This window comes from Domibacillus sp. A3M-37 (assembly GCF_024213455.1).
In the GTDB taxonomy this organism is placed as follows: domain Bacteria; phylum Bacillota; class Bacilli; order Bacillales; family Domibacillaceae; genus Domibacillus; species Domibacillus tundrae.
This window is the reverse complement of the sequence record NZ_JANAVL010000004.1, coordinates 173014-272756: the sequence shown is the minus strand read 5'-3', so window position 1 is coordinate 272756 and position 99743 is coordinate 173014. Positions and strand designations below refer to the sequence as shown.

The window sequence follows — 99743 nt, the reverse complement described above, 5'->3', positions numbered from 1 at the left end:
TGAGCCCGGTGCAATACCGGACTCATGCCAGCCAATTAGCTGCATAATTGAAACTCTAACTTTAAGGGGTCACTACCTTAGCGGCTGCTCTTTTTTGCTTTGAAAAAAATACGTTCGGATTGTGTAGATGGCGAATCATTTGTAAAATCAGCCGTAATGGCTTCCACATTAAACCCTGCTTCTTTAAGCCACTCTGCATATTTTTCAGGCGTAAACGTACGCTGAGAGTGCAGTTCATCAAACCGTTCATACTGTCTATTTTCCAACTGAACGAAAAACGTCAGTTCATGCTCTACACTATCCGCATGCTCTCCTGGGAATGCATTCCAAATAAACGAAATCTCTTCCGCCGCATCGGCAAATGTTTGTTCTAAAAAAACATGATTTATTTTATAAACGGAATGAACATCGAACAAAAACAAACCGTCGTCTTTCAAATAGTTGAACACCGATTGAAAGGTTTGCTTCACGTCTTCTTCTGTTTCCAAATAGTTCAGCGAATCGCAAAAAATGACTGCCGTTTCAAACGTACCGACGCTGTCGAGTTCCCGCATATCCTGCTTAAAAAGCGGGATGGTTACATGATTCGCTTCTGCTTTTTCACGGGCAATGGCAAGCATATCCTCAGAAAGGTCAATACCTGTTACGTGAAAGCCGGCACGTGCAAAGCGAACGGCAAGCTCGCCCGTCCCACAGCCAATATCAAGAAGCGAACCGGCTTTCGCTTCTTTTTGCAAATATGCTTCCCACTCATCATACGGCGCATCTTGCATCAACGCATCATATACGGTGGCAAACCGGCTGTAGCTCATGATGTCAGCACATCAACATGCGGTGCATCGCCCCATAAGCGCTCTAAATTATAATAGACGCGTTCATCACGGTGGAATACATGAACAACTACATCACCAATATCGATTAAGACCCAGCGAGCTTCGTCAAAACCTTCCATCCGTTTAATATCCATGCCAAGCTCTTCTGCTTTTTCTTTTACTTCCCGGGCAATTGCCTGTACTTGCTTATCTGAATTCCCATGACATATAACGAAATAATCCGCAATCGGCGAAATACCATCCATATTGAGTGCGGTAATGTTTTCCGCCCGTTTATCATCTGCTGCTTTCGTTACTGCATGTAGTAATTGCTGTTGTTCTGTCAATTAACCATCGTCTCCATTCTGAATAAAATCATTGTACGTATCCATCGTTACCGGAAAAACCGGCTGTTGTTTGTTCATCAAAAAGATAATCGAATTTTTCACTGCAGCCAGAACCGCATCGTCCAAATTCTGTTCTGCTATCGTTCGGACATCATCCACACCTGGGAAAAGCCTGCCGGGCTCGATATAATCTGCCAAGTAAACAATTTTTTCAAGCCGTGTCATACCGGGCCTTCCCGTCGTGTGCCAGCGTATTGCCGATAGCACTTCTTCATTTTTTACCCCGGCTTCCTTTCGCACAAGAGCAGCTCCCGCCGGCGCATGCCAAAGCTCATGATGGAATTGAAGAAGCCGAACATCTTCTTGTTCATCAATCAAAATTTGCTTCATTTCTTCTTTTGGACGAAATTTTGCATAGTCATGAAAAATAGCAGCCAATTCAGCTTTTTTCACATCCGCTCCATATCGTTTAGCAAGCATCACAGCCGTTTCCATTACGCCTAGTGTATGCGTGTATCGCTTATCTGTTAACTGCACTTTAACAAGTTCAAGCGCTCTATTCCGCTCCATATAAGCCATTCTCCTTTATATACCGAATGACCGATTCCGGCAGCAAATAATGAAGTGTTTCGTTCGATGCCGCTTTTTTCCGGAGAGCCGTTGATGACAAATGAATTTCCGGTGTTTCAATGAGAATCACCGGGTATCTCGTTTCTGTTGAATAACCCGGCCGCTTTACACCAACAAATGTGACAAGCCGGCTTAATTCATCAATTTCCCGCCACTTCGGCAAATATTCAATCATGTCTGCGCCAATGATAAAATAAAATGACGTATCCGGTTCTTGTTTTATCAATTCCCGCATTGTATCAATCGTATACGAAACGCCTGCACGTTCGATTTCGATTTTTTCGATTTTAAACAATTCATTGTCTTCAATGGCAAGTTCCGCCATACGAAGCCGATGCTCATCGGCTATATGGCCAGCCAGTCTCTTATGCGGTGGAATCGAATTTGGCATAAAACGGATTTCATCCAGGTGCAGCGCGTGCAGCACTTCATTGGCCGCAATTAAGTGGCCAACGTGCGGCGGATTGAATGTTCCGCCTAAAATGCCAACTTTTTTCATCGCGGCAGAACGATTTTTTTGTTTTCTTTTGATTCTTTGTATAAAACAACTGTATGACCGATTAATTGAACGAGTTCTGCTTTCGCTCCTTTAGCCAATGCTTCTGCCACATCGTGTTTATCATCTTCATTATTTTGCAAAATACTTACTTTAATGAGTTCGCGCACTTCAAGTGCTTCCGCAATTTGTTTCGTCATATTTTCAGTGACGCCGCCTTTTCCTACTTGAAAAATCGGGTCTAAATGATGGGCATCCGCCCGTAAAAATCGTTTTTGTTTTCCTGTCAGCATTTTATTCCTCCAAGTTTGTTGTAAATAATTGTTTCCATGCGGGACGGTTCCGGCAGAATGCCTGTCCATTTTTCAAAAGCAAGCGCTCCTTGAAATGATAACATTTTCGCTCCATTTTGCGACCTCGCTCCCCGTGCTTTTGCTTCTTTCATAAACGCTGTTTCAATCGGATTATATATAATGTCCGCCACAAACGCATCTGGGTGGAGGTTGTCAAGCGAAATAGGCATGGCTTCAACATTGGGCGACATGCCGATTGATGTTGTCTGAATAATAATATCATAATCTGCGAGCTTTTCCGCTGCTTCATCAAGCGTCAAGAGTGAAGTCTTAACTGGGTACGGGCAGCGTTTCTTTAGCTCCTCTGCTTTTTCAAGTGTCCGGTTGCCAATATCAATGTGCATAGCGCCTTTTTGGCTGAGTGTATAATAAATCGCCCGGGCTGATCCGCCTGCGCCAAGCAGTAAAATACGCTTGTCGAGCACGTTTTCGTCATATTCAACTTCTAATCCGGCAAGAAAACCTTCGCCATCTGTATTATAGCCGATGAACCGTCCGTTATCCAAAACCACAGTATTCACTGCTCCAATAGCTTGAGCGAGCGGGTCTACCTCATCTAAAAGCGGCATAATCGCCGTTTTATACGGAACCGTCACATTAAAGCCAGAAATGCCGATTGCTTTCATTCCTAGCACCGCGGCTTCTAAATCTTTTTTTTCAATTTGAAATGCGTGATAATGCGCATCCATACTTAGTGATTGAAACGCGTCATTGTGCATATCCGGTGACATGGAATGACCAATCGGATCGCCAATAACGCCATATAACTTTTTCATCTGACTGCCCCACCTTTAAATTAACGACTTACGTAACGTAACAGCGGCTCCTTTTGGCACATAAGCCGCCACTTTTGCACCTGGTTCATTTACTGTAATCCAGCCAAGTCCCGAGAAAACGATGTCTGTCTTCGCTTCTTTTATCGTCCATTCCTGACGGACAAGCTCAAGTGCTGCTCCGCCATGCCCTGCCGGCTTTAGCAATTCACCTGCATGGTTTTCATATAGGGCGTCGGCTTTTTCCAGTTTCGTCCGATGAATTTCGATTTCATTGGACAGATGGCATATAAACGAGCGGCGTCCACCAGATAAATAATCAAAACGAGCCAATCCGCCAAAAAACAATGTCTGCTCTTCATTTAGCTGAAAGACTTTTGGTTTGATTTCTTTTTTCGGCAGCAAAAGTTTCAAGTTTTCTTTATCCACGAAATGAGCCATTTGATGATGATTTATAATTCCCGGTGTATCGACAAGCACATGACCGTCAGAAAGAGGAATTTCGATCATATCAAGTGTTGTGCCTGGAAAGTGGGACGTGGTAATAATGTCACCTTCACCAGTAATTTCTTGAATAATCCGGTTAATAAACGTCGATTTGCCGACATTTGTACAGCCAACTACATACACGTCTTTCCCGTTCCGGTAATGATCAATTGCATCCGCCGCGTCACGGATGGCTTTTCCTTCTGATGCGCTCGTTAACATCACGTCAACTGGCTTTAAGCCAAGCTGGCTTGCCTCATAGCGCATCCAGTGAATTACCCGTTCTTTTTTCACTGACTTTGGAAGCAAATCGGATTTATTTCCGATCAACAATACCGGATTTTTTCCGGCAAAACGGTGCAGGCCTGGCAGCCAGCTTCCGTTAAAGTCAAAAATATCAACGATTTTCACAATTAACGAATCAGTATCACCAATCGTGTTTAAGATTTTTAGAAAGTCGTCGTCTGTTAGTTCAACGTCCTGCACTTCATTGTAGTGCTTCAAACGGAAGCACCGCTTACAGACAACCGTTTCTTTTTCCAGGGCGGCAGCAGGCGCATAGCCAAGCGCATTCGGGTCTGTCGTTTGAATGGCAACCCCACAGCCATCACATGTGATTATTTCACTCATTGCTTTCGTTCCTCCCATTGAATCATCCCTTTACGACGGAAAAAAGCCATTAATCTTCGCTCAACCTTCCGATTAATTCGCGTCCAAAACCCATCCGTCGCTGCAATAGGGATAACTAAAATTGTATAAATACCGCTTCGATTCCCTCCAAATACGTCAGTCAGAAGCTGGTCGCCGATGACGACTGTTTCGTGCTTTTTCACATTCAACAGCTTAATCGCTTTTCTAAATGCGCGGCCCATCGGTTTTCTTGCCTCAAAAATAAATGGCAAATCGAGCGGTGTCGAAAACGAGCTGACCCGCTTTTGATTATTATTCGATACGATCAATACTTTAATGCCCGCATCGCTCATTTTTTGAAACCAATTCAAAAGTTCGGGCGTGGCATCCGGTCTGTCCCATGCGACAAGCGTATTATCAAGATCAGTTATGATTGCTTTAATTCCTTTTTCTTTTAGACGTTCTGGGTCGATTTCCAGCACACTTTTTACCTGCTCATTTGGTAAAAATAATTTCAGCACAATGTACACCTCTACTATTCGTTTGCTTCTCCTATCATAGCCGATTTTTTCATATGTGACAAAGTAATATTAAGAACAAAAACTTTTCGACATTTTTTTCACTTTTTATTTCTGTGGATAAAGTTATACACAAATAAACATACTGATTTCAAGGGTTCATCTCAGTTATCCAAACACATAATCATACTTATCCACCGGCACCTGTGGAAAAAAGAACAATTGTTCCCAACCCATTTTTTTGTTAAACTGTAAAAAAACATATTAACTATATGGAGATGATAAGTTATGCATTCTTTATCCGATCACTTACTTCTTTCTTCTTATAAAAAAGCGACAAAACTAAAGCTAAATCATGATTTCCTTACACTAATGGAAAAAGAGATACAGCGGCGGGCCATCCAGTCGCAAAATGGCAACAAAAAGGAATAGCCATAACCCCTTCTGAATATGCTTTCTATTAAAGGAGGGTTCACTATGATTGAACTAGCAGCCGCTCTCTCTTTTTTATTAAAGGAAGCGGTTTTTTTCGTCTCTTATGTGAAACATAACGCGTTTCCCCAGCCTTTAAGCGCGGAAGAAGAAAAAAAATATTTGTCGCTTCATGAACAAGGAGACCGCTACGCCCGTGCGAAGCTTATTGAACATAATCTCCGTCTCGTTGCCCATATTGTGAAAAAATTTGAAAAAACACATCACGATACAGAAGATCTTATCTCGATCGGGACGATTGGGCTGATTAAAGGCATTGAAAGCTATTCCGGCAAAAAAGGAACAAAGCTCGCCACCTATGCAGCGCGGTGTATTGAAAATGAAATCCTCATGCATTTCCGCTCTTTAAAGAAAACAAAAAAAGATGTATCACTGTATGATCCGGTCGGCCGTGACAAAGAAGGAAACGAAATCAGCCTTCTTGATTTATTAAAGACCGAGGATGAAGATGTTACTGGACGCTTATCTCTTCAAATGGATATTGATCAAATGAAAAAGTGCCTGTCGGTTCTCGATGAACGGGAATTGTCCGTCATTGCGGCACGCTATGGCTTGGTGAATGATCAAGATAAGACGCAGCGCGAAATTGCGGCAAACATGAACATTTCAAGAAGCTACGTCTCACGTATTGAAAAAAGAGCCCTTGCCAAAATGATGCAAGAGTTTAAACGGCTTCAAACGAAACAAAAAAGGGCTCCAAAAGATCCGGAGCACCCTTCAAATCACTTTTCCTCAATCGATTGAAACAGAGATCATAACGCCCGTTACCGTTGCCAAAAGCAACCCCATAATCATCATAACCATTCGTGACAACTCTCCTTTTCATCCACTTTATTCATTACCCTTACTTTATCATAAAATGCATCTTTTTGTACTCGTTTATTGCGCTTTTTGGAGCTGTTCAACAATTTTCATCACCAGATTAGCCGAATGAAGACCCGCTTTTGGCAAAAATTGTTCAAATGAAATAGTCGATTCCTTGCCGGCAATATCAGAAAGCGCCCGGATAATAACAAATGGCACATCAAATTGATAAGCAACTTGAGCAATTGCAGCTGCTTCCATTTCAACTGCTTGAAGACCAGGGAATGTTTCTGCAATAGCCTGAACACGGGCTGGCTCATTCATAAAGGAATCACCCGTTGCAATAAGCCCTTTAACTGTTTTCAGCTCTGAATCCTTTTCTGATGCCTTATATGCGATGTCAATAAGCAACTCATCCGCTTGGAATGCTGCCGGGAGCTGTGGCACCTGACCATATTCATAACCGAATGCAGTCACATCAACATCATGATGACGGACTTCTGTTGAAATGACGATATCACCAACTTGTAATTCAGGTGACAGACCGCCGGCTGAGCCAGTATTGATAATCACATCCGGCTTGAATTCATGAATAAGCACCGCTGTCGTCATCGCCGCATTGACCTTGCCGATACCTGAACGAAGCAAAACCGTTTCAACGCCATGAAGCAGTCCCGTCGTAAATTCACTGCCGCCAATCACCTTTACTTCTTTGTTTTCCATTTCACTGCGTAAAATCGTTACTTCTTCTTCCATTGCACCAATAATCGCTGCTTTCATCTGTAGCACTCCTTTTATTTGGTCCCGCAAAAAAACCCGCCGTCGAAGCGGGTTTTAGCAGGTTTTAGCGGCCTTTATCGTTTTCTTCGAGTTTTTGCACTTTTATTGGCTTCCAGCCTTCGCCGTCTACCCATTCAATGTATACACGGTATGCTTCATTTTCGCTTGACTTCGGTGATACTGTTCCAATAGCACCTTGAGGGCCATTGCCGCTTATATACCAAACTGTCATATCGCTCAATGGAATACCGGTGGCATAAGCCAAAGCCTGCTCTTTTTCCTGCCAATCGGATGAATCCGTTTCAAATGAAGACGCATGCTCACCTGACTGGGTCGTGCCTACACCTTCCCAGTTCGGATTCACAATATCTTGCTCAACATTTGGTTCGGTTCCTTCTGAAACGACAACTTCTTCATCCGCTGGTTTTTCTTCGGTTTCTTCTTCGTCAGCCGGCTCTTCTGTTACAGCCGGTTCTTCCGTAGGTTCATCAGCTGTTTCTTCTTCTGTTTCTTCATCCGAAACAGCGGCTGTTTGATCCTGCTTTGTTTCTTCCGGTGCTGCCGGTTCCTCATCATTTCCACCAGCGAATATGGTAAATCCGACGATGATAATAAGCAGTACGACAACCGCGATGGCTGTATTTAAAATGCGGTTCGTTTTTCTCCGCTTTGTTTTGCGCTGGGCACGCGACGATTGTTCCATTTGCTTCTCCTCCTCAGTTACGCTTCCATTTTAACACGTCTCGTTTGCCTGATAAAAGTTTTTACGCAAAAAAAGCGCAAAAGGCTCGCGCCTTTTGCGCTTTTTTATTAACCGATTGAAACGATTTTCACATTCATTTCGCCAGCAGGCGTCTGAACGATGACTTCGTCGCCAACACGCTTGCCAATCATGCTTTTGGCGATAGGTGAGTCGTTTGAAATTTTCCCTTCGAATGGATCCGCTTCCGCACTTCCGACGATTGTGTAGCTTTCTTCTTCGCCATCTGGAAGTTCAATAAATGTCACCGTTTTCCCAAGAGACACTTCATCCTTTTTCATTTCACTTGCTTCAATGATTTTCGCATTGCGGATCATTGTCTCGATTGTTCCGATCCGGCCTTCCACAAACGCCTGCTCTTCTTTTGCTGAGTCATACTCAGAGTTTTCCGACAGGTCGCCGAAGCTGCGGGCGATTTTAATGCGTTCCACAACTTCTTTCCTCTTTACAGATTTTAATTGGTCAAGCTCTTGCTCCAGTTTTTCTTTCCCTTCCCGTGTCATCGGGTATACTTTTTCGTTCGACAACTTCTTCCACTCCTTTAATGTTCACAAAAAAAGCACTTAAATATGAGCGCGCCCCTTCCAATTTAGAAGGCGCGCGTTTTTCCCATTGTATGCCTGTTTCATAAAAACATACTATAAAATGTCTTTTTGTTCAAGAATTGTTTGTATTTTTGCAATTAATAAATCGATCGCGACTTTATTTTCCCCGCCGATTGGGATAATAACATCTGCATATCGCTTGGTCGGCTCAATAAACTGGTTATGCATCGGGCGGACGACTTCTGTATACTGTCCGACAACTGAATCGAGCGACCTGCCGCGCTCTTTTATATCACGCGTAAGCCGGCGGATGAACCTCAAATCCGCATCCGTATCGACAAAGAGCTTTATATCCATTAATTCACGAAGCCGTTCATCTTCAAGAACAAGAATGCCTTCAAGAATAATCACATCTTTAGGTTCAAGCGGAATGGTTTCGGAAGAACGGGTATGATTCGCATAATCGTACACCGGTTTTTCAACCGGACGATTGTTCATCAAATCATTCATCTGTTCAATCAGCAACTCGTTGTCAAACGCAAGCGGATGATCATAGTTTTGATTCAGACGCTCTTCAAATGTAAGATGGGATTGGTTTTTATAATAATAATCCTGCTCAATCATCATAATCGAGCCGCCTTCAAAATAGTCGTAAATCGCGCGGGCAACACTCGTTTTACCGGAGCCGGAGCCGCCCGCAACGCCGATCACAATCGGCTTTTTGCTCATGAACGTCACAACCCTTTCCGCATCATATCATCTTTTGAAACAGGACGGTCCAGTTTGAAACGGACAATTTGAAGCGGGTGACGGGCTGCATCGAGCTCATTTCCATCTTCATCAACCACCGTGCCAACGACCTGATTGAATGTGTTCATATTCGGTCCGAAAAATTCAACTGTGTCGCCTGGACGGAAAAAATTCCGCTGCTGCAATGTAACCATTTGTGTCGCTTCATCGTAATCGACAACAAGTCCTGTAAAGTCATGCGAGGCTTTTTTGCCGTGAACGCCAAAAAGCTGTTCATCAGCGGATGGTGTTCCAGCGAAAAACGCTGGTGCTGCCGGACGGTTTGCACATTTTTCCAGCTCTTCAAGCCACTCGTCTTTAATTGTGAAGTTTTCCGGATCTGCGCAATATGCGTCAATCACTTTCCGGTATACACCAACAACGGTTGCGACATAATGAATGGATTTCATCCGGCCTTCAATTTTTAAGCTGTCGATACCAAGCTCAATAAGCCCAGGGATCGACTGCAAAAGCCGTAAATCTTTCGGGCTCATTGCAAACGGTGAATCGCCTTCCTGCGTGATCGCCATTTCTTCGCCATCTTCCATTTCAACTAGGTTATAATCCCAACGGCATGACTGACAGCATCCGCCCCGGTTTGAATCCCTCGCTGTCATATGGTTACTCAGCACGCAGCGGCCTGAATAAGCAATACACATCGCCCCATGAATAAATGTTTCAATTTCGATATCTACTTTTTCTTTCATAAGACGCATTTCTTCACCTGTCGTCTCGCGGGCAAGAACAACACGGTCTAACCCTTCATCTTTCCAATACTTTACCGCACGCCAGTTTGAAAGCGACTGCTGTGTGCTTAAATGCACTTCAACGTTTGGCGCAACGCGGCGGCATGTTTCGATAATAAGCGGGTCAGCCACAATAATACCTGTTACACCTGCTTCGCCGATCCCGCGCAAATAGTCTTCCAGCCCATCAATATTTTCATTATGAGCAAAAATATTCGTGGTCACATATACTTTCGCACCGTAGCTTTTCGCAAATGCCACGCCTTCTTTCATTTCCTCAAATGTAAAATTACCGGCATTTGAACGAAGACCATATTCCTGGCCGCCGATATACACTGCATCTGCCCCATAACGAACAGCAATTTTCAACTTTTCAAGCGTTCCGGCCGGTGCTAAAAGTTCCGGTTTTTTTACAATGACCCGTTTGCCGTCAACGATTTCAGAAATGCCATCGTTTTTCAATCCGTTCATTCTCGCTTCCTCCTTTATTAATAAACCGTCTCTTTAAAGAAAAATCCTGAATCGAGTGGACGATGTTCTTGCTGCAGTGCTTCTGCCGCTTGGAGTAATTGCTCTTTTTCATCCTCGTATTGGTCCGGATTGTCGATGCACAAGTCAATTGCTTTCCGGTATAGTTTCGTCACTTCAATTCGATAGGCTTCCGTTTGAAGAACGCCATCGATTTTAAACGAGTCAATACCAGCGTCCACCATATCCTGCAGTTCATCGATAATACACATATCGTTGGGACTCATGATGTGTGTACCATTGATATCTTCATATATCGGGTATTTATTGCTTCGTTCCTCATCATGAAGCAGCATGTTTTGCGTGCCTTGACGTTTTTCAATTTCCATATTGTTGCCCATGTATTCAAAATAATGGCCTAAAAGCGGACGCTTAGACTGGAACATACATGTCATCCCATGAACTTGCACTTCAATTTGAACTTCTGCATGTTCTTTCATTTCAATAATTGCATCCATGCTTAGTTCGCGTGCCAATACCGCGCGGACAGCGCCGCGCCTGCCCCAATAATTCGCTGTATAATAGTTCGTTGCAATCGTTTCGGGACTCCAGTGCAGCGGGAATCCAGGCGTAGTTTCTCTAACCGCCATAATCACAGCCGGATCTCCGAATACAAGCGCATCCGCCCCTGTCTCTTTTACAAAGGCTACGTAGTCATCCAGCTCATTCGCAATCTGGTTATGAAAAATCGCATTAACAGCGACATATACTTTTTTCCCGTATTCCTGTGCAAGCGTGACAGCTTCGTTAATCTGCTCACGATTAAATTCTCCAGCGAGACGCAAGCCGTACCGCTGCTCGCCAATTAAAAATGCATCAGCTCCTGCTTCTATTTGTTTCTTTATTTCGTCGACGCTGCCCGGCGTCACGAGTAGTTCGGGTTTATTCATTTTTCTTCACTCCGTTTTATGCTGATGGCAATTCCGTCGCCGGATGGAATAATGGATGTATCATATCCAGGATGGGCCATAAGCCATTGATTGTAATCGGTAATTTTCTGCACCATTTTTTCAATCCGTTTTGTGGGCGCATCAACTCCCGCGGCATACCCTTTAAACAACACGTTATCTGAATAAATGACGCCGCCTTGTTTAAGCATAGGGGCGTACAATTCAAAAAAGCGGCGGTACTGCCCTTTTGCCGCATCAATAAAGATGGCATCAAACGGTCCGTCTTCCGCTGCTTTTTCCGCCAGTTCAAGCGCATCGCCAAATAAAATATGAATACGGTCTTGATCACCTGACCGGCTAATATATTGATTGGCTTTTTCAAATCGGTCTTCGTCGCGCTCTAGTGTTGTCACACGCAGCCCTGGAACAGCCGCGGTCATTCGAAGAGCGGAATAGCCAATTGCTGTGCCAATTTCAAGCAGCCGCGCGGGATTTTGCAGCTTCAGGACGGCCAGCAGCGTGTCTATTCCGACTGGTTCCATAATCGGCACACGATGCTCGGCTGCGTACTGCTCCATCTCGTCGAGCAAGCCTTCCCGCGGCGTTAAAAGTGATTCAATATAGTCATGTATGTCGTCTTTCATAGTAAACATACCCTCTTTTCTAAGAAAAAGAGAAAGCTATAAAAGCTTTCCCGTGTCTTCATGTGCCCGAATTATTTTATCATAGAAATTACAGAAAAGCCATGTGCGCTTTCTATTGATTGTTCGTAATATATTTTGCTTTTAACTTATTATGTTCATCGAGGGTTTTTGAATAGTACACGTCTCCTGCCGGTGAAGCAAGGAAGTAAAGGAACTCAGTCCGCTCCGGCGCAAGCACTGCTTCCATCGAATCAATACCGCTGTTACCGATCGGTCCCGGTGTCAGTCCTTTCACCTGGTAGGTGTTATAAGGAGAATCCACTTTTAAGTCTGCATACAAAACACGGTCTTTATGCTCGCCGTGTGCGTATAACACCGTCGGGTCTGTTTGCAGCGGCATATTCACCTTCATCCGGTTATAAAAAACGCTGGCAATTTTTTTACGGTCTGTTTTCCCCGTTGCTTCTTCTTCAACGAGTGAAGAAAACGTTAAAAATTCATGAACGGTCATGCCGGACGCTTTAATTTGTTCTGAATAGCGCTGTACAATCTCATCCGTTTTCGCGATCATTTCTTCAGCAATCTCTTCAACCGGCTTCTGAGTATCTACAACGTCATATGTTGCCGGATATAAATATCCTTCCAGCGGATAACGAATGTTTTCACCGAGGACGGCTTTTGTAACAAGCGCTGGATGATCTGCCATCATTTTTTCCACAAAAGCTTTGTCATTCAATACAGCAAGGACTTCTTCTGCTGTACGATCTGTTTCAGAAGCGATTATCTCGGCAATTTGCGTGAGCTGGTAGCCTTCCGGAATTGCTATTGCTCCATCTAGTGATCCTATGACTTTTCCTTCCTTTAACGAAGCCATGATAGCATCCGGTGTCATTGAAGGAGAAAGGACGTATTCACCTGCCTGAAAATCGCCTTCTCCTTTATACTTCACATAATATTTAAACAGTGTGGCATTTTTCACAATTCCATTATCTTCAAGCGTCTGAGAAATGAATGATAAGCTCGAGCCGAGCGGAATGGATATCCCCACTTCTTCCTTACTTCCAGCATCAGCTGGCTCAGACGCACTTTGCCATATGTAATAGGCTCCCGCTGCGCCGGCCGCTGCCAACAGCAAAAATAAAAAAAACACAATTAAAATAGCCCTTTTCAGCCGCCTTTTTCGTCCTGAAGCCGGCGGAAAAACATTATTCGACATAAAAATCCCCTTTCGACACCATCTTTCTTTTTTATAGTATACAAGAATGATGCAAAAAGAAAAGCGAAAGACGCCCGTTTATCGGTGACAAGCATAAGAATAGCACTGGCGGAGGCGCTTTTTGCTTCCAGAAGCGCTTGGCTTGACGCCGGATAAACAGAACAAAAGCTTAAGAACGCGGCATCGTGCCGCCGCGCTTCAAAGCCGCCACGTCCTATGCCATTCGTCCGACTAGCTCATCCAGATCGTCGCAACGCTTTTGTGACCCACATCGTGTGGACCTCGATGACGTCTGGAGCTGGACAAAATTCTGAAACATACACTTTCTTTCAAAAAAAAGAACAGGCGCTTATAATATCGCCTGTTCTCTCTATTTACTCTTGTTCTTCGTCGTCAAGGAACGTATTGAGCATTTCTTCAATCATTTCCCATTCTTCATCTGTTTCGATGGGCTCAAGCTCGCCATCTTCTCCTTCATCTTTTGGAGTGAAAGATGATGCATGAATTTCAATTTCTTCATTATCATCTTCTTCCGCACCTACCGGGAAGTAAAGAACGTATGATTTATCAAATTCATCGTTGTGAAAGGTAAACAATACTTCACAAAGCTGTTCATTGCCGTTTTCATCAATTACTGTAATTTGCTTTTCGCCATGTTCCATTATGATGGTCACCTCATTATTTTTGACTGTCGAGATATCCTTGCAAAATCATCATCGCAGCCATTTTATCAATTACTTTTTTACGCTTTTTCCGGCTGACATCTGCGTCTATTAGCACCCGTTCCGCCGCCATCGTTGTCAATCTTTCGTCCCAAAGAACAGCCGGCAGGCTGAACGTTTCCTCGAGAAGGCCTGCAAACATTTTTGCGGCTTCTCCTCTGGGCCCTACTGTATTATTCATGTTTTTCGGAAAACCGACAACAAATCTGCTCACTTCATGCTCCCGCACAAGTTCGCCGATTCGGCCAAGACCAAATTCACCTGCTGCCTCGTTAATTTTTATTGTCTCAATGCCCTGCGCTGTCCAGCCGAATGCATCGCTAATCGCAATGCCCACTGTTTTCGTGCCGGCGTCAAGGCCCATTGTTCTCATGATGTTGGTTCCTCCTGCTGTTCTTTCAGGTACGTTTTGACAAGCTCCTCAATAATTTCATCCCGTTCAAGCCGGCGGATTAAATTTCGCGCATCGTTATGGCGCGGGATATAGGCCGGGTCTCCAGAAAGCAAATAACCAACAATTTGATTGATTGGATTATACCCTTTTTCCTCCAGTGCGCTATGAACTTTCAGCAGCACTTCTTTTACATTTTCATCATACGGCTCTTGCGGAAAATTAAAACGCATTGTCTTGTCAAAAGAACTCACTGTCAGCACCTCACTTCAGGCGGATATTGAATGCCCGCTTCTGTACGATATGTTTCATTGTACAACAAATGACAACATATTCAAATGGATTTCACCCATTCAACGGCAATTTGTAACGCTTCGTCGATTTTCGATGGATCTTTTCCGCCTGCCTGTGCCATATCCGGACGGCCTCCGCCGCCTCCGCCAAGGCATCCGGCCACTTCTTTTATCAGTTTGCCGGCATGGAAGCCTTTTTCCGTTAAATCACCTGTGACGGCTGTGACCACATTCACTTTTCCATCTGCGGCCGCAATCAACACGATCACACCCGGTGTTACTTTTTGTTTTAATTCATCTGCCATTGTACGAAGTGCATTCATATCCGCAGCCTGGACATTCACCGCAAGAAGCTGCACACCATTGACGTTTTCAATTTTATCTGTAAGGCTTCCTGCTTCTATATTTGACAATTTTTTTGAAAGTGATTCATTTTCACGCTGCAGCTCACGCATTTCTGCCTGCAGGCTGTCCGCTTTCACCAAAATGTCTTTCGGATTTGATTTTAATTTCGCTGCTGCTTCTTTTAATACATTTGCCTGCTCATTCAAATACCGGAACGCTCCTTCGCCCGTTACCGCTTCGATACGGCGTGTACCAGCACCAATTCCGCTTTCAGACAGTACTTTAAACAGGCCAATCTCCGCTGTATTGACGACATGGCATCCGCCGCAAAGCTCAAGGCTGTAATCGCCGACGGATACGACACGGACGATATCGCCATACTTTTCGCCAAACAATGCCATCGCGCCCATTGCTTTCGCATCGGCAATTGGTTTAAACGCCGTTTCTACTGCAATTCCCTGCCAAATTTTTTCGTTAACAATCGTTTCGACCTGAGCCATTTCATCAGCGGTCACTTGCCCAAAATGTGAAAAGTCAAAGCGAAGACGATCCTGTTCTACAAGTGATCCTGCCTGATTTACGTGTGTACCGAGCACATCTTTCAATGCTTGATGCATTAAATGTGTTGCCGTGTGATTTTTAATAATTTTGCCGCGTGATAATACGTCTACTTTTGCCGTTACACTGCTTTTTGCTGTAAGCGTGCCACTTTCCACAATAGCATTGTGTACGTTTTGTCCATTTGGCGCTTTTTGTACATCTTTAACAACGACTCGTGCTGTCTCAGACTCTAATACGCCTTTATCGGCAATTTGACCGCCGCTTTCTGCATAAAATGGTGTTTCTTTCAAAATAAATTGAATTTCTTCACCTTCGTGTGCTTCGTCGGCAAACGCCCCATCTTTTATCAAAACTGCTACGGTCGTCTCAACCGTTAGCCGGTCATACGTAAACGTACTTTCCTCTGTCACAGACGACAAGACGCCGCCCTGCACCTGCATCGAATCTGTATCTTGGCGAGCGGCACGCGCGCGGTCACGCTGCTGCTTCATTTCACGCTCGAATCCGGCCTGGTCTGCTTTCATGCCTTCTTCTTCCGCATATTCCTCCGTCAGTTCAACCGGGAAGCCATACGTATCATATAAACGGAAAATATCGGCGCCATCAATCGTGTCTGAACCAGCTGCTTTCGCTTTTTCAATCACAGAAGAAAGAATGGACAGTCCTTCGTTTAATGTTTCATGGAAACGTTCTTCTTCGTTTTTAATGACTTTTTGAATAAAAGCTGTTTTTTCTGTCACTTCCGGATAATAATCGTTCATTACTTCGCCAACGACCGGCACAAGCTCGTACATAAATGGACGGTTAATGCCGATTTGTTTTGCGTAACGAACCGCTCGGCGAAGCAGACGGCGCAAAACGTAGCCGCGTCCTTCATTTGATGGAAGTGCCCCGTCACCAATCGCAAAAGCAACAGTCCGAATGTGGTCCGCAATGACTTTAAAGGCGGTATCTTTTTCGTCATTCACCCGGTACTGTTCACCGGAAAGACGTTCTGTTTCACGAATGATCGGCATAAATAAGTCCGTATCAAAGTTGGTTGGCACATTTTGAACAACAGAAGCCATCCGCTCAAGACCCATGCCCGTATCAATATTTTTCTTTGGAAGCGGTGTGTATGTGCCGTCCGGGTTATGGTTAAACTCAGAGAATACAAGATTCCAGACTTCTAAATACCGATCATTTTCACCGCCCGGGTACAATTCCGGATCATTTCCATCAGCGCCATATTCCACGCCGCGGTCATAGAAAATTTCTGTGTTAGGTCCAGATGGCCCTTCTCCGATATCCCAGAAGTTTCCTTCTAAACGGATGATACGCTCATCCGGTACACCCACTTCGTTTTTCCAAATGAGATACGCTTCTTCATCTTCAGGGTGAATTGTGACCGATAGTTTTTCTGGATCAAATCCGATCCATTTTTCACTCGTTAAAAATTCCCAGGCCCAGTGAATTGCTTCTGTTTTAAAGTATTCACCAATTGAAAAATTGCCGAGCATTTCAAAAAATGTATGGTGGCGTGCTGTTTTGCCGACGTTTTCAATATCGTTCGTCCGGATCGATTTTTGTGCATTTGTAATACGCGGGTTATCCGGGATAATCCGCCCGTCAAAATATTTTTTTAATGTGGCCACGCCGCTGTTGATCCAAAGCAGGCTCGCATCATCAATTGGTACAAGTGGAGCGCTCGGCTCAACCCGATGCCCTTTTTCCTGGAAAAATTCTAAATAGAGGCGGCGAATATCCGCACCCGTTAATGCTTTCATCATAAAATCCTCCTTAAAATATGTATCGTACCGAAAAAAGACAGCAAAAAAAGCCCCATCCCCTAACAGGGACGAAGCTTGTTCGCGGTACCACCCTGATTGCCAATTCTTACATAAGAATTCGCCTCTCAAACGCCTTAACGCGGCAGACGGCAGTAATTGCTGCACTCAGGACCCAGCTTTCCATCATCCTTCATCCAAAATGTCTTCCAGCCAAGGACATTTCTCTCTTTGAATGGGCTATGATGTACTCTTGTCCTTCTTCGATTTGTCGAAATTCATATACCCGAATTATAAAAAGGAATCAGGCGTTTGTCAATGTTGCTCACGACCATTCATCAAGCTGTATAAGCGACCCGTCTTCTTCTACTTGGTGAATAACAAGACCGCCTTCTAGTTCCGACATTTCCACGCAGCAGTCATGACAGTAATAATGATCGGAGCCGATTCGACCTACTTCCCGGCTTCCGCAGTTCGGACATGATTGCATCATGATCCCTCCTGTTGTTTTTCCATCAGTATGTACGAATCGCCTGCTTTTTATACTGCCATGAAATCGTATGGAGTAACGCCTTCCATGCCGATCATCGGATCGACCGCCATCCATGTGTCTTCTGTTAATTTCTCATTCGGCTTACTCGTTGTTTCTTCCGCTGAAAGACGTTCAGCGAGCGCCGTTTTCCGAATTAAATCATCATTCCGGCTAATGCCAATATTAAACGCTTCTTCTTCCCCGCACAAAATCAAAAATTGCTTGCTTCTCGTAATCGCTGTGTAGAGCAAGTTCCGTCTCAACATCCGGTAGTAGCTTTTGACAACCGGCAAAATAACAATTGGAAATTCGCTTCCCTGCGATTTATGAATCGAACAGCAGAACGCATGCGTAATCTGATTTAAATCATTCCGGGTGTATGTCACTTCATTTCCTTCATACGAAACAATGACCATGTCTTCTTTTTCGGTATTTTCTTTCGCATAAAAAATTGAAATAATTTCACCAATATCTCCATTAAACACATTTTGTTCCGGCTGGTTCACGAGCTGCAGTACTTTGTCGCCAATCCGGTATTTAACGGATCCAAAAGGTAATTCTTTTCGGCGGCCATCTTCGTTTGGATTGAGGACTTGCTGCAGCACTTCGTTTAATTTGTCGATGCCGGCAGGTCCTTTATACATGGGCGCCAGCACTTGAATGTCCCGCGTCTCGTATCCTTTTCCGGCGGCGTTTTTCACCACTTTTTTGATAACATCCGGAATTTGGCTGGTTCCACACCTGATAAACGAGCGGTCTTTTTGGGGAGCAGTCAGCGTCTCGGGAACGAAGCCATCTTTAATACTGTGCGCGAGGCTGATGATGGAAGAGCCTTCTTCCTGCCGGTAAATATCTGTCAGCCGCACAGAAGGAATCGTTTTTGACGCAAGCATGTCTTTCAACACCTGGCCTGGACCGACTGACGGAAGCTGGTCTTCATCGCCGACTAATATTACCTGCATATCGTCCGGTACCGCTTTAAACAGCTGATGCGCCAGCCAAATATCGACCATCGAGGTTTCATCTACAATTAACAGCCGGCCGCTGACCGCATTGCCTTCCTCTTCTGGCTCTTCCTGTCCATTAAAACCAAGCAGCCGGTGGATCGTGACGGCGGGAAGGCCAGTCGATTCCATCATCCGCTTCGCTGCACGCCCGGTCGGCGCACAAAGCTTAATGGGAAATGGATCGTCCTTGTCATACTTTTTCGGATCAAGCGACAACCCGTGCAGCTCACCGTATAACTCAACAATGCCTTTAATAACAGTTGTCTTCCCAGTACCAGGTCCACCGGTTAAAATCATCAGAGGCGACGCAAGCGCGGTTTGAATCGCCTGCTTTTGCGACGGCGCATACGCAATGCCTGTCCGATCCTCGAGTTCCCCTAGCGCCAGCAAAAATTCCGATTCCGGGAACGAGTGTGGTTCCTGTTCGAGGACACGCTGTATGTTTGTGACAAGCCCTTTTTCCGAAAAATAAAGAGACGGCATATACACACGCTGCTCTTCCCCGGATACCTTTCCTTCTTCCTCGAGCTCAATCAGCCGGGTGGCAATCGTGTCAAACTCAGCCGTGCCGTTTGCACTTTTATCAAGCAGCTCTTTTACACTGCTTAATAACTCTTCCGCTTCCGCATAACAGTGTCCGTCTTGCAGGCACTGCTTTTCAAGCGAATACAATATCGCTGCTTTCAGCCGATCCGGATGGGCGCCGCTAATGCCGATCTGCGCGCCAATCTCATCCGCCCGGACAAAGCCGATCCCTTCAATATCTTCTACCAGCCGATACGGGTTTTCCTGAATGACATTCAGTGACTCTTCGTAATACATTTGGTAAATTTTCATCGACAGCTGCGGACCGAATCCAAATTCATTTAACGTGACCATAATTTGTTCAAGTCCCTGATGCTTCATGAGCGTTTCGTGTAAGACGTCCGCTTTTTCTGCCGGCAGGCGCGGCACTTTTTTTAAACAGCTTTTGTCGGCAATAATTTTTGAAATCGCCTGTTCACCGAGCGTTTCGACGATTGATTCAGCTGTTTTTTTGCCTATGCCTTTAAATAAATCACCGGATAAATACGCAATCAGGCCCTGTTTAGTCTGCGGCATTTCTTTTTGGGCCGTGCGGGCGATAAACTGCCGGCCAAACCGGGGATGGTCTTTAAAATGACCGTTGAATATGTACATTTCATGCTCATGAACCGCCGGAAAATACCCGGTGACCACCGCTTCTTTTTCTTCGTACTTTCCGTCAGTTTCGGCGACACGGACGCGAAGAACGGTATAGAAGTTTTCATTGTTCCGGAAAATCGTGACAATATGCCGGCCTTTTAAAAACTGCTCCCCTTCTGTGAATAAATCCCGTTTTTCCTGCATCACGCCGTTCACCTCCGCTTAGTTTGCAGCATCCAATAATTTTTTCCCGTAGCCTGCGAGCATGTGGTCCGGCTGAATGTCAAGCGCGCGGTCAAAATAGCTATGCGCTTTCTCCGGCTGCTCATAGTGCCCTGCATATAAAACGCCTAAATTATAAAATGCATCCGCATGAGCCGGATCCTGGCTGATCACGACTTGCAGATTTTTTTCCGCTTCTTCATATTGCTCGGTTTTTGCCAAAGCGAGCGCAAATTGAAAACGCGCTTCCACATCGTCCCCATTCAGCTCAACCGCACGCATCAAATAAGGGAGCGCCATGACGGTCTGATCCAAATATAAGAAAGACAGCCCCAGCATAAAATACGCATCCGCTTCTTCCATGCCGTTCCGAATCGCTTTTTCAAATGACTGCGCCGATTCTTCAAACCGTTCCTGACCAAAATAAAACGAGCCGAGTGCATAATGGGCTGCACTTGAAGAGTGATCGACCTCCACCGCTTTTTCATAAAACTTCAATGCCCGCTCTGTATCGTTCATTTCAGCAAGTACATGCCCAAAATTAATATACGCGGCCGGATCCTGCGGTTTTTCTTCTATTTGTTCGGTAAAAAGCTTTAACGCTTCTTCCCATTTTCCTTCTTGTAATAATTCAATGCCTTGCTGATTTTTATCCATATGCCGCCTCCGTTTATTTTTTTCTATTATAACAAAGAAATCCGCCCCACGTGTAGAGGGAGCGGACCGCATTCAGCCTACATATTCAAGCTGTTTGTTTTCTTTGTACACTTTATCGATTGTACCGCCGCCCAGGCATATGTCCCCATCATACAGAACGACTGCCTGACCCGGTGTAATGGCGCGGACCGGTTCGTCAAAGACGATATGTGCCGTGCCGTCTCCTGTTTGCGTAATCGTTACGCCCGTGTCCGCCTGACGGTAGCGGAATTTCGCTGTACAATGAAACGTTTCTGGCATTGATTCATTTGTCGTAAAGCCAACTTGCACCGCATCCAGCGAATCCGAATAAAGCGTTTCATGATGGAACCCTTGTACCACATACAGCTCATTCGTTTCCAAATTTTTGCCGCCGACAAACCAAGGCTCGCCGCTTCCGCCGATGCCAAGACCATGACGCTGACCGATTGTATAGTACATTAACCCATCATGGCGGCCCATTTTGCGGCCGTCAAACGTGACCATATCGCCGGGCTGTGCTGGTAAATACTGCCCTAAAAATCCTTTAAAGTTTCGCTCACCGATAAAACAAATACCAGTGGAATCTTTTTTCGCTGCTGTGGCCAAGCCCGCTTCTGCCGCAATTTCACGAACCCGTTTTTTCTCAAGCTCCCCGATTGGAAACATGACTTTATCCAGCTGGCTTTGCGACAGCTGATTTAAAAAGTACGTCTGGTCTTTATTATTGTCAACGCCGCGGAGCATTTTTACTTCGCTGCCCGCCCGGTCAATCCGCGCATAATGTCCTGTCGCCAAATAATCAGCTCCGAGCTTCATCGCATGATCAAGAAATGCTTTAAATTTAATTTCTTTATTACACATGACGTCCGGATTCGGTGTCCGGCCTGCTTTATATTCATCTAAAAAATACGTAAACACTTTATCCCAGTACTGCTTTTCAAAATTGACCGCATAATACGGAATGCCAATTTGATTGCAGACACGAATGACATCATCATAATCTTCCGTTGCCGTGCAGACGCCAAATTCGTCAGTATCATCCCAGTTTTTCATAAAGATGCCGACTACGTCATACCCTTGCTGCTTTAAAAGAAGCGCCGCAACTGAAGAATCAACGCCGCCTGACATACCGACTACAACACGGGTGTCTTTCGGTGCTTTCATTTCTTCATCCTCTTTCTATAAAAGCCGCTTTGCGATTTCCGCTGTTTTAAGCGCGGCTTGTTCGATTTGTTCTTTTGTATTATTCAGCCCAAAACTAAATCGGATCGATGAACGCAGTTTTTCTGAATCCGCTCCAAACATGGCCGTCAAGACGTGTGAGGGCTCAATAGACCCTGCTGTGCAGGCTGATCCGCTTGATGCCGCAATGCCTGCCATATCGAGATTCACTAAAAACGCTTCGACGTCCGTTCCGGGAAAAAACAAGTTTAGCACATGCGGCAGCGATTGTTCAACTTTGCCGTTCGAGGAAAAAGAAGCGCCATTTTGCGCAAGTGTATCCATGAAAAGCTGCTTCATTTCAGTGTAGCGGGCAGCCCGTTCTTCACGTGTGTTTTCTGCAATTTCCGCCGCTGCCGCCACTCCCGCAATCGCTGCTGTATTTTCAGTGCCTGCGCGCCGTTTACGCTCTTGTTCACCGCCGTATAAAATGGGCGCAAATGGTGTGCCAGGCTTCACAAAAAGTACCCCGATTCCTTTTGGTCCGTTAATTTTATGGCCGGATACAGCCAAAAAATCCACATTCAATTCTTTCACATCAATCGGCAAAATCCCATATGCCTGCACTGCATCGACATGAAACAGAGCTGGATGATCGGCAAGCAGCCGGCCAATATCATTAATTGGCTGGATAGCGCCTGTTTCATTATTTCCATACATAATGGAAACGAGAATGGTGTCATTACGAAGAGCTTTCTGCACGTCTGAAACCGAGACGAGGCCCTCTTCATTCACCGGCAAATACGTAACATCAAATCCGTCTTTTTGGAGCGCTTCGCACGCATGTAAAACAGCATGATGTTCAATAACTGATGTTATAATGTGACCAGACTTTTTGGAGCGCGCTGCCCCAAAAATCGCCATATTATCCGCTTCCGTGCCGCTTCCGGTGAAAATCACATCGTTAAATCCGGCGTTTATCGTTTTAGCGATGATCGTTCTCGCTTCATCGACAATCCGCCGCGAATCACGTCCGAATGAATGAATACTCGACGGATTTCCGTATGTCTCAGTTAATACTGCCAGCATCGCTTCTCCTGCTTTCGGATGAACCGGCGATGTTGCCGCGTGATCTAAATAAATTCTTTCCATGCTGACACCTCGTTAAATATAATACATGTACGCATCTGATTCGTCGGCATCTGTGTGATTTGCCAAGTCATCAAGCGTTGTATTTTCCAAAACTCCTTTGATTGCTTCGCTGATTCGGATCCATAATTCACGTTTCGCCGGCTCTTCTTCTTCAATGCCTTCGACAAGGGTGATCGGTCCTTCAAGCACACGGATAATATCGCCTGCTGTAATTTCTTCCGGCTCATGCCCGAGCACGTAGCCGCCGTATGCGCCGCGGATGCTGCGAACAAATCCGGCATTCCGAAGCGGCGCAATTAATTGTTCCAGGTAATGCTCAGACAAATCATGCGCACCGGCGATCACGCGAAGAGACGTCGGTCCGTCCCCATGGCGTTTCGCTAATTCGATCATGATCGTCAGTCCATATCTTCCTTTAGTCGAAATTCTCATCTCTTTGTGCCCCTCTTCTCGTTTAATCCAATTGTTCGTATAGTATATCATTTTATATAGACAAAAAACATGCCGGAATACTTGGATTATGATACAGTGAATCAAAATGACCGAGAAAGAAGGAGTCAAAATGAAGCCGCTCGCCTACCGAATGAGACCGCGTACAATTGATGAAGTCGCCGGTCAGGAGCATTTGACCGGTGAAGGAAAAATCATTAGACGGATGACAGAAGCGAAAAAATTGTCTTCCATGATTTTGTATGGTCCGCCCGGCACCGGCAAAACGTCTATTGCCAGTGCGATTGCCGGTACGACTCAGTATGCATTTCGAACGTTAAACGCGGTTACAAGCAATAAAAAAGATATGGAGATTGTCGCTGCTGAAGCGAAAATGTCCGGCACCGTCATTTTACTTTTGGATGAAGTGCACCGTCTTGATAAAGCGAAACAGGATTATTTGTTGCCGTTTTTGGAAAACGGAATGATTATTTTAATCGGCGCAACAACAAGTAATCCCTACCATGCCATTAATCCGGCCATACGCAGCCGCTGCCAAATTTTCGAAGTAAAGCCGCTTGCGCCGGAATCGGTGAAAAAGCTTCTTAGCGAGGCTCTTTATGATGAAGATCGCGGTCTTGGTATATATAAGACAGAAATAACAGCTGAAGCGCTTGCTCACTTTGCCGAAGCATCCGGCGGCGACGTTCGCAGTTCGTTAAATGCACTTGAACTTGCGGTGACCTCCACGAAGCCAGATGAAAATGGGATCATCCACATTACACTCGAAACAGCTGAAGAATGCCTGCAGCAAAAAAGCTTCTCGCATGACAAAGACGGGGATGCCCACTATGACGTGCTGAGCGCTTTTCAAAAATCAATACGCGGAAGCGACGTGAACGCGGCTCTCCACTATTTAGCGCGGCTGATTGAAGCTGGAGATCTTGTCAGCATTGCCCGCCGCCTCGTTGTCATCGCGTATGAAGATATCGGCCTTGCCAGTCCCCAAGCCGGCGAGAGAACACTGTCAGCTGTTGAAGCAGCTGAGCGGCTCGGATTCCCCGAAGCACGCATTCCGCTCGCAAACGCGGTTGTGGAACTATGTTTGTCACCGAAATCCAATTCCGCTTATAAAGCGATTGATGCGGCGCTTGCGGACGTACGGGCTGGACGCGCTGGCGTTGTGCCGGCTCATTTAAAAGATGCCCACTACAAAAGTGCAGCTAAACTCGGCCGGGGTGTCGACTATCAATATCCGCACGATTTTGAAAGCGGCTGGGTAGCTCAGCAATATTTACCGGATACATTAAAGCGCAAGCGTTACTTTGAGCCGAAAACGACCGGTAAATTTGAGCAGGCACTGTCGGGTATATATGAAAAAATTGAAAATGGAAAAAAAGAAACACGCCAGTAGAAAATGCCGGCGTGTTTCTTTTTTTAAATTAAGGCTTTGTTAAATAATATTGTTGATAATCCTTCTATTCTAATATTAAGTTGAACAAAGATTCTTACTTTAGAAAACAGTGATTGTTTAGGCTGGTGCGTTTCGTATCGGTGCAAGGATGATCACCGATTTATTTTGGAAGCCATCCTGCCCAACAATCCCTTATGTGCGCAGGCATGAGTCGGTCCTGCGGAGGTTTTTGAACAGGGGTCGATATGTGAAGCCTGCCGGACTTCGCGTTCCACGGGCAGTGCGGCAGCTTCCTCGGCTGCGTCCGCTCTTATCCAGCAACATCGCGCTTTGCAAAGACGGTAAAAGCAAACAGTTGAAAGACAAGAAAGTAAATTAATAGCATAATGAGTGAAAAACTCATCGTCATCCCTTCAACCATCGCCGTTCCTGTTTCATACTGCAGCAAGTTTGTGTTGGCAAACAGAAGATATTTCGCCCACTCGTAACGCATAGACAAGATGTACGTGACGTTCGGTCCCATAAATAATAAAAACAATGAAATTCCAATGGCAAGCGAGCTGCTGCGGAAAACAGCAGAGATCATAAACGCCATTGTCGCCAAAATAAGGACCTCTACTGACTTCATGGCATAAAGCTTTACGAGGTAAAAAAGCATATTTTGCTCGACGACCTGCCCATTTACATATGCTAAATGAGCGGATTGACCTGAAAGACCGAACAGTGCCGCTCCAATGATAACTGAAAAAAGAAATAACATGCTAACTAAAAATAAACCGAACAAGACCACTGCCACATATTTTGAGAGGAGTATTTTAGAGCGGCTGATCGGCCTGATTAACAAAAGCTTGATCGTTCCCCACGTATATTCATTGGCCACGATTCCTCCTGCAACAACAATCATAAACAAACCGTCAACCTGAAGGAAGTCGCTCGCATTCTCGACAAATGACCACATATATTCAGACGTTTGAACCGGCACATTTTCTGTTAAACGATACTCATTAATCTCAATTTGCCCCTCAATATGTGCTCGTTGATCAGCCGTCATTTCCCGCTGATCATTTAGCTGCTGCGCATAAGCCGCATTTTCCGCCTGCACAACCTGCTTCCAATCCGGCTGTTCGGACTGTTTATTTTCTTCATATTTTGTTAACGCAGCAAATGCTGACACCATTAAAAGAAGAAGTCCAATCATCACGTACGTGCCGCGACGTTTAAACAGCTTGATCCACTCATTTGGAATAAGGAGAAACATTAGATAACCTCCCGTTTTTCAGTAATATCAAGGAATCGTTCTTCCAGTGACGTTGATACCTTTTTCACTTCATAAATCGCCAGACCTTTCCCCGTCAAGAAATGAATGATCGCGGGTATGTCTTCTTTTTCCGCTTCAAATGTGAGACAGTTCGCTGTTCGTGCCGGCTTGATATCCGAAAAGGCAGCTTTAATGTAGTTCAATGCGGCTTCTGCTTCTACATCATCCACCTCAATACTGTACGTATCCATCCCTTCATTCATCCAGCCACGAACAGATTGAACATCAATGAGCTTTCCTTTTTGTAAAATGCCGATCCGGTCACACATCATTTCCATTTCAGATAATAAATGACTTGACACGATGACGGCCATTCCTTCTTTTTCCGCCAGATTGCGAATGTACTGCCGGATTTCTTTAATGCCTGCTGGATCAAGCCCGTTTGTCGGTTCATCTAAAATAAGCACTTTCGGCCGGTGTAAAAGAGATTGTGCAATACCAAGCCGCTGACGCATTCCCAGTGAATATGTTTTCACTTTATCGTGAATCCGCTCTTCCAGTCCGACAAGTTTTACTACCTCATCCATTCGATTGCTGCTGATTCCTTTTTGCATGCGGGCAAATTGCTTTAAGTTGTCATACCCGCTCAAAAATTTATACATTTCCGGATTTTCAACAATGGCACCAATGTGCTGGATCGCCTTTTCAAATTCTGATTGAATGCTATGACCCGAGATGAAAATATCTCCTTCTGACAGCTTCATTAATCCGACCATCATGCGGATGGTTGTTGTTTTTCCAGCACCATTCGGCCCAAGAAAGCCAAACACTTCTCCTTCATGAATGTTGAAAGTTAAAGAATCAATGATTTTTCGGCCTTTAATTGTTTTTGTTACGTTTTCAAGCTGAATAACTGTCGTCATGATCATTCCCCTTTCCCACATTCATTTTCAGCCATTCTAAAATAGACAGCCCTTGTTTCTCTCTTACTTCCTCCACATTGCAGGATGCTGTAATTTTTCCTTTTTCTAAAAGAATAGCTTCCTCTAAAATCGCTTGCCAATCTTTTCCCATAAAAAAAGACTGTCCTTTAGTGGACAGTCTTCTCATTCATACTATTCGCCCACAGCCGGGCATCTTCATATATTTTTTGAATACTGGCTGCGTCCAGTTTCAGTTCATGTGATTTCAAGCGAATGATGTCCCAATTGACTTCATCCATTGCAATGACCAGCTCCAAATAAGGTGTAATAATGGTCTCATTTCCCATAAGCGTTTCGTTTACTTTATTAGACAATGGAATTTGAGTTAATACCTCTGAAATGCTGCGCTGCAAAAGGGCGTCTACAAGCGAAAACATACCCGCCAAAAAAAATTCAGCGACATTACCAGATTGTGTTTCTTTTGCCAATTGCTCACATGCTTTCGCTCGAAAAAGAGCTGATGTAATTAATTCTCTTGTTCTCCCTGGAAGATCGGCATGGATTTGTCTTAAAGCCAGCACATAGAGCCACTTTGTTAATTCGATAAAGCCAAGCATCATGATGGCCTGTTTAATCGATTTAATTTTGGATCGTGTACGTAAAGCAGGGGAATTAACGAGTTTCAATAAATGATACGAAAGGGCAACATCCCGCTCAATTAAATTGGTTACATCATCAATATCAATATCATCCGACTGTAATAGTTTTATTAAATGAAAATAAGACACGACATTTAGCGGCAGATTAGCCGAACGGATCAATTGCGGCTTCGAAAAAAAGTAGCCTTGAAACAATTTATAACCCGCTTTTTTTGCTTGTTCAAACTCTTCGCGTGTTTCGACTTTTTCCGCTAAAAGGGCAATATGAGGAAAGTTATTTTTTACTTTTTGCTCGATTGCCGACCGGTCTGCTGGCGTCGAATGCAGGAAATCGACTTTAATATACGTTGTCAACATAAACAGTTCATCATATAAATCCACTTCTTTTTGAATAACAAAATCATCAAGCGCGATTGAATATCCTTTCCATTTAAGCTGTCTGAGCGTATCAATGAGCTCCCGCGTAATTGGCACATCTTCAAGCACTTCAACAACAACGTATTGAGGACTGAAATTTTCGGCGACTTTTTGTTCAAGTAATGTTTTTGAGAAATTAATGAAACACGGATATCCTTGGGCGATTTTCTCTATACCTATTGTCACAAATGAATGAATCAGCACTTCAATTGTAGCCTGCTCATGAGGCACGTCCGGAAAAGCATTGATTTCACTGTTTCTATATAGCAGCTCATAAGCAAATACACGTTCTTGATTATCAAAAATAGGCTGTCGCGCCATAAATATGTCCATTTTTATTTACTCCGTTCAATGTTAATCAATGAAATTATATCAAAAAAACAGACATAAATTCCCATTTCTACAGAAAAAAGATCACCCTTTTAAAAGGATGATCTTTTCTAGTCATTTACACGTGTGATTTTTATGTCTTTTAAAATATCGCGAACAACATAGCTGGCTGCAATTAATCCTGCAACCGATGGAACAAATGCGTTGGAAGCTGGGGGCATTTTCGCCTTGCGGATTTCCGCGTCATCATTTCCGACCACCCGCCGTACATCTTCACGAATCACAATCGGGCTTTCATCCGAAAAAATGACCGGAATGCCTTTTTTGATGCCTTCTTTTCGTAAGCGCGTACGGATCACTTTTGCAAGTGGATCAGTATGCGTCTTGGAAATATCGGCTATTGTAAACCGGGTTGGATCCATTTTGTTGGCGGCGCCCATGCTTGAAATGATCGGGATTTCACGTTTTAAGCATTCCTTCATTAAATGAATCTTGTACGAAATGGTGTCAGACGCGTCGACAACGTAATCAAGACCATAGCTGAAAAATTCTTCATATGTTTCTTCTGTATAAAACATTTTCAGCGCGATCACTTCGCATTCCGGATTGATATCGGCAATCCGCTCTTTCATTAAATCTGCTTTTGGCTGGCCGACTGTAGATAAAAGTGCGGGCAGCTGGCGGTTAATATTTGTAATATCGATTACATCTTTATCAACCAAAATTAAACGTCCCACACCGGAACGGGCAAGTGCTTCAGCAGAAAACGAGCCGACACCGCCGATCCCGAGAACGGCAACAGTTGTATTTTTTAATAAGTTAAGGCCTTCTTGTCCAAAGGCGAGTTCATTGCGGGAAAATTGATGAAGCATATGAAAATCACTCCTGTTTTTAAACATAAAAAAAGACGGCGAATCCCAATCGTGCCGTCGTTGTAAAACATATGTTTTGAACCCGCTCTACAGCAGGTGGGTGCCCTGTTTTGAGCGTTGCAAGTCCCCGCAAGGGGCATGTGCGCAGTCCAAAAACTTAGACTCCCAAACATATAGTGTTCGGTCAAAACAGAATGTGTAACTAACGTACACATCAGGATTCGCCTCATTGGATACATATTATCATACGTTTTTTTGAAGGTCAACTAAGATCCTCTTAAATTAATCAGAAAATTAAAAATAAATCTTTTGTCTTATTTAGCGGTCTGGCTGACGCGTAAATGAAGCTCTTCCAGCTGGGCATTTGACACTTCACCTGGTGCATTTGTCAACACATCTGCGGCACTTGCTGTTTTCGGGAACGCAATCGTATCACGCAAGTTTGTCCGACCGGCAAGCAGCATAACAAAACGGTCAAGACCGAGTGCAATACCACCATGTGGAGGCGTACCATATTCAAATGCATCCAGAAGGAAGCCGAATTGTTCTTTCGCCTGCTCCTCTGTAAATCCGAGCAGCTTGAACATTTTTTCCTGCACATCCCGTTCAAAAATACGGATCGAACCGCCGCCAAGCTCATAGCCGTTCAAAACAATATCATAGGCTTGCGCACGCACAGCACCCGGATCAGATTCCATTTTCTCTACATCTTCACGGAACGGCATTGTAAACGGATGATGCGCTGCATAATAGCGGCCTTCTTCTTCATCATACTCAAGCAATGGCCAGTCAGTCACCCAAAGGAAATTGTATTTAGACTCGTCAATCATCCCAAGCTCTTTGCCAAGCTTCATGCGAAGCGCGCCAAGTGCATCCGCAACAACCTTCTTTTTGTCAGCAACAAACATAATCAAATCGCCTGTTTTAGCGCCTGCCGTTTGGAGCATTTTCGCCTGCTCTTCTTCTGTGAAGAATTTGATGATTGGGCCTTTCATTCCGTCTTCTTCCACTTTGAGCCATGCGAGGCCTTTTGCGCCGTAAATCGCTGCAAATTCAGTTAAATGGTCAATATCTTTTCGGGAATATTTTTCGCCGCCGCCTGGTACACAAAGTGCTTTTACCTGGCCGCCGGATTCAACAACTTGAGCAAACACTTTAAAACCAGAGCCGCGGACGACATCGGCCATATCGATCAACTCAAGGCCGAAACGTGTATCCGGTTTGTCAGAACCGAAACGGTTCATTGCGTCATCGTACGTCATACGCTGGAACGCACCGTCGATTTCCACGTTTTTCACGCGCTTCATCACTTTTTTCAACATTTCTTCGGTCATTTGCATAATGTCTTCCTGACTCATAAAGCTTGTTTCAATATCGACTTGTGTAAATTCAGGCTGACGATCAGCACGCAAGTCTTCGTCACGGAAGCAGCGCGCAATTTGATAGTAGCGATCAACGCCGGATACCATTAACAGCTGCTTGAAAATTTGCGGTGATTGCGGCAGCGCATAAAATTCACCTGGATGTACGCGGCTTGGCACAAGATAGTCGCGCGCGCCTTCAGGAGTTGATTTTGTTAAAATCGGCGTTTCGACATCCAGAAAGCCGCCTTCATCCAAATAGTCGCGAATCGTTTTTGTCACGTCACTGCGCATTTTCAGCGTTTCAAACATAACCGGACGGCGAAGGTCCATATAGCGGTATTTCAAGCGGATGTCTTCGTTAACTTCCGTTCCGTCTTCGATCATAAACGGCGGTGTTTTCGCTTCGCTCAGCACGTTAATTTCTGTCACGTGTACTTCAATCGTACCCGTTGGAATATTTTCGTTCACTGTTTCCGCGTCACGCTTCACAATCGTTCCTTTTACATCGAGAACATACTCATTGCGGACTTTTTCTGCAACGGCAAGCGCCTCTGCCGAGATTTCCGGATTAAACACAATTTGCATGATGCCTGTGCGGTCACGCAAATCGATAAAAATCACACTGCCAAGGTCACGGCGGCGCTGCACCCATCCTTTTAATGATACTTCTTGTCCAATATGTTCTTCGGTCATTTCACCGTTATAAAACGTGCGTCCAAACATTTAGTTCGCCTCCATTTTTGTTTTCAAATAATTCACCAGTTCATTAAGCGGAATCTGGTCTTGAGAACCTTCTGTCATATCTTTGACGGTGATCCGGTTTTCCGCCAGCTCATCTTCACCAAGAATTGCCGTAAAGCGTGCATTTTGCCGGTCTGACGCTTTCAACTGAGCTTTCATTTTGCGGTCCTGGTAATCACGGTCCGCTGAGAGGCCGGCTGTTCTCAATTCATGTACGAGCGAAACAGATTGGTCTTTCGCTGCATTGCCGAGCGCAACGATAAAGCAGTCGAGTCCTTTATCAATCGGCCATTCGACTTTTTCTGCCTCCATCGCGGCAATAAAACGCTCGATGCTGAAGGCAAAACCAATACCTGGCGATTCCGGTCCGCCAAGCTGCTGCACGAGGCCGTTGTAGCGCCCGCCGCCGCAAAGCGTTGTAATCGCACCAAACCCTTCCGCCTCGCTCATCACTTCAAACGCCGTGTGATTGTAGTAATCCAGTCCGCGGACAAGTTTTGGGTCGATCGTATATTGAATACCGACTGCATCTAAATAACCTGTTACTTTTTCAAAATACGCTTTTGATTCACCGTTTAAATAATCCAAAATCGACGGTGCTGTTTTCATCAGTTCATGATCACGGTCTTTTTTGCAGTCTAAAATCCGCAGCGGATTTTGTTTTAAACGCATTTGACAGTCGCCACAAAATTCGTCAATACGAGGTTCAAAGTGACGAATCAATGCTTCACGGTGCGCGATCCGGCTATCAGCATCCCCGAGTGAATTGATGACGAGATTCAGTTTCTTCAGCCCGGCCGCTTTGTAAATATCCATGACAAGTGCGATCACTTCCGCATCAATGGCCGGGTCTTCACTGCCGATCGCTTCCACACCGAACTGGACAAACTGACGGTAACGGCCTGCCTGCGGGCGTTCATAGCGGAACATCGGGCCTGTATAATACAACTTCACTGGCTGGTCCGGAATGCCGAACATTTTGTTTTCGACAAATGAACGGACCACCGCAGCTGTCCCTTCCGGACGAAGCGTCAAGCTTCGTTCGCCCTTGTCTTCGAACGTGTACATTTCTTTTTGAACAATATCCGTCGTATCACCGACGCCGCGCTTAAACAACTCGGTATGTTCAAATATCGGCGTCCGAATTTCTTTATAGTGATAACGACGGCATACGTCTTTTGCAATCGATTCAATGTACTGCCATTTTTCCGACTGACCCGGTAAAATATCCTGCGTGCCGCGTGGAATGTTCACTGACATGATGTATTCCTCCTTTTTTTCAAAGCGCATAAAAAAACTTCCATCCCTGCAACATGCGCAGGGACGGAAGTTTTCCGCGGTACCACCCTCGTTAAAGCCGAAGCTTTCACTTTTTTTGATAACGCAATTCGCGGTTTTTCCTACGTATATTTCGGAAAAACGCCTCGGAAGTGTCTGTTCATGAAAGTGCGCCGTAAATGCTCTCAGTCTCGGCATTTTTCTCTGTCCGGCCAGTCCTTCACTACTTTTCTTCGTCTATGGCTTTAATTATGTTGTTTTAATGGGCTCATCCGTGCAACCCCGCTGAAAAAATTATAAAAAACTTTTCTCTTTATTTCAACCTAAATCTTTTGTATCGAGAATCAATGTGACTGGTCCATCATTGACAAGTGCGACATCCATCATCGCACCGAATACACCTGTTTCCACATGCACTCCTTTTTCGCGAATGAGGCGGTTGAATGTTTCATAAAGCTTTTCCGCCTGTTTGCTGGACGCCGCTTTTATAAAGTTTGGACGGCGGCCTTTTTTACAGTCACCGTATAATGTAAACTGTGAAACCGATAAAATGGCTCCGCCACGATCGAGCAGGGATTCGTTCATTTTGCCCGATTCATCTTCAAAAATGCGCAGGTGAACAATTTTTTCAGCGAGCCAAGCCGCATCTTGTTCAGTATCATCATGGGTCACGCCGACAAGCAGCACAAGCCCTGAATCAATCGCAGCTTTTACTTCTCCTGCCACTGTTACACTGGCTTTTTTGCTTCTTTGCAACACAACTTTCATCAACAGACACCTTCTATATTCAATTCATAATACGGCGGACCGAATAAATATCCGGAATTTGTTTAACCCGTTCAACGACTTTTTGCAAATGGTTCACGTTGCGTATAAAAATGGACATGTCAATCTTCGCCATTTTATTCCGATCAGAGCGTCCTGACACCGCAGATATATTTGTTTTTGTTTCGCCGACAACCTGCAGCACTTCATTAAGAAGTCCTTGCCGGTCATATCCGGAAATCTCGATATCCACAAGATATTCCTTTTGGTTGGCACCGCCGGATTCCCATTCAACCGGAATGAGACGGTTTTCCGCATCGGCATCGGCTGTCACGTTCGGGCAGTCCTCTCGGTGAACAGAGACACCGCGGCCTTTTGTAATATAGCCGACAATGTCATCTCCTGGCACCGGGTTACAGCAGCGGGACAAGCGGATTAATAAATTGTCGATGCCTTTGACCGTAACGCCTGCATTTTTCTTTTGGGCAGACGGATTTGGCGGCGCTTTTATTTCTTTTACTACTTCATGCAGCGCCGCTTCCTGATCACGCTGTTTGCGTAATTTTTCCGTCAGCCGGTTCGCAACCTGCAGTGCTGTCACACCATTATAGCCGACTGCCGCATACATGTCCTCTTCATTTAAAAAGTTGAACTTTTCAGCGACACGCTTTAAGTTTTGCTGCGTCATGACTTCTTTTACGTCAAACTCCATATTTTTAATTTCATTTTCGACCATTTCCTGGCCTTTTTCAACATTTTCTTCCCGGTTTTGCTTTTTGAAAAACTGGCGGATTTTATTTTTCGCCTGAGATGTCTGCGCCATTTTAATCCAGTCCTTGCTTGGACCATACGAATGCTTCGACGTTAAAATTTCTAAAATATCGCCTGTTTTTAATTTATAGTCAAGCGTCACCATTTTGCCATTTACTTTTGCACCAATTGTTTTATTGCCGATTTCTGAATGGATTCGAAAGGCAAAATCAATCGGAACAGAACCTGCCGGCAGTTCAAGCACATCACCTTTTGGTGTGAACACAAATACCATGTCCGAAAATAAATCGATCTTTAATGACTCCATAAATTCTTCTGCATCCTGCGATTCATTTTGAAAGTCCAGAATTTCCCGGAACCAGGTCATTTTCTTTTCAAAAGACGCACTATCGTCCACCGTACGCCCTTCTTTGTACGCCCAGTGCGCTGCCACACCGAATTCCGCAATGCGATGCATGTCTTCTGTCCGAATTTGCACCTCAAGCGGATCTCCCTTTGGACCAATGACCGTCGTATGAAGCGACTGGTACATATTCGTTTTCGGCATCGCGATGTAATCTTTAAAACGGCCCGGCATCGGCTTCCAGCACGTGTGGATAATACCTAATGCTGCGTAACAGTCTTTAATGCTGTCGACGACAATACGCACTGCCAATAAGTCATATATTTCGTTAAATTGTTTGTGCTGCAGCGCCATTTTCCGGTAAATACTGTATATATGTTTCGGGCGGCCGGATATTTCTGATTCAATGTCCATATCATCCAGACGGCTCCGCATTAAATCGATCACATCGTCTAAATATTGCTCCCGCTCTTCCCGTTTCCGTTTCATTAAATTAACGATCCGGTAATATTGCTGCGGGTTTAAATAGCGAAGCGCCGTATCTTCAAGCTCCCATTTAATTTTCGACATACCAAGACGGTGGGCGAGCGGTGCGAAGATTTCCAGCGTTTCATTAGAAATACGCCGTTGTTTTTCCTGCGGCAAATGCTTTAATGTCCGCATATTGTGAAGACGGTCAGCAAGCTTAATTAAAATAACCCGAATGTCCTGCGCCATGGCAACAAACATTTTCCGATGATTTTCCGCCTGCTGTTCTTCTTTTGATTTATATTTAATTTTCCCAAGCTTGGTTACGCCGTCCACAAGCATGGCCACTTCCGCGCTAAATTCATCCGCCAAATCCTGCAGCGTAACGTCCGTATCTTCTACAACATCGTGCAGAAAGCCGGAAGCGACAGTAGCCGGGTCCATTTCAAGGTCAGCCAAAATGCCGGCAACCTGAATTGGATGAATAATGTACGGCTCGCCCGATTTGCGAAACTGGTGCTTATGCGCCTCTTTCGCATACTCAAACGCGCGCCGAACAAATTCGACATGCTCCTCGTTCAAGTAGGCACGGGTCCGGTCAATGACCTGGTCGGCGGTTAATATCTGGTCTTTCGCCATATGTTTTGTTCACCTTCGCCCTTTCCGAAAAAACTAATTGTTCTTATTATCGAAAAAAAAGCGCAGGATGTAAAGTCATCCTGCACTTTTTTTCTGAATTGGGCGATTTTTGTCGAATCAATCGTACGGAATAATCGTTAAAATATCATAACCGTCAAGTTTATCGCGTCCATTCAAATAATTTAATTCAATTAAAAAAGCAATGCCGACGACAATGCCGCCAAGCTGTTCCACAAGCTTAATTGTCGCCTCAATCGTGCCGCCTGTTGCAAGAAGGTCATCTGTAATGAGGATGCGCTGCCCCGGCTTGACAGCGTCTTTATGGATCGTCAGCACGTCTTTGCCATATTCAAGACCATACTCTACTTTAATTGTTTCACGCGGCAGTTTGCCGTCTTTACGTACAGGTGCAAAACCAACACCAAGTGAATAGGCAACCGGGCAGCCGACAATAAAGCCGCGCGCTTCTGGTCCAACGATTAAATCCGCCTGCTTTTCTTTTGCATATGTGACAATTTGGTCAGTCGCATAACGAAACGCATCGCCATTGTCCATCAGCGGCGTAATATCTTTAAACTGAATGCCCGGCTTCGGCCAGTCCGGCACAATTTTAATATACTGTTTTAAATTCATTTCAATCGTTCCTCCCTATGTGCAGCAGGCTGCTTCATCCACCCGTCAAGAATCGTTTTTAATTCCCGGTAGGATGAGTACAACAGCTTTTGTTCAAGGTCAAATTGCGTCTGCTTTCGTATGTAGGCAGGCGACTCGCTTAAATCACGCTTGTCCGCTTCCTTTTGCACTTCAATCTTTCCATCGTTTAGTTTAACAAATCCAAGCTCAAAAAACACCTTTGACATAAAGCGGATCGCCCCGTATGACCAGCCTTGCTTTTTAGCCAGCAGCTCCCCGTGCTGCTTTACATCAAATGATTCTCTTTTCAACAAAAAACCGTAGTACGATTTAAACTGGTCCCGCGTTGGCATTGCGCTAAAAAAATGGCTTTCCTTTGTGCTGAAATGAGCGTAAATACGCGCGGGCGATTTTCCGGCAAGCAGTGATTTTATCATCTGTTCGTTTTCTGGCAAATCTAGCAGAATCACATTCTTCTCATCAATCATAACGTTTTCGGCCTCTTGTTCCGTTTGTACGAATACGATGGCCGGATCTGCAGATTCTCGCCCGAAAGAAATGGCAACCTTGCCATCCGGCACGTCTTTGTACCAGCTGGACAGATTTTTTCCGCCGCGCATATCAAACAGCTGGCATTCATCTACACGCATATCGCGAAGCATGAGCTGCGGCCGGCGCATATTGTTCCATTCATTAATTGATAATTCGCCAATCACAGAAATGTCTGATGTCTTGGCGACTTGATCAACATAATCGCCCATCCCAAAACCGATCCCATCAATCGTCTGGCCGTCTTGTTCAAAGGCAGCTTTTAAATGGGTTTGATTGGCGCCGATTTTTTTCATAGAGGCAATTTTTGCTTCTTGAATGACAAACAGCGGCTTCGGGTTATTCATCCCAAATGGCGCCAGCTTATTCAGCTCTTCAATGCCTTGAACAGTAATATCTGAAATTGACGCTTCTCCATCAATCTGGATGATTGGCGTAAAATCTTCCGCTGTCAACGTGTCATTCGCAATTTCAACCATACGGCGGCGCAGTTCATCGACATCATTAATCGAGAGTGTCATACCAGCGGCCATCGGATGTCCGCCAAAATGGGGCAAAATGTCACGGCATGTCGATAAGCTTTTAAATAGATCGAATCCTTTAATGCTTCTGGCAGACCCTTTAGCGATTCCTTTTTCTGAATCAAACCCAAGCACAATGGCCGGGCGGTAAAACGTATCCGTCAGACGGGATGCGACAATGCCGACAACACCGGGATTCCATCCTTCTTTGCCAACAATAATAACCGGGTATTCGTCCGGTGGATAGTCCCGGTTAACCATCTCAATTGCTTCTTTCGCTATTTCATTCACGATCGTTTGGCGCTGCTTGTTCATCGCATCGATTTCTTCTGCAAGCATCATTGCTTCTTCCAAGTCTTCCGTCAGCATAAGTTCTGCTGCAGGACCGGCGTCGTCGAGCCGGCCGGCCGCATTAATACGCGGTCCGATCATAAATCCGACTGTTTCTTCATTAATCGATGATTGCTCCGTACCTGTTTGTTTACAAAGTGCGACAATACCCGGACGCTCTGACTGACGAAGGGCTGAGATGCCTTTTTTTGCAATCAGTCGATTTTCTCCATTTAATGGAACTAAATCAGCAATTGTTCCGATCGCTGCTAAATCGAGCAAATGCTCCGGCACTTTTCCATATAATGCATGTGCTACTTTTAACGCAACGCCCACACCTGCAAGATACCCAAACGGATACGTCCCGTCCGGATGCTTCGGGTGGATAATGGCTAACGCTTCCGGCAGCTCAGGTCCTGGTTCATGATGATCGGTAATAATTAAATCAATGCCGATTTCTTTTGCCACTTGGGCTTCATGGATACCTGAAATACCAGTATCGACGGTGATAATTAAGCCAAATCCACTTTCTTTCGCATGACGAAAAGCCGGCTCATTCGGACCATATCCTTCCGTAAACCGGTTTGGAATATAATAATCAGCGAGAACACCGTAATCACGAAGCGCTGTTAAAAGCACCGAGGTGCTGCTGACACCATCCGCATCATAATCACCAAAGACAAGAACTGCTTCCTCCTGCTCTTTCGCCTGGCGAATACGGTCGATTGCTTTATCCATGTCTTTTAATAAAAAAGGATCGTGAAACGTCACGCCTTCATCAAACAAAAAAGCACGTGCTTCTTCTTTTTCCGTGATTCCACGTCCCAATAAAAGCGATGCTGCGAGCGGGCTCGTCCCAACTTCTTCCGCAAACGCTTCACTTTTTGTGCGGTCCACTTCTTTCACGGACCAGCGCATTTTTGGTTTCAGCATAATTTCACCCCATAACTTACTCATTATACAGGTCAAATGAAGAAATGACAACAAAGAGAAAAAACCGACAGAGCTGTGAAAAATCAAACAGCCGTCGGTTTTTTGTTAATCGCCATCCGGCGCCAGCCGGGTTGAATTAGCTGCCGGTGTCACTGCTTCTCGTTGCTCCAGCTTTAATTCATGCATTTCTTTTTTTAATTGTTCATTTAGGCGAACCAGTTCCTTATTTTGGCGTTTTAGCGCCATCACCCGGAACAAACTGAACATAAAAATTGCCAGCCCACCCATCAAAACGGAAAATAAAATGACAAGAATAAGCGGCCACTGAGCAGAGCCGAATGCGTAATTAACGGTAACCGGATCGACATTGATGACAGCAAAAAGAGCGATTATAAGCGCAAAAATCAATCCTAGAATAAGTGCTGTTTGTGTTTTCAATCTGATCCCCCCTATGTGACTTACTTTTCCCTTTTTTCAACTCACTTCAAACATTCCTATACACTTCGTTCTTGAAATCTTTTTTCAAAAAAGGCACGATATAAAGAAAAAGAAAGCAGGAACGAGATGCAGCGCTTTTACGTAGACGTTATTCAAGGAAGAGGCAGTTATTACGATCTAGGACGCCTTGCCGGCGACAAATTAAAACAGTCGCCGCTTTTTGCTGTTCATCAAAAACGTCGTAAAAAATCCCTTCGTTCATATGATATAAACTTTCAGCAAGTAAAAAGGTATTTTTACACGTACGCTCCTGTTATGTGGGAAGAGTTTGAAGGGCTGGCCGAATCACTTGGCTGGTCGTTATATGACGTCATCCATGAATACAGCGGCTTTCAGGCGGATGATGTTAACAGCGGCTGCTCAGCGATGATGAGCGGTGGTGTTTTTGCAAGGAATTATGATTTTCATCCAAAAACATACGAAGGCCGGCTTCTTTTATGGCAGCCTGACCACGGCTACGCGTCTGTCGGCATCAGCGGTCGAATGGTCGGGCGGATTGACGGCATGAACGAAAAGGGCCTTGTCATCGGGTTTCATTTTGTGAACCGGCGCCGCGCTGAAGACGGCTTTACGTGCAGCGTGATCGCCCGTATTGTGCTTGATTCGTGTGCGACAACCGAAGAAGCGATTGCGCTCCTTTCGTCTATTCCGCACCGCCATTCCTTTAATTATTCTCTTTTCGATGCATCACTGCAAAGCGCCGTTGTCGAAGCTTCGCCGCGCGGCATTCATGTATATAAGCAGACAACTGCCTGCGCCAACCACTTTGTTTCAGGTGAATTATCGGGTGAAAACCGCTACCATACGATAGAATCCAAAGAACGGCTTCATGCGCTAAAAGGTTATTCTCAAACACCAAGAAGTGCAGAAAAAGCATACGAGCTTTTTAACGATCCAGCTCATGGAATTTTCAAAAAGAAATACGCCAGCTGGGCAGGGACACTTCATACAACGGTATATGAACCAGAGTCCCTTCATGTCCTCATCGGAATTGGCGAACAAGCCCGCCCGCTGCCGGTTGATTTCGGCCGGTGGGTGAGCGGAGAACGCCTGCCCGTTACGCGTTTATTCGGTCGTATTCATTCAAAAGAATCGTTCGTTCATATGTAACTCGCTTTCAATCAGTGCGATGGAAAAACGAAAAAAGACAGGCTTTTAGACAGCCTGTCTCTTTTTTATGCAGATTTTGATTGCTGCAGCTGGCGAACTTCATCCAGATATCGCTGCGCTTTCCCCTCATCATACTGCCCTTCCCATTTGGACAATACAATCGCTGCAAGAGAGTTTCCGACAACGTTAACCGCCGTGCGGGCCATATCCAGGATACGGTCGATCCCTGCAATAAAGGCTAACCCTTCAACTGGAATTCCAACGGTTCCCAATGTCGCAAGCAGCACGACAAACGAAACACCCGGAACTCCTGCAATTCCTTTTGATGTTACCATTAACACAAGAACAAGCGACAATTGTTCTGCCATTGACAAATCAATGCCGTACATTTGCGCGATAAACAGTGCCGCAATAGCCTGGTAAAGTGTTGATCCATCGAGGTTAAATGAATAACCTGTTGGAATAACAAACGATACAATGGCTTTCGGGCAGCCGAATTTCTCCATTTTCTCAATTAATTTTGGAAGAACCGTTTCGGAACTTGACGTTGTGTACGCAAGAATCAATTCGTCTTTCAAAATTTTAAACAAGTTAAAAATGTTAACGCCGACCAGTTTTGCCGTCAGCCCGAGCACCACAAGAACAAAGAAGAACATGGCGCCGTATACAAGAATAATCAGTTTGCTAAGTGGAATAAGCGATCCCACACCGAATTTTGATACAGTCACCCCGATCAAGGCAAAAACGCCAAACGGAGCAAACTTCATAATTTGGTTTGTTATATAAAACATCGCTTCTGATGTTCCATGGAAAAACTGCAGAACCGGTTTTCCTTTTTCACCGATCGCCGCAATACCAAGACCGAACACAACGGAGAAAAAGATGATCGCGAGCATATCGCCTTCTGCAAGAGATGCGAATAAGTTAGCTGGCACTATGTTTACAAATGTTTCCGCAAACCCGTGATCCGATGTTTCTTCGCTTGTGCTTACATAACTTCCAATGTCGGTTTTGTCCAAAGAAGACATGTCAATGCCTGCACCCGGCTGAAAAATATTTCCGGCGGCGAGCCCGACTAAAATGGCAACCGTCGTAATGATTTCAAAATAAAGAAGCGTTTTGCCGCCCAGTTTCCCGAGCTTTTTCGTATCGCCTACACCAGCTACTCCCACAATGATACTTGAAATAACGATTGGGATAACGATCATTTTAATCAGATGGAGAAAAATATCACCAATCGGCTGCAAGTAATCTGCTACATGTGGATTGCCGTAAAATATTGCTCCTACTATAATACCAGCAATTAACCCAATGAGGATTTGCCATGCTAAACCAATTTTCTTCATTTAACCAACCCTTTCCTTTATTCATAAGTTACGGCTGCGTTTCAGCGGCCTCTTATTCTCTACCATTTCACCTGCAAAATATGTCTGCTGTTTTCGAAGCAGGTCAACAGGTACACTACCATGTATAAAACTATATTGTATAACCTACAAAATCATACACCTCTCGACAAAGTGAGCGTTTTTTTTCGAAAATAAAGCAATATTGTATTACGCGCCGCCCAATTGTATACTATTTCTCATACATTGGAACGAAAGGAGGGCTCGTGATCCTTTATTCACACCCTTTTTTAAAAAATAACCGGCTGCTTATACTGTTGATGATGATTAGTGTTCCAGCAGCGGGAGAATTAAAAATTTATCCTTTTAGTGAGGCGTTTCGGATCGGCCTGGGACCGCCCGTTATGTTTTTTTTCTTATTATTTTTAAAAAAAGAATTCATTTTACAGGCTGGCTTCCTCACTGCTTCAGTTGTCATTTTATTTCGTACAAGCATTGACTTGGTCATGTTCCACCATGAGAGTATACTTCTCTCGCTTTTGCATCATTTCCCTGCATTTATGTATTATTTTTTATACGCGTACTTATTTGACCGTCTGGGCATAAAACACTATCGCGACCGCTCCATCGCTGTTGGGTTTAGTGTGCTTAGCATCGATTTACTCTCCAATGCGGCAGAATTGTTTATCGATTACCTTCTGTTTGCCATCACTTTTTCTTTTGGCGATATGCTGGAAATTGTTTTCATTGCACTTGCCCGCAGCTTTATCGTTCTTAGTTTTTTAAACATGCTGAAGCTGAATGAAGCACACGCCAGGGAAAAACACATAATAGAACAAAACGAACATATGCTAATGCTTGTTTCAAGTTTATACGAAGAAACGGTTTATTTAAAAAAAACGCTGAATGATGCTGAAGAAGCAACCAGGGAATCCTATCAGCTGTATCGGTCCTTTAAACAGACGGACAGCAGAGCGAGCCAGCAGGCGCTGAAATTGGCAGGCAAAATTCATGAAATTAAAAAAGACAATCAGCGGATTTTTGCGGGCCTGTCAAATGTCATTATCAATGAGAGCCCGAAAGATTTTATGAGCGTTCCGGAGCTGGTTCAATTAACGGTTCGGATCAATGAAAAATACGCTGTGTCTTTAAAAAAGACAATTACGTTTTCACTGGCTGTTTCCGGAGACCATCCTCATTATCACGTTTACACGTTTTTATCGTTAACAAATAATCTTGTATCAAATGCGGTGGAAGCAATCGAAGAAGCCGGTTCTGTCCGAATTGAGCTTACCCGATCCCGCGGACTGATAGAACTACACGTTTTCAACAGCGGCCTGCCGATTCCAGAAAAATATAAACACATTATTTTTGATCCAGGCTTTACTACGAAATATGATAAGCAGGGGAATCCCTCAACAGGCATTGGCCTCGCCCACGTAAAAGAGCTTGTCACTAGCTTGAACGGTGATATTACCCTAGTGAATGAGCCGAATGGTGTCCTGTTTGTGATTAAACTCCCGATGCACAGGTTAATTCAGAAAGGTTGATTGCTATGCGTTTTTTTATTGTGGATGATGATGAAGCGATACGCTTCATTTTGGCGAAAATCATTGAAGATGAAGATTTGGGCGAGGTCGTCGGTGAACTAGCGGACGGGGAGCAGCTAACCGGTTCTTTTTTAAATATGCAAAAAATAGATATCCTTTTCATTGATCTGCTTATGCCGATCAAGGACGGCATTGAAACCATTCGTGATTTGATAGGGCATTACCAGGGCAAAATCATTATGATTTCTCAAGTAGAAGCGAAGGAACTTATTGGTGAAGCATATTCTCTCGGAGCGGAGTACTACGTAATGAAACCCATTAACCGGATTGAGATGATCACGGTTATCCGAAAAGTAAAGGAACGGATTCAACTGGAAAAATCGATTGAAACCATTAAAACCTCCCTTAGCAGTCTGCTGCCTGCTGATAATAGTGCGGCGCGCTCCGCACAGAATGAAAACAGCCTGGCGGATATCGGGGAATACCTCTTGTCCGAGCTCGGCCTTGTCGGGCATAACGGAGCAAAGGATCTGATGGAGATTCTTCACTTTTTATTTTCAGATGAGGAGGCATTAGCGTCGGACCAAAACTTTCCATCATTGAAAATGATTTTTGAAAAAACGATTCAAAAAAGACTTGGTTTCTCTGTTTCGGAACAAGACATCGGCAGAGAAATAAGAGCGTCTGAACAGAGGGTTCGCAGAGCTATCATTCATTCCACTGCCCATTTTGCTTCCCTCGGTCTGACAGACTATGCAAATCCCAAGTTCGAGTATTATGCGGCGAAATTTTTTGACTTTATGACCGTTCGGCAAAAAATGATCGACCTGCAGGAAAACCCGCATTCTTCTTCCACCCCTATTAAGGTGAATATGAAAAAATTTATTCAAATGTTCTTTTTTGAAGCAAAACGACTGAAAGCGGAGATGAATCAACCTGTTTACTAATATAAAAGAAAAACCTGCAAACTTCTCACAATGTGTGAGCTCGTTTGCAGGTTTTTTTCAGCAGCTTATACTTGTAATTCGTCTTTATTTGTAACCTTTTCTTTATACGTAATCAATTGTCCTTTTTTCTTCAATTCTTTCTTTTTCCAAATCAGCCATAGCTGAGAAGCAATAAAGATGGAAGAATAAGCGCCGCCAATCAGGCCGACGAGAAGCGCAATCGAGAAGTTTAAAATCGATGAGCTTCCTAACACAATAAGGGCCAGCACAGCGATGACCACGGTTAAAACGGTGTTAATCGAACGCGCCAATGTTTGACGGATGCTTTTGTTTACAATAACGTCGAGCTGTTCCGGTGCCGTGATTTTTTTCGCTTTCAACATATTTTCCCGAACACGGTCAAATGTCACAATCGTATCATTAATGGAATAGCCCACAATCGTGAGGACGGCTGCGATAAAGGTGATGTCCACTTCAAGACGCGTCAAGCTGAAAAAGGCAATAATGAAAAAGACATCATGCAGCAGGGCGAGTACAGCTGCAACGCCCATGTAAAGCTCAAAACGGAAAGCGACGTAAAGAATAATCCCTACTGCTGCAACCGCCAAAGCTATAACAGCATTTTTTGCTAACTCTTTTCCGACCACTGGTGATACGGTACTAATATTCGGTTCTGCACCGAACGTTTCATTTAAGCTTGTTTTTATTTCCGCAATTTCCTGCTGCGTTAACGCTTCATCAAACCGGGCAGACGCCATATTTTGATTATCCCCGCCAAGTGTCACGTTTACATCATATCCCAGCTTGTCCAGCTCTGCTTCCACAGCCTGCTCGGTTAATGGCTCGTCAGACAACAATTCCAGCCTGGAACCACTTGAAAAATCAATTCCCAAGTTTAAACGGAAAACAGCAAGGACGATCATGCCTGCTATAATCGCAATAGCCGAAAGGGCAAACAATTTTTTATGAGGCTTGACAAAATCAAGCTTATCGAATTTAGTTGGCAAGTCGAGTGCGTCGTATCCTTCGCTGATCGGATAAATAGCTGATTTTTTCACGCCGAACCAGCCTGGCTTATCGTTGAGCCAATTGCTTTTCACGAGCAGGCTCATTAACACTCTTGCTCCCCAGATAGCGGTAATAAAGCTGACAAGAATACTGATAATAAGCGTTGTCGCAAACCCTTTAACAGAGCTTGTTCCAAAATAAAACAATACCCCTCCCGCTAAAAGGGTTGTTAAGTTCGCATCCACTACTGTAAGGAACGCATTGCTGCTTCCTGTTTTAAAAGCAGATTTAATAGAGCGGCCAATTTTAATTTCTTCCCGAATCCGTTCAGCCGTAATGATATTGGCATCTACCGCCATCCCGACTCCAAGAATAAGAGCGGCAATACCCGGAAGTGTCATAACCGCATTAATTAAATCGAAAGCAAGGAGTGTCAAATAAAGAAATACCGATAACGTAATAACGGCAATAATCCCTGGAAGTCGATAATAGAAAATGATGAATAAAAAGATGATGGCGATTCCGACAATGCCGGCAAGCACCGTTTCATTCAATGCTTTTTCTCCAAATTGAGCGCCGACCGATGTTGAATAAATCTCATTCAATTTGACCGGTAATGCACCCGCATCTAGTAAAGCCGCAAGTTCCTGGGCTTCTTCTACTGTGAAATCACCTTGAATTGTCACATCTGTCGTATTGAATACTTCATCGACATTTGGTGCGGATAAAAATTTTGGATTTTCTTTTTGCGCTTCTTTCGCAAATGAATCGACGCCTTCTTCAAAATCAAGCCAAATGACTAATTGATTGTTTGGCGTCATCGCGACAATTTTTTCCGTTACTTCTTTAAATTTGCTGCTGTCCTTTAATTTAACCGCTACATTTGGCTCGCCTGTTTCTGTAAAGGACTGTTCAGCTCCTCCTTCAACAAGGTCGCTGCCATCCATCATCAAGTTATCATTAATATCACGGAAAGATAAATTTGCTTGTGTTGAAAGCATGCTGCGCGCCTGTTCCTGGTCTTCAACACCAGCAAGCTGAACACGAATCCGGTTTCCTTCTTCTACCTGAATACTCGGTTCACTGACGCCAAGGGCATTGATCCGTTTATCAAGTGCCTCAGCGGTATCCGCTACGACACTCTCTGTTATTTTCTGTCCTTCTTTTGCAGGCTCTACTTCATACAACACTTCAAAACCGCCCTGCAAATCAAGACCGAGCTTAATATTTTTAACGATATCGTTCGCAGTGACGCCCATAGCGCCAAATAACATGGCCACCACAAGCAAAAAAGCGACGATCCGGCTCCGTTTTACCATTCTTCATTCCCACTCCTTATTGTATGTAAAAAAACAAGTTGATAAAAAAAATTCCGGTAACGAATACCAGAATTCCTCAGCAATCTTCATTATGAATGAGAAAAAACAGACTGTCAATTTACTCACGGTCTTTACGGGAATCAAATAAAAAGGCCATTTCTTTATTTGATAAAGGTTCCCCCCATTCGGGCGTCTTGAACGCTGTGATCTGCATGTAATTCATATACTCGCCTGGCTTGACGGATAAAATATCCCCGACCAAACGTGATAAAGGCCGTTCTTCATCGATTTTTTTCCACTTTTTATTCAGTAGATAAAGCCAAAGTGTTTCGATTTCTGCCGTCCGGTAATTAAGCAGCCGGAATTCTTCCACTTTGCTGACCAATGCTGGCAATAGCTTACCGTAATACACGTCATATGGATGCTTTCCCATCATGAATGCCCCCTGTCATGCTCGTCCATCTTTGTACATATATCTCATTATACAATATTTTCTTCACAATTACTTTTTCGGAAAAGGCGGTGGCAGATTGTCATCATTTATAAAAGGAACGATGTGGCTCGCGGGCGCCATTTTTCTTGTGAAAATTCTCGGCTTTGTGAACCGAATGGTCATTGCCCGATTAATCGGTGAAGAAGGGATCGGCTTGTATATGGCCGTTTTCCCGGCATTTATTTTGACCGTAACAGCTGTTCAGTTCGGTTTGCCGGTCGCCGTTACCCGAAGTGTTGCTGCAGCAAAAAATGATGCACAGCGGAAACATATTTTGTATACATCTCTTTTCATTACCTTTTCTTTAGCCGCCGTTTTAACACCCGTTTTTTGTCTGCTTGCCCCTTACTTGGCGGAAACCCTTTTTCATGACAAACGGGCTGTTTTATCGCTTTATGCAATTGCTCCTTCTGTGCCCATTATTGCGGTTTCTTCCATTATTCGTGGTTATTTTCACGGGAAAATGAATATGAAGCCTGCGGCACTTTCCCAGCTTATTGAACAGATTGTGAGAATCGGGCTGATCATCCTGACTGGACGAATGCTGTTGCCGCATGGAATTGAATATGCAGCGGCTGGTGCAATGGCGGCGGCTTCCGCTGGTGAACTCGTCTCGCTGCTTTACCTTCTTGCTGCGTTTCGTTTAGAATGGCGAAAAGTCCGCCAGTGGCCCGGCAGACGGACAAGCCGTTCTCTTTTTGGAGAAATGGCGGAAACGGCTCTTCCCGCTGTCGGCAGCCGGCTGATAGGTTCAGGCGCCTGGTTTCTTGAGCCTATTGTTGTCGTAAAAAGTTTGGCGATCGCAGGGCTTGCTTCGAACGAGGCTATGAAAGAATACGGCGTGTTAACCGGCTACGCACTGCCGCTTATGTTTTTGCCATCCTTTTTAACAATGGCACTCTCGTCGTCACTTGTCCCGGATATTAGTGAATCATTCAGCAAAAAAAAGTTCAGCAGCGTGGCCTGGCGCGTAAATGAATCGATCCGCTTTTGCTTGTTTTCAGGCGGCTTTGCGGTAGTGGTGCTGTTTTTATTTTCTGAGCCTTTAATGCTCGTCATGTATCATACGAAAAAAGGAGCCGATTTAATTCAGCTCATGGCACCGTTCTTTCTTTTATATTATTGCCAAGGACCGCTGCAGGCTGTTTTGCAGGCGCTGAATTTATCCCGCGCGGCTATGCTGAATAGTTTTTATGGGGCAGCGGTGAAGCTTTTCATTATTTTTCTTTTATCCAGCCAGTCATCATTCGGCATTCGCGGCACTGCCATTGCCATAGCAGCAAGCATCGTACTCGTCACTCTTCTTCATACAGCATCCATGCTTAAATCTGTTCCCTTTTCTCTTCAGTACGGCCTTTATGCAAAAATCGTTTTGCTGCTTGCTTTTACGTATTTAGGGGCACACGCTTTTTTGCCTTTTTTAACACAAAATACGTTTCTCTATTTAGGAGGAGGCATAATGGGCTGCTTGATCGTCTATTTGTTTGGCGCTGTAGTTCTCGGTATTTTTAAAAAGCAGGATATTACAATGGTTTTATTTTGGCGCACGTAAAAAAGCCCGGAAAAGAGCTCCGGGCTTTTTGTCTTACAGTGTACCTTTATCGACAACGTCACGTACCGCAGAGCGGTCAAACGTTAGACGTGTGCCATCGCCAACAATGATCGTGATGGTCGTTTCATCGGATGATTCAATCATGCCGTGAAGACCGCCGATCGTGACGATTTTATCACCTTTTTGCAAATTAGTTTGCATTTCCATCACCGTACGCTGACGCTTTCGCTGTGGACGAATCAACAGAAAATAAAAAAGCGCGAACATGACGATTAAAGGGAGAAATTGTGCTAAAGCTTCCATTCTTATTCTTCACTCCTTTCCAAAAACAGAACAACGTCAAAAGTTTTTTGCATCCGGACGGTTGAACCCGTATTGCTCAAAGAACTCCTCTCGGAAATCACCAAGCCGGTCCTCTCGGATCGCTTGACGTACGTTTTCCATTAAGTTTATCAGAAAATGAAGGTTATGGTAAGTCGTAAGTCGAATTCCGAACGTTTCATTGCAATGAAGCAAGTGGCGAATGTAGGCGCGTGAATAGTTTTTGCACGTATAGCAGTCACAGTTCGGGTCAAGCGGGCTAAAATCACGCGCATACTTCGCGTTCCTCACAACAAGTCTGCCTTCACTTGTCATTAATGTTCCGTTTCGGGCAATTCGTGTCGGCAGCACGCAGTCAAACATGTCAATTCCGCGCATCGCTCCATCAATTAAGGAATCCGGTGACCCGACGCCCATTAAGTAGCGAGGCTTATCTGCCGGCAAGTGCGGCGTCGTAAAGTCAAGTACACGGTTCATGACGTCTTTCGGCTCTCCAACTGACAAGCCGCCAATTGCGTAGCCGGGGAAGTCAAGCGAAACGAGATCCCGGGCGCTTTGTTTGCGAAGCTCTTCGTATTCGCCGCCTTGCACGATGCCAAACAGCCCCTGGTCGTTCGGGCGCTTATGCGCGGTCAAACAGCGCTCCGCCCAGCGTGACGTCCGTTCGACTGACTTTTTCATGTAATCATACTCCGCAGGATACGGCGGGCACTCGTCAAAGGCCATCATAATATCCGAGCCGAGCGCATTTTGAATATCCATCGCTTTTTCCGGCGATAAAAATAATTTGTCCCCGTTAATATGGTTTCGGAAATGAACGCCTTCTTCTTCAATTTTCCGGAATTCGCTTAGTGAAAACACTTGAAATCCGCCGGAATCGGTCAAAATGGCACCATCCCAGTTCATAAATTTGTGAAGACCGCCTGCTTCCTTGACAATATCATGACCAGGACGAAGCCAAAGATGGTATGTGTTGCTAAGCAAAATATTTGCACCCATCGCTTTAATATCTTCCGGTGCCATCGTTTTAACGGTTGCGAGCGTTCCAACCGGCATAAATACTGGTGTTTCAAAGCTGCCGTGCGGCGTATGGACACGGCCTAGACGAGCTCCTGTCTGTTTACACGCTTTAATGAATTCATATTTAATGGCTGTCATGCGTTTTGCCACCTTTCACATCGATAATAAGCATCGCGTCCCCAAAGCTGAAAAAGCGATACTGTTCCTTTACTGCTTCTGCATATGCCGTCATCACTTGATTTTGTCCGGCAAGCGCACTGATTAACATAATCAGTGTGGATTTTGGCAGATGAAAATTCGTAATCATGCCGTCGATCGCTTTGAATTCAAACCCCGGATAAATAAAAATATCTGTCCAGCCGCTTGATTCTTTTACTACTCCATAGTCACGCGCTGCAGTTTCAAGCGTCCGGACAGATGTTGTACCGACCGCAATGACACGTCCGCCCTGTTTTTTTGTTTCCCGAATCGCTTCTTCTGTTTGCGCGGAAATTGTATAGTATTCCGCATGCATGTCATGGTCTTCGATCGAATCAACGGATACCGGCCGAAACGTTCCAAGACCGACATGAAGCGTAATAAACTCGATCCGCACACCACGCTCTTTTAACTGGGCTAAAAGCTGCTTGGTAAAATGAAGCCCGGCTGTCGGTGCGGCAGCTGATCCGCGCTCTTTTGCGTATACAGTCTGATAGCGGTCTTTTTCGTCAAGCTGCTCTTTAATATAAGGGGGCAGCGGCATTTCACCAAGCTCATCAAGCACTTCATAAAAAATACCGTCATATTCAAACCGGAGCATGCGCCCGCCTTGTTCTTTTTCTCCCGTACAAACCGCTTTAAGCTTTCCATCCCCAAATGAAATAATACTGCCTTCTTTAATACGCTTCGCCGGCTTGACAAGTGTTTCCCATACATCCGTTTCATCTTGCTTTAAAAGCAAGACTTCGATGTTAGCGCCTGTTTCTTCTTTAATCCCATGCAAACGCGCAGGCAATACTTTCGTATCGTTTAAGATAAGCAAGTCGCCCGATTTTAAATAGTCTGCCACATTTTTGAATGTCTCATGAGCAAGTCGGCCAGTCTGTTTATCGAGCACCATCATGCGGCTTTCTGCCCGCTCTTTTAATGGCGTCTGGGCAATTAATTCTTCTGGCAGCTCAAAATCAAAATCTTCTACTTTCATCGATTACACCTCTAGTTTATCTCCATTTTCCGATTACATAAAAAATAAGCGACAGCACAATGCTTGCCACGATCGACGTCACAATCGGAAAATAAAATGTCGTGTTTTCTTTTTTTATCACAATATCGCCCGGCAGCCGGCCGAGTTTTGTAAATTGCAGCAATATGCCGAGCACAAACAAAACAACACCAGCCAGCATGAGTAGTTTGCCGATTCCCGTCATGAAGACGGCACCTCCATTTGAAAATGTCCGTATGCCGCCGGCAAGGCCATCCTTCCACGCGGGGTTCGCTGCAGAAAACCGATTTGCAATAAATACGGCTCGTATACATCCTCAATGGTTGTTGATTCTTCACCAATACTTGCCGCAAGTGTATCTAAGCCAACCGGACCGCCTTTAAACCGGCTTAAAATCGTCGTCAACAGTTTATGGTCAATGTGATCAAGGCCAAGGCGGTCCACTTGCAAAAGCTCAAGCGCTTCATTCGCTTTTTCGAGGGTAATGTGACCTTCACCGCGAACTTCTGCATAATCACGCACGCGCCTTAACAAACGATTGGCAATACGCGGGGTACCACGTGAGCGGCGTGCCAATTCTTCCGCACCATTCCCGTCAATCGCCGTACCGAATATATCCGCTGTTCGCAGGACGACTTCTTTCAGCTGATCCGATGTATAGTATTCCAAACGGGAATGAACACCAAAACGGTCACGAAGCGGCGCGGACAATGCACCGGCCCGGGTTGTCGCACCGATCAGTGTAAACGGCGGCAGATCAAGACGGACAGAGCGCGCTTCCGCTCCCTTGCCAATGACAATATCAAGACAAAAATCTTCCATCGCTGGATACAGCACTTCTTCAATGGAACGCGGCAGCCGGTGGATTTCGTCAATAAACAACACATCTCCCGGTGCCAGCCCAGTTAACACAGCGGCCAAATCACCGGGCCGCTCAATGGCAGGGCCTGATGTTGTCCGAAATCCCGCTCCCATTTCGTTCGCAATCACAGCCGCCATCGTCGTTTTTCCAAGTCCCGGAGGTCCGTACAGCAGCACATGGTCGAGTGTTTCTTCCCGCTTTAATGCTGCTTCAATAAAAATAGACAAATTCTGTTTTACTTGGTCTTGTCCAATATATTGATTTAATGTTTGCGGGCGGAGCGACTGTTCTTCAAATCGTTCTTCCGCTCCGGCGCCGCCTGATAGCACACGAGTCTCGTCCAATACAGTCCCTCCTTGTTATCCGAGCAGCAGCTGCAGCCCTTTTCGAATATATTCATCGGTTGACATCGTTTCTTCTTTCTCAAGACGCCCCGAGATGCGCTTGATCTCCCGTGCCGAGTAACCAAGCGCTTCAAGTGCAAGCAAGGCTTCATCAAGTGCCGCATTATCTGATGATGCCGGTTCCGTCGGTTCCTCAACGAATAAGCCTGTTAAAGAATCAGATGCGACATGATCGAGTTTTCCTTTTAAATCAAGAATCATTTGCCGAGCCGTTTTTTTGCCGATGCCTGGAAACTTGATTAAATAAGGTTCATCTTCGCGCTCAATCGCATTGACCACGTGTGAGGGCGTTCCGGATGCAAGCACAGCCAGCGCTCCTTTTGGCCCGATGCCGGATACGCTGATCAGCTTTTCAAACAATCTTTTTTCTTCTGCTGTTGCAAAGCCGAATAACAGATGCGCATCTTCACGTACATGCTGGTACAAATAAACTTTTTTTTGTTCCTGTTCATGTTTTGAAAAAGCAAATGGGTTCGGTGTCAGCACCCGGTAGCCGATGCCATTGTTTTCGATCACAATATATTCCGGTCCAATGAATGAGATAATCCCTTTTATATACTCGTACAAATTTTTGTCCCCTTTAAAAACGCTTCATTCATTGTATCATATCATAACGACACTAAAAAAGAAACATTTGTTCCCTGAATATTCAGTCTGCTTTGAAAAATTCGTCGACTGCAACAACCAATGCGCCCATCCGCTCGTGCTCGGGTGCAATAACACGGCTGACGCCGTATTCGTTTAACGTTCCACTCGTAACTTTACCCACAGAACCGGCCGCTGCTCTCACATTAAATGCTTCAGCCAGCTGTTCTGCAAGCCCTTTTTCTTTTGCTTCCTGAAACAAAACACGCACTTGTGGCGTAGCCGTAAACAATACCCCATCGATATCCCCATCAATTACTTCATTTACAAGTTTCGTGACAATCTCCGGCTGCGGGACGGTCGTTTTATACGGCAAAATGTACGTTATATCCGCTCCCTTATTCGTAAATCCCTGCTCCAGTGCCGGCACCGGTTCACCATGCAGCTGCAAGAAAACACGACGTTCATGTAAATCCACTTTTTCAAGTGCACTTAGCAGTCCGGCATTTGTGCCATCTTCATCTTCTACTTCCAGTGTTAAGCCGTGTTTTTTCAACTCCTGTACCGTTTTATAGCCACGTGTCGCAATACGGGATGCAGCAATCACTTTTTGAAACGGTTCCGTTAGGCCAAGTGCAGCTGCCGCTTCAAAAACAGCAGATGTGCCAATTCCGGTTGTAAAGACACTCCAGTCCGTTCCATTTGCTATGACTTCTTCAATCGACGCTTTCATGTCTTCCGGCGTGCATTTAATTGTTTCCTGAAGCGGGCGCTCAAATGCGATGCCGCCCTTTTTTTGCACCATCATGCTCATTTCCATCATTTTGCGTGATCCGGTAATCGCGATCCGTTTCCCTTGCAAGTTTCCCATTTAATCTCCCCGTCTCTCTTTTCTTTTAATACTATCTTTTTCACAATCTTTTTTCCATAGAAAAGCGCAAGGCGCCCGTTTATCGAAGGTAAATAAGACGAGCACTCGCGGAGGCGCTTTTTGCCTCCATAAGGGCTTGGTTTATGACCTCGAGCTGATGGCGCCTTGCGCTGGACAGAAAAAAAGACGGTTCAACATATGTTGAACCGCCCCGGCTGTTATGACTTGAGTGGTTTTTTCAATAAGGCAAGCAGTACAGCCGTAACTGCCGCTCCAATAAGAACTGCCAAAAGGTAAAGGAACGGATTTCCTTGTACAACAGGGAAAACGAAAATCCCACCATGTGGTGCTGGCAATTTCACACCGAAAATCATTGTTAGCGCACCTGCTACTGCTGAACCGGCAATTGCCGCCGGAATGACACGTGCAGGATCTTTTGCCGCAAATGGAATCGCGCCTTCTGTAATGAATGATGCACCCATAATGTAGTTTGTTTTTCCTGCGTCGCGTTCTTGTGCTGTAAAACGGTTTTTAAAGAATGTTGTTGCAAGCGCAATACCAAGCGGAGGCACCATACCGCCAGCCATAACAGCTGCATGGGGAGCAAAGTTGCCTGCGTCGATCATCGCAATACCGAAAGTAAACGCCGCTTTATTCACTGGACCGCCCATATCAACAGCCATCATACCGCCAAGGATAATACCCAGAAGAACAAGGTTGCTTGTACCCATACCGCCTAAAACATCAACCAGCCATTGATTTAATGCGCTGACCGGACCATTGACTACATAAATCATCGCCATACCCGTAATAAAAATACCAAGAAGCGGATACAATAAAACCGGTTTAATGCCCTCAAGCGCCTGCGGAAGACCAGCAAACAATTTTTTCAATCCGACAACGGCATAACCTGCAAGGAAACCGGCAATTAAGCCGCCAAGGAAACCGGAACCGCCACTTGCTGCCAGCATACCACCAACGAGTCCTGGAGCAAGACCAGGACGATCCGCAATACTCATCGCGATAAAACCGGCCAAAATCGGAATCATCAAGGCAAAAGCACTGCCGCCGCCGATATCCATTAACGCTTTCGCAAACGGGTTAAAAGATGGATCGTCTGGGTTTACCGCATTAATTCCAAAGAAAAACGAGATAGCGATTAAGATACCGCCGCCGACAACAAGCGGAAGCATGGCGGATACACCGCTCATTAAATGCTTGTAAAAAGCATTTCCGGCAGAACCACTGTCAGACGATGACGAGGAAGAACCGCCGCTTCCTTGGAATACAGGCGCGTCTTGTTTCACTGCGCGGTCAAGCAGTCCATCCGGGTTGCGGATGCCTTGTGCGACCGGCACCTGGATAACATGCTTGCCTTTAAAGCGTTCCATTTCAACCTGCTTGTCCGCTGCAACGATAATCGCTGTGGCATTTGCAATTTCGTCTGCTGTCAGCGCGTTTTTCACGCCGCTTGAGCCGTTTGTTTCCACTTTAAAATTAATGCCTCTTTCTTTTGCTTTCGCTTTTAGCGAGTCTGCCGCCATGTACGTATGGGCGATTCCTGTCGGGCAGGCCGTTACAGCCAGTACCGTTGGAGCGCCTGCTTGAACAGGAGCAGCTGTTTCTTCTTTCACTGCTGCATTTTCACGTAGTTTAAATGCTTGAATAACTTCGTTTTCATCCCGCGCATTTAACAGCTCATCACGGAAGCCAGAATCCATTAAAAAGCCGGATAAGCTAGAAAGAGCTTCTAAGTGGGCTTCATTTGCGCCATCGGGAGCAGCAATCATGAAAAATAGATTAGAAGGCTGACCGTCAAGTGAATCGTAGTCAATTCCATTTTTCACGCGGCCAAATGCCACAGCTGGTGTTTTCACCGCCGCTGTTTTTGCGTGCGGAATCGCAATCCCTTCACCGACACCTGTTGTACTTTGTGCTTCACGCGCTAAAATCGCTTCTTTATAAGCGGAACGATCATTTAAACGCCCCGCCTGATCTAATTTGGCTACTAACTCATCAATGACAGATGCCTTATCCGTTGCGGACAAATCCATAATGATCGTATCTTTTTTCAACAAGTCTGTAATCCTCATTTTATTTTCCCTCCTGTTCTGCTTTCACAATGCTCACGCGGCTGTATACATCTTCCACTTCAGCTTTTGTACATAAATCATCAGAAAAAGCGGTGGCGCTTCCTGCAGCAACCGCCCAGTGGAAGGCTTCATGCGGCTTTAAGCCAGCATCAATTTTCGCCATAAAAGCGGCAACCATCGAATCGCCCGAACCGACTGTATTTTTCACAGTGCCTTTCGGTGATTCAGCATAATAGGCTCCCTCTTTATTCACAAATACCGCACCGTCGCCGCCCATTGAAACGATAACATTTTCAATACCGCCATCTACTAATTTTTTTGCAATGAGAGCCGCTTCTTCTTTTGTGTTTATTTCTGTATCAAATAGTTCACTAAGCTCATGATGATTCGGCTTAATAAAAAACGGATTGTATGGGAGAAGTCCTTTTAATGCCGCGCCGCTTGTATCAACAACGACCCGCGCTCCTTTGTTTCTCGCTGCGTCAATCAATGTTCCTGCATAATCTGCCGGAAGTGATGATGGAACACTGCCTCCAATATGAAGCCAGTCCCGCTCTGTTAATTCACTTGTAAGCTGTACGAGCCGGTTCGCATCTTCTTCTGAAATAGCCGGTGCCGGACCATTAATTTCCGTTTCCGTGTTCGATTTTAACTTTACGTTAATTCTCGTCACACCCTGTATGGATGCGAAGCGATGGAAAACACCTTCCCGGTCCAGTTCATTTTTAATAAACTCTCCTGTAAATCCGCCTGCAAAACCGATCGCACACGTATCACTTCCAAGGCGCTTTAGAACACGTGAAACATTAATCCCTTTTCCACCCGCATACATATCCGCGCTTTCCGATCGATTTAAGCCGCCCGCTTGAAAATCCTCAACCCGAACGACATAGTCAACGGCCGGATTTAATGTGCATGTGTAAATCATGATAATGCCTCCTTGATATCTGTTGCCTGTTCAAATATCTTTCTTGTTTTTTCTGGAATTTTACCCGTTATAATAACAGCTTCTTTTAAATCTGCTATATGGGTAAACGTACTTTCCTGAAACTTTGATGCATCCGCTAAAACATATGGCTGCTGTGCGCGTTTTAAAGCCTCTCTCTTTACAGCGGCTTCTTCCGGATCGGGTGTTGTGTAGCCCGCTTTTAAATGAATGCCGTTTACGCCAAGAAATGCTTTATCGAACCAGTATTGCTGAAGACCATGGACAGCTCCCGTCCCTGTAAAGGCTTGTGTCGACTGTTTCAGCATACCTCCTGTACCATACGCTTGAATGCCTTTTTCCACTAAAAGACGTAAATGATCAAAGCCGTTTGTGACCGCGATAATATTTTTTGCTTGAATGTAAGGGATGAGAGCAAGAGTTGTTGTGCCTGCATCAATAAATATACAATCATCGTTTTCGATCAAGGATGCAGCCAGCCGACCCGCCGCTCGTTTTTCTTCTGAAAATCGCGAGCTTTTTTCATTCATTGTAGGTTCAATACGTTTTCTGGATACCTTTGCCGCACCACCGTGAACACGCCTTAAAAGGCCAGCGTCTTCTAAATCTGTTAAGTCGCGCCGAATAGTCGATTCAGACGCTCCAGTCGCATCTGTTAATTTTTGAATCTTCACTATTTCTTTTTCTTTTAAAAAGTTCAAAATTGTAAAGTGGCGTTCTTCAGTCAACACTGGCTGCATCCCTCCCTCATTCTTTTGTTACTTTCATTATACAAACGCTTTCATAGAAAAGCAATCATTTTCAATCATTATTTATCAAAAACATTCAAAGGCTGATTATTTGTAACTATTCCATCATAAATCAAATCATATTTGCGATTACCATTCTTTTAAAAACATAAGAATACGCCTGTTATTCACACACAAAAAAGACGTGCAAGGCACGTCTCACGTCTTATTTCTTTTTAATTAACGATGACAATATGGGCACCGCGGCATCATATTAGGAAATTCAGCTTCTCCCTGCCCTCCCGCTTCCGGCATCATGTGTGGCATATGCGGCGTGTGTTGCATATGTGGCATCATATTAGGAAATTCAGCTTCTTCCTGTCCTTCCGCTTCCGGCATCATATGTGGCATATAGGGCATTGGAAAAGGGACCGGGAAAAAATAACACGGCATTGGTGGGCAATGCATCATCATGTCTTGTTCCATCTGCTGTGGAGCCGGAATCTGCTGTGGAGCCGGAACAGGTTCTGTCATCCAATTTTCCGGCATCGTGAATTCCTGTTCCTCTACTTCTTCCAGTTCTTTTACTTCTTCCATCTTCGGCGGGCTTGCGAATGGCTTGTTATTCGCATATGGATGGTCTTTCTCAATCGGCATCGTCGTATCCGGCAGTTTAATTTTCATGCCTGGGACGATCATCTCCGGATTGGCCAAATGAGCATTCAGTTTCTTAACTTCCTCTAACGACACTTGATGTTTTTCAGCAATCGACCAAAGCGTATCACCGCGCTGCACAATATGGATCTTCATTGTGTCCCTCCTCAATGATCATTCCCCATATTGTATGCGCCTAGTGTGCCTGTGTGCGAAAAACTAGGTAGCTCGTGCCAGCATTCGGTCAAGTGACAGCTTTGCTTCTGCCGCAGTACCTTCGTCGACGTGAATGATATTGCCCGACTCGCCTTCCCTGATCGCTTCAAGCGACCAAAGCAAGTGAGGCAGATCAATCCGATTCATCGTCAAGCATGGGCACATATTTGGATTGAGCGATATGATATCTTTATCCGGGTGCTGCTGAATAATGCGCTTAACGAGATTCATTTCCGTCCCAATTGCCCAGGAAGTGCCTGACTCTGCTTTTTCAATTGTATCGATTATATATTTTGTTGATCCATTGTCATTGGAAAGTGCGACGACTTCCCGCCGGCATTCAGGATGAACAATGATCTTCATATCTGGTCTTGTGCGGCGCAGTTCTTCAATATTTGCTGTGGTGAAATTTTCATGAACTGAGCAGTGCCCTTTCCATAAAATAACCTGGACGTCATCGAGGTTCCCCCCAAACTCGAGCGTGTCGATAATCGGATTCCAAACGGCCATATGTTCAAGCGGCACCCCAATGTCATACGCTGTATTGCGCCCGAGATGCTGATCAGGCAAAAATAAGATACGGGGCTTTTCCGTAAACGCCCATTCAACCATTGACCGGGCATTTGATGACGTGACACATGAACCGCCATTTCGCCCGGTAAACGCTTTAATGGCTGCTGTTGAATTCACGTACGTGAGCGGAATGATTGTATCACCAAACAGTTCCTGCAGCGCTGTCCATGCACGTTCTGTCTGATAAATATCTGCCATATCCGCCATTGAACAGCCCGCACGCATATCGGGTAAATAAACAGTCTGATTATCACTTGTTAAAATATCCGCTGTTTCTGCCATAAAATGAACCCCACAAAAAACGATGTGCTCTGCCTGCCGGTTCGCAGCTGAAACTTGCGCCAGCTGAAGAGAATCGCCGACCGCATCAGCGAATTGAATGACTTCATCCTTTTGGTAATGGTGTCCAGGAATAAAAAGAGCAGTGCCAAGCTCCTTTTTAATCTCACGAACCCGCTCTTCCATTTCTGTGCGCTCCATTTGCCGGTATTGATCTGGCAGCATTCCTTTTGTCAATTCAGTTAATGCCATGTAAAACCGCTCCTTTCATTTCTACTCTTGCACTAATATCAAGCACTTTGACTGAATGTGTTAACGCGCCGAGCGAAATCCACCCAATCCCTGTTAACGCATAGTCGCGAATATTTTGGAGCGTAATTCCGCCTGATGCTTCTGTTGCAATATGAGCCGGCACAAGCGGCAGCCACGCTGTAATGTCAGCCGGTGTACAATTATCAAACATAATAATGTCTGCCCCCGATTCAACTGCTTCTTGGAGCTGTTCTTTCGTTTCAATTTCCACTTCGATTTTCATTGTATGGCCGCAAGCGTTCCGTGCTTTTCCCACCGCCTGTTTAATTCCTCCGGCGAACGCAATATGATTGTCTTTCAGCATCACTGCATCGTATAAGCCAGTGCGGTGATTATAGGCACCACCTGTTCGGACCGCATACTTTTCAAGCATCCGAAGACCGGGCACGGTTTTTCTCGTATCGCATATTTTCGCTTCTGTTCCTCCCGTTTCTTTCACAGCGGCCGCAGCTGCTGTCGCAATGCCACTCATGCGCTGAACTAAATTTAAAATAACCCGTTCCCCAGCCAAAAGCGACCGGTACGACCCATCTATTTTGGCTAGACATTCTCCTTCTTCCACCCTTTCGCCATCTGCTTTCAGCACATGAACAGAGACATGTTCATCAATGAGCCGAAACCCTCTTTCGATGATCATTTTCCCGCAAAAAATGCCGGCTTCTTTTGCAAAAAATGAAAAACTTCCCGTTTCCTTTTCCGAAAAAATACTTTCCCCTGATACGTCTCTATCTCCAATATCTTCAATAAAAAAGGCTTTCAGCGCTTCGTCCAGCTTGATTCCATTCATGTTCTCCGCTCCTTTTATTCAATTGTCCGTTTTCAAATACGATCCATGTTTTCTCCCATTGAACCTGTTTTAATGGATGATCCGCCCGAATATGGGCACCTCGTGATTCCGTTCTGACAAGAGCAGAAATGGCAATCAAATAAGCTGTCGTATGCATAAACAAGCTTTCTATTTTCTCAGCCGGCCAGTGGCTGATGTCTCCTTTTGCCTGTGCTGCCTCCCGCAAACAGTTTGCAAGCGCTTGTAGTTTTTCGCTTGTTCGAATAATACCGCCTGACTCCATCATCATCGACTGCAGCTCTTTTTTCTCAAAGAGCGGTGGAATAGCAGCAGCCGCTGACGGAACTGGCTGCCCAGCTTTTTCTCTTGCTTCTTCGCTCTCGATCATCGCTTTTGCAAAACGTTTTCCAAAAGCAATGCCTTCCAGCAGTGAATTGCTTGCCAGCCGGTTCGCTCCATGAACGCCCGTACAGGCTGTTTCACCAATCGCATACAATCCTTTCATCGATGTGCGTCCAGATGTATCCGCTTTTACTCCGCCCATTAAAAAATGACTGCCAGGCGCGACAGGAATAAGACCTTTTTTTATATCAATGCCATGCTCAAAGCAGATAGCTGAAATCGTTGGAAAGACTTGTTCAAATTCCTTAATCATGGATATATCAAGATAAACCTCACGGCCGCTTTTTCGAGCCTTATATATTTCAAAAGCCGTTACATGACGGGGGGCCAAATCGCCAAGCGGATGAACCCCTTGCATAATTTTCCCGCCTTCTCCATCTGTCAATACCGCGCCGGCCCCCCTCACCGCTTCAGAGATCAACCCTTTTGTTTCCCCGTTCACATAAAGAAGAGTCGGGTGGAATTGAACAAATTCCATGTCCGTAATAGCGGCGCCGGCACGATAAGCAAGGGCAATTCCGTCCCCTGTAATTGTCTCCTGATTTGAGGTGAACGAATAAAGTGCGCCCGCTCCGCCCGTCGCTAAAATAACATGATCGGCTTTATATTGATGAACTTTTCCATTCCTTGATTTTGTTTTAACACCTGTACACACTCCACTTTGAACAATCAGCTCAAAAACCAATTCATGTTCACGGATGTCTACTTGACTTGGAAGATGCGATATAAAATGCTCAATCGCCCACTTTCCAGTGGCATCACCGCCCGCATGCACAATCCGCCGGCTGCTGTGCGCACCTTCGAGTCCTAATGACAATGTGCCATTTTCCTGCCGATCCGCTAAAAATCCTTCTTCCAGTAGTTCATTCATACCTGCTGCACCTTCAATAACAAGCTGTTTTACCGCTGTCGGATCATGATGAAATTCTCCGGCAGCAAGAGTGTCTTTTATATGAGATTCATACGTATCCAGTGGAGATAAAACAGCTGCGACGCCGCCCTGTGCAAAATAAGAATTGCTTTGCCGCATCACCGTCTTTGTGATGACTATCACATTCATATGCGCTGCTAAATGCCTCGCCGCTTGTAATGCCGCGATTCCTGATCCAATGATGATAGCACTTGGCATTTTTTTCACCACTCATCCCCACTTTACAGTTGTCTTGACACCTATCTTTACATAAAATAAAAAGAAAGACAAGAATAAATTTAAGATAAAGAGAGCAGGGATAATATTGTATTTTGACTATGCTGCTACTTCTCCTATGAAAAAAGAAGCGCTTGACATTTATATAGAAGCGGTCCGTCATTTTTCGGGAAATACATCGAGCCCTCACGATGAAGGTACACGGGCTTCGCTCTTGCTGGAGCAGTGTCGGACAGAAATTGCGAGTCGGGCCGGTGTTTTAAAGGATGGCATCTATTTTACCGGCAGCGGAACGGAAGGAAACATTTTGGCTCTTTTGTCGTTAGCACGAAACAAACCAAAAAAACATATTATTACCGGAATGGCTGAACACACTTCTGTTCACTCGGCGATGACCGTTCTTCAAACGGAAGGGTTTAACATAACAAAGATGCCGCTGAATGAGAATGGAATCGTGACAGCGGAATCGATCATAGCGGCCATCCGGCCTGATACCGTCCTTGTCTCCATTCAGCATATTAATCCTGAAATCGGGACAATCCAGCCCATTGCGCAAATAGCTGCCGAAGCAAAAAAAAGAGGCATTCTTTTTCATACCGACTGTGTTCAGTCATTCGGTAAAGTTTCGCTCGATTCTATCAATGCGGATGCCATGACCTTTTCCGCCCACAAAATTGGCGGTCCAAAAGGGTGCGGTGCAATGTATCTTTCACCTTTTATTGCAGCCAAACCGGTTTTTCCAGGATTGACACATGAGAAAGGCATCCGGGGAGGAACAGTTGATACACCGGCGATCGCCGCATTTGCGGAAGCGGCAAAAAAGGCTGCTTCATTGGAGAAACTTTGGACTTTGAGGCATTTGTTAAAAGAACAACTGGAAGGATCTTCAGTGAAGTGGATCGAAGGGAATGATTCGAATCAATATCCTGGGGTAATCGGAATGTGTATTCCTGGAATAGAAGGACAGCTTGTCATGCTCGCCTTAAATGCACAAAAGATGTACATTTCAACTGGGAGTGCCTGTGATGCATCTTCAGCATCCGGTATGAAAGCTGCCCTGGCGATGGGCATGACGATGGAAGAGGCACGACAGTTTTTCCGCGTTTCATTCGGACCCGAAACGACAGAAGACGAAGTCAAAAAGCTTGGAAGGGCACTTTTGCATGCTGCCGAGCAAGGGGGTATGCTATGATAGCCGGTGGAGGGATTGCATCATGATAGATAAAAAGAAATTAATCGGCGAAGAACGGCGTAAGCAGATTTTTCACTGGCTTCAATCTGAGGAAATGCCGCTGACTGGAAATGAGCTGGCTGAACGGGCCCATGTCAGCCGTCAGGTTATTGTGGGAGACATTACATTGCTGAAAGCGCGTGGTGTTCCGATTATGGCTACGAGTCAAGGCTATGTTTATATGAATGTTCAAGATAGTGGCCATGTGGAAAGGATTGTGGCCTGCTCGCACCCGCCAGATCAAACGAAAGAGGAACTGCTGCTTCTCGTCGATCTTGGCGTTCTTGTAAAAGATGTGAGAATTGAACACCCGGTATATGGTGATTTGACTGCATCGATTATGGTTTCAAACCGAAAAGAAGCCCTTCAATTTTTGGAGAAAATCAACGAAACAAATGCTGCTTACTTATCCGAATTGACAGAAGGCGTTCATTTGCACACGCTGTCTGCTAAAGAATCAACCACACTCGATGAAGCAGAACAAGCACTTCGCCATGCCGGCTTTTTGCTTGAATAACGAAAAGAAGCTCCCCGATGGGGCGCTTCTTTATTTTTAGGCTTTTTCTGCTGCCTGCCCGACTTCATACCCATAATAGCTGCCGAGCACCTGCACGTTACAGCCGAGCGCTTCCATTTCAGCAAAGGCACCCGGCACTAAAATATCGTCGATGCGCTGCCCAACATCGATAATGAAAAAATAATTGCCAAGACCAGTTTTTAATGGGCGCGATTCAATTTTCGCAAGGTTCAGATTTCGCCAGGCAAATGTAGCTAACACTTGATGCAGTGTTCCTGGACGGTCGGTAGGAAGCGTCACGACAATCGTCGTTTTGCCGCCCGTTTGCGGAAGCGGAAACGCCAGCTCTTCATGCGTTTTAGACAAAACGAGAAAGCGTGTATGATTAAAGGTATAATCATGAATATCTGCTTTTGCCATAAATAAGCCGTACTCCTCTGCCGACAGCGAATTGGCAATCGCTGCAATGCATTCTTCCGGATGCTCACTCACATATTTGGCTGCCGCCGCAGTGGATGTCATCTGTTGCGATGGAACGCTGTAAAAATGACGGTGCAAAAATTTGTGGCACTGCGCAATCGCGTGCGGATGCGATAAAATACGGGCTGCGTCTTTCCATTTGTGTGCATTGTCCGGATGGATGAGCAAGTGCTGCTGAATAGGTGCGGTTAATTCACCAACAATGGTTAAATTCGCTTCGTGAAATAAATGATCAATGGTCATATTGACCGTTCCTTCCAGCGCATTTTCAATTGGTACAACCGCAAGATCCGCTTTTCCTTCGAGCACATAATCCATGCATTCCGGAATGGTCACACACGGAATCCGCTGATCATTCGGGAATGCATCCGACACCGCAATATCGGTAAATGTCGCCGCAGGGCCTAAAAAAGCAATTTTCCTCAAAACCGTTCACTCCTGTTCTCTCATTCAAACGGATTACGCGCCCGAACCGAGCACTTCCACCGTATCGACAAATTCTAGTTTTTTTAGCCGGGACAAAAGCTCGTCCAACCCGGTTTTCATGCCGGTGACATTGAGCGAAAGCGTCACATTGGCGCGGCCCTGCAGCGGAATAGTCTGATGAATCGTCAGAATATTCCCACCACAGGCCGCCACAACAGCAAGCAGTTCAGACAGGGTTCCCGACCGGTCTTCCAGATGAAAAAACAATGTAATGATCCGCTCTTTGACAACCGTGTGGAACGGAAAAACCGTGTCGCGGTATTTGTAAAAAGCACTGCGGCTTAAATCCACTTTTTGTACCGCTTCCCAGACAGAATCGGCTTTTTTCCGTTCAATCAATTCTTTTGCATCAAGCGTTTTTTTCATCGCTTCCGGAAGCACATCTTCACGGACGAGATAAAATTTTTCATTTTGCTCTTTCTTCCCCATGTCGTTCCCCCTCAAAACCGCCGCACCAGCTTTTATTCGACAAATTCAAATTCATAATCGAGCAGGCGAACGATATCGCCGTTTTCAGCGCCGCGTGCGCGCAGCGCTTCATCCACACCCATTGTACGCAGCTGCCGTGCAAAGCGTTGAACAGATGGTTCCCGTGAGAAGTCCGTCATTTTAAACAGCTTTTCAATCTTGCTTCCTGTTAGTTCAAACACGCCGTCCGAACCACGCGTGATCACAAATTCAGCCGCTTGTTTTTCATGTCGGTACATAACACGGTTAACAGACAAATCTTCTTCTTCATGGTCAAGCGGGAATTCCGGCGTTTCTTCGATTTTGTCAGCAATCGCAAACAATAAATCACGCAGGCCGCTTTGTGTTAACGCAGAAATCGGAAAAATAACCGCATCGGCGCCCACTTTTTCTTTGAACGCGTTTAAATGTTCTTCCGCTTCCGGCATGTCCATTTTATTCGCGACGATAATTTCCGGACGCTCTGTCAGCCGGAGATTATACTCTTTCAGTTCATTGTTAATCGTAACGTAATCCTCATATGGATCGCGCCCTTCCATCCCAGACATATCAAGCACATGAACAATAACGCGTGTACGCTCGATGTGACGCAAAAATTGGTGTCCAAGTCCTGTTCCTTCATGCGCACCTTCAATCAACCCCGGCAGGTCAGCCATGACAAAGCTACGGCCATCTTCTGTTTCCACCATGCCAAGATTCGGCACAAGTGTCGTAAAATGATATGCAGCAATTTTAGGCTTAGCCGCTGTAATAACAGAGAGAAGTGTCGACTTTCCGACGCTTGGGAAACCGACAAGACCAACATCCGCTAATAGCTTTAATTCCAATGTTATATTGCGCTCCATGCCCGGTTCCCCATTTTCAGAGATTTCCGGCGCTGGATTAGCAGGTGTCGCAAATCGGCTGTTTCCACGGCCGCCGCGGCCGCCGCGTGCAATAATCGCCTGCTGCCCATGCTCGACAAGATCCCCAATCACTTCGCCTGTTTCGTCATCTGTCACAATAGTACCCGGAGGCACTTTAACGATCATGTCTTTTGAATTGCGTCCGTGCATGCTTTTGCTCATGCCATGCTCGCCGCGCGGTGCTTTAAAATGACGCTGGTAACGAAAATCCATTAGAGTGCGAAGCCCTTCTTCCACTTCAAACACAACATTTGCGCCATTTCCACCATCGCCGCCCGCAGGACCGCCGTTCGGCACATACTTTTCACGGCGAAACGCAACCATGCCATTTCCGCCGTCGCCGCCTTTAACATATATCTTAGCTTGATCTACAAACATATTGTCTGTTCCTCCTAAAATGTCACTTCCATTAGTATATCCTGACAACCCGTTTCCAACACAGCACATTTCAGCTGTAGTTCTTTCGGGATTTCATTTATTTTGTCTAGCAGCAACGGGCGGTTTGCCACGTCTCCCATCCATTCCATTCGTACAAAAAGACATTCTTCTTTTTCTGAAAAGTGCACAAATAATTCATGTCCATTGTAGTCCTTTATATGTTGCTCCAGCAACGCAAACAATCGGCTAAAAAAGCTGAGCGCTTTTTGGTCATCCGCCGACCCTGTTTTAATGCCATCATCAAGCTCATACTCAAGCCGAAATAGATGCTGCGACCAATTGAACGTCATAAACAGCTCCGCCATCCCCGGCATGCCAAGATTGCACAACCTTGATTCCTGCACGGCCTTCACAATAATATGATCTGCTGCCCTGGCTGCTTCATCAAGATTATTCAAGGCGAGATACCCTTTCACGATCTGTATGTCGTTCATCCAGTCATGACGCGCATGACGGAGCGTTTTTACTACAGTCCATTCTTCCTTTTCCACCTAGCTGATCACACCTCCTACTCATTCCCGAACGTTACATTCCTTCTTGTTAGTATAGCAGAAAAATACAGCATTTGAACGGGAAAGATAATCGGCTGTACACAAAAAAATAGAGGCGCTCCGAAAGGTTGACTTTCAGAACGCCTCCATTCGCCTATCTGCTTATTGAGCAGCAGGATAAACACTTACTTTTTTACGATCGCGTCCAACGCGTTCGAAACGTACGATACCATCTGTTTTCGCAAACAATGTATCATCGCCACCACGGCCTACATTTTCACCTGGGTGAATTTTTGTTCCGCGTTGACGGTAAAGGATAGATCCACCTGTTACGAACTGGCCGTCTGCACGCTTAGCGCCAAGACGTTTCGACTCAGAGTCACGTCCATTCCGTGTAGAACCTACACCTTTTTTGGATGCGAAAAATTGAAGATTCAATTTCAACATGTGTTTTCACCTCCTATAGGATGTTTATTTGAATATACTGTCCGTACTCTTCCTCAATCGTCTGCAGTGAGACAACCATACCTTCTAATAAAAGCTGAACCTGATCGCGCTTGTCTGCTGGCAGTCCATCCGGCACACGGCAGGAAAGCAGGCCGCCGTCTTCCCCCTGATCAATTTCAGGCGTAATACCAGTCAGTGCCATCACTGCATTCAGCGAACCGAACGAAACTGCGGAAGCACCCGCACAAACCAAGTCTTTGCCGCTGTCATCAAAGCCGGCATGGCCTTCCATTGTAAACGATGTAATCAAGCCGGATGTGTCTTTTTTAATATCTACATAAATCATTGGATCATCGCCTTACGCGTTGATTTTTTCAATGACTACTTTTGTATAAGGCTGACGGTGTCCTTGCTTTTTGCGGTAGTTTTTCTTCGCTTTAAATTTAAAAACGACGATTTTCTTCGCACGTCCTTGCTTTTCGACCTTCGCCGTTACGGTTGCGCCTTCTACGATTGGGCTGCCGACTTTCACGTCGTCGCCGCCAACGAAAAGAACTTTATCAAACGTGACAGTGTCACCGTCTTGTGTGTTCAATTTTTCGATGTAGATTGCTTGACCTTCTTCAACTTTAACCTGCTTGCCGCCTGTTTCAATAATTGCGTACATTTCTGCACCTCCCTGTTTACTCAGACTCGCCACGTGACAGGTGATCTATCGATGCTTAAACCTGCTGTGTGCGGTTGTAGCACGGGTGCTACAAACAATAACATATGAATTCTATCACCTTTCAATATCAGTGTCAATCAATATTTTCAAACATATCCTGAACGTCTTTCTTGCCTCCAAAAAAAGAATGAAGAAGCTGCTCTTCTGTCAGTTCATCGTGCCCGTTCACATGAAACTGGTGTGTCCGGTTTCTTCTAAATAATCGGACAGCATCAAGGAGGCGATCCGTTTTTAGAAGAGGCAGGACCAGCAAGCGCATAGATACCGGATCATAAAAACGGGCGGTTAAAAAACGGATGAACATGACTTCTCTTTCTTTCCACATGACTAGAAGCTGAACGGCAATATAGGAAACAGTTAAAAGCAGCTGCAAATAAAATGGAAGTGTGATCACCGCTGCACCCATTACAAAAAGAAGGACGGCAAATGACAGAAAAATGGATTGCTTATATGCAATGAAATAAGGATGAACCGCACATAAAATAAGCTGGACCATTTTGCCGCCATCAAGTGGCAGCACCGGCAATAGATTGAACAAAAAGATGACCGCATTTAGCTCAAAAAACAATTCATACAAGGCGGCATCCATCCATCCTGATTTTAGAAAAAAAAAACTTATCGCAAGCATTGGAACATGCATAAATGGACCGGCTAATACAACGAGCCATTCTTCAAGAAGCGGTCTGCCCGCATGCTCATCGGTTTCCAGCTTGCCGCCAAACGGGAGCAGCTCCACTTTTTGAATGCGCCAGCCCATTGCTTTTGCAGCACCCGCGTGACCCAGTTCGTGAATAAGTAAAATAAGCCCGATGCATATTGCTTCTAAAAAAAGTCCTGTTGCAGCAGCAGCAGACCCGAACAGCCAGGTTAATGGATGAATGCGCACGTTATTCATGCACGTTCACTTTTCTTGATGAAATGGTCTGACCGTTTTTTCGTTCGACGAATTCAATGATGCTGCCGGAAGGAGTTCCGATCGGCTCTCCTTGTTTAATTCGCTCAAACAGCCGATACGAATCCGGCTCCAGCCCGCTTACTTCAACTTCCGTGCCGTCGTCCTGCTGAATGGAGATATTTTCATTATTAATTCGTATAACCACGCCGTCTTTTTCAGCAGCAAGCGGGCTGTTTGTACTCACAAAGGAGGCTGGGACGATGCTTGTCCGGTTCATTGCCGGCAAAAGTGTGCCAAATCGCGCTTCATAAGCAGCGGCAAAAGACGCAAATGAAAAATCGTTTGTAAAAATCGTTTTGGTAAGAGATGCATGCTGGTTGAGATAAACAACAGCAAATAAACAAAAAGAAGCGATGATTTTTTTTTGCATATGAATCCCTCCCGCCTGTTTATGTATATGCTGAAAAAATAGAAAAAAACCGCTTAAAAAAGCGGTTTTTGCTACCGGCTTATGCCGATAAATCGTTTAAATTTCGTGAAAAATGTGTCTTTTTCCGGTTCGAGCAGCTGAAGGGGAACCGACTCACCCAAAATACGGCGCGCAATGTTCCGATACGCAATCGAAGCGCGATTGTTTGGATTATGTGCCACAGGCTCGCCATTATGGGAGGATTTAATGACCTCATCATCATCTGCTACAATACCGATCAGTTCAATGGACAGATGGGCTGCCACCTCATCGACATCAAGCATATCTCCATCTCTCACCATATGGCTGCGAATCCGATTGACGACAAGCTTCGGTGGTGCCATGTCTTCTTCTTTTTCAAGAAGGCCAATAACACGATCCGCATCCCGAACAGACGACTTCTCCGGGGTGGTGACAACGATAGCCCGGTCTGCACCTGCTACCGCATTTTTATATCCCTGCTCAATTCCGGCTGGACAGTCAATTAAAATATAATCATAGTCCTGCTTTAATTCATCAATCAATTTTTTCATCTGCTCAGGCGTAACGGCTGACTTATCGGTCGTTTGGGCAGCTGGCAGCAAATAGAGAAGATCATTAAAACGCTTGTCCTTTACGAGAGCCTGATGTGTTTTGCACCGTTCTTCTACAACATCAACGAGGTCGTAAATAATGCGGTTTTCAAGCCCCATGACAACATCGAGGTTGCGAAGACCGATGTCTGTGTCAACGAGACACACTTTTTTCTCCTGCAGCGCAAGCGCTGTACCGAGATTGGCGGTCGTTGTCGTTTTACCAACACCGCCTTTTCCAGAAGTAATGACGATTGCTTCACCCACTTCAAAAGCCCCCTTTAAACGTCGATAACTCAGGCCGCAAATATTTCAGCACTTGCAGCCGATCAATCACCAATTGTTGTGCTTCGTTAATAAACGCACATTCCGATTCTGTTATCTCTTCTTCATCGTACCGGTCTGGCGAACGAGTTAAATGATCGCTGATCCGCAGTTGGGACGGCATCATTTTTGCTGCTGCAATAATTGCTGAATCATTGCCGTAACAGCCCGCATGCGCCGTGCCTTTCAGTGCGCCCATTACGAAGATGCTGCCGCCCGCCATCACTGTTCCACCCGGGTTTACATCTCCAATTAACAATAAGTCACCCGGTACTTCAAGCACTTGTCCGGAACGAATACGGCCAGCATACGAAACGATTTCATTTTCTTCTTTCCACTGTACCGCTTCGTCAATCGTCAATACGTTTGACTTAATGTCTTCAACGATTAAGTGACGGCGCTGTCTGATCAGCTGACGCAGCTCTTCTTTTTCCTCTTCAGCCACATACCGGTTTCCCGTTTGAACAATGACTGTAATGAGCGCGTCTCCGCCTTCTTTTGTAACGGCATCTAATTTTTCAGTCAATTCTTCTATTAATTCATTATACGCACATTTATCGTTCAATTGAAGAGTCAGACCGTCTTTCGTCCCTTTAATGACGACGTTTTGACTTTGTTTCATAGAAAGTATCCCACCTCTGTACGTCTCAATATTCGACAGTGCTATTCCATATTCCTTTTTTCAACATCAATCGAACACTTTTTTTAATCGTAAAAAAGCATTTCGAAGCGGAATCGCGAACACGATGTAAAAAAGGCCATTCAAGACAAGTGTTGCCAGCAGTCGCACGTAAGCAAACTGCTCGAATGAAAGGGCTGTCCGCTGCACTAGCACATTTAACCCGTAAATCATCATTTCAAGCAATGCAATGTCAAACAAGATAATAACGAAAAAAACAGGCAGTGTGCTGTGAAGCCATTTCGTCAGCTTAGATGTTGTGTAGACAAGGAGCGGCAAGAAAAAGAAATAAGCGCCGAGAAGTCCTGTATAAAACATATCAAATAAAAAGCCGAAGAAAAAGCCATATTTTATTGCAGTATTCCGGTCAAAAAAAACAGACATAAACAAAAGACCTATGAAGAAGAAACGCGGGACCGGCACATAAGCTCCATCAAAGGCCTGTTCCGAAAAAAAGATCATAAAGACACTGTCACTATAAAACAGGACGACTACTAAAAGAGGAAGGAGCGCTTTTTTCACAGTCCTTCCTCCTCAATAAGCACCTGCTGGCGATCCTCTTCTTCCGGCAAAATACTCGTCATTTCGCGTTTGGAAACCATCACATGCTCAAGGTCGTAAAAGCTTGCGGCTGGCTGAACAAGCGCCGTTTGCGTCAATCCGAATTCATCCGGGACCAACTCTGTCACTGTTCCAATGACCAGTCCTTTCGGAAAAACACCGCCGAGACCAGATGTTGTGACGGCTTGTCCTTTTGTCACCTTTGAATCGGATGGTATTTTCGTCATTTGAAGCATTTTTTTTTCTTCATCATAGCCTTCAATCAACCCATAAATCGTCGTTTTACCTTGAATAAGCACTGACACACGATTTTGTGAATCACGAGCAGACAAAAGCTGTACGGTGGACGTAAATTTCGACGTACTTTGTACTTTTCCGATTAAGCCGCTTGCAGTCATCACGGCCATATCTGGTTCGATGCCGTTTGATTCACCTTGATCAATCGTAATAACCTCATACCACCGATCAGGATTGCGAGCGATAACCGTTGCTTGTACGGGCTCATAATCTGCAAGGCTTTTTTCTTTTTCGAGCACTTTCCGTAGTTCTGCATTGTCTTTTTCAAGACGGGCTACATCACTTTCTAATTGGGCAAGCTCTTCTAAATGTGTGCGGAGTTTTTCGTTTTCTTCATATGTAAGACGCAGCCTGCGTACATCATCAAAAAAAGATTCAACAACACCCGCCGGCTTCGACACGATATTTTGGCCAAACCCGGTCACATCTTTCACAAACTTTTCAGGCCACGTAATGTTATCCCGATCCCGCAGTGAAAAACCAATCATGGCGACAAGAAGAATGATACTGCCGAGCAATATAATCAACCGCTTGTTTGTAAAAAATTGCGGCATGAATTCCACCTCAGTTTTCTAAGCATTCAAAACGGTGAGGCTGGTTCAACGCGCCCCGAAAAACCGGTCACAACGCACGGAGAACCGGCCTCATCGTCAATTGTTATTTGTTTTTAAATAAATGAATATGATCAAGCGCAAGCCCTGTTCCGATGGCTACACAGTCCAGCGGATTTTCTGCAATGATGACTGGCATGTTTGTTTCTGTGCTGATCACCTTGTCCAAATTGCGCAAAAGCGCACCACCGCCTGTTAACACGATGCCGCGGTCCATAATATCCGCTGCAAGTTCCGGTGGTGTTTTCTCCAGTGTTCCTTTTACTGTATCAACAATCGCGTACACTGTATCTTTTAGCGCATCCGCAATTTCCTGTGCCGTAATCTCAATTGTTTTTGGCAGCCCTGTTAATAAATCACGGCCGCGGATTTCCATGTTCGGGATCTCGTCTGCATCACCTGCTGAACCGATTTCCATTTTAATTGTTTCTGCTGTCCGATCACCAATCAGCAAATTGTACTGCTTGCGGATATACGCAATAATTGCATCATCCATTTCATCTCCGGCAATGCGAAGTGATTCGCTTGTTACGATGCCTCCGAGTGAAATAATCGCCACTTCTGTCGTACCGCCGCCAATGTCCACGACCATGCTGCCCGTCGGTTCCCAAACAGGAAGATTGGCACCGATCGCCGCTGCAAAAGGCTCTTCAATTGGATATGCGTCACGTGCGCCAGCTTGACGCGTAGCATCAATGACCGCACGGCGTTCAACCGCGGTAATGCCTGATGGAACACATACCATGACGTATGGCTTGCTTGACAGGAAGCCGGATGATCCTTTTGTCGCCTGCTTAATATAATATTTAATCATCACTGCAGTCGTTTCATAGTCGGCAATAACGCCGTCTTTCATTGGACGGGTGGCAATAATGTTGCCCGGCGTCCGGCCGATCATGTTGCGCGCGTCATTTCCGACCGCGACGATTTGTTTTGTGTCTGTTTGCAGTGCAACAACAGACGGTTCTCGTACGAGAATTCCCTTTCCTTTTGCATACACAAGTGTATTCGCTGTTCCAAGGTCAATGCCTAAGTCACGGCTCCCAATTCCAAACATGTAGTGTATCTCCCTTTCCTCAATAGATCCTTTTTATCGTGATCATTTCACTAGTAATGGCTATTAAATTGTGTGAAAAACTTCTCAAAAACCATAACTTATATTATAGCGGAACGAAAAAAAAAAGCATAGCGTTATAAATAACCTTTTTCTTTTAAGCTGACATATTTCTTCTCTCCAATGATCAAATGGTCGAGAACATCAATGCCCAGTATTTTTCCACATTCGACAAGACGCTTCGTCACATCGATGTCTTCACGGCTTGGTGCCGGGTCTCCGGACGGATGATTATGGAGGCAGACAATGCTTGCTGCCGAACGGCGAAACGCTTCTTTAAATACCTCACGCGGATGTACAATCGAAGCATTTAAGCTGCCGATAAACAACGTCTGCTTGTGCATAACCTGATTTTTTGTATTTAAATAAAGTGCGACAAAATGCTCCTGGCTTAAGAAGCGCATTTCTTCCATCATATAATTAGCCGCATCTTCCGGCGAGCGGATCATAAAACGCTCGTCATATTTCAACCGTTCAATGCGGCGGCCGATTTCAACGGCCGCCATGAGCTGAATCGCTTTTGCGCTGCCGATGCCTTTAATAGAGGTAATTTCTTCGAGTGATGCGTCTTTTAACAGGCGAAGGCCTTCAAATTCATTTAAAATGCGGTTGGATAACTGCAGGACCGATTCTTCTTTCGATCCGGTCCGGAGTAAAATCGCGAGGAGCTCGTGGTTGGATAAACTATGTGGACCGCTCGCGATCATTCGTTCACGCGGGCGGTCATGTGGCGGGACATCACGGATCATCATTGACGCAGGTGCAGCAATTTTATCATGGCTCATTCGTTCCATTCCCCTTTCAAATTAGCGGAACGAAAAACTGCCAGTGAGAAGGTCCATTTGTCTCAGCCGGCGATAAAGAGAGGAAATCGGCAGCCCGACGACATTAAAATAATCGCCATGAATCGCTTTGACAAAAAGCGCGCCGGCCGATTGAATGCCATAGCCACCTGCTTTGTCAAACGGTTCGCCTGTCTCAATATAGGCAGCCATCTCCGCTTTTGTCAGTTCCCAAAACTCAACGTCCGTCTTTTCATGAAAGACAATTTTTTCATTCTTTGACATGATCGCGACACCGGTGTAAACAGCGTGGGTGCCGCCGGATAATGAAGAAAGCATCTGCATTGCTTCAAGTTCTGTTTTCGGTTTCCCCAGAATGCGGCCGTTTGAAACGACGACTGTATCTGCACCGATGACAGCAGCGTCAGGACGTTCAGAGAAAACCGCTGCCGCTTTTTTCACAGCAAGCTGCTCAACAGCCGCTGCCGGATGCGTTCCGGGTGCAATCGTTTCATCCGCGTGTGCAGCTTGAACCGTAAATGGAATGAATACCTGAGAAAGCAATTCTTTTCTGCGGGGCGATGATGAAGCCAAAATAATGTGGGTCAAAGAGGATCACCTTTCTTTTCAAATGGATATATAGAGAACTAGGGAGTTACGCGTTTATCATAACAGACAATTCTGCAATGAACAAATAAAAACCTGCCGGATTTTGGCAGGTTACGGCGAAAGAATGGAGACGATTTTATCTAGCTGCTGCGAGTCAGCCGCTTTTTTCAATGTCTCTTCTTCTTCACTGGATAATAGAACTTTTGTTTCTTTTACGTATGCAGCTGTACCCCTTGATTCAAGGCTTTGTTCCGCTTCGTCTGCTTCAGTTTTTGTTAAAAAAGCGCCGTAAATCATGCTGTATTGATTTTCAGATGAAATAACCGCCGCCGGCTCTCCCGAAGACGAAACGGCTTTCGCTGCTGCTTCTTCCGTTGAAAAAAGACCCCCTTGAATGACAAACAGCGGGACTGTTTTTTCAACTGGTGCAGCTGTTTGTTCTGTGGAGCTGTTCACCGCCGGTGCCGCTTTTGTCTCCGTTTGTTCCGGGACGGCGCTCATCATCAACAGTCCAAACACACTGCCCGTTAAAAGAGCTGAAATAATGATCAGCAAGCCCGCTGCCGCTTTTAGGGTCGGCTTTTTTTTCGGTATGACCGTTTCTTCCTCGTCCGGCAGCCGCCAGACGAGTACATCACTGTTTTGTCGCGTCCAGTCCGGCTCGTGCACACGCATCCCTCCTCATCCTTATGTATACGGGATTATCGAAAAAAAAGAACAAAACGCAGTTGCGCATTGTTCTACTCGATCTTGTCCACAGTAAGATTTGACGTGCTCTGGCAAAGTGTTTTTTGCTCCCCTTTCAAACAAACCACTTTTACTGAACCGTTAGAATACATATCCACGTATGTTTCGTTTTTCTTAGGGTCAAGTTCATTACCAGTGAAAGGATCCGTCACTTTTTCAATAAATCCTTTTTCGTACAGCGTTTTATAGGTCACTTTCTCTGGAATAGAATCTGGATTGTCCACCCGTGAATTCGTGATAAATAAATTCGCAGCTTCTTTTAAGTGAAGTGCCTGGGTAACAAATCCACGCTCTCTTGACTGTTCGATTAACCGCCCGATGCCGGCAACCGCTATCGCAGAAATAATGGCCAGGATCACAACAACAGCAAGCAGTTCAATGAGTGTGTAGCCTTTTTCATTCATCTGTATGCCGCCTTAGTCTTCAATGACCACAAACGGGTCCTGTTTATTGGCCGGGTCCGGGACGTCAATTTCCGGTGCATCTTCTAAAAGGTCTGTTAACTCCGGCATATAATAAGCGGCAACGGTTAAGTTGTATGTGACCGGCTCGGTTACACCTTCTACTTTTTGTGCTTCTTCAGGCCCTGTAAATTCAAGCTGCTCCACCCGAATCATCCGCAGTTGATTTTCAACCGAATCAATAAAGGCATTCATTTCTGCAAAACCAGGTGACTCAATCGTCAGCTGCGCACGAATTTTTCGAATGCCGGCCGGCAAAACTTCTTCAGGAAGCGGCTGTTCTTGCACATCCGTTTCTTCTTCCGTGCCGTCTGTCATATTTTCTTCTTCTGATTCATTGGCCTGCTCTTCTTCAGACGCAGTTTCTTCATCCGCAGCCATATTTGTATTTTCTGCTGTATCAGCGTCTGCGGTTTCATCGGCGTTGTCTGTTTCTTCCTGAACCGGCAATGTTTCCTCTTCTCCCTCTGTAAAAACGATCGCTGTAATCAAGCTGTCAGATAGCAGTTCCGCTTTTTCAAAATCAAGCATTAACTTATCACCCATCGGCTTGACGGGTACTTTATTTTGAAGAGAGCCCGTCACAACGACCGGTCCTTGCACGCTAGCCCCGGTATTATTTGCTTGGAGGGCAGCTATCAGCTGTTCTTCAGCCTGAATTTGCTGCTCTGCTGTTTCAAGCTTTACAGCAGCTGTCCGATAAAAAGCAAAGTACAAATAAACAAACAAGAGCAGGATTAAAAATAGAACAATGCTTGTATAAACCCGTTTTTTGTTCATTATTTTTGTTCCTCCAGCTTCTGCAAGACAGCCTGCTCATTGAAAACAATTTCATATTGAATGACATAACGGGGAAGCGCATCTGCTACTTCCAACAGTACTTTCGCTTCCTCTTCTGACTCATCAACAGACGTATCCATCTGAAGAATGGAAGCATTCTCGACCCAGCCGGATGACTTTAATTCCGCCAAGTAGTAGGCTCCCTGCCTGCTCGTATCAAATTGTACCGTTAAATTCATTGTTTCTTCACTTACGTAAGACATCGACTGAAAAAATCCACGCTCCGGCAAAAGAGAAACAAGGTGCTCCAAAATAGGCGATGCCGGCAGCCGTCTTACCTGCGACCACTCAACGGCCTGACGCAGCTGATCGGCACTCGTTTCTGTCGCTGTGCTTGAGTTGGACGCGGCTTGTTCAAGTGTTTCTCTCAGCTGCTGCTGCGTCGCAAGATTACGTTCTGCACGCTCCACCTCACCTTGTTTCACTTGCACAGCTGCAAAAAGGGCAATGGCTGATGCTAAAATGATGGCGCCAATAATAAGCAAAGCCAGCGTAGAAATACTTTTTTTCTTTTTTGCCGGCAGTAAATTAATATCGATTAACATACGTGATCACCCGTCTTTCAATGCAAGCCCGACCGCCGCCAAAAAAGCGGGCGGAAGCCATTCGTTCTGCTTTGTATCCATTTTCATCTGTTCATCCGTTTCAACTGGAATATCAAATGACTTGTTGATAAATTCTTCTACAAATGGCCGCTGAGGATGGTCGCCGGTAAATAAGATTCGTTCAATTTTCACTTGTCCGCCGTGAACAGAATTTTCATAAAAATTAACAACCTTATCAAGCTCGGACAGCGCATCTGCCAGATCGCCGCTTCCATCTGCATCCTCCATATCAAGAACATCTTCGCTTTTTTCAATAAAGACCGGTTTCATAAATTTGAGCTGGTGGCCGTGGAAAATAGAGAGTGTCATAACGTTTGATTTTAAGTGAATAAGCAGTTCATGTGCGCTGTCATTTGTCCGGTCGAACGAATGAAACAGCCTGTATAAAGCAAGCGGGGCGATATCAGCTGCGATCGGCTTCAACCGGGCATGTTCAAATACACCCGCATAATCCTCGACAACTTGTTCCGGAGCGGCGACAAGCAGAACCGATTGCTTGTTTTCTTCGTACCCGGTCACCACCACATCAAAAACCGGCTCATCAAACGGCAAATGAATGGTAGAGCCAATTTGCATAAAAAAGAAGTTTTTAATTTCATCGAGAGTTAAATCACGGTCCACCTTTTCTTCACGTATGGCCACGTAACGATCCGGAATCGTAAAACGGATGTTCCGGTTTTTCAGCTTCCATTCATCCACCATATTGTCTATGACGTCCTGTAGTTCACCGATTTTCACAATATCTCCGCGCACAATCATGCCTTCAGGCAGCTTCCGTTCACCAAACTTCTCAATGAGCAGCGGGTCGGACTGGCGCAGCTCCACAAAACGGATGGCTTCGTCGGTGATCGTAAAATTAATTGTTTTATCTTTTTTTTGAAATAAACGTAACGCCATTCCCTCTTCTCCTTCTTAAAAAAACTGAAGATACCAGCGGATCATGTCATTGCCATGTGTGTACGCGACCACCGCTGCCAGCGCAATATACGGCCCAAACGGCATAGGTTTCCCTCGCTTTACTATACCGGCAGCCATCAGGGCAAGCCCAATTACTGCGCCGAAAAAACAAGCGAGCAAAAATGTTAACAGCACAAGCTTTGTGCCAAGGACAAAACCGAGCACTCCAAACAACTTTATATCTCCACCGCCCATTCCGCCGTTCGAAACAACTGCGATCAGCAAAAGCAAGCCGAAACCGACAGCGGCACCGAGCAGCGCATCCCACCACGGGTCAAGCGGCTGGGTGAACCGCATAATGATAAACAATGGCAGGAAAAACAAGATGATTTTATCCGGAATGAGCATATAAGCAAAATCCGCCACAACGAGAATCATCAGCATCGAAAACAGTAAAATCGCCGTCCAAAACGGCGCACTAAATCCATATAATAGGTAGGAATACAAAAATAACAGCGCTGTGAGCAGCTCTGTTACAGGATACATCATCGATATTTTCGCCCCGCATTTGCGGCAGCGTCCTTTTAAGGCTATGTACGACAAAACCGGCACCAAGTCCCGTGCGGTCAATTGATGTCCGCACAGCGAACAGGCGCTGCGCGGCTTTACAATCGACTTCCCGGTCGGCACCCGGAGCCCGACCACGTTATAAAACGAGCCGAGCAGGAGGCCATAGAGGAAGACGATCAGATGGATCATTTAACGTCGTCGCGATCCAAATCATCTAGTGTTGTACTCCCTATTGCACGTTCTTTTCCAGTAAGGGCAACTTTGTATTCATAGGACGCTGCTTTTCCATCCTCTGAAGTTTTTGTAATGACAACTTGTGAAGTATCTGGTTCATAGCCTTTACCTGTCCCTTTTTCTCCTGTATCTGGATCTTCTGGCTCATCAATCATGCCTTGATTCATTAAATCCTGTAAGGTTACCTTTGCCACTCCGCTGGCATCGAAAGTTAAAGATGAAGGATTACTAGCTACATATGTTTTGGTTGAATTAACCATCTGCGTTGCATTCGCAATATGCGCGTCTTTCTTCGAGTTATCAATCAACCCTCCAATAGCTGGAATGGCAATCGCAGCAATAATACCTAAAATAACGACAACAGCAAGCAATTCAATTAACGTTAAGCCTTTTTCATTTTTCATGCGGCGTTTTAATACGTTTAACATGTTTCATTCTCCTCTCTCTTTTTGCAGAAACTGCGGTAATTTGACACTAACACTAGTATCTTACTGACATTTGACAAAAAAATCAATATATTACTAGGAAATAAATCTCAAATATTCGTTATATTAGCCGCTTTCCTGCACAGTGTTGAATATTTCGAACATCGGCACCATGATCGATATGACGATAGTCCCGACAATGGCCGCAAGAAGAACGATCATTAATGGTTCGATGAGCGCTTTCAGCCGGTCGGTGACGGTTTCGACCTCTGCTTCATAAAAATCGGCAACTTTTGACAGCATTTGATCCAATGACCCCGTTTCTTCCCCGATGGCAATCATTTGATGCAGCAGCGGCGGAAATGCCCAGTGACGCTGCATCGGACCGGTAATGGATTCTCCGCGTTCGAGTGATTTTCTTGACTCCCTTATGACGCTTGCAATCACTTCGTTTTCAACGACTTCACCGGTAATGTCCATCGCCCGCAAAATCGGCACGGAATTGGAGAATAAGGAGCTGAGCGTCCGCGTCATGCGGGCAAGCACGGCTTTTTGCATTAAATTCCCGAAGATCGGCATACGTAAAATAGCATAATCCACATACAACTTTGTCTCTGGTCGTTGTCGCAGCATCCATAAAGCACCGACAGCCAATCCTGCAATAATAGCAATCACGTACCAAAACCGCTGCATCCACTCACTGGCGTTAATAACAAATTGGGTAATCGCCGGCAGCTCTCCGCCAAAGTCCTCAAACATCCCGACAAATGTCGGCACAACCGACACAAGCAAAAAGATGACCACAAATACCGCCACGATGCCGACAACGACCGGATAAGCAAGTGCCGATATCACTTTTTGGCGGGTCCGGTGCTGCCGCTCATAATGATTGGCCAAATCGTTAAACGTTTGATCCAGCGTCCCAGTCGCCTCTCCTGCTTTCAGCATATTGATCACAAGCGGTTCAAAAATTTTCTTTTGCTTCGCCGCTGCATCCGATAACGGACGGCCTTCCCTCATCTCCACTTCCATATTGGTTAAGGCCCGCTTGAGCGGCTTGCTGTCGGTCTGCTGAGACAAAATAAAAGCAGAATCGACAACCGTTACCCCGGCTTGAAGCAGTGCGGCAAACTGGCGCAAAAAGATAACCATATGCTCAAGCCGCACAGCACGGCCAATAACGATATCCTGCTCCAAAAACGTTTCCGGCTTTTGTTCGATTTCTTTTACCCGAATGCCACTTTTCTGCAGTTTTTCAATCGCTTCTTTTTTTGAATTGGCGGTTAACGTGCCTTTTTTCGGTCCGCGCCGATCTCTGCCTGTGTAAACGAATTTAGCCATTTCGTTACTCCCTTTCTCTTAAATAAGGAAGAAGCGCAGCTTTTGAAACGACTTCTTGACGGAACAATTCCTGCGCATGATCCGCCATCAGCTGCATGCCCTGCGCTTTGGACGTCTGCATGACATTGACAATTTGATGGACTTTTTCTGAGCGGATTAAATTGGCCACCGCTGAATTGTTCAGCATAATTTCCAAGGCTGCCCGTCTGCCTTTTAAATCCGCTGTCGGGAACAGCCGCTGGGCGATAACGGCTGTTAAAACCGTTGCAAGCTGCGTCCGGATCTGTGGCTGCTGTTCAGCCGGGAACACATCAATGATCCGTTCAATTGTGGCCGGCGCGCTGGATGTATGAAGCGTCGCAAAAACAAGGTGTCCCGTCTCTGCCGCTGTAATGGCGGTCTGAATAGTTTCAAGGTCCCGCATCTCTCCGACGAGAATAACGTCCGGGTCCTGACGGAGAGCGGCCCGCAACCCATTGGCGAACGTCTGTGTATCGTACCCGACTTCCCGTTGGTCAATGACGCACTTTCCATGCTTGTGCAAATACTCAATCGGGTCTTCGAGCGTAATAATGTGCTTTCTCGTATTACGGTTCAAATAATCAATCATACTGGCAAGCGTTGTTGATTTTCCGCTTCCGGTCGGACCGGTCACGAGAACCAGTCCATGCGGGCGTTCTGACACTTTTTTTAATATATCCGGCATATGAAGATCTTCTAATGTCGGAATCCCCGAAGCAATAACCCGAAAAGCAAGTGCGATACAATTGCGTTGATGATACGCATTCACACGAAAACGGGAGACACGCGGCAGCCCGAACGAAAAGTCGAGTTCGCCATCTTCTTTAAACTTTTCCCACATATGTTCCGGTACAATTGCTTTTGCCATCGCTTCTGTGTCAGCCGGCTTCAGCGGTTCTTTTCCATATCGCTTTAAATCACCATTTATACGAAATACCGGCGCCGTTCCGACAGTCAAATGAATATCAGATGCTTTCAATTCAAAAGCAGAATGCAAAATAAATTCTAGCTTTTCTCTCATATTTTTCTACTCCATCAGCACGGCACGAAGCACTTCTTCTGTCGTCGTGATGCCTTGTTTTATTTTTAAGAGACCATCGTCGAGCAGAAAAATGGTTTTGTCCCTCATGGCCATTTGTTTTAATTTCGACAGCGGTTCATTGTTCAAAATAAGCCGTTTCATTTCTTCTGTAACGGTAAGGACTTCATGAATCGCTACACGGCCTTTATAGCCGGTCATATTACAGGAGGCACAGCCTTTTCCCCGGTTGATTGTCTCAATTTTCAGTCCGCGTTTTCCAAAGATCTCTTTTTCCCGTTCAGTAGCCGGTTCTTCGTGTCTGCAATCGCGGCACACTTTACGGATAAGACGCTGGGCCACGATGCCACTTAAAGACGAAGCGACGAGGAACGGCTCGACTCCCATATCAATAAGACGTGTAATGCTGCTGATTGAATCATTTGTATGCAGTGTACTGAGCACAAGGTGTCCGGTTAAAGAAGCGCGGATCGCAATCTCAGCTGTTTCCTTATCCCGGATTTCCCCAACCATAATGACATTTGGATCCTGCCGCAAAATCGAACGGAGTCCTGCCGCAAACGTCAGTCCGACATTTGGATTCACCTGAATCTGATTGACTCCTTCAAGCTGATATTCAACAGGATCCTCAACCGTAATAATGTTTACTTCTTCACTATTCAGCTGATTTAAGCCTGCATAAAGCGTCGATGATTTACCAGAGCCAGTCGGACCGGTAATCAACACAATGCCATTTGGACGCTCAAGCAAAGTGTCCATTCTTTTTAAATTCACTTTATTAAAGCCAAGCTGCTTCATATCATTCAATGAACTGCTTAAATCCAGTATCCGCATAACGATTTTTTCCCCATAAACCGTCGGAAGCGTTGAAATACGAATGTCGATCGGCCGAAAATCAATATTGGTTTTGATCCGGCCATCCTGTGGAATGCGATGTTCGGTAATGTCCATATTGGCCATAATTTTAATTCGTGCCGTCAACATGCCAAGCATTGATTTCGGAAGCTGCCGGTCTAACTGAAGCACGCCATCGACACGCATGCGGACGACAACTTTTGTTTCATGCGGATCAATATGAATGTCGCTCGCTTTTTCCGTCATTGCCCGGGACATGATCTGGTTCACAAGCCGGACAACGGGTGAGTCTTCTTCTGCTTCCTGTGATTCAGCTGTTTCGGGCGTATTTTGCTGCATAAACTCTTCCAGCGAATCGTCAATATCGTAATATTTGTTGACTGCACGCAAAATATCCTGCTTAGCGGCAATCGCTGTTTCAATTTGAAACCCCGTTGAAAGACGTAAATCTTCCACCGTAAAGTAGTCCATTGGATCGGCCATGGCGACAAACAATCGGTTTTCTTCTTTTTTTAATGGGATGATTAAGTTTTTTTTTGCCATTTCTTTTGAAACAAGACTAAGCAGCTTTATGTCAACAGGATAACGGTATAAGCTGACGTGTGGAATGCCAAGCTGAAATTCCAGCACTTCAATCAGCTGCTGTTCGGTAATGAACCCTCTATCCAGAAGGGCGTCGCCAAGTTTTTGATTGTCTTTTTTTTCTTTTAATGCAACGGCCAGCTGTTCTTCTGTGATAAGACCGGACTCGACCAGCAGATCACCTAGCCGTTTTCGCTTTGTTTTCATTCCGCATCACCTTTTTATTGTCCATTTTCAGTGCTGTTTTCTCCGGCGGATTGATTTTCTTCATCAGGTTGGGTTTGCTCTTCCCCAGTGGAAGGTGCGTCTTCTTCCGTTTCTTCGGCGGATGTTTCTTCTTCCTCTGGTTCAGGGGGCGGTGGCGGCTCTTGGGAGCTGTACAGCTCAATTTGATGAACAGGCGGATAAAAATCGGCAGCGATTTGTTCGCTGTCGATTTTTTGTGACCCTTCCAGACGATTCCGGTATACATCAATCATCATGCCGCTTTCCCCAAATTGTTCGACTCTCATCGTCCCGTAATCAAGGGAAGGGCTAAAATGCAAAACCGTTTTCGCTTTTAATGTTTCTTTGTTTTTCAATTCTGCTCCGTACGTATAATAAAATGGTACACCTGTCAGTACACCGTATAATTTTCCATTTGTTACCGTCCAATTGATCGTATATGAATAATCATTACGGTTAAAAAAAACAAAATCTTGTTTCTTTTCTTTTTGTACTTTTGCTTCATAGCCAAGTTCAATGTATTCCGGGAGATCCGTGCTTTGATTTTTTTCCATCACATCAAAATTCGTTTTCAGGATTAGCTTGTATAACGATGATGAAAGAATGTTCAAACTTTTTTCGTTTATTTTTCCTCCTGCAGGTTCAACCCAGCTATTAAACGAAACGGATGTCCCACCTTTTACAGCCATGGCTGGATTTGCTTTAATGAAATCTGCGGTCGCGGCATCAACTCCATCCGCTGTCACTTCAGCGATTTTGGCTGTTTTTTGATCTTCTTGCAGATAAAGAGAGACGTCCAGCACAGACTCACCTGTTTTTAAATAGTCACCAATATCTGAAATGTCTGCAGCCATTGTTTCCAAGTCCACGTTTTCGGCCGTTTGAAGAGCTGGCATTTTTCGTTCCAGCTCTTCCTTCAACTGGTCAGGTGAAACAGAAGCAATTAATGGATTTTGCTGTCCATCTGCTGCTTCCTGAACGGATTGTTCTACTTGAAAATTCACGAGACCGTTGCTTATTTGCACTTCTTTTTCCGCATATTTCAGTTTAATGACAGCTTGATCCTGCCAGGCTTCCAGTTTTTCATTTAGGAGTTTTGCCGTTTCACTGTCTGTCATTTCATCGACTGTTTCAGGACCAATTGTCGTTTCCTCATCAAAGACGGCATCCGCTAAAAACACTCGATCAAACAGCCGGCCTCCATAAAAAGAAAATAATGAAAAATAAATCGTCAGCAGCAATAATAATAGTGTCAACTTCCCAATAATATTTTGGTTGCGTCCCACATCTTCCACGATATCAAGCCTCGCTGTTCATGCTTAATTCAACCAAAATCTCTGGACCGGCCAACCGGGCTTTTTGAATGTGCTCTTCATTTAAAACGGCTCCAGCCGGAATCAGTACTTCCCCGTTTAATTCAATGTCTTTTGTCGTGGTTTTACCATTTAACAGCTTGCTTTGCTGATCATCGATTAGTTGAAGCCAGCGGTCAATAGAAGAGACTTCTGGTGACTCACTTTCTTCAAGCTGTTCATCTGCTTCTTCTAAGACATGCTCCGCACGGGCCTCCTGATCCGTCAATTCGGCTGTTTCCAAAGCCGGATTTTGTTTACCTTCTACTAAATAAAGCTCGTTATCTGCCTCTTGTCTTTGTTTTTCTCCTGGCAATACAGCATTTCTTTCTTTTTCTTCATTCTGCTTATCAGGTTCAATGTTAGCTAAATGCGGCTTTTCTGCTTCCTCTTCAAGTGATTCTTTCACAACGTCTTCACTGACAATAATTAAGTCGCGGCCGTACGTCACGACATATTGCCCGTTTACAATAAACGAGCCTTCGTTGTCTTTAACAAACAGCTGCACAATCTCGCCCGTTTCATCATCAATCATATATTCAACTGCCTGACCGATCAGCTGCCCTTTTTTTGTCATGAGGCGTGTTTGTTCAATCTTTGTTTTTCGGTTTAGTAATTCATTCGCAACCGGAATATTATTCATTTCGATGACACTGCTTTCGTGATCAATCGTCAGAGCGTAATCACCAATCCCAATAATTTTGTTAAATGGAATTGCTTTTCCTTCTTGCTCCCACTCTTCGTGGCCAATCGTCACAAAATCGATGCTTCTTTTTTCTGGATTGATAATAAGTGATTTCGCCTGGCCGATTTCAACACCATCTGCAATGCTAATAATCGGGAGACCTTGCACTTCACTGCTTTTCTTCATCTCTCTCACCTGTTTTCATTGTTTGATTTGTGACCATCTCTTTAATACTTTTAATTTCTTCTATAAGAACCGAATAGGCTTGAAGACGGATCATGAGCTGATCCGCAAACCGTATTGCCTGAAGCGGTTCATCATTCGCTACATAAAATGCCAGAAGCATTCGGGCAATAACATAATAGTCGCGGTCATGAAGCGGCGCCTTTAAGTAGCTTAGCATAAGCTCCTCTGCCTCTGAATAAGGCAGCACTTTTTGCTTTATGGCAATTTCCTGAACGATAATATGCAGCCAATCCGGCGATAACAATGACCGCTCCGGCTCTTGCTTTTGCTCTGTTTCTTCCTTTTCACTCTCTTGAGGCACAGGCTCATTATCAACTGTCTCATGGGGCAATGTTATTTCATCGTTATCGTTTTCCACTATGTCTTCTTCTAAAAAGGCATTTGCACTGTCATGATCTTTCTGAATGAATGGAAGCTCTCCACTTTTCTCCGTTGTTTCGCTCAGCTTTTCTTCTCCATCCGGATTAGCAGTCAGCTGTTCGATGTTGGAATCGTCTTGTTCTGGAACGAAAACGTCTTCAGGCTCTTCAATGGCTTCCAACTCTTCTTCAGAAGACGTTTCTGTTCCTGAAGCCGACTCTTCTTCAAATAAATCATTTAAATAACGTTCGTCCAGCTCATCCATTTCTTCCGAGCTGTCCTCCAACGTTTCATCCAAGGCATTTGCACTGGCACGATCTTTTTGAATAAGTGGAAGCTCTTCACTTTCTTCCGATGTTTCACTCAGCTTTTCTTGTCCATCCGGATCAGCAGGCAACTGTTCGATATTGGAATCGTCGTATTCTAGAACTAAATCTTCTTCAAGCTCTTTAATCGTTTCCAAATCTTCTTCTTCGGAAGACGTTTCTGTTTCTGAATCTAACTCTTCTTTAAATAAATCGTTTAAATAACGCTCGTCCAGCTCATCCATTTCTTCCGAGCTGTCCTCCAGCGTTTCATTAATTGTTTTTTCTTTTGTTTCTTCAAAACCAACGCTTTCGGATTCGATTGCTTCTTTCTCATCCAAAGAAGCAGATTCCTCTGAAAACAATTTTTGTAAGTATGTGGCCTTTTCATCCACTTCATACAGGGTTTCAGAATTATTCACTGTCGTTTCTTTTTCGCCGGCTTCGCTTAATACTTCCAGCCAATCATCCTTATTTTCGTCGACCGGCTCTGTTTCTGCTTCTTCTGCCTCATGCTTATCTTCTGCATTTGCATGACTGAATAGCAAGTCGAGTTCCTCAAGGTCGCTTTCAGGCTCATCCTCTCGTTTCGGATCAGTGATTTCTCCACGATCAGCTGCCTCATTTGACCACGTCAATTCTTTAAGAACATCCGGGTCATCCTGTTCATGATTAAAGGCCACTTCTTTACCTACGTCCTCCACAGGTACCTTTTCTGCACTTGGAGCGGCGGCATGATCAGCAGCAGAAACGGTATCGATCCCTTGGCTGTTCTCTACACTGCCGTCTTGCTTTTTTTCGAAAGAATCCGGCTTCCCTTTGTTTTTTTCATCTGTATGTATCAACATCTGTTCTGGGGGGGCAGACACGTTTTTCTTGAAAAATGGCAGCTGCAGCCGTTTTATTGTCTGGCCGTTAAAATCCGTTTCCTTGTCTTCTGTTTCTTCTAGATGTATTGCTTCTGCAGACCAAACCGGAAGTCCGTATTTCAACGTTAAGTAGCCGACCATTATAAAGATGAGAAGGCCGATCAGAACACCTTGCCATAATGGGAGATAAGCGATTGTCATCATGATGGCGCCAGCGATCGCAAAACTTTCAAGTGCAATAATTAATTTTCCTTTCAATGAAATCCCGAGCGGCAGCCACGGTAAAATAGGCAAAATAAGTAAAAATCCAATAAACATCATGACTGTTTTCGTCATTAACAACCCTCACTATTACTAATGTAGTAGAATAATTACAAAATTTTCACATAAGAAATGCTATACAATAGAAATATTGTATAATAAAGTTACGTAATTGCAAAGAAAGGAAAGAAGAACGTGACGAAAAAGATAAAAAATTGTCAAGCAGGTGTCACTTTACTCGAACTTTTGTTATCTCTTACTATATTAAGTATAATTCTGCTGTCCGTCACTAGTTTCTTTTTTCAGGCTGGGACTTTTAACGCGTCAAATGAAAGCAGAACGGTTGCATTAAATGTGGCCCGGAACGCTTTGATGTTTATGGAAAAGGAGCCCTTTGTCGAAATGCGGCATGAATTTTATGAATACTCCAATAATCCTACAACTGAAAAGTGGCTAAAAATGTGTCCCTCTGAAGACGACGCCGATATTCTTGTATATACGCTTGAGCCCACGAATCCAGAGTCAAACAATGTAGACGAAGCAAAATGCGAAAATATTGAAGTAAACGGCGGCTCTTACGATGTTACGGTTTCCTCAAAGAATGTTGCTGATGAAGAAACTAAAAAATATTACGTTCCGATTGAGGTGAAAGTGAGGTGGAAAGAAAATGAACCGGAAGTGGAGCTGGATGGCACGATTAAAAGCGAGGATATGCGATGAGCGCGGCATAAGCTTAATGGAGGTTCTCGCTGTCATCGCGATCATGGCGATCATAGCACCGGTTTTAACGAGTACACTTGTCACCGGGCAGAAAATTTTCACAAAACAAACTGCTGAAACCCAGTTTCGGGAAGACGCCGATTATGTGACAACTCGGATTATGAATGAGTTTTACTCGACTCCTTTTGACGAAGTTACCAGCTGTCTGGACGGCTCCTGCGTCACCATTATCAACAGTATGGAAGCAGCCTTCAACGAAGTGGAAAATCAAAATAAGGACAGTGACAGTCCTGATTCCTATTATGACCCTATTCAAGAGGACAAAGGCGCCGAAACCGAAACAAAAAAGATCTTTATTGAAGGTAGGCAAATTAAAATTCAAAAATCCGGCACTGACAATGACGGTACTGAAACGCTGGAGGTTCCATCCGGTTTCATCGAGAATCCAGATGGTAAACCGATTTTTCGTGTTACCTGCACATCTGAAACAGCGTCCTCTTCCTGCCAAAGCGGAACGATTGAGCTTGTTTTCAACTTACAAAATGACCGGACCGTGGAAACTATGCAATTGGAAAGTAGGTTTGGATTTTAATGAACCCCTTACGTAATGAAAAAGGAAATGCGCTGCTGTTTGTTCTGTTGGTCACGGTTGTTATATCAACGATCGGCCTCGCCGTCGTTGCATCCACTATTGGCGGAGCAAAACGCACAACCGTTCGTGTAGCAGATGTAGATGTAACATACGAAGCGGTCAAATCGATTGATTCGTACAGCGCTGAGTTGTCAGACGCTTTGAGAAGTGACAGATTTGAGTTATTTAAAACGTCAGATGAAGGGTCAGTTAACCTTGAGCCAGTTACTCCTTCAAATATTGACATTCTGCTAGAAGGAACGAAAACCGAGATTAGTAACACATTAAAAGCTGAAAACGAAGCCATTGTCACGATAGATGTCCATGATGTTACTGATAACTATCCGATTAATAAAGCAGAGTCCCTCACCCGGGTGCTTGAAGTATCCATTACCGCGAACGAGCCGGACGGGTCGGCTGTTGTTTCACGGACAGCCAAAAAAGAACTGATCATCTCACCCTTGCCAAGCTTTTTAAAATACGCGCTCGGCTCTGAAAAAGGAACATTGACGCTTAATGGCTCCCCTCACCTTGAAGGAAATATTTTTGCCAATAAATTATCCATTGACAAAAACGCTTATTATAATACGTCAACAGGAAGAGAACTTGATAGTGAAACACCCATGCCTTCCATCTCAGGGGACTTATATGTAGGAACACCTGACCTCTATACAGATTGGAATTTTGATCCGACCGCTTTAACCAAAGAGCTCGTTCCTGAAAACTTTTATTACGAAAAAGTGCCGATGCTGAAAAATGACAGCCAGTACCAGTCGATTGAATTTAATCAGGCGTATAAAGAGAATCGCAATTCTGCTGAAGGAGAAACCATTGTGCCTCCAGCCACTGCGCTAGACAACGGAGCCATAAATCTAACAGTGCAAAGCGGCATTCCACTCGTTAACTCGGTCGTCGGCGGCATAATGAAACTAGTCCCCCAGACATTATCAGAATACGCCAGCAAACAACCAAATATTTCTAACGTAAACTATGTCGGAAACGCCGTTGTAAGACCAATTGGCACCTTAATCAAAAATATAAATGTAAAAGGATCTTTAACCATTTATGCACAAGACACGTTAACCATAGAAAACATCTCTGTTTCCGGCGGTGTTTTGAATATTGTTAATGAAGGCAGCGGGACGGTTACATTAAACAAAAACATCGTCTCTGACAGCGGGCTAACACTCGAAAATAAAACAGGAACAATCAATACAAAAACTGCCAAACTGTATGATGAACTGGCGATTACGATTAAAAATGAAAGTGGCAATATGAATTTAGGTTCTATGTACAGCCAGGAAGATGCCTTTATCACAAATGGGAACGGGAAAATAAAGATTTCAGCTCCTTTACAAACGGGCAAAAATTTACTCGTTGATAATAAAGGCGATTTATCTATTGATTTTCCGGCGGCGGCTGCCAATAGTGTCAACACAGTTTATAGTTTAGGCAACGTAAAAATCACGTCTGACGGGAATTTTGAATTAAAAAACCATTTGGAAGCGGCCGGTTCGATTACGCTTGATTTGACAAATAAAGCGGCGATCGAAGGGCTCATTCTTTCTCAGAGTAATATTAACCTTTATGCAAAAGATAGTAAAAAAGAAGACAGTATAGAAGATGATCATATTTATTTTGACGGTGCACTGTTTACGGAGGAGAACTTGACGATTCAAGGCGGCGTTGAGCAAGATGGACAGGCAGAAAACGACCTTTTTTCGATTAACGGTACGATGTATGCGCGAGGTGAAACGAAAATCTCTAATTTGTCCATCCGCGGCTGGAACGATGGACAGCTTGTTTCGTTATCAGGTGGTTCGCTACTGATCACTCGAATTAATGAGTTTCAGAACTTTGAAGACAGCGACGAACCTGAAGAAGGGCCGTACGTGCCGGAAGAAGATTCAAACCGTAATGTGCAGCCACTGAAAGGATTTTTTTACACGGACAAAGATGTAGAAGCATCCCTTCCAAAAACAGCAGCCGCTGAATTGTACGGCGTAGGCTCTCTGTTTTTTGTAGATGGCGGCTTGTTTGCGAAAGGCGATTTTGTTATTAACGCTGTACGGGGGGACACAAATGGCTACGATATTACAAGCGCTGTTCCTGGGGCTGCTCAGCAAACAGACCATTACTCACGGTTTATCATCAATTACAACCGGAATATTCTGCTTGGCCAGCTTGATTACTTGCCGAGAGTGAAGTATTTGTCAGTATACAGCGACCAGCTGACATTGGAATAATGGACAACAAAGAATCCCCGGGACAGTTCCCCAGGGATTCTTTGTTTTATTACCATCTTCCATCGATGCTGTCGGCTGATTCGCCTCCGTTGTCACTGCCGGTTTCAAACACAGCCGTTGCTTGTTTCGTGACTGTGCTTCCATCCGGCTGCTCCTGTGTGACCGTCGCGGTAACATCCGTATAGCCTTTGCCCGATTCATCAGACTCGATGTACCAGTCTCCATTCGCATCTTCTGTAATGGTGACAACCCCGTCAGTTGCCGCTTCCACATTGGTTACATCAGGTTCTGTTGCATCCGACGGCGTTATGTCCAGCAAGTTGTCAACCAGCTCATTTTGTTTATTCGTGTACTTGGCTTGATCAAACGCCACACCTTCAAGTTGAACGAAGTCCGATGTTACAGTGACTGGAATTGTAATCTTAGCACCCGGATTGCTGTTGGATGTTACGGTGAACTCGGACGCTCCTTCTTTCACGCCGAAGACTGTTCCGATCATTTCTTCTTTCTTATCTGACTTTTTCTGCGCTCCGGCAAATTCCCCGCCGCTTGTCACATCTACTTTCCATGACGGGTCCGTCGCGTCTTCAGGGAATACTTTCACTTCAAATTCGACAGCTGATCCTTCGGCTACAGAAATCTGGTCAATTTTTTGCGGGTTATCGCCCGTTGACCAAATTTCAATCCGTTCTGCCTTTTTCTGGATTGTCACTTGTTTTGAAACGATTTCTTCACTGCTGAGTGAGAAGCCGCCGAATGATCTTACCTCAATTTTATTTGTGCCTAGTGTTGTCAATGGAACACTTTGATCTTTTCCGAGCGATATCCACTCGCTTATTTTCCACGCCACACCTTCTTGTGTGCTGATACGGTATTCATAACGAACACCTTCGCCTGCTACAAGCTGTGAAAGCTTGGCATCGACATTTTCATAAACGGTTGATCCATTCGCAATCATGTTTTTGCTAGTTACACCTGTCAAGCCGATATCAGCAGTAAAGTATAATGTGGCGGTTGTGTTATCCGAATACGTAATTGTGATGGCTTTTTTGTCTGCGCCCGTGAAAACAATGTCTTTTACCGGTTTTGGCAATAAGCCATAATCATTCGGGAAGGTTGTTTCCGCAACGGTTTTGCCCGTTGACTTCTCGACCTTTTTAATGGTGCCGTTCGCATAACCATCGTAGTAATAATTGTTTCCGTCATCCAGACGTACTTTGCTTGTGATCCGCTCTGAAGCAGACGGGATCGAAGAACTGTATGTTTGATTAAACCGTGTATCCTGGTATTCTACGCGGGCTTGCGGCATCGTTACATTGTTAAGCGCCCAATCCGCTTTTAATTTCAATGATGCAGTAAAAGATGCCGGCGTAAAAGCTCCATTTGCGTACGAAATGGTTTGATTTAACGTAATGACGGCTTCTTTTCCACCGTTGGCGCTAGGTCGAACCTGCACATTAGACGCTGATTCGTCGTCAAGACTAATCCCATCCGGCAGCGGCTGAATGAGCTTAATGTTGTTTAACGTACCTCTAACGGTGCTGTTGCTCAGCCCATTCGGTCTCAAGCTGTATTCAGCGCTGAAATAATTTGTTTTTGCCCCTGCCTGCTTAATCAAGTTGTTAACAGGGTTGGCTTCTGATTCCCCTTTTAACACCATACTGCCGTTAATGGCCGGCGGCGCTTCCGCAGCAACTTGAATCGTAACAGACGGAATCGTGACAGAGGCTGTAGAACCATCCGGACGTTTGTATGTTAGGTTAATATTATCAAACGTGTATGTTCCCACTGCACTAAACTCAAGCGGCAGCGTTAAATCAACAGGTGCAGGCGCATTTTGCAAGTATTCATATTCAAATGATTTACGCATTGTTACTTTTGTGCCGTCCACTGCAGCGTTGGCTCCTTCAGCGACCGTTACTTTGCCGCCAAACTTGGCTAAGTCAATGGTAACTTCGGCGTCAAGCTTTTGCTTGCTGATCGATTCGGCAATATCAAGGAAGATTTTGTCGACATTACCCTCCGATGCCCTGCTTGCATATGCACCGGTAACCGAAGATAACTCTTCTAAATAACCTTGATCAAGCTCGGTTTGGTTGTTTCCAAACCCGATAGAATACATTTTAGTTTGGTTGCTGCCTATTTGCTGTGCTGTTTTTTTAGCACGATCTTTAATGTATTGGATTAATGAAAGACGCGCAGATTTATTATTTGCTAATCGAAAATTGTTATTTTCGTCATAAATACCTGAGAGATAGTATCCATTTGAATTATTGTATTGCACAAAAACGCCATTCTCGTAAAAATGAACCGCTTCTTTAATCGGTTTGGAATAGTCATATTCACGCTCTTCACAACCACCCCACCGGTATTTTACACACTTTGATTCATATTCAACTATCTCATTTGAAGCTGTTAAATGACCATCTGTCATAAAGATAATATTCTTATCATTTGCTGAGCCATTTAGCATCTGTTGTGCTAATTCCATCGGGTCACGATAATTTGTCCCGCCCAGCGCATAGACGTTAGATACTTTACTTCTTATCATACTGAAAGTTGCATCTGATTTTTTAGTTAACTGAACTACATTATTGGTGTCTACTGTAGTGTTAAAAGGGATAAAGGCAAACCGGTCATTCGGTCCTGCATTCTGTTTAAAATAATCCAGCGCTTTGTACATCGCATCTTTTGCACTTTGAAACTTCTGAGGACGATTGCCTGATTCATTCATTGATCCAGACGTATCAAAAATAAAAACGACATCCACCGGTTTACGTGCAAGCTGATCGTATTTCCCGAACGGTGTCATTTTCATATCAATCCGGGCCTGGGCATTGCTGTCTACCGGTTTTACAACGATAGATTGAGAGGGAGAAGCGGTCATAGAAACACCGATGTCATTTCCCGCTGCTTCCGTTTGAATTGCACCATGCGGCATTATTAATAAAACGACCATAATAAATAAGATGACATTAACTACATTTTTTTTCATCACGCACCAGCCTTTTCCTTGGAGGCATTCTTTCTTACTATTATATATACCCTATCCTCATTTGGAAAGAATTGTTTTCGTGCCTTTTTTCACGCTAGAAATAAAGTAAAGCGACCCGGTAATGATTAGAACGTCCTGTTTTGAGGCATTCTGTTGGAATGATTGAATCATAGATTGGTAGCCTTGAACAATTTGAACTGTTTCGGATGTAAATTGTTCATAGTGTTCAACGCGTGCGGCACGCGGGAAATTAAAGGGTGCAAGGTACAGATGGTCTGCGGTTTCTTTCAGCATGGCAATCATCCGATCCAGCGGCTTGTCTTTCATCGCGGCAAACAGCACAGTGATGTTTTTGTCCGGAAAGCGCTGGCCAATCGTCTTCACAAGTGCGGTAACACCTTCTTCATTATGGGCGCCATCCGCAATAATAAGCGGAGATTCAGACAGTGTTTCAAAGCGCCCTGGCCAAACAGCTTTTTGAAGCCCATTTTCCACATGTTTGTCTTCGATTAAAAACGAATAATACACGCGTAAAAAGTCAGCTGCCATAACAGCTGTCGCAGCATTTTGCACTTGATGAAGCCCAGCGAGACCTGTTTGGAGCGACGAACTTGTACGATAGGCGGATGTGAAATCAAACTGTTCACCCTTTTTTGTTGAAGCGGTCCACACCCCGGTAAAATCGCGTCCGTGTTGATATAAAGCTGCCTTTTTTTCTTTTGCCGTTTTAGCGATGACAGCGAGCGCTTCCGGCTGATGAACTGCTGTCAGTACTGGAACACCGCTTTTTATGATACCTGCTTTTTCACTGGCGATCTCTTCAATCGTATCGCCGAGAAATTGGAGGTGATCCATGCCAATCGTTGTAATAATCGACAGCACCGGATGGACGATATTCGTCGAGTCCAGACGGCCGCCGAGACCGACCTCAAACAGGACAATGTCGACCGGATGCACATAAGCAAAGTAGTAAAAGGCCATGGCGGTAATAATTTCAAATTCACTTGGACCGCCGATTTCCATGTCTTCCATTTCGTCCGCAATCATTTTGATTTTCCCGGCAAGAAGCGTGATTTCTTCGTCTGATATTGGCGTGCCGTTCACACTGATTCGCTCATTGAATTGCTCAATATACGGCGATGTAAACGTTCCAGTTTCAAAACCTGCCTCCGTTAAAATAGATCTAAGCATCGCCGTGGTTGAGCCTTTTCCATTCGTTCCACCGATATGGACAGTTTTTAAGCGCCGCTCCGGATGATCGAGGCGTTCCATCATATAGTTCATTCGTTCAAGGCCCGGCTTAATGCCGGTGCGGAGGCGTCCGTGTATCCACGCAAGTGCTTCTTCATAGTTGTTCATTCTAATTCTCCTTATGTACGAAAAAGACGAACCCGCCTAGGTGACGGTTCGTCTTTTTCGCTTAATTCTTTAAATCCTCGATACGTGCTTCAACAGCTGCCAGCTTTTCACGGTAATCTGTTTCTTTAGCACGTTCTTCCTCAACAACCTTCTGAGGTGCTTTTGACATAAACCGCTCATTGGCGAGTTTCTTCAGGACGCGGTCCACTTCAGACTGCCATTTTGTTTTTTCTTTTTGGAGACGGGCAATTTCTTCATCAATATTGAGAAGACCTGCGAGCGGCATAAACAGCTCTGCTCCTGTCACAACAGCAGTCATCGCTTTTTCCGGCGCCGCCGGATTTATCTCGATCACAAGCTCGTCCGGGTTGCAGAATCGTTCGATATAGTAGCGGTTGTCTGTCAATGTTGCCAGCACCGATTCGTCTTTTGCTTTCAAGACGAGCGGCACTTTTTTGCTCATTGGCGTGTTGACTTCCGCCCGAATGTTGCGAACCGCCCGGATAATGTCCACGAGCAGCTTCATGTCAGCTGCCGCTTCCTTGTTTGTTAGAGAAGGATCTGCTTTTGGCCAAGACGCTTCCACAATGGTTGTACCTTCGTGCGGCAGGTTTTGCCAAATTTCTTCTGTAATGAACGGCATAAATGGATGCAAAAGCCGCATCGTGTTATCAAGCACATAAGCAAGAACGGAGCGGGTCATTTGCTTCGCCTGCTCGTCTTCACCGTACAATGGCAGCTTCGCCATTTCAATATACCAGTCACAAAAATCGTCCCAGATAAAGTTGTACAATGTCCGGCCGACTTCACCGAATTCATATTTCGCAGACAGATTGGTTACACTGTCGATTGTTTCATTGAGGCGGGTTAAAATCCACTCGTCCGCCACCGACTTTTTGCCGGTCAAATCAATTTGAGCGTACGTCATGCCGTCCATATTCATGAGGGCAAAGCGGGACGCATTCCAAATTTTATTAGCAAAGTTCCATGTTGCCTCGACTTTTTCGGTCGTGTAGCGCAAGTCCTGTCCCGGTGAACTGCCCGTTGCAAGGAAATAGCGGAGTGAATCAGCGCCGTACTGATCAATGACTTCCATCGGATCCACACCGTTGCCGAGTGATTTGGACATTTTGCGTCCTTCCGCATCACGGACAAGACCGTGAATCAATACGTCATCAAACGGACGTTCACCGGTAAATTCAAGCCCCTGGAAGATCATGCGGGATACCCAGAAGAAAATGATGTCATACCCGGTAACGAGTGCTGCTGTTGGGTAATAGCGCTTGAATTCAGCAGAATCGGCATCCGGCCAGCCCATTGTGGAAAACGGCCATAGGGCAGATGAGAACCACGTATCAAGCACATCGTTATCCTGCTCCCAGTTTTCCGCATCTTGAGGTGCTTCATGTCCAACGTACACTTCGCCTGTTTCTTTATGATACCAGGCCGGAATACGGTGACCCCACCAAAGCTGGCGCGAAATACACCAGTCGCGAATGTTGTCCATCCAGTGCAAATATGTTTTTTCAAAACGGTCCGGCACGAAGTTGACTTTGTCGTCTGTTTTTTGAAGCTCAACAGCTGACTCCGCGAGCGGCTCCATTTTTACAAACCATTGTGTGGACAAATACGGCTCCACAACGGCGCCGCTGCGCTCCGAGTGGCCGACTGAATGCAGATGCTCTTCAATTTTAAACAGGACGCCTGCTTCCTGAAGATCTTTGACAATTTGCTTGCGGCAGTCAAAACGGTCCATTCCATTGTATGTACCAGCTTCCGCGTTCATTGTGCCGTCTTCGTTCATAACAAGAATGCGCGGCAGATCGTGACGGTTCCCGATTTCAAAGTCATTCGGATCGTGGGCAGGCGTGATTTTCACCGCACCGCTTCCAAATTCCTGATCGACATAATCATCCCCGACAATTGGAATCACACGGCCGGTGATCGGCAGCACAACGTTTTTGCCGATCAAATGCTTGTAGCGATCGTCATCCGGATGAACGGCTACTGCTGTATCACCAAGCATCGTTTCCGGGCGGGTCGTCGCGACTTCAATAAAGCCGGAACCATCTTGGAGCGGATATTTCATATGATAAAACGCGCCCTGCACGTCCTTGTAAATCACTTCAATATCAGAAAGAGCCGTTTTTGTGGACGGGTCCCAGTTTATAATGTATTCACCGCGGTAAATCAACTCTTTTTCATAGAGCTTGACGAACACTTCACGGACAGCTTTGGATAGCCCTTCATCCAATGTAAAACGCTCACGGCTGTAGTCAAGGCCCAGACCAAGCTTTGCCCATTGTGCGCGAATATGTCCGGCATATTCTTCTTTCCATTTCCATGATTCTTCAAGAAATTTTTCACGGCCGAGGTCGTAGCGTGTTGTGCCTTCTTCTTTTAATTTCTGCTCTACTTTTGCCTGCGTTGCAATACCGGCATGATCCATGCCAGGAAGCCATAGCACGTCATAGCCTTGCATACGCTTCATACGTGTTAAAATGTCCTGCAGCGTCGTATCCCATGCATGCCCAAGATGAAGTTTCCCTGTCACATTTGGGGGCGGAATAACAATCGTATATGGCGTTTTGGATTCATCACTTTTCGCTTCAAAAAATTTACCGGCTGTCCACCAGTCGTATCGGCCTTGTTCGATCGCCTGCGGATCGTATTTCGTCGGCATTGTTGTTTCTTGTTGTGACATCATTTCTTCCTCCTTGGTATAGAAAAGCGCAAGGCGCACATCTTTCAGCGACCAGCATAAGACGATTTGTCATTAGAACAAAGGCTAAAATCGCGGCGTCGTCCGCAACGCCTTTGTGACTCACATCCTGTGAGCCCTCAAGCTGATGGCGCCTGGAGCTGGACATCAATAAAAAATAAAAAAAGCCCCGCCGCCTGAAAAGGACGAAGAGGCTGCTTGCGGTACCACCTTTTCCAGGTCCACACGTTTCTTTTCAATACCATTATCTTAGCCGAAAATGCTTCTGTACGTCAACCTCGCGCACATGTTTTTCACGCAATTCATATGATATGAAAAAAGGATGTGTTCCCTGTGATGCGCCATTACGACCGGTGGCCGCCTTGGCTCCGGCACTGCCGTTTTATGTGCTGCCGGATGATTATCCCCCTTTGCTGCTTTCAAGGGCTGCGCACGATTTTTTTGCCGACAACGTTTGATGTTATTCTTTTATCTCTTCTTATTCTTCTTGCGGCAGCTCTTCATCTTGAGTGGCTATAAGCTCCACATTCCCGGATGAAACTTGAAAACGCCATTTTGCCTTTTGTCCAGGCCGCTCTTCAAGCCAGCTGAAAATGGAAGAATCATCTTCCGTTCGTTTTTGAACTTGAACAGCGGCTTCCTCGGTTTCATCATCGACAGTCTCTTCTTCTGTTTCACTGCTGTTTTCCTCTATTTCACCGAGGATAATTGTTTCTTCTGTTTCATTATCGATTTCCTCGGTTGCAGTCATTACAGCCACTTCATTATGCTCAATTGCAATAGCTGACACAGCAACAGCCAATTCCGCCTCCAGTATGAGACGGTCCGGTTTTTCTATTTTGTAATCAAACGTATGAATTTGAATATCCGCCGCAGCCGCAGCCCGCTGATCTGGCGGCAGCACTCCCTGTACCGGAATGTGACGGAAAAATTGACGGGCCGAATCTTCTTCAATC

101 protein-coding genes, 1 other RNA gene, 1 pseudogene and 3 other annotated features (1 of these 106 running past the window's edge) are annotated in these 99743 nt (G+C 45.0%); of the genes and pseudogenes, 14 read left to right on the top strand and 89 right to left on the bottom strand.

Annotation, left to right across the window (positions count from 1 at the left end):
• Positions 1–77: 77 nt before the first annotated feature.
• From NLX67_RS09720 to NLX67_RS09685, 8 genes are read right to left on the bottom strand one after another with little or no spacing between them, the layout of a single operon-like run.
• Positions 78–812, bottom strand: a complete 735-nt coding sequence (locus NLX67_RS09720) for a class I SAM-dependent DNA methyltransferase (RefSeq protein ID WP_254311570.1) — start codon at positions 810–812, stop codon at positions 78–80.
• Positions 809–1159, bottom strand: coding sequence for a ribosome silencing factor (gene rsfS / locus NLX67_RS09715; protein WP_046178738.1), 351 nt, complete (start codon positions 1157–1159; stop codon positions 809–811). The genes NLX67_RS09720 and rsfS overlap by 4 nt, the downstream gene beginning before the upstream one ends.
• Positions 1160–1729 carry a bis(5'-nucleosyl)-tetraphosphatase (symmetrical) YqeK gene (yqeK, locus tag NLX67_RS09710; RefSeq protein ID WP_254311569.1) on the bottom strand — a complete coding sequence of 190 codons (570 nt, stop codon included), beginning with the start codon at positions 1727–1729 and terminating at the stop codon, positions 1160–1162.
• On the bottom strand, positions 1716–2288 hold the full coding sequence (locus NLX67_RS09705; RefSeq protein ID WP_254311568.1) for a nicotinate-nucleotide adenylyltransferase: 573 nt from the start codon (positions 2286–2288) through the stop codon (positions 1716–1718). Before NLX67_RS09705 ends, yqeK begins: the two co-directional genes overlap by 14 nt.
• Complete coding sequence (gene yhbY, locus NLX67_RS09700; protein ID WP_046178735.1) at positions 2285–2578, bottom strand: ribosome assembly RNA-binding protein YhbY; 294 nt, start codon at positions 2576–2578, stop codon at positions 2285–2287. Before yhbY ends, NLX67_RS09705 begins: the two co-directional genes overlap by 4 nt.
• Positions 2572–3414, bottom strand: coding sequence for a shikimate dehydrogenase (aroE, locus tag NLX67_RS09695; protein ID WP_254311567.1), 843 nt, complete (start codon positions 3412–3414; stop codon positions 2572–2574). The genes yhbY and aroE overlap by 7 nt, the downstream gene beginning before the upstream one ends.
• Positions 3415–3429: 15 nt before the next feature.
• On the bottom strand, positions 3430–4527 hold the full coding sequence (gene yqeH / locus NLX67_RS09690) for a ribosome biogenesis GTPase YqeH (protein WP_254311566.1): 1098 nt from the start codon (positions 4525–4527) through the stop codon (positions 3430–3432).
• A complete protein-coding gene (locus tag NLX67_RS09685; RefSeq protein WP_046178732.1) occupies positions 4524–5048 on the bottom strand; it encodes a YqeG family HAD IIIA-type phosphatase in 525 nt (174 codons plus the stop codon). The genes yqeH and NLX67_RS09685 overlap by 4 nt, the downstream gene beginning before the upstream one ends.
• Positions 5049–5333: 285 nt before the next feature.
• Between NLX67_RS09685 and sda the strand changes: the two genes are divergently transcribed.
• Both sda and sigK read left to right on the top strand, forming a co-directional pair.
• Complete coding sequence (sda, locus tag NLX67_RS09680; RefSeq protein WP_082091450.1) at positions 5334–5477, top strand: sporulation histidine kinase inhibitor Sda; 144 nt, start codon at positions 5334–5336, stop codon at positions 5475–5477.
• A 45-nt stretch (positions 5478–5522) separates the two neighbouring features.
• Complete coding sequence (sigK, locus tag NLX67_RS09675; protein ID WP_254311565.1) at positions 5523–6281, top strand: RNA polymerase sporulation sigma factor SigK; 759 nt, start codon at positions 5523–5525, stop codon at positions 6279–6281.
• 135 nt (positions 6282–6416) lie between these two features.
• Here sigK and mtnN read toward each other — a convergent pair whose 3' ends face one another.
• The 18 genes from mtnN to cymR all read right to left on the bottom strand — a co-directional run bounded on the left by mtnN (position 6417) and on the right by cymR (position 23665).
• On the bottom strand, positions 6417–7121 hold the full coding sequence (gene mtnN / locus NLX67_RS09670) for a 5'-methylthioadenosine/S-adenosylhomocysteine nucleosidase (protein WP_046178730.1): 705 nt from the start codon (positions 7119–7121) through the stop codon (positions 6417–6419).
• Positions 7122–7185: 64 nt separating this feature from the next.
• Positions 7186–7824: a DUF1510 family protein gene (locus NLX67_RS09665; RefSeq protein ID WP_254311564.1), complete on the bottom strand. Its 639-nt coding sequence runs from the start codon at positions 7822–7824 to the stop codon at positions 7186–7188.
• 107 nt (positions 7825–7931) lie between these two features.
• On the bottom strand, positions 7932–8408 hold the full coding sequence (gene greA, locus NLX67_RS09660) for a transcription elongation factor GreA (protein ID WP_046178728.1): 477 nt from the start codon (positions 8406–8408) through the stop codon (positions 7932–7934).
• A gap of 111 nt (positions 8409–8519) precedes the next feature.
• Positions 8520–9155 carry a uridine kinase gene (gene udk, locus NLX67_RS09655; protein ID WP_046178727.1) on the bottom strand — a complete coding sequence of 212 codons (636 nt, stop codon included), beginning with the start codon at positions 9153–9155 and terminating at the stop codon, positions 8520–8522.
• 5 nt (positions 9156–9160) lie between these two features.
• Positions 9161–10432 carry a peptidase U32 family protein gene (locus NLX67_RS09650; protein ID WP_046178726.1) on the bottom strand — a complete coding sequence of 424 codons (1272 nt, stop codon included), beginning with the start codon at positions 10430–10432 and terminating at the stop codon, positions 9161–9163.
• Between the two features lie 17 nt (positions 10433–10449).
• A complete protein-coding gene (locus NLX67_RS09645) occupies positions 10450–11379 on the bottom strand; it encodes a peptidase U32 family protein (protein WP_254311563.1) in 930 nt (309 codons plus the stop codon).
• The gene (locus NLX67_RS09640; protein WP_254311562.1) at positions 11376–12023 is read right to left on the bottom strand and encodes an O-methyltransferase; all 648 of its coding nucleotides are present in this window, start codon (positions 12021–12023) and stop codon (positions 11376–11378) included. The genes NLX67_RS09645 and NLX67_RS09640 overlap by 4 nt, the downstream gene beginning before the upstream one ends.
• A 112-nt stretch (positions 12024–12135) precedes the next feature.
• The gene (mltG, locus tag NLX67_RS09635) at positions 12136–13239 is read right to left on the bottom strand and encodes an endolytic transglycosylase MltG (RefSeq protein ID WP_254311561.1); all 1104 of its coding nucleotides are present in this window, start codon (positions 13237–13239) and stop codon (positions 12136–12138) included.
• Positions 13240–13613: 374 nt separating this feature from the next.
• On the bottom strand, positions 13614–13901 hold the full coding sequence (locus NLX67_RS09630) for a DUF1292 domain-containing protein (protein WP_254311560.1): 288 nt from the start codon (positions 13899–13901) through the stop codon (positions 13614–13616).
• A 16-nt stretch (positions 13902–13917) separates the two neighbouring features.
• Positions 13918–14334 (bottom strand): Holliday junction resolvase RuvX, encoded by a 417-nt coding sequence (gene ruvX, locus NLX67_RS09625; protein ID WP_254311559.1) that lies wholly within the window; start codon positions 14332–14334, stop codon positions 13918–13920.
• Positions 14331–14606, bottom strand: a complete 276-nt coding sequence (locus NLX67_RS09620; RefSeq protein ID WP_046178720.1) for an IreB family regulatory phosphoprotein — start codon at positions 14604–14606, stop codon at positions 14331–14333. The genes ruvX and NLX67_RS09620 overlap by 4 nt, the downstream gene beginning before the upstream one ends.
• Positions 14607–14686: 80 nt before the next feature.
• A complete protein-coding gene (alaS, locus tag NLX67_RS09615) occupies positions 14687–17317 on the bottom strand; it encodes an alanine--tRNA ligase (RefSeq protein WP_254311584.1) in 2631 nt (876 codons plus the stop codon).
• 64 nt (positions 17318–17381) lie between these two features.
• Positions 17382–17590: a binding site (T-box leader), on the bottom strand.
• A 52-nt stretch (positions 17591–17642) separates the two neighbouring features.
• Entirely contained in the window at positions 17643–17810 is a 168-nt protein-coding gene (locus NLX67_RS09610; protein ID WP_172645519.1) for a hypothetical protein, read from the bottom strand.
• Positions 17811–17857: 47 nt separating this feature from the next.
• Positions 17858–20224: an SF1B family DNA helicase RecD2 gene (gene recD2, locus NLX67_RS09605; protein ID WP_254311583.1), complete on the bottom strand. Its 2367-nt coding sequence runs from the start codon at positions 20222–20224 to the stop codon at positions 17858–17860.
• Positions 20225–20242: 18 nt separating this feature from the next.
• Positions 20243–20899 (bottom strand): tetratricopeptide repeat protein, encoded by a 657-nt coding sequence (locus NLX67_RS09600; protein WP_254311558.1) that lies wholly within the window; start codon positions 20897–20899, stop codon positions 20243–20245.
• A 72-nt stretch (positions 20900–20971) separates the two neighbouring features.
• Positions 20972–22084: a tRNA 2-thiouridine(34) synthase MnmA gene (gene mnmA / locus NLX67_RS09595; RefSeq protein ID WP_254311557.1), complete on the bottom strand. Its 1113-nt coding sequence runs from the start codon at positions 22082–22084 to the stop codon at positions 20972–20974.
• A gap of 15 nt (positions 22085–22099) precedes the next feature.
• A complete protein-coding gene (locus tag NLX67_RS09590) occupies positions 22100–23233 on the bottom strand; it encodes a cysteine desulfurase family protein (protein ID WP_254311556.1) in 1134 nt (377 codons plus the stop codon).
• A 12-nt stretch (positions 23234–23245) separates the two neighbouring features.
• A complete protein-coding gene (cymR, locus tag NLX67_RS09585) occupies positions 23246–23665 on the bottom strand; it encodes a cysteine metabolism transcriptional regulator CymR (protein ID WP_046178715.1) in 420 nt (139 codons plus the stop codon).
• 130 nt (positions 23666–23795) lie between these two features.
• Here cymR and NLX67_RS09580 point away from each other — a divergent pair, with 130 nt between their 5' ends.
• Positions 23796–25076 (top strand): replication-associated recombination protein A, encoded by a 1281-nt coding sequence (locus NLX67_RS09580; RefSeq protein ID WP_082091449.1) that lies wholly within the window; start codon positions 23796–23798, stop codon positions 25074–25076.
• A 310-nt stretch (positions 25077–25386) separates the two neighbouring features.
• Here NLX67_RS09580 and NLX67_RS09575 read toward each other — a convergent pair whose 3' ends face one another.
• From NLX67_RS09575 to NLX67_RS09515, 13 genes are all read right to left on the bottom strand, one after another.
• Positions 25387–26334 (bottom strand): ABC transporter permease, encoded by a 948-nt coding sequence (locus NLX67_RS09575; RefSeq protein ID WP_254311555.1) that lies wholly within the window; start codon positions 26332–26334, stop codon positions 25387–25389.
• A complete protein-coding gene (locus NLX67_RS09570; protein ID WP_254311554.1) occupies positions 26334–27257 on the bottom strand; it encodes an ABC transporter ATP-binding protein in 924 nt (307 codons plus the stop codon). The genes NLX67_RS09575 and NLX67_RS09570 overlap by 1 nt, the downstream gene beginning before the upstream one ends.
• Positions 27235–27408: a hypothetical protein gene (locus NLX67_RS09565; protein ID WP_156153954.1), complete on the bottom strand. Its 174-nt coding sequence runs from the start codon at positions 27406–27408 to the stop codon at positions 27235–27237. Before NLX67_RS09565 ends, NLX67_RS09570 begins: the two co-directional genes overlap by 23 nt.
• Before the next feature lie 16 nt (positions 27409–27424).
• Positions 27425–28666 (bottom strand): EAL and HDOD domain-containing protein, encoded by a 1242-nt coding sequence (locus NLX67_RS09560; RefSeq protein ID WP_254311553.1) that lies wholly within the window; start codon positions 28664–28666, stop codon positions 27425–27427.
• A gap of 107 nt (positions 28667–28773) precedes the next feature.
• The gene (locus tag NLX67_RS09555; RefSeq protein ID WP_046178711.1) at positions 28774–29535 is read right to left on the bottom strand and encodes a tRNA threonylcarbamoyladenosine dehydratase; all 762 of its coding nucleotides are present in this window, start codon (positions 29533–29535) and stop codon (positions 28774–28776) included.
• A 38-nt stretch (positions 29536–29573) separates the two neighbouring features.
• Positions 29574–29759, bottom strand: a non-coding RNA gene (ssrS, locus tag NLX67_RS09550) — 6S RNA.
• 90 nt (positions 29760–29849) lie between these two features.
• Positions 29850–31622 (bottom strand): aspartate--tRNA ligase, encoded by a 1773-nt coding sequence (gene aspS, locus NLX67_RS09545; protein WP_046178710.1) that lies wholly within the window; start codon positions 31620–31622, stop codon positions 29850–29852.
• Positions 31623–32900 carry a histidine--tRNA ligase gene (gene hisS, locus NLX67_RS09540; RefSeq protein WP_046178709.1) on the bottom strand — a complete coding sequence of 426 codons (1278 nt, stop codon included), beginning with the start codon at positions 32898–32900 and terminating at the stop codon, positions 31623–31625. It lies immediately after the preceding gene.
• A 56-nt stretch (positions 32901–32956) separates the two neighbouring features.
• Positions 32957–33167 (bottom strand) — a binding site (T-box leader).
• A 69-nt stretch (positions 33168–33236) separates the two neighbouring features.
• Positions 33237–33686 carry a D-aminoacyl-tRNA deacylase gene (gene dtd, locus NLX67_RS09535; RefSeq protein WP_046178708.1) on the bottom strand — a complete coding sequence of 150 codons (450 nt, stop codon included), beginning with the start codon at positions 33684–33686 and terminating at the stop codon, positions 33237–33239.
• Between the two features lie 19 nt (positions 33687–33705).
• Complete coding sequence (locus NLX67_RS09530) at positions 33706–35904, bottom strand: RelA/SpoT family protein (protein ID WP_046178707.1); 2199 nt, start codon at positions 35902–35904, stop codon at positions 33706–33708.
• A 117-nt stretch (positions 35905–36021) separates the two neighbouring features.
• The gene (locus NLX67_RS09525) at positions 36022–36537 is read right to left on the bottom strand and encodes an adenine phosphoribosyltransferase (RefSeq protein WP_046178706.1); all 516 of its coding nucleotides are present in this window, start codon (positions 36535–36537) and stop codon (positions 36022–36024) included.
• Entirely contained in the window at positions 36534–38870 is a 2337-nt protein-coding gene (gene recJ / locus NLX67_RS09520) for a single-stranded-DNA-specific exonuclease RecJ (RefSeq protein WP_254311552.1), read from the bottom strand. Before recJ ends, NLX67_RS09525 begins: the two co-directional genes overlap by 4 nt.
• A 105-nt stretch (positions 38871–38975) precedes the next feature.
• A complete protein-coding gene (locus tag NLX67_RS09515) occupies positions 38976–39308 on the bottom strand; it encodes a LapA family protein (RefSeq protein WP_046178704.1) in 333 nt (110 codons plus the stop codon).
• A 126-nt stretch (positions 39309–39434) separates the two neighbouring features.
• Here NLX67_RS09515 and NLX67_RS09510 point away from each other — a divergent pair, with 126 nt between their 5' ends.
• Positions 39435–40478 (top strand): C45 family autoproteolytic acyltransferase/hydrolase, encoded by a 1044-nt coding sequence (locus tag NLX67_RS09510; protein ID WP_254311547.1) that lies wholly within the window; start codon positions 39435–39437, stop codon positions 40476–40478.
• Between the two features lie 65 nt (positions 40479–40543).
• Here the strand turns inward: NLX67_RS09510 and NLX67_RS09505 are convergent, their stop codons facing one another.
• Positions 40544–41824 (bottom strand): cation:dicarboxylate symporter family transporter, encoded by a 1281-nt coding sequence (locus NLX67_RS09505; RefSeq protein WP_046178702.1) that lies wholly within the window; start codon positions 41822–41824, stop codon positions 40544–40546.
• A 263-nt stretch (positions 41825–42087) separates the two neighbouring features.
• Here NLX67_RS09505 and NLX67_RS09500 point away from each other — a divergent pair, with 263 nt between their 5' ends.
• Both NLX67_RS09500 and NLX67_RS09495 read left to right on the top strand, forming a co-directional pair.
• Positions 42088–43371 (top strand): sensor histidine kinase, encoded by a 1284-nt coding sequence (locus tag NLX67_RS09500; protein ID WP_254311546.1) that lies wholly within the window; start codon positions 42088–42090, stop codon positions 43369–43371.
• A gap of 5 nt (positions 43372–43376) precedes the next feature.
• Entirely contained in the window at positions 43377–44318 is a 942-nt protein-coding gene (locus tag NLX67_RS09495; protein ID WP_254311544.1) for a response regulator, read from the top strand.
• A 65-nt stretch (positions 44319–44383) separates the two neighbouring features.
• Here the strand turns inward: NLX67_RS09495 and secDF are convergent, their stop codons facing one another.
• Entirely contained in the window at positions 44384–46645 is a 2262-nt protein-coding gene (secDF, locus tag NLX67_RS09490; RefSeq protein WP_254311542.1) for a protein translocase subunit SecDF, read from the bottom strand.
• A 118-nt stretch (positions 46646–46763) separates the two neighbouring features.
• Complete coding sequence (locus NLX67_RS09485; protein ID WP_375143364.1) at positions 46764–47081, bottom strand: post-transcriptional regulator; 318 nt, start codon at positions 47079–47081, stop codon at positions 46764–46766.
• A 94-nt stretch (positions 47082–47175) separates the two neighbouring features.
• Between NLX67_RS09485 and spoVB the strand changes: the two genes are divergently transcribed.
• Positions 47176–48690, top strand: a complete 1515-nt coding sequence (gene spoVB / locus NLX67_RS09480) for a stage V sporulation protein B (RefSeq protein ID WP_046178698.1) — start codon at positions 47176–47178, stop codon at positions 48688–48690.
• Between the two features lie 33 nt (positions 48691–48723).
• On the opposite strand, the gene yajC is transcribed toward spoVB, so the two are convergent.
• The 14 genes from yajC to nadB all read right to left on the bottom strand — a co-directional run bounded on the left by yajC (position 48724) and on the right by nadB (position 62073).
• Positions 48724–48993 (bottom strand): preprotein translocase subunit YajC, encoded by a 270-nt coding sequence (gene yajC, locus NLX67_RS09475; RefSeq protein WP_046178697.1) that lies wholly within the window; start codon positions 48991–48993, stop codon positions 48724–48726.
• Positions 48994–49029: 36 nt separating this feature from the next.
• Complete coding sequence (gene tgt / locus NLX67_RS09470) at positions 49030–50169, bottom strand: tRNA guanosine(34) transglycosylase Tgt (protein ID WP_046178696.1); 1140 nt, start codon at positions 50167–50169, stop codon at positions 49030–49032.
• Positions 50156–51214, bottom strand: a complete 1059-nt coding sequence (gene queA, locus NLX67_RS09465; RefSeq protein ID WP_046178695.1) for a tRNA preQ1(34) S-adenosylmethionine ribosyltransferase-isomerase QueA — start codon at positions 51212–51214, stop codon at positions 50156–50158. The genes tgt and queA overlap by 14 nt, the downstream gene beginning before the upstream one ends.
• Positions 51215–51230: 16 nt before the next feature.
• The gene (locus NLX67_RS09460; RefSeq protein ID WP_046178694.1) at positions 51231–51437 is read right to left on the bottom strand and encodes a DUF2905 domain-containing protein; all 207 of its coding nucleotides are present in this window, start codon (positions 51435–51437) and stop codon (positions 51231–51233) included.
• Positions 51434–52438: a Holliday junction branch migration DNA helicase RuvB gene (gene ruvB / locus NLX67_RS09455; protein WP_254311540.1), complete on the bottom strand. Its 1005-nt coding sequence runs from the start codon at positions 52436–52438 to the stop codon at positions 51434–51436. The genes NLX67_RS09460 and ruvB overlap by 4 nt, the downstream gene beginning before the upstream one ends.
• A 15-nt stretch (positions 52439–52453) precedes the next feature.
• On the bottom strand, positions 52454–53065 hold the full coding sequence (gene ruvA / locus NLX67_RS09450) for a Holliday junction branch migration protein RuvA (RefSeq protein WP_046178692.1): 612 nt from the start codon (positions 53063–53065) through the stop codon (positions 52454–52456).
• Positions 53066–53147: 82 nt separating this feature from the next.
• Complete coding sequence (locus NLX67_RS09445; protein ID WP_254311538.1) at positions 53148–53954, bottom strand: uroporphyrinogen-III synthase; 807 nt, start codon at positions 53952–53954, stop codon at positions 53148–53150.
• A 218-nt stretch (positions 53955–54172) separates the two neighbouring features.
• Positions 54173–56047, bottom strand: coding sequence for a PTS fructose transporter subunit IIABC (locus tag NLX67_RS09440; RefSeq protein ID WP_254311536.1), 1875 nt, complete (start codon positions 56045–56047; stop codon positions 54173–54175).
• 1 nt (position 56048) lies between these two features.
• Positions 56049–56975, bottom strand: a complete 927-nt coding sequence (gene pfkB / locus NLX67_RS09435; protein WP_254311534.1) for a 1-phosphofructokinase — start codon at positions 56973–56975, stop codon at positions 56049–56051.
• Positions 56972–57724 (bottom strand): DeoR/GlpR family DNA-binding transcription regulator, encoded by a 753-nt coding sequence (locus tag NLX67_RS09430; RefSeq protein WP_046178947.1) that lies wholly within the window; start codon positions 57722–57724, stop codon positions 56972–56974. Before NLX67_RS09430 ends, pfkB begins: the two co-directional genes overlap by 4 nt.
• 237 nt (positions 57725–57961) lie before the next feature.
• A complete protein-coding gene (locus NLX67_RS22955) occupies positions 57962–58531 on the bottom strand; it encodes a LysM peptidoglycan-binding domain-containing protein (protein ID WP_305882028.1) in 570 nt (189 codons plus the stop codon).
• Between the two features lie 63 nt (positions 58532–58594).
• Positions 58595–59695: a quinolinate synthase NadA gene (gene nadA / locus NLX67_RS09420; protein WP_254311532.1), complete on the bottom strand. Its 1101-nt coding sequence runs from the start codon at positions 59693–59695 to the stop codon at positions 58595–58597.
• Positions 59682–60542 (bottom strand): carboxylating nicotinate-nucleotide diphosphorylase, encoded by an 861-nt coding sequence (gene nadC / locus NLX67_RS09415; RefSeq protein ID WP_254311530.1) that lies wholly within the window; start codon positions 60540–60542, stop codon positions 59682–59684. The genes nadA and nadC overlap by 14 nt, the downstream gene beginning before the upstream one ends.
• Complete coding sequence (nadB, locus tag NLX67_RS09410) at positions 60496–62073, bottom strand: L-aspartate oxidase (protein ID WP_254311582.1); 1578 nt, start codon at positions 62071–62073, stop codon at positions 60496–60498. Before nadB ends, nadC begins: the two co-directional genes overlap by 47 nt.
• 106 nt (positions 62074–62179) lie before the next feature.
• Between nadB and NLX67_RS09405 the strand changes: the two genes are divergently transcribed.
• Both NLX67_RS09405 and NLX67_RS09400 read left to right on the top strand, forming a co-directional pair.
• Positions 62180–63283, top strand: coding sequence for an IscS subfamily cysteine desulfurase (locus NLX67_RS09405; RefSeq protein WP_256519736.1), 1104 nt, complete (start codon positions 62180–62182; stop codon positions 63281–63283).
• A 22-nt stretch (positions 63284–63305) separates the two neighbouring features.
• A complete protein-coding gene (locus tag NLX67_RS09400) occupies positions 63306–63839 on the top strand; it encodes a transcription repressor NadR (protein ID WP_254311529.1) in 534 nt (177 codons plus the stop codon).
• Positions 63840–63875: 36 nt separating this feature from the next.
• Here the strand turns inward: NLX67_RS09400 and pheA are convergent, their stop codons facing one another.
• The 29 genes from pheA to NLX67_RS09255 all read right to left on the bottom strand — a co-directional run bounded on the left by pheA (position 63876) and on the right by NLX67_RS09255 (position 88189).
• Entirely contained in the window at positions 63876–64745 is an 870-nt protein-coding gene (gene pheA / locus NLX67_RS09395) for a prephenate dehydratase (protein WP_046178684.1), read from the bottom strand.
• Positions 64746–64778: 33 nt separating this feature from the next.
• Positions 64779–65234 (bottom strand): ACT domain-containing protein, encoded by a 456-nt coding sequence (locus NLX67_RS09390; RefSeq protein WP_046178683.1) that lies wholly within the window; start codon positions 65232–65234, stop codon positions 64779–64781.
• Between the two features lie 32 nt (positions 65235–65266).
• Positions 65267–66556, bottom strand: coding sequence for a GTPase ObgE (obgE, locus tag NLX67_RS09385; RefSeq protein WP_046178682.1), 1290 nt, complete (start codon positions 66554–66556; stop codon positions 65267–65269).
• Positions 66557–66570: 14 nt separating this feature from the next.
• Positions 66571–67107 (bottom strand): Spo0B domain-containing protein, encoded by a 537-nt coding sequence (locus tag NLX67_RS09380; protein ID WP_254311528.1) that lies wholly within the window; start codon positions 67105–67107, stop codon positions 66571–66573.
• 162 nt (positions 67108–67269) lie between these two features.
• Positions 67270–67554, bottom strand: coding sequence for a 50S ribosomal protein L27 (gene rpmA, locus NLX67_RS09375; RefSeq protein ID WP_046178681.1), 285 nt, complete (start codon positions 67552–67554; stop codon positions 67270–67272).
• A gap of 13 nt (positions 67555–67567) precedes the next feature.
• On the bottom strand, positions 67568–67900 hold the full coding sequence (locus tag NLX67_RS09370; RefSeq protein WP_046178680.1) for a ribosomal-processing cysteine protease Prp: 333 nt from the start codon (positions 67898–67900) through the stop codon (positions 67568–67570).
• A gap of 12 nt (positions 67901–67912) precedes the next feature.
• Positions 67913–68221, bottom strand: a complete 309-nt coding sequence (gene rplU, locus NLX67_RS09365) for a 50S ribosomal protein L21 (protein WP_046178679.1) — start codon at positions 68219–68221, stop codon at positions 67913–67915.
• 12 nt (positions 68222–68233) lie between these two features.
• Positions 68234–68307, bottom strand: a sequence feature (ribosomal protein L21 leader region).
• 47 nt (positions 68308–68354) lie between these two features.
• On the bottom strand, positions 68355–69176 hold the full coding sequence (locus NLX67_RS09360) for a site-2 protease family protein (RefSeq protein WP_254311526.1): 822 nt from the start codon (positions 69174–69176) through the stop codon (positions 68355–68357).
• Positions 69169–69606 (bottom strand): hypothetical protein, encoded by a 438-nt coding sequence (locus NLX67_RS09355; protein ID WP_046178677.1) that lies wholly within the window; start codon positions 69604–69606, stop codon positions 69169–69171. Before NLX67_RS09355 ends, NLX67_RS09360 begins: the two co-directional genes overlap by 8 nt.
• 71 nt (positions 69607–69677) lie before the next feature.
• Positions 69678–70484, bottom strand: a complete 807-nt coding sequence (minD, locus tag NLX67_RS09350) for a septum site-determining protein MinD (protein ID WP_254311524.1) — start codon at positions 70482–70484, stop codon at positions 69678–69680.
• 1 nt (position 70485) lies between these two features.
• Positions 70486–71163, bottom strand: a complete 678-nt coding sequence (gene minC / locus NLX67_RS09345; protein WP_254311522.1) for a septum site-determining protein MinC — start codon at positions 71161–71163, stop codon at positions 70486–70488.
• A 66-nt stretch (positions 71164–71229) separates the two neighbouring features.
• Positions 71230–71742 carry a rod shape-determining protein MreD gene (gene mreD / locus NLX67_RS09340; RefSeq protein WP_046178674.1) on the bottom strand — a complete coding sequence of 171 codons (513 nt, stop codon included), beginning with the start codon at positions 71740–71742 and terminating at the stop codon, positions 71230–71232.
• Positions 71739–72632 carry a rod shape-determining protein MreC gene (mreC, locus tag NLX67_RS09335; protein WP_254311520.1) on the bottom strand — a complete coding sequence of 298 codons (894 nt, stop codon included), beginning with the start codon at positions 72630–72632 and terminating at the stop codon, positions 71739–71741. The genes mreD and mreC overlap by 4 nt, the downstream gene beginning before the upstream one ends.
• Before the next feature lie 103 nt (positions 72633–72735).
• On the bottom strand, positions 72736–73746 hold the full coding sequence (locus NLX67_RS09330) for a rod shape-determining protein (protein WP_046178672.1): 1011 nt from the start codon (positions 73744–73746) through the stop codon (positions 72736–72738).
• Positions 73747–73880: 134 nt separating this feature from the next.
• Positions 73881–74588 (bottom strand): RadC family protein, encoded by a 708-nt coding sequence (gene radC / locus NLX67_RS09325; protein WP_305882027.1) that lies wholly within the window; start codon positions 74586–74588, stop codon positions 73881–73883.
• A 21-nt stretch (positions 74589–74609) separates the two neighbouring features.
• Positions 74610–75194, bottom strand: a complete 585-nt coding sequence (locus tag NLX67_RS09320) for a Maf family protein (RefSeq protein WP_046178670.1) — start codon at positions 75192–75194, stop codon at positions 74610–74612.
• A gap of 111 nt (positions 75195–75305) precedes the next feature.
• Positions 75306–75869, bottom strand: a complete 564-nt coding sequence (locus NLX67_RS09315) for an SPOR domain-containing protein (RefSeq protein ID WP_254311518.1) — start codon at positions 75867–75869, stop codon at positions 75306–75308.
• Positions 75870–75934: 65 nt separating this feature from the next.
• Entirely contained in the window at positions 75935–76345 is a 411-nt protein-coding gene (locus NLX67_RS09310) for a type II secretion system protein (protein WP_254311516.1), read from the bottom strand.
• A gap of 12 nt (positions 76346–76357) precedes the next feature.
• Complete coding sequence (locus tag NLX67_RS09305) at positions 76358–77182, bottom strand: hypothetical protein (RefSeq protein WP_254311515.1); 825 nt, start codon at positions 77180–77182, stop codon at positions 76358–76360.
• Complete coding sequence (locus NLX67_RS09300) at positions 77182–77787, bottom strand: PilN domain-containing protein (protein ID WP_046178666.1); 606 nt, start codon at positions 77785–77787, stop codon at positions 77182–77184. Before NLX67_RS09300 ends, NLX67_RS09305 begins: the two co-directional genes overlap by 1 nt.
• Positions 77788–77793: 6 nt before the next feature.
• A complete protein-coding gene (gene pilM, locus NLX67_RS09295) occupies positions 77794–78744 on the bottom strand; it encodes a type IV pilus biogenesis protein PilM (protein WP_254311513.1) in 951 nt (316 codons plus the stop codon).
• Between the two features lie 15 nt (positions 78745–78759).
• The gene (locus tag NLX67_RS09290) at positions 78760–79503 is read right to left on the bottom strand and encodes a prepilin peptidase (protein ID WP_254311512.1); all 744 of its coding nucleotides are present in this window, start codon (positions 79501–79503) and stop codon (positions 78760–78762) included.
• Positions 79500–79976: a prepilin-type N-terminal cleavage/methylation domain-containing protein gene (locus NLX67_RS22950; RefSeq protein WP_305882026.1), complete on the bottom strand. Its 477-nt coding sequence runs from the start codon at positions 79974–79976 to the stop codon at positions 79500–79502. Before NLX67_RS22950 ends, NLX67_RS09290 begins: the two co-directional genes overlap by 4 nt.
• A gap of 123 nt (positions 79977–80099) precedes the next feature.
• The gene (locus tag NLX67_RS09280; protein ID WP_254311511.1) at positions 80100–81314 is read right to left on the bottom strand and encodes a type II secretion system F family protein; all 1215 of its coding nucleotides are present in this window, start codon (positions 81312–81314) and stop codon (positions 80100–80102) included.
• A gap of 4 nt (positions 81315–81318) precedes the next feature.
• Positions 81319–82356, bottom strand: a complete 1038-nt coding sequence (locus tag NLX67_RS09275) for a type IV pilus twitching motility protein PilT (RefSeq protein ID WP_046178662.1) — start codon at positions 82354–82356, stop codon at positions 81319–81321.
• 6 nt (positions 82357–82362) lie between these two features.
• Positions 82363–84018: a GspE/PulE family protein gene (locus NLX67_RS09270; protein ID WP_046178661.1), complete on the bottom strand. Its 1656-nt coding sequence runs from the start codon at positions 84016–84018 to the stop codon at positions 82363–82365.
• Between the two features lie 14 nt (positions 84019–84032).
• Positions 84033–85331: a VanW family protein gene (locus NLX67_RS23015; RefSeq protein ID WP_254311509.1), complete on the bottom strand. Its 1299-nt coding sequence runs from the start codon at positions 85329–85331 to the stop codon at positions 84033–84035.
• A gap of 4 nt (positions 85332–85335) precedes the next feature.
• On the bottom strand, positions 85336–86259 hold the full coding sequence (locus NLX67_RS09260) for a PRC-barrel domain-containing protein (protein ID WP_254311507.1): 924 nt from the start codon (positions 86257–86259) through the stop codon (positions 85336–85338).
• Positions 86243–88189 (bottom strand): hypothetical protein, encoded by a 1947-nt coding sequence (locus NLX67_RS09255; RefSeq protein WP_254311505.1) that lies wholly within the window; start codon positions 88187–88189, stop codon positions 86243–86245. Before NLX67_RS09255 ends, NLX67_RS09260 begins: the two co-directional genes overlap by 17 nt.
• Before the next feature lie 120 nt (positions 88190–88309).
• On the opposite strand from NLX67_RS09255, the pseudogene NLX67_RS23200 reads away from it, so the two are divergent.
• The 4 genes and pseudogenes from NLX67_RS23200 to NLX67_RS09240 form a co-directional block, all read left to right on the top strand.
• Positions 88310–88393, top strand: a pseudogene (locus NLX67_RS23200) (prepilin-type N-terminal cleavage/methylation domain-containing protein); the annotation flags it as partial.
• Positions 88394–88516: 123 nt separating this feature from the next.
• Entirely contained in the window at positions 88517–88834 is a 318-nt protein-coding gene (locus tag NLX67_RS09250) for a hypothetical protein (RefSeq protein ID WP_254311503.1), read from the top strand.
• Entirely contained in the window at positions 88782–89426 is a 645-nt protein-coding gene (locus tag NLX67_RS09245) for a hypothetical protein (protein ID WP_254311502.1), read from the top strand. Before NLX67_RS09250 ends, NLX67_RS09245 begins: the two co-directional genes overlap by 53 nt.
• On the top strand, positions 89426–91711 hold the full coding sequence (locus NLX67_RS09240) for a hypothetical protein (protein ID WP_254311500.1): 2286 nt from the start codon (positions 89426–89428) through the stop codon (positions 91709–91711). The genes NLX67_RS09245 and NLX67_RS09240 overlap by 1 nt, the downstream gene beginning before the upstream one ends.
• A 49-nt stretch (positions 91712–91760) precedes the next feature.
• On the opposite strand, the gene NLX67_RS09235 is transcribed toward NLX67_RS09240, so the two are convergent.
• The 3 genes from NLX67_RS09235 to NLX67_RS09225 all read right to left on the bottom strand — a co-directional run bounded on the left by NLX67_RS09235 (position 91761) and on the right by NLX67_RS09225 (position 98769).
• Complete coding sequence (locus NLX67_RS09235; protein WP_254311499.1) at positions 91761–94706, bottom strand: vWA domain-containing protein; 2946 nt, start codon at positions 94704–94706, stop codon at positions 91761–91763.
• Between the two features lie 57 nt (positions 94707–94763).
• Positions 94764–96065: a bifunctional folylpolyglutamate synthase/dihydrofolate synthase gene (locus NLX67_RS09230; RefSeq protein WP_254311497.1), complete on the bottom strand. Its 1302-nt coding sequence runs from the start codon at positions 96063–96065 to the stop codon at positions 94764–94766.
• A gap of 61 nt (positions 96066–96126) precedes the next feature.
• Complete coding sequence (locus NLX67_RS09225) at positions 96127–98769, bottom strand: valine--tRNA ligase (RefSeq protein ID WP_254311580.1); 2643 nt, start codon at positions 98767–98769, stop codon at positions 96127–96129.
• 354 nt (positions 98770–99123) lie between these two features.
• On the opposite strand from NLX67_RS09225, the gene NLX67_RS09220 reads away from it, so the two are divergent.
• On the top strand, positions 99124–99306 hold the full coding sequence (locus NLX67_RS09220; RefSeq protein ID WP_082091462.1) for a hypothetical protein: 183 nt from the start codon (positions 99124–99126) through the stop codon (positions 99304–99306).
• Here the strand turns inward: NLX67_RS09220 and NLX67_RS09215 are convergent.
• Positions 99266–99743, bottom strand: the 3' portion of a protein-coding gene (locus tag NLX67_RS09215) for a hypothetical protein (protein ID WP_254311496.1). Its footprint extends 170 nt past the window's final position; only the last 478 of its 648 coding nucleotides appear in the window; its start codon lies off the right edge, out of view; it ends in the stop codon at positions 99266–99268. The two genes, NLX67_RS09220 and NLX67_RS09215, sit on opposite strands and share 41 nt — an antisense overlap.

Coding starts and splice junctions, on each gene's coding strand:
- NLX67_RS09720 (WP_254311570.1), bottom strand. CDS start 812: ATGAGCTACAGCCGGTTTGCCACCGTATATGATGCGTTGATGCAAGAT.
- yqeK (WP_254311569.1), bottom strand. CDS start 1,729: ATGGAGCGGAATAGAGCGCTTGAACTTGTTAAAGTGCAGTTAACAGAT.
- NLX67_RS09705 (WP_254311568.1), bottom strand. CDS start 2,288: ATGAAAAAAGTTGGCATTTTAGGCGGAACATTCAATCCGCCGCACGTT.
- yhbY (WP_046178735.1), bottom strand. CDS start 2,578: ATGCTGACAGGAAAACAAAAACGATTTTTACGGGCGGATGCCCATCAT.
- aroE (WP_254311567.1), bottom strand. CDS start 3,414: ATGAAAAAGTTATATGGCGTTATTGGCGATCCGATTGGTCATTCCATG.
- yqeH (WP_254311566.1), bottom strand. CDS start 4,527: ATGAGTGAAATAATCACATGTGATGGCTGTGGGGTTGCCATTCAAACG.
- sda (WP_082091450.1), top strand. CDS start 5,334: ATGCATTCTTTATCCGATCACTTACTTCTTTCTTCTTATAAAAAAGCG.
- sigK (WP_254311565.1), top strand. CDS start 5,523: ATGATTGAACTAGCAGCCGCTCTCTCTTTTTTATTAAAGGAAGCGGTT.
- mtnN (WP_046178730.1), bottom strand. CDS start 7,121: ATGAAAGCAGCGATTATTGGTGCAATGGAAGAAGAAGTAACGATTTTA.
- NLX67_RS09665 (WP_254311564.1), bottom strand. CDS start 7,824: ATGGAACAATCGTCGCGTGCCCAGCGCAAAACAAAGCGGAGAAAAACG.
- udk (WP_046178727.1), bottom strand. CDS start 9,155: ATGAGCAAAAAGCCGATTGTGATCGGCGTTGCGGGCGGCTCCGGCTCC.
- NLX67_RS09650 (WP_046178726.1), bottom strand. CDS start 10,432: ATGAACGGATTGAAAAACGATGGCATTTCTGAAATCGTTGACGGCAAA.
- NLX67_RS09645 (WP_254311563.1), bottom strand. CDS start 11,379: ATGAATAAACCCGAACTACTCGTGACGCCGGGCAGCGTCGACGAAATA.
- NLX67_RS09640 (WP_254311562.1), bottom strand. CDS start 12,023: ATGAAAGACGACATACATGACTATATTGAATCACTTTTAACGCCGCGG.
- mltG (WP_254311561.1), bottom strand. CDS start 13,239: ATGTCGAATAATGTTTTTCCGCCGGCTTCAGGACGAAAAAGGCGGCTG.
- NLX67_RS09630 (WP_254311560.1), bottom strand. CDS start 13,901: ATGGAACATGGCGAAAAGCAAATTACAGTAATTGATGAAAACGGCAAT.
- ruvX (WP_254311559.1), bottom strand. CDS start 14,334: ATGAGAACAATGGGCCTTGACGCCGGCACGAAAACAGTGGGCATTGCG.
- alaS (WP_254311584.1), bottom strand. CDS start 17,317: ATGAAAGCATTAACGGGTGCGGATATTCGCCGCCTCTATTTAGAATTT.
- NLX67_RS09610 (WP_172645519.1), bottom strand. CDS start 17,810: ATGATGCAATCATGTCCGAACTGCGGAAGCCGGGAAGTAGGTCGAATC.
- recD2 (WP_254311583.1), bottom strand. CDS start 20,224: ATGCAGGAAAAACGGGATTTATTCACAGAAGGGGAGCAGTTTTTAAAA.
- NLX67_RS09600 (WP_254311558.1), bottom strand. CDS start 20,899: ATGGATAAAAATCAGCAAGGCATTGAATTATTACAAGAAGGAAAATGG.
- mnmA (WP_254311557.1), bottom strand. CDS start 22,084: ATGAAAGCACCGAAAGACACCCGTGTTGTAGTCGGTATGTCAGGCGGC.
- NLX67_RS09590 (WP_254311556.1), bottom strand. CDS start 23,233: ATGGAAAGAATTTATTTAGATCACGCGGCAACATCGCCGGTTCATCCG.
- cymR (WP_046178715.1), bottom strand. CDS start 23,665: ATGAGAATTTCGACTAAAGGAAGATATGGACTGACGATCATGATCGAA.
- NLX67_RS09580 (WP_082091449.1), top strand. CDS start 23,796: ATGAAGCCGCTCGCCTACCGAATGAGACCGCGTACAATTGATGAAGTC.
- NLX67_RS09575 (WP_254311555.1), bottom strand. CDS start 26,334: ATGTTTCTCCTTATTCCAAATGAGTGGATCAAGCTGTTTAAACGTCGC.
- NLX67_RS09570 (WP_254311554.1), bottom strand. CDS start 27,257: ATGACGACAGTTATTCAGCTTGAAAACGTAACAAAAACAATTAAAGGC.
- NLX67_RS09565 (WP_156153954.1), bottom strand. CDS start 27,408: ATGGGAAAAGATTGGCAAGCGATTTTAGAGGAAGCTATTCTTTTAGAA.
- NLX67_RS09560 (WP_254311553.1), bottom strand. CDS start 28,666: ATGGACATATTTATGGCGCGACAGCCTATTTTTGATAATCAAGAACGT.
- NLX67_RS09555 (WP_046178711.1), bottom strand. CDS start 29,535: ATGCTTCATCAATTTTCCCGCAATGAACTCGCCTTTGGACAAGAAGGC.
- aspS (WP_046178710.1), bottom strand. CDS start 31,622: ATGTTTGGACGCACGTTTTATAACGGTGAAATGACCGAAGAACATATT.
- hisS (WP_046178709.1), bottom strand. CDS start 32,900: ATGTCAGTGAACATTCCACGCGGCACGCAGGATATTTTACCGGGTCAG.
- dtd (WP_046178708.1), bottom strand. CDS start 33,686: ATGAAAGTTGTGTTGCAAAGAAGCAAAAAAGCCAGTGTAACAGTGGCA.
- NLX67_RS09530 (WP_046178707.1), bottom strand. CDS start 35,904: ATGGCGAAAGACCAGATATTAACCGCCGACCAGGTCATTGACCGGACC.
- NLX67_RS09525 (WP_046178706.1), bottom strand. CDS start 36,537: ATGAATTTAAAACAGTATATTAAAATTGTGCCGGACTGGCCGAAGCCG.
- recJ (WP_254311552.1), bottom strand. CDS start 38,870: ATGCTGAAACCAAAAATGCGCTGGTCCGTGAAAGAAGTGGACCGCACA.
- NLX67_RS09510 (WP_254311547.1), top strand. CDS start 39,435: ATGCAGCGCTTTTACGTAGACGTTATTCAAGGAAGAGGCAGTTATTAC.
- NLX67_RS09505 (WP_046178702.1), bottom strand. CDS start 41,824: ATGAAGAAAATTGGTTTAGCATGGCAAATCCTCATTGGGTTAATTGCT.
- NLX67_RS09495 (WP_254311544.1), top strand. CDS start 43,377: ATGCGTTTTTTTATTGTGGATGATGATGAAGCGATACGCTTCATTTTG.
- secDF (WP_254311542.1), bottom strand. CDS start 46,645: ATGGTAAAACGGAGCCGGATCGTCGCTTTTTTGCTTGTGGTGGCCATG.
- NLX67_RS09485 (WP_375143364.1), bottom strand. CDS start 47,081: ATGATGGGAAAGCATCCATATGACGTGTATTACGGTAAGCTATTGCCA.
- yajC (WP_046178697.1), bottom strand. CDS start 48,993: ATGGAAGCTTTAGCACAATTTCTCCCTTTAATCGTCATGTTCGCGCTT.
- tgt (WP_046178696.1), bottom strand. CDS start 50,169: ATGACAGCCATTAAATATGAATTCATTAAAGCGTGTAAACAGACAGGA.
- queA (WP_046178695.1), bottom strand. CDS start 51,214: ATGAAAGTAGAAGATTTTGATTTTGAGCTGCCAGAAGAATTAATTGCC.
- NLX67_RS09460 (WP_046178694.1), bottom strand. CDS start 51,437: ATGACGGGAATCGGCAAACTACTCATGCTGGCTGGTGTTGTTTTGTTT.
- NLX67_RS09445 (WP_254311538.1), bottom strand. CDS start 53,954: ATGGGAAACTTGCAAGGGAAACGGATCGCGATTACCGGATCACGCAAA.
- NLX67_RS09440 (WP_254311536.1), bottom strand. CDS start 56,047: ATGAGGATTACAGACTTGTTGAAAAAAGATACGATCATTATGGATTTG.
- pfkB (WP_254311534.1), bottom strand. CDS start 56,975: ATGATTTACACATGCACATTAAATCCGGCCGTTGACTATGTCGTTCGG.
- NLX67_RS22955 (WP_305882028.1), bottom strand. CDS start 58,531: ATGAAGATCCATATTGTGCAGCGCGGTGATACGCTTTGGTCGATTGCT.
- nadA (WP_254311532.1), bottom strand. CDS start 59,695: ATGGCATTAACTGAATTGACAAAAGGAATGCTGCCAGATCAATACCGG.
- nadC (WP_254311530.1), bottom strand. CDS start 60,542: ATGAATGGAATCAAGCTGGACGAAGCGCTGAAAGCCTTTTTTATTGAA.
- nadB (WP_254311582.1), bottom strand. CDS start 62,073: ATGCCAAGTGCTATCATCATTGGATCAGGAATCGCGGCATTACAAGCG.
- NLX67_RS09400 (WP_254311529.1), top strand. CDS start 63,306: ATGATAGATAAAAAGAAATTAATCGGCGAAGAACGGCGTAAGCAGATT.
- NLX67_RS09390 (WP_046178683.1), bottom strand. CDS start 65,234: ATGGGGAAGAAAGAGCAAAATGAAAAATTTTATCTCGTCCGTGAAGAT.
- obgE (WP_046178682.1), bottom strand. CDS start 66,556: ATGTTTGTAGATCAAGCTAAGATATATGTTAAAGGCGGCGACGGCGGA.
- rpmA (WP_046178681.1), bottom strand. CDS start 67,554: ATGTTGAAATTGAATCTTCAATTTTTCGCATCCAAAAAAGGTGTAGGT.
- NLX67_RS09370 (WP_046178680.1), bottom strand. CDS start 67,900: ATGATTTATGTAGATATTAAAAAAGACACATCCGGCTTGATTACATCG.
- rplU (WP_046178679.1), bottom strand. CDS start 68,221: ATGTACGCAATTATTGAAACAGGCGGCAAGCAGGTTAAAGTTGAAGAA.
- NLX67_RS09360 (WP_254311526.1), bottom strand. CDS start 69,176: ATGAATAACGTGCGCATTCATCCATTAACCTGGCTGTTCGGGTCTGCT.
- NLX67_RS09355 (WP_046178677.1), bottom strand. CDS start 69,606: ATGCAAAAAAAAATCATCGCTTCTTTTTGTTTATTTGCTGTTGTTTAT.
- minC (WP_254311522.1), bottom strand. CDS start 71,163: ATGAAACAAAGTCAAAACGTCGTCATTAAAGGGACGAAAGACGGTCTG.
- mreC (WP_254311520.1), bottom strand. CDS start 72,632: ATGCCGCAATTTTTTACAAACAAGCGGTTGATTATATTGCTCGGCAGT.
- NLX67_RS09330 (WP_046178672.1), bottom strand. CDS start 73,746: ATGTTTGGAATTGGGAGCCGTGACTTAGGCATTGACCTTGGAACAGCG.
- radC (WP_305882027.1), bottom strand. CDS start 74,588: ATGAGCCATGATAAAATTGCTGCACCTGCGTCAATGATGATCCGTGAT.
- NLX67_RS09315 (WP_254311518.1), bottom strand. CDS start 75,869: ATGCGTGTGCACGAGCCGGACTGGACGCGACAAAACAGTGATGTACTC.
- NLX67_RS09310 (WP_254311516.1), bottom strand. CDS start 76,345: ATGAATGAAAAAGGCTACACACTCATTGAACTGCTTGCTGTTGTTGTG.
- NLX67_RS09305 (WP_254311515.1), bottom strand. CDS start 77,182: ATGAACAAAAAACGGGTTTATACAAGCATTGTTCTATTTTTAATCCTG.
- NLX67_RS09300 (WP_046178666.1), bottom strand. CDS start 77,787: ATGTTAATCGATATTAATTTACTGCCGGCAAAAAAGAAAAAAAGTATT.
- pilM (WP_254311513.1), bottom strand. CDS start 78,744: ATGGCGTTACGTTTATTTCAAAAAAAAGATAAAACAATTAATTTTACG.
- NLX67_RS09290 (WP_254311512.1), bottom strand. CDS start 79,503: ATGATCCATCTGATCGTCTTCCTCTATGGCCTCCTGCTCGGCTCGTTT.
- NLX67_RS22950 (WP_305882026.1), bottom strand. CDS start 79,976: ATGTTAAACGTATTAAAACGCCGCATGAAAAATGAAAAAGGCTTAACG.
- NLX67_RS09280 (WP_254311511.1), bottom strand. CDS start 81,314: ATGGCTAAATTCGTTTACACAGGCAGAGATCGGCGCGGACCGAAAAAA.
- NLX67_RS09275 (WP_046178662.1), bottom strand. CDS start 82,356: ATGAGAGAAAAGCTAGAATTTATTTTGCATTCTGCTTTTGAATTGAAA.
- NLX67_RS09270 (WP_046178661.1), bottom strand. CDS start 84,018: ATGAAAACAAAGCGAAAACGGCTAGGTGATCTGCTGGTCGAGTCCGGT.
- NLX67_RS09260 (WP_254311507.1), bottom strand. CDS start 86,259: ATGAAGAAAAGCAGTGAAGTGCAAGGTCTCCCGATTATTAGCATTGCA.
- NLX67_RS09255 (WP_254311505.1), bottom strand. CDS start 88,189: ATGACGAAAACAGTCATGATGTTTATTGGATTTTTACTTATTTTGCCT.
- NLX67_RS09250 (WP_254311503.1), top strand. CDS start 88,517: ATGCGGCATGAATTTTATGAATACTCCAATAATCCTACAACTGAAAAG.
- NLX67_RS09245 (WP_254311502.1), top strand. CDS start 88,782: ATGAACCGGAAGTGGAGCTGGATGGCACGATTAAAAGCGAGGATATGC.
- NLX67_RS09240 (WP_254311500.1), top strand. CDS start 89,426: ATGAACCCCTTACGTAATGAAAAAGGAAATGCGCTGCTGTTTGTTCTG.
- NLX67_RS09235 (WP_254311499.1), bottom strand. CDS start 94,706: ATGAAAAAAAATGTAGTTAATGTCATCTTATTTATTATGGTCGTTTTA.
- NLX67_RS09230 (WP_254311497.1), bottom strand. CDS start 96,065: ATGAACAACTATGAAGAAGCACTTGCGTGGATACACGGACGCCTCCGC.
- NLX67_RS09225 (WP_254311580.1), bottom strand. CDS start 98,769: ATGTCACAACAAGAAACAACAATGCCGACGAAATACGATCCGCAGGCG.
- NLX67_RS09220 (WP_082091462.1), top strand. CDS start 99,124: ATGCGCCATTACGACCGGTGGCCGCCTTGGCTCCGGCACTGCCGTTTT.